Genomic DNA, 109,673 nt, shown 5'->3' on the forward strand with positions numbered 1-109,673 from the left:
CAGTTGCTTTGCTACTTCCCTCAGCTTGTTCCAATCCCAGGTTTCGTCTGGATACGGTACTTTTGCATCGTCAAACAGCTTCTTGTTATACCAGAGGCCAATGGTGTCGAAATCTTTCGGTAGCGCGTAGTTTTGTCCATCGTAGGTGTAGAGATCAACGAGAGCTTTCGGATAATTATTCAGATCGATGCCATCTGCCTTAATTTGATCTGTAATCGGCAAGAGCATGTCGTTATCTGCGTATTTAATGATACGCGGACCATTAATCCAAAAAATGTCCGGCAGGGTGCCACCCGTTGCGGCTGCCTCCATCTTTGTCCAGTATTGCTTGTTAGGTGTTAGCTCGATCTTGATGTCCACGTTCGGGTTCTTTTCGTTAAACTTTTTTGCCATTTCCTCCATCGCAGGCATTTGGTTTTTGTCCCACAGTGCATAGGTGAGCGTTACCTTTTCGCCTGAAGCAGCACTGTCAGTTGTTCCAGCTGGTGCGGAGCTCTGCCCGCCGCCCGAACATCCTGCTACTGCTACCAAGAGAGCAGCCATTGCAATCGAAACCAACTTCTTCATCAGAAACCCCTCCTCGATTTACGTTCTCCTCTTTTACCCCCAAAATATGGTCAAACTCAACGCGCTTTCCTTTTCGACTCGCCCCCTTTCAACGAATTAGATGGGGTAAACTTTCTTTTTCCAATGACCAAATAAAGTGTATAAAAAGATGTTACAAGCTGAAGTGAAAAACATCTTGTAACAAAACAGCAGCAGCAGCCTTGACTTCGAAATCAGCCCCCAGTACAGTTGGACGGAATTCCAGCCCTTCGACCATCGTCCCCATCGCTTGCGCCATCACTTGTTTTTGGATGCGCTCAAACAGCACTTGGTTGTCCCGGATCATTTCTCCACCCAGAATGATCAGGCTCGGGTTGAACAAATTCACCAGATTCACGATGCCGATTGACATGTATGAAGCGATTTCGTCGACGATGTCTTGGCATACCTGATCCCCTTGATGCAGTGCTTGGCGAAAGACATCGAATGTGATTCTTGTCATATCTCCGTCAGCCAAATCCATGACGAGCGTTTCTTTTCCGCGTGTAACGGCGGACAGTATGCCTGAGTAAATGGCCGGCCACGCCACGTAGTTTTCCAAACAGCCGACATTACCGCAGTCACAGCGCATCCCACTTCGATCAACAGTCGTATGCCCGAATTCACCCGCTCCACCTCGACTTCCGCGGAAGATGGAACCGTTTACAACGAGGCCCGAACCAACCCCTTCTCCTACAGTAACAAACAGGAGATTGTCAGCATTCAGTCCACCACCGAAGTTTTTTTCCGCCAGAGCGATTGCATTGGCATCGTTGTCGAGCCATGTGTTTAGACCAAAACGCTCTTCTGCCATGTCCTTTAATGGAACATCATGCAAACGTAGCTTGGAGTTGAAGCGAATGACCCCGCTCGCTGCATCGACAATCCCTGGTGCGATGATGGAAATGCCCAGACAACGGCTGACATCATCCACCGATTGGAGAAAGTCCTCGATCGAATCCAGCACATACTGGATGATCTGGTCACTCACTAGACCAGCTTTGACCGGATAGATTTTCTTTTGCTTTGTAGCCGCTTCCAAATTCATTTCGGCTATCGTAATCGCTGTATTCGTAATCGAGACGCCAATCAAAAACTTCCCGTCTGGACAAAAGCGAACCATAATCGGCTTACGACCACCCTTTGACTCACCAGTTCCATCTTCTGCAACCATGCCGTCACGGATCAGCTCGTTGACTGCCGAGGTGACTGTAGTGGGGCTGATGCCCTGCTTTTTGGCGATATCACTTCGCGAGATGGGCCCAAACTGGCGAATGGTGTCGAGTATAATAAAGCGATTGAGCTCTTGAATTAGTTTTAGATCTCCAGTTCTGCGCATCGTATTCGTTCATCCTTTATTTTTCCAATGACTTTATAAAGTGATCATACTGAAGTTTGTATTTTGTGTCAATTTCGTTTTTTCTTAGATTTCGATCAACTTTTTCTGATTGAATATTCCATATACCTTCGCCAACAATCAAACTGATATACTTACTTTTCCAAGACTTGTAGCCTTCTTCGGATCAGCCATCACGCCATCGACCTTTTCATTGAGATCGATCCCCATGACTTTCCCGTTGCTGCCGTTGATCGAGATATGCGTCAGCCCATCCTCAACAGGAATCTCTTGCTCTTGCCTCACAAAAAAGAAGTCGTATTGATTTGTACTTTCATCATATTCTCCGGGCTGAAGTAGCAGCAGCTCGCCTTTACCAGCTGGAGTGATCTCTGCTAATTCATTTATGGCCAATTGCAAAGCCTGCTCTTGCGTCAATTTTTTGGTAGCGGTCTTTGACACACTTGTATCGAAGACATGATAGCTCACAATTGACCCTGTCTTCGGTTCGATTAGCATGCTCCCAATCCATCCGTCGTCTGTTCTCCACGAATAATTCGTACGTCCCTCCCATTTCCTTGTTTTCCAGAAATATTGGATAATCACGGGTTTTTCACCAGTTAAATCTTCAAAAAAGACATTCCCTTTTGCAAAATCATAACCCGTACGCTGAGTCAAATACGCTTGTGCTTCTTCATGGGATTGTGCTACGGGCTGGCTGGCACCCTTTGGTTTCACATTCACTTTGCTATGATAAGGCATATTCACGTTGTCTTTGCCGGACACGGCATCCAACTTACCGGAAAAAGCTGGAACATAGAGGAGCTTGTATGTTTTTCCGTCTTGATCGAGGGAATACCGTAATTTCATATAGGTGGACAGCTGTTTCTCAGCTTTTTCTTTGGATAGGATCTGATCCAATTTCGCGAAGGAGATTTTTTCGATTGGTTTGCCAAGGGATTTTCCTGTGATTTGCCCTTCGTGATCAACTTGTATCTGAACGATGTCGTCTGTGAAAGGAACTCCGTTGACCATACGTACAAACTGAATGGTATTTGTTTGACCATCGAAAACTTTCGCAACCCCATCCCCATCAAACTGGTATCCTGCCATGTCTTCACCGTACAACTTTTTCATAAACGACATGGCTATTTCTTTCGATTTGTCGATCGGGTAAAGCGTTTGGCTCTTTTGGTTATATAGCTCTTGTTTGCCAAACTCAAGCAGGTCACCAGTATTTTTGTCGAACACCAAGGTAACGAATTCTGCATTGTTTTCTTTTGACTTGTAGTTGTTCACGAGCAGATAAGGAGTGTCTTTCACTACTACTTCTCTAACAGGATAATCTTTCAAATAAGGGATGAGACTAGCTGCTTTCTTTACCCCTTTTTCTACCAGCCTGTTTATTTCAGGAGTCATTTGCTCTACTTTTATTTTTTCCAGCGTATTCTCCCTAGCCAGTGCACCACTAGAAGATGACATCGCAATACTTGCAGCCATCAGGAGGAACACAGCGTGCGTAACTTTTTTCATCATTTCTCTTCCTCTCGTCTGTTCATATTTGTTTTCTCACATTCATTATTCGAACCTGAATCTGTTTTGTTTCATTTTCCTAAAAAAAAGTAACATATACATACATGCCTAAGATGAATCGAAGAAACGATAGGCGTCTATGCCCGCTCTGCCTTCCTTGGTAAGAAGGCGGAATGCTCCCCCTTTGCTTTTCATAAGTCTCTAACAGCCTTATGGCTTGGATTTTTTCTTGTGTATGTTAAAATTTACAAAAAAGGAATGGGGCGTTAGTATGAGTGAGCAGCCCTTTTGGTTTAAAGCGACCGTGACCGTTGTTGTTGTCATTGGAATTCTAGCACTACTAACAGGTGCCGCTTTCATTCAGCTATTAGCAATGGTAGGCTTAGTCGTTATGTGTGCCTCAAAAGGCGTATTGGAATGGAAAAAGAACAGAGATTGGGCTGTCATTATTTTTGGAGTGACTGCCGTACAAATCGTTATTTTTATCAAGTCATTGTATGGCTTTTTCACATAAGTCACTTTTTTTCAGTATAGGTGGAAAATATTTCTTGATTCTTATTATCAACATTCATATAATAATAGTGAATTTGGAATTTTAAGGAGGGGCTTCTATGAATACGGCAATTGCGATTCTTACTTTTATTGGAGATCTTATTCCATTAGTCCTCCAACTGTTAAAAGCCTTTGCTTAATTTCCAAACGAACAAATAGGGGCTGTTCCTCCGTCATTATCATGACTGGAGGGACAGCCCCTTCCCTACTTATTGAGTATCTGCATTTCCTTCTGTTTCCTCCAAGATCTCCTCATCTACATAACCATCGACTTCTTCCACTGCCCCTTGCTGTTGAACCTGCCAGAGAGCTGCTACATTTGCTGGCTCCCACCCTACGAGAGAAGTGTGAGGTTGCAGACATTTGTATACCTTGCCTTGATAGCTGACCAAATCACCAGCTGCATAATTTACATTTGGCGCCCATGCAGGAGTTCCTGGATTTGCAGCATCTGTTACGCCTACGACCTCGATGCTCTTTTGTGAAGCATTACCTGCTGCATCCTTCGCTACCACAGAGAAGGTATAAGCAGTGTTAGGTGTGAGTCCTGTTACAGTTGCAGTCGTAGTCGTTACATCCGCTGCTAATGCTGTCCCGTTGTAAACCTCGTAATTTGTCACCGCAATATTGTCTGTAGAAGCAGCCCAGCTCAGACTGATACTCGTGCCAGTTTTCCCTGTTATGACTAGATTGGTAGGTGTGCTAGGAGGTTGGTTGTCTGGCTGAATCGTATCCGTCGTAACCGTTACCTCATTGCTTGCTACTGAGGAATTCCCTGCTGCATCTTTCGCCTTCACAGTGAATTGGTACGTAGTGCTAGCTGTCAGCCCGCTAATCGTTGTATTTGTACCCGTTACCGTTTTCGCAAGCTGGGTGCCATTGTATACCTCATAGCCAGTAACCCCTACATTGTCGGTAGCAGCCCCCCAACTCAGGCTAACACTTGTCGCTGTTTTGGCAGTCGCTTGGAGATTAGCTGGTGCTGTCGGCGGAACGTTGTCGACTGGTGCTGTCCCGCCTAGAAGATCGCCATTCACTTTGTCTAGCAGAACCTTGTTACGGTCCCCGCTAAATTCCCAGAACATTGCGCCTGCCAAGCCTTTGGATGTAAGATAAGAAGTTTTGTGACCGATTGAAGTCACATCGTCATAGCTAATATATGTTTTCGAAGCCGGGTTGAAGAGATAGGGCACTTTTGCAGCGTCATTCCAGTGGCGTGTGAAGCCATTTTTGTTCACATAATTATTTTGGATATCCGTGAAGTCAAGCATGCCAGGTTCCCACGTTCCTGTTGAAGGCCCTGTGCAGTTTTGATATTCCCCATTGTTCGCTGTTCCGCAACCCGACCAGCCCCTGCCGTAAAACGGAAGTCCGAGAACGAGCTTGCTGGCAGGAACCCCGTCACGAAGATGACCCTCTACTGCTGTTTGGACGTTATAGGTCTGAGCATTTGGCAAACCTGCTGCTCCTGCTGCCGGATCATAGGCCAACGGTGCGTTATGTCCAGTCTGCTTTTGGAAGGCTCCATAGAAGTCGTAGGTCATAATATTGATCCAATCCACAACCCGGGCAATATTTCCAAGCTCTGTATTTGCTGCATAGCTAGGGCTGGCACCAGAGGCAATCGTCAAATAGTACTGTTTGCCATCCGTTACCTCAGCCGCATCGAGTTTGTCTCTGACAGCCTGTAGCAACAACGTATAATTTTGCTTATCTGCTGGACGTGTGCTGTTTCCAGGCAAACCTCCACCAACCGGGTACTCCCAATCGAGATCGACCCCATCCATCTGATATTTCCGGATGAAATCGACTGAAGATTGTGCAAATACTTGGCGTGCAGCCGGATCTGCTGCTACATCCGAGAAGCGATTGGACCACGTCCAGCCCCCGATCGATATCAATGTCTTTAATTGAGGGTTTTTTTGTTTTAATTTTGCCAATTGGTTCAAATTTCCGCGGATCGGCTGATCCCATGTATCCCCGGGATAGGATTTTTGCACATCAATCCATGGATCTCCGAGAACAACCGTACCATTTGGGGCATTAATATTGCCTACTTCATCCTGGCAAGCCCACGTTTGTGGATTGGGCCCCGTTGGATCTGGGTTGCCGTGTCTGCCATTCCAGCAAATATCCGCAAATGCATAGTTAATATGCGTTACTTTATTAGGATCGATATCCGTTACATTGTAGTTTCGTCCATAAGCCCCCCATGAGGGATAGTAGCCAATAATTTTGTAATTGGATACCGCAGTCGCCTCCGCTTGATTTTCCTCTGCTTGCGCCACCTGTGCCGCCATCGGCAAAACGGAGGTGACAAGCAGGGCCCCTACCATTAGCACATTCCTCACACATTTCTTGAATTTCATAGTATCCCTCTCGATCTTCGTGGATTTTATTACAAATCCATCTTATTACGCCTTACATTACAATATGCTAATGTGCTTACATAAATGGTAATAAAAGGTTAATCCAAAACGAATGTACATTAAAAAACCCTCCCTTCCGACCAAGGGAAGAAAGGGGGCTCTGAGTAGGTTACCTTGGCCACTTTCACATCCAACAATTCCTTAACAGTTACATTTTTCCATTTTCCTCGTATTTATTAATGAAACCAATTTATATGAAAGCAGGAAGAAATATGAAGATGAGGAATGTTGTTACTCTGAATCTTTTAACTTTAGCCGTTACTTTAACACCAACGGCTTTCGCAGCGGAGGCAAGTAATTTGAGTCAGCCTGGTAAAATGAACGAAGCACCCTTTTTGTTAGAAACCCCTATTCATGATCCCTATGTCATTTCCTCTGATTTCGGCTTGCAAATCAATCCCGAAACCAAGAAATCAAAAGGACATAACGGATTGGACTATGCAACCACCAAAGGTACAGCTATCTTTGCAGCAAATGATGGTGTTGTTCTTTTCGCTGAAAGCACAGAAGGATTTGGAGAAACAATCATAATCAAGCACAATTCCGAATTCAGTACTCTCTATGGTCACATTCTCCTTGGTTCATTTCTTGTGAAGCCCGGAGATACTGTAAAGAAAGGTCAAAAAATAGCAGAAGTAGGATCATCCGAAACAGGAGATATGTTGCATTTTTCTGTTATGAAACAAGGAACTATGGTAAATCCTACCGATTTTTTACCTAAAAGTACCCAATGAGGATCTAGTCACCTTCCGTAAGGAATGGTGGCTTTTTTCATTCACATACCAAGTTGATTATTTGGTATCATTATCCATATATTGGAGGTGTATTACATTGTTGCTGCTATCTAAAATTTTCTTAGCGTTGCTCCTTTTTTTGTGGGTCGGTGCGGAAGTTATCTTTTCTCCAAGTCCCAAAAAGGTTAGAGCAAGAATATTGTTTTTCATCGCATTAGTGGTAATCAGCGGAGCAATTTACTGGATAGGGTATTGGTTATAAGGTCCATCAATTTGCGGTACACATTTTCAAATCGTCCCTTGTGCCGCACTGCATTTCGACAGCATGCTTAAGACAAAGATGGAATACCATATCGCCCCCATTTTCAATACATATTCAGTCGCTTTTTCAGAGCAACCTTCAGCTACAAACTTAGGCCCTGTTCCCCTCCCTCGTTTTTGGTTTTTCTTGAATGGGATTCCGAAAAAACTCAACGAAATCTCCGTATTCACATTTTTGTAACAAATCCCCCAATACATCTAAAGGAAAACCATTAATAGACAAGAATTTCATATTGAATTGGAAATAAATTACAAATAAGGGGTGTTTTTCATGAAACGAACCTTGTCTTTCCTTTCTGCTACATTACTTTTAGCAAGTATGTTAGCTACACCATCGTATGCCGAAGCAAATAAGACGACTGCCACCTCTAAATCTTCAAAGTCAAATCGATCAATCCAAGCAATAGCAACAGATCCATCTCTATTGAATGGTTTTCGAGTGAAGGAAACGAACAGCGCAACTGTATATTTAGTCATGGATGGTAAAAAGAGAGGCATTGTTAGTGCCGATGTTTACTTTAAATTGTTTAATAGTTGGGATGGTATTAGGGAATATCCGTCTCTCAGCAGTATTCCTGATGGGCAAGTCATTGGTGAAAATGCTCAACTGATAAGGTTTCAAAGCAGTGCAACTGTCTATCTTTTAGATGAAGAAAATGGAAGAGTAGTTAAACGTGGCATCACAAGCGCATCTGTTTTTAACAAATACAATTTTGATTGGAATAAAATTATGGTACTTGCTGACTCTCTAAAGAATGCATTTCCTGATGGTTCCTTACTAGACAAATAACAAAGTTTGCGAATAGACACACCTCTTACATTGGGTAAGAGGTGTGTTGCCGTTTGCGTAATCATTTGGAGGGTCCGAAATGAAGGTCAAACGAATTGTCGCCAATATAGACACCCAGGATATCGCCGCAGCTAAATGCTTTTATCAGGACGTACTCGGCCTACATTTATTGATGGATCATGGTTGGATCGCAACTTACGGGACTGACGAAGAAATGAGCGTTCAAATTAGTTTTGCTTCACAGGGAGGTTCCCACACGCTTACTCCTGATCTATCCATTGAAGTCGATGATGTCGATACCGCGCTTGAACGGATGAAGAATGCAGGGTTTCCAATTGAAGCCTATTCATAATTCAGTTCTGTTCGTCCACTTCTGCCTGCCGTCCATTTTATGCGGCTAGCCACTCTAACCATGCAGTTGCGATCCATCGGGTTCACTCCCTACACATTGTGTCAACCACCATAAAAACAACTTTTTTTCCACCCATTATTTTTTTCATGTACAAACGCCCTTACATAATTCGTTATATCACATACCTTAATTTGGGGGGTATCCTCAATCACAATTAAGGAGTGACATTCATGAGCGCTGGCTTTTTTGATGACTTTTCTTTAATTTTGGTTCTCTTCGTCCTGTTGGTAATTGTTGCTTGCAGTTGCGAGTAATTTTCAATGTTTATGGGTAGCTTTATAAGCTGCCCTTTTTACATAATTGCCCGTTAAACTTTGTCGTTCATTTGGGTATGCCTTTCATAAATAAATTTGCGCATTCATTAGCACATTTACGTTTGCCCTAGGCTCGTATCAGTTGCCAAGCATCCCCTATTTGCATTCCCTATACCATGTGAGAGAAGCGAGTTGAGTAATCTGACGTACGGAGCCGAAGTATACGCATCTCTCTCACAAAAACATCAAATAGAGTATGCAAGATCGTTTAAAAGGAGGTGCGAGAATTGGCGGCACAAAAAGGTGTTACAACTTCGTCAAGAAGAGTGTCCTTAGAAATACAAAGAAAGAATCGGAGAAAAGCAGTGCGATTAATCAACAGAATTGTTGTAATAAGAACCATATTCGATACATTTACTGGATGTCTTCTCAGTGTCGGACCAAATGGTTTTCGTGTTCGGGTCTACACTGGTAGCAATGAGACGTTCACCATCATCACCATTCCATTAAATTTCGTTATAAACCTCTTTCCTTTCCCTTGCAATTGCTAGGTTCAAGGCCCCGACCCAACGGGGCTTATACATATTCCCTCTCTTTTTTCAAACCTCTATTTGAGCATTGTGATAAGTCTTGTATCCAACGGCAATAATGTTCATGAAAAAGAATTTGAGGAGAAAACAAAGCAATGCTTATAAACATTTTGCTTGGCTTCGTATTTCCATGGATTTTTGGAATCTGGTTGTATTTGCAATCACCTAAAATAGTTCTCACGATTGGTCCATTTGCATCGGTCCTGTCGTACATCGTTAATGTCTGGGGGATTTATAACCATTACTGGATATTGACACCTGTTTTAGAGGTCAAAACCGCTTCCGTACTTCCAATGAACCTCGGACTATTCCCTATTATTGCCTGCTGTACTTACTTTCTCATTTTCCGAACGAGAACCCAGCCAGTCCTCTGGATACTATTTTTTTCTGTTGCCCAAACGCTTCTGGAATCTATCGCCTATTATTTTGGCAAAGTACAATATTTTAATGGTTGGAATATTGGAGGAACCTTCTTATCCTACTTGATCCCGGCCCTAATTACATACATATACTTCGCTCTTTTGATATCCAAAGGGGTATTGGAAAAGAATGATCCCGATTTAACCTAACGCCTGCATCCTGACATATCCTTCACTCATAAGAACTGAAAGAGAATCTTTCATTTTGTTTCACCTTCTAGGGCAAAACTAATTGCAACAGATTAAGAGCAGCTTTATGATGATAAAAAACAGAGGTGTCCATTTTATGTATTTCATACCATTTACGGATGAGTTAATCTCAGAAGCTGGGCAACTATTGTCCAAACGTCATAAACTAGATCGGGAAATCCTTTCGGTACTACCAATTGAATGTGAAGATGAAAATTATGCAACGACTGCTGTTAAAACGATATGGTCAAGACCAAACAGTAGCGGAGTCGCAGCAATTGAAGATGGTAAATTAATCGGATACCTCATTGGACAAAAGATGGAAAACCCTCTTCGAGGTCGCCATGTCTGGATGAACTTGGAGGATCATGCAATTTCTCGCAATACCTCCGTTGAATTATATAGAGATCTTTATTTAGAGGCTTCTCAACTATGGGTAGATGAGGGATATTTCAGTCATTTTGTGCTAATTCCAGCCAGTCAACCGGAAATCCTTCATTCTTGGTTCCGTTTAGGATTTGGCTTTGAACAAACACATGCATTACTCTCATTATTTGATCGGGAATTTCCCCTCCCCTTGAGCATTCCAAATGTGGAATTTCGCCTGGCATCCCCAGAAGATCGTAGTTTGGTAGAGGAGATTGCAAACATTATTAGAACTCATCAAAATAAGGCACCCGTTTTTGCTTATTCTTTACATGATGACCCTGAGAAATTACGTAAAGGTTATGCAGGTCTCCTTGATGATCATGATGTCGATTTTTGGATCGCCTTAAAAGATGGAAAAATTGTTTCTTTTCAAGGATATTTCCCCTTCGATAGAAGTAATGTAAATTTGAATGTACCGGATCGTTGTGTTGAATTAGGGGTGGCTGGTACTCTAAATCAATATCGCGGGCAAGGTATCAATTATGCACTTACACTACATGGACTTGCCCATGCGAAGAAAAAAGGATATATATCCTGCATGACAGATTGGAGAGAAACGAATTTACAATCTTCACGTTATTGGCCTCGTCAAGGCTTCCTTCCTGTTTCTTACAGAGTTTCTCGCCTTATTGATAGCAGAATAACCTTGGTGAAAGAGTAGTAATTTCCTAACAAGCTGATCTACAATGGATCAGCTTGTTTTAATTTTAGAATGCCACTTAATAGGAAGCATTGTTTCTTCAAGGGGCATAGCACAATTGAGATGCTAATTACAGTGAATGGAAGTGGAGAATCGGAGGCTTCCATTCAGCCAAATCTCACAACCGCCACCATTTATTCATTCAAAATATTGTCAATTTTAACCACCATTCGACAATTTCTCTTAAAGTTAGAGGATCGACTTTGTGATAGGATGGTATATATTGGTATTTTAAGGAGGAGATGATAGGCACCCACCTCTTTTTTGCAAGAAATGCTATAACAATTGACCTCTACTCGATGATAGTTTCCAAACAACTTTTATCATGAAAGGTTGATGTTCATGTTTAAAAAAGCACTTATTATCCTGTCATTAAGTTCAGTCGTCGTAGTACCCTCTCTAGCCACACAAGTCCAAGCGGCAACGCTCCCTACACAGGAAAAGGCAACCACCTACGTTTCCAATAAAAACATCAGAAGCGCCACGTATGGAGAAGAAATCTGGGTGTCGCTTACCTCACCTATTCCAGCCGGATGGGTTATCGTTAGAACGTTAGGAACGCAGAATCTGATCAGGAATATGAACGGTGCTTCTTATGGCACAGAGGTAGAGGTGCTACTAGCTTCTCCTATCCCTAGCGGATGGGTCATGGTTCGAGCCTTTAGAGGGTCGAATGTCATCAAGAATATGAACGGTGCTTCTTATGGTACGGAGATAGAGGTAATGCTCGCCTCGCCTATTCCAGTCGGATGGGTCATGGTTCGAGCCTTTGGAGGATCAAATGTCATCAGAAATGTTCATGATGCTTCGTACGGCACCGAGGTAGAAGTGATGCTCGCTTCGCCTATCCCAAAAGGATGGGTCATGGTTCGAACCTATGGAGGATCGAATGTGATCAGAAATGTCAATGGTGCTCCTAACGGAACGCAGATTGAGGTACTGCAAGCCTCGCCTGTTCCTGAAGGATGGATCATTCTCAGTTCAGGTGGAAATTCGAAAGTAATCAGGAAAATTGGCTAAAACAAAGAGTACATGGCAATGTATCTAGTCCGCGAGCTGACGTCGAGAAGCGATCGGCATCAGCTTGTGGGCTTGTAACAACATGTTCAGAATGAATATGAAGCCACCGCTAAAGTGATCAGAAAATACGAGACTTGGTTTAATCAAGAATTTAGATTTACATGTTTTGTAAAATTATGCTTGTTAGCGCGATTCCTTCGATACATCTCCCGCATGCCTCCAGATAACGCTGCATCGAGCAGCAATATCCATTATCATGGTAAACCACCTGCAAACCTTATCCTGTCTGGGCTTCGGATACTTGGGGAAAAAAAGATTTATTAAGAACCGTGTAAGCTGCGGCTCTTTTTTACTTTAATGAGACGATGTTATCCTTGTTAGTGACATTCCAAAGTACCCGCCATGAACACATAAGATACACTTAATCCTTCCAGCATAACAACCATCGAGCCACATATTTCTCATTCTTTTTCCGAGGTAACAGTCCATATTCTTCCGTTGCTATGCTCAGCCTCACCACAAGTGTGGATCACGACCAAATGGCCTTTTTTTAGCATCTTCTTTCCTCCTTATAGCGTTTGAAACATAAATCTGGGACTTGAAAGGTAGTTTATATGACTGTCTCAATACAATTGGTACTATTAGGTTTCATCACGGGTCTATTAATCTGTATTGCTTTTCCAGTCCTTCAAAAGGAAGCGAGCCTGATGGGATTATGGATGATTCTGTGGAGTCGTATTAGTTTACGAAAAGGCTCTGTTTATGGAATCTGGAAGCTTTTAACTTACATAACATTAGTGATCGGCTGGATACTCTTGCTTTTCGGGATACTTTTGACAGCCTTAGCGTACATTTTCTAAATTACCGTTGTGTTCAGCTGTTTCCCCATTCCTACTGTAATCACAGTAGGTGGTGCCTAAAAAGGATATGGATATCATTTTCGAGTTATTGGAATGCCTTCGAAGCGATAAAGAAGAGCAGCGAATTGATTTTCCAATCTAGTCAAAATACCAAATTTGAAAAATTGTAGGATAGCCCTTGTCCCCTTCGTGACCTCCTGAATATTTTGGTACAAGGAGGTGATCTCTCATGGCAACAGCACCGATTACTATCGGAGCAAATAGCATTGCAAAGATCGGAAACCAATTTTTCTTAATTGTTGAAGTGGAAGCAAAGGCGCCAGGTGTTGAAATTGACCCTGTTTTTGCGGTTCGTACAACGCCCCAACAAGCGAAGGCGCTCATTAAAGCAGGTGTAATGCGCACTATTATTCAGAACACACGGCCGCGAGCTTGTCCTGGATTGAAAGTTGAATTTAAAGGTGTACTTTTCGCTAATGGTCGGTTTTTCTCAGTCTTTGACGTTGAAAACTCAACAGATATTTCAGTACTTGTTAGAATCAGCCGTGAACGAGCGCAAAGGCTTATCCGCAATGGAGCACGGAGAATTAAAGTTATTAGAAGACCTTTCTAACGATTTCACTTAAAATCTGTTAACCTGCACAAGATTAAACCTATCTTGCTGCAGGTTTTTTTATGGAGTTGATTTGAATGAAACAAAACCGTTTGCTACCCATTTTGGGATACTTGGATGACATTCTTCACCATCCTGTTAACAATTCCACTTGTGACCTTTCGGATGATAATCCAGTCTAATATGTTAAACAAAAGTAACCTCTAGTGCAGAAAGTGGTGATACAAATGAGTTTAATCATTACTGTAATTACCTTCGTTATTGTAGCTGCAATATTTTGGTGGATCTTTACATCAATTAATAAAAATCAATTACCAAAAAGAACAGATTTTACCCCTTACGACGATATGATGTCTGGACGTGTTAAGAGAGATCCGCTTTACTCGTTTATGAATCAGGAAGAGGAAGAGAAAGAAAAATAGTTTGTTTCCAATGTAAATCACCACTCTTTCAACAGTATCGATCACTCCTTGTTGAACAAAACAGCACCGCTACGGAAAAAGGGTTCTAGATAAGTTGTATGACCCGACATATGACTGATAATCCAGGTCAGCCATGCTCCACTTGCCCGGGGTAGTGCAAAGTTCGAGTTATTTTACTCACCTGTCGCGCCTCCTTCCGCTTCGTTTATCTCTGTGAGCAAGAGATACTATTACTATTCTGATGCTTTCTATTTCTTACACGCGCTCAGTTAAAGTGAAAATTCAGAAAAGACTGTATACAAAAAATCACCTCCATGTGTTACTATTTAATAGAAAGTTAAATTCATCCATAATTAGGAGGTGATTAGGAATGTTCAAGAAACTTCTTCAAAAGTTAGGTAGTCAACCCCAAGCTAGATGTACTCCTCCTTGCCTTTGGTTTCCACCCTACACGAAATGCATGTGTCCAGACTAAGTGAGATATTACAAAAGAGGCTATCCCATAGACCATGAAAATGGTAGAGGGGTGGTCTTTTTTTCATCCATCTTTCCTTGCTCCTTTCTTTGAGGGGTATCCGGGCAAAACAACATAAAAAAACCCTCCCTTCCGACCAAGGGAAGAAAAGGGAGGCTGGGTGGACTGGGTTCAAATCTCTAGTTCACCAAGTCGAACGAGTTCGACTACTGCCTGAGATCGACCTTTGACACCTAATTTTTGCATGACATTACTAATGTGATTGCGCACAGTCTTTTCGCTGATGAAGAGTTGTCCGGCAATCTCTTTGGTTGTCTTATCTTGGACCAAGAGTTCAAACACTTCTCTTTCGCGATTCGTTAACAACGGCTTGGTTTGGTCGCTACCCTTCAATCGTGCCACCCCTCCTTGTGGGCTCTACAGGAACAAGGTTGAGGGATTACAGAGTCACCTTATCCTATGATGGGGGGTGGGTGATGGTGCCGGAATTTCAAGGATTTTAGGCTTTTGCCTTACATCCTATTCAGAAAATGGGCAATGGGTTCCGAACACCGATGAGAAACCTCTTCGACATCCGCCGTGAATTTTTCCGTTCGAGACGACGATGACCGCCAGTTGTTCCCCGTTCAGATCGCGACGAGTTCTCCTCGCCTGATGAGATTGCCATCGGAACCCAAGGCCAACACCGCCCCCGACACTCCAGTCTATTCATCCGAGACATATACTGCTCCCTACAATTCGACTTCCATTCCACTTTTTTTAACCCGATCAACCAAAAGTGCCCTTGATTCGTAAAAATCAAGAGCACCACAACTTAAATAAATGGGGTACGACTATACGTCTGTTCGAACTTATCACGCAAGCCTTTGGCCAGTAGACTAAAGGAACCGATTGCAAGCATATAAGCAGCAAGTGGGATCAGGAAAATCCACGTGTAATTCGTGTAGACAAAGCTTCTGTATGTCCCAAGCAGTCCTGCCCATTCATGCGTGATCGAGTGAAACTCAACCGGGTCATAGTACATAGTCGTGCCGCCTACATAAAGACCAAATATCCCGAGAAGCCCCATCAACGTCATGGTGGCGATCATCTCTGTCACCAGGACAATGACCAGATGCTCCTTCAAATGCGGCAGGATGTGGCGAAAGATGATCTGATCCCGCCCGGCCCCCAGAGAGGTCGCAGCTAAAACATACTGGGATTCCTTGATTTGCTCCGTTTTTTGACGGATGGACGCAGCTACCGAAGGCGTCCCTAGCACAGCCACGACCACTATGAAAAACAATACGAGCGTAAACGTTGGCAATTCGGGATTGATATTGATTCCTTTCAATAAAAAATAGACAGGAATAAATATAGGCATGTATCCCCAGGCGTTCTCAATCGCAATCCACCAACGCTGCTGCTTGTCCAATATGCCAATATACAGTCCGATCCATGCTCCCATAAATAATCGCAATAACGCAATCATGAGCGTAATAAAAATGGTATACGGTGCCCCGTGGAGCAGTTTTGTAAGCAAATCATAGCCCCATTTATCCGTACCCAACAGATGCTCGCTTGACGGTGCCAAAGGAGGCGAAATGATCACTTGCTTCCCGTTCACCATCTCATTACGCACTTTCGCCTGGTAATCGATGTCATAGGGGGCTAAATAGGGTCCGGCTACACCGATAATGATTAAAAATAATACCAAGATACTGCCTAGCCATAAAGACCAATTGAACCGTTTCCTCATACCATACCCTCACTCATTCCAAAAGAAGTCTGGGTTATTTATATACAACCGCGCGTTCAATCACATACAAAATGAGACGAATCAATCCATAGACCAAAATGGATAGCATAATAATACCTAACAGTCCCATGACAGCAGCATTGAATTCGTAACTGCCATCTTTGCTAAAAATAAAGCGGGTCAATCCTACGACGTTTAATAAGTACTCAACAATAAACAAGTTGGCTACCGAAATCGCAATCGTCTTCTTTAAATCAGCAATGAGAAACGGCTTTATATTTTTATAGACGTGGTGAATGAGAACATGCCAGATCCCCATCCCCTTGGCAAGAGCTGTTTTAATGTAGTCTTCGCCGCCGATTTGTGCATACTTCAGACTGACTACCTTCATGAGAAAAATCGTTGGCCCAATGGACAGTAGCGTGATCGGAAACCAAGTACTCTCAGAGTCACTTACAGGTGACAGCGTGATAATTCGAATGTTCGTCATCTTGTAAAACCCGACCGCACCCACAATCGAAACAACGATCAGGATAAAATCAGGAATGGTGGCAAGTAAATTCAAAACCTTTTGAAATTGACGTACAATCCGAAAGCGCTGCAATAGCAATCCAAAAATAATACTAGCAAGAACCGCGACAATCACACTTGAGAATAGTAGTTCAAAGGAGCTAATTGCAAATGGGAGGATATCCTCTGCGATGCTCCTTTCCGTTTGCCCGGAATAATAGGTTCCGAGGGAGCCCTCAGCAAACTGCTGAATCAGATATACCGCATGGACTACGATATTTCCCGGTTCGAACACGATTTCTTCCTTTTGCGTATATAGCATGAAAGGCCCGCCGCAAACGGCGATAACCAGGAAAAACATCCCAATTAATTGTTTTACATAGGTCAAGCTCTCATACCCCCTTACTAGTTCCAACAATACACTATCTATTAAAAATCATCTAGACAATAGAAAATATTTTATTTTTTAATTCTATTCAAACAGAAATAAAAAAGTGGCTGAGCAGGATAGCCTGTCAACCACTTCTCCATTCATGGGAACAGTTGATTCGAAAAAGATGATAGCTGATCGATTACTTCGTAGAAGAAGTAGCTACACGCAGCTGCTCATTTTTCATGAGAAGATTTTGAATCGAAGCAGTGAATGGTTTTCTTACTCCGTCTTTCAAACGTGGTACCATTGGAATCATCTGATAGACCTCCCTTCTGACAATATCTTCTTAAGAATAGCATTTTTCCTTATTTAACGTCAATTGCGTCCATTCCCAGATAGGAAGCGAGCTGATTGATTTCGGATAGGTAGATGTTTTCTTGTCCATAATACCCCTGCTGCTCCCCTGCAAGCTGTGCAAATTTCGAATAGAGCCGGTTCAGATAAACATGATTAGCATCTGCATGAAAGGTTACTTGTTTCACGTGTTCATTCTCTTCCTGGACCTGTCTGATAAGATGGCGAAAGCCTTTTAGAAATACCCTGCTCTTTCGATATTTTTCTTCAACGATGACGGAATGGATATAGCAAATTTCTCCCTCAGGGTCTGGTTGCCTGTCTGCTGTCAAGTATTGATAATGGCCCCATCCGATCAATTTACCTCGCTCGTCTTCTATGAGGATCAAATGAGAATCCGGGAGAAACGTCAAAATATGAACGAGCGTGTCACTAAGCGAAAACATACGGCTAAATTCCAATCGATTGCGCATAAAGAATAGCGTGAATTGGGCAAAATCATTGTCACTGGTACATTTTCTAAATTGAACATGCATCCTTTACACACCGCCTCTCTTTTTCTGTTGGTTAACGTATCACTTCTACCTTTCCGCGTGCGAGGAGATAAAACTTCTCTGCTGCTTCTCCCATAGTCTTGTGTAATAGCCTCGCTTTTGCAACAGTTGAGAGTGTGTCCCTTGCTCCATTAGTTCCCCCTGCTCCAACACAAATATTTGATCCATGTCCGTTATGGTCGACAAACGATGTGTCACCATAATGACAGTCCGATCGCTGGAAAGCTTCGCAAAGGTCTTGTTTATAGAAGCCTCAGAAATGGGATCGAGAGCAGAAGTTGCTTCATCCAGAATGAATAGAGAAGGATTGCGCAGAATCGCTCGAGCAATGGCAAGTCGCTGCCTTTGTCCCCCCGAGAGATTGCTACCCCCATCCAAAACTAGCGTCTCGTACTTGTCTGGTAGACTCATGATAAAGTCATGGATCTCTGCTTGCTGTGCAGCCATCCTCAGCTCGTCGTTGGTCGCGTCAAGTTTGCCGAGCCGGATGTTTTCTGCTATTGTTCCGTGAAAAAGAAAGTGATCCTGAAAGACAACCCCTACATGGTTGCGGAAGGCTCCCCGATTCCTTTCATCTAGTTTTGTCCCGTTTATCTCGATATGACCAGAACTAGGTTGATAAAAGCCTAATAACAGCTGAATGATCGTGCTTTTTCCAGACCCGCTGGAGCCAACAATCGCAATTTTTGACCGAGCTGGAATCTGCATGTTGATTTGCTTAATGGATAACTGATTTTCTTGATAGCCAAATGTAACGTTTTTTATGGACACTTCAGTCGTACGCAAATCAATCTGTTCGGATGAAGAATGGTCGACTTTTTCACTAGGTTCATTCAGCACCTTCTGGATTCGCTCCATACTGACTTGTGCATCTGTCATCAGTGGAAGCGTAAAGGTCAGATTAAACACAGCATTCCCCATCGACGTATACATGGTGAAAAAGGCGACAAGCGAACCGACAGTGATTCGCCCGGTGAGTGCCAAATAGGAACCGAAGCCAATGATCGTAAAGTTGATGAGTAGTAAGCATAGCGCAGGAATTCGTTCCAGCTTCGCTGCCATCAAATTTTTGCGATAGTTGCTGACCAACAGCAATTCGAGTCTTTCCATGAATTTATCGATCATGAAAGCTTGCAGGTTGAACCCCTTGATAACTATTTGCGCTTTCGTATTTTCCTGGACATCATTCGTCATAGCAGCGAGCTGTTCTTTATAGGCAGCATTGATTGCGTGGGCACGTCGTCCAAGCATATAAGGGCCTGTAAAGATCAAGATTGCCCCAACCAAAATACACAGCGCCATCACCCATTCCAAATAAAACAACACCATTGTACTAATCGTCACGACCACCAATGACTGAATACCTGTCGTGAAGAGAATCGCTAACGATCTGTCAATGACAGGCAAATCCACTGAAAAGTGAGAGATCAGTTCGCCCGAACGCGTTTTATGGAAATAGCTGACCGGCAAATGCTGCATATGCGCAAACAGTTTTTGCCGCAAATCATTTTGCACACGTGCATTTAGTTTTGCCAGCACATAATCACTGATCATTCCAGCACTGATACAGATAAACCCGCTAATCGCCAAGACTATCATGATAACTGAGAAAACGTGCATATCTTTGGGAACAATCGCTCTATCAATGATCATCTGGAAACTGAGAGGTGCCAAGGATAAAAAAAGTAGATCAAGTGCAAGCGTGAGGAAAAAAAGGGAACTCAGGAGCTTATAGGGGCGTAGGTAGCCAAACAGGTTTTTGATGACGAACAGCATCGTAACGTCTCCTTCTTGGATTAGAAAAATGGTTCATGTTGAAACCTGGCCGCATAGGATTGCCAAGCCCGAAATGAGGCGCGATATTCATCCAATGGACCGTTTTCCGTTTCCACAGAAGCTACTCGATCTGCAATCTTGGTAAATAATTTGCGTAAAGAGTCGTCTGAGGAAGTCCAGAATCGAAACTCCTTCACGTCCTCCTCCATATAGGCGATATACTCGGTTACATACTGAAGGGCATGCAAAAAAAGGCGACTGCTGCGATACTGTTCCAAAAAATAGATTACCTGAATTTGAACGATATGCTTGTCTTCGTACTGATTCTCACCTGTCCCGTAAATGTATGAAAAGGCACCGATCACTTCATCGTCATCGTTGAAGCAAAGAAATGCTTTCCCCTCCATTAAAACGGGACTCGCCAGAAAACTGAGCGCCACAGGAAAGGAATATGGCATGCGAAGCTGGTCGTAGTTTTCCAATAAAAAGGCCATGTATTTCTCGTAATACATCTCAGCTGAGCAGATCGAGAAGTAATGATCCATCTCTTTCCTTCCCTCCTTTGAATGATAAAGCGTAGGTACGTATCCTTCACAAAAAAGACGGCCATTAGCCGCCTCTATCTTATCACAATTATTTGAATATCCAGTCTGCCCATGTCATGAAGATCGAGCGGTGCAGTCAATGCTGTCCCTGCCATTTCTTTCAAGTCATGCTGGTGTAAAAATAAGGGCGGGGTTATGTCTACGATAACTCCTCGATTGGACAAAAGCGTACTCGCATTCCCGGAAATCATGTTCCCTAACTCGGAAATGGCACTTTTTCCAAGCTCATCCATCTCTTGCACGGGATAGCCACCCATCATGGCCGAGACAATGCGCAAAGCCAATTCCTCTTGCAGACCGAAAAAGACCTCACCTTGTAATTGACCTGTCATTCCGATTCGAATCCATGTATGGCCTTCTACATGGCTCCATTCTCTTTCAGCTAACTCTCCACGCGAAATGTCGACATTGCATACTTGTTGAATCACGGACGAAGCTGATTCAAGAAATGGATCAAGGTACTGGACTATCATCTGCATTCTCTTCCTTTCCCGGGCAATTCACTCTCAGACGTTGAACTCGTATAGGACTATCATAATGTCGATTTTTGGCAGATGCAATAGGATTACGAAAACTTCCTGGGTATAAGGTCACGAAAACAAGCTTTACCAGGAAAATAATCCTCTACTTTTGTCTCATGACCAATGGTATAGATGGCCGTACACGTTCGCAAGTCTACTATTTCTACACCAATCTCATGCTTACTCAATTGCCACATCGGAAGCTGGACTCGATCAAAGGCAAAAACAGTATCTCCAAATGCCAAACATTCCTGTATACAGCGGACTTCATCGTAATCCTCGTCGGCCTCAAGCAAATGAACGGGTTCCAAACCGAATTGTTCGATCAGATGAATGCGATCCAACAATTGCTCCGCCCCACGTTTCCTTTTGGCTGTCCTTCTTGGTGAGAGCACTGGGTACTCTCTCATAACATATTCCCACATGATCCCATGGTAAAACATCGAATAGAATCCTCCCACAAAAAAATTTGGCCCGCAATAGCCATTTATCTGCTACTGACGGGCCCGCTACCCTATTTCTTCTTTCCGACGATGTTCATCTCCGCTCGGGCTTCCCTCCCCAGCGCATCGGTGGCAACAACCGTCACTTTTTGCTTGCCTTCCTCTACCTCATGAAGCACCAAGCGAAATAACCCTTGATCATTCGCGTTGGTCTGAAAGCTTTTTGATCCATAGTTGATTTGGAGGTTAACAGCACCAGCACCTGTCACTTTCCCTTCGATGGGCAGCGCTTCACCTTCCTGCCCTTCTAGCTGTTTGTTCGGTAGCTGGATCGTCGGTGCTGGCACTGTTCGCGCCTTGTAGGATATACGCTGCTCCCCATTGCTTATGACGACCGCCCCTGAATTGGCATCGACATAGGCATACACCAGCAACATGCTTTGATTGCCTGCCCCATCTTTCCCTTCAAGCAAAATGCGATTTTCTCCCTGCTTCATGTTCAAAATTTGCGTTACGTATTTTTGTGCAGGGATTTCCAATTGCTCTTCTTCAAAGTAGGACACGATTTGCCCATTGATACTAACCTGACCTTTGTATGTTTGATCTTTGTATAAGAAACGGACCGGAACGAGCATGTTCTTGGTTGCTGGATCGAACTGTACGTCTTCGCTACCATCGTTTAGCAATTGCAATATCGGAGGGCTCGTATCAACGATGACCCGCTGCGTGAATTGGCGCTTGTTTCCATACATATCCATTGCACTGTACATCACATAGTTGAGACCTTCCGTTAATCGCAGGATGGTTTCAAAGGAGCCATCCGTCGCCAGCTTTACAGGCGTTTTGTTAATCGACAAACGCACCCTGTCCATCATATCCTCGCCTGTTACTTTGCCCCTGAAGGCCACGTCTGGCTGCTTGGATATTTTCAAATAAGGAAACAAATCATCCGGGAACTCCACAAATGGCGGTGTGCTGTCGCTTTTCCCGTTTATATGTGCCACACTGATATTCCCCGCGTAATCATGCGCTACCACACTCATTTTTTTATCCGGCTGATTAATGAGGGTGCTGGACACTTTTGGAGAATAGGGGCCTCCTACCCTTTTTCCGTTTACATAAAGGAAATAGGCCTGGATATCTTTATCACGGCTACTCCATTGAACCCGGTTACCTGACACAGAAGCTGTAATCACAGGAGCTTTTGTATCCACGCGGATGGGAAGTGTCATCGATTGCCAATTTGCATTGCGGTCGTCTATTTTGGCCTTAATGGAGAAGTGGTACTGTCCATCAGGTGCCTGTATGTAGGCGCCTTTTTGCGGTGAAAAGATCTTTCCGTCCCAGCTCCACGCTTCCCTTTCCGTATAATAGTATGGCGTCCCCAGCTTGGATTGGTCGTACTTGCTCACCTTTTCATCGCGCACAAGAGTGCGAATCGGCTTGCCTGACTGATCGGTTACTTCGACAATAATATGACGGGCATTGCGCAAAAATGTAATCGAAGGAGCAGCGACATCGTAATGCCCATCCCCGTTTGGCGAAAAGGCGATATGATTGGGATCGACTTTCGCACCGCCATCGCCTTTGACACCTGTCACTCCTAGATAATCCCGATAGCGCCATTTGTCATTGCGTTTATCGTGATACCAGCTCGTCTTGACACCTGTTCGTTTTTCCTGACTTTCTGCCTCCCATACGGGCTGATCCATAATCCTTGGCTCATCCCAATCGCCGTAAAAGCCATAAAACGGCGTGCGCAACGTAGGCAGCTCCTTATCATCTGGTTGAAAGGAAATAAATCCTTCTGCAAATTGATTGCGTGCGGAGCCTGGCGGAATCGTAAGCGTTACCTTCACTTCCTCTAACTTCCCTGGCGCAACGGTAATCTTCGGGGCGGAAAATTGCAGTTCTGCCCCCTCGAAAAGACTATCCGTTAGCATGTTGAGCCCATTCTTGCGCAAGTCAGTCAAGACACCAAACTCATTTTGCAGCTGATACGTAATCGGCTTTTTGCCAAACTTGTTATTAATAAACAGAGAAAAGGTCGTTGAATTCCCAATCTCGCCTAACGAGACACCTGCTTTTCCTTTTGCAGTCACAACGATGGCTGGAGTCTTGATCGCTTTTGCGGTCTGCATCAGCCCTGCCCCTTGAACCCGTGGACTGTAAGGTACTTTTTTTGCTTTCTCTTTATCCGCTGCTGGTACGCTGATTTGCGGATCGATAATCGGTTCTGCTGTATTCATGGCCGCAGCCTTTAACGTATCGACAAGCGATCTGCCTTGCAGGTTCCGCCCTTGCTTGAGATAGCCTTGCTTCAGCAATGCCATCCCGCCTGCCACATGTGGCGTTGCCATTGAGGTGCCACTTTTCACGGCATATTCAGACTCTCGCGTGAGTGACAAGATACCCCCGCCTGGAGCTGCAATCTCCGGCTTGAACTGCAAATCGGGCGTTGGTCCCCATGATGAAAAAGCCGAGATTGTTCCTCCGTCGGGATAAGGCATTGGATTTTGTCCATATTCACCGTTAAAGGAGACCGTCACTTTCTTGCCTTTTTTAATCGCTTGTGCCATTTGCTCGCCCATGTGCTTCAAGATAGAAACAGCCGGGATTTGTTTGGCGTGCTCCGCACTGATAATCAGTGGTCCCATTTCATTGTTGTAGATAACGGCACCAACAGCTCCTGCTTCTTTGGCGAGACGTAGCTTTTCGTCGAATGAGATGTCACCTCGCTCGAGCAATACCACTTTATCTTTTACGGAAACATTGTAGTCTTCCTTCTTCCCTTTCCCCATATAGACGAGCGGATACGGCTTCATCAGCGTCATGACTGGGTTTATTGCACCCCCGCCTTCCACATAGCCCGATAAATACACGACTTTCTCCATACCGGGTACCCCTTGCACCGTGAAGCTATAACCAGCCAGTGCTGTTGCGTTAATAGAAGCAACTGAAAACGCATCAGGACTCAAGCCTGGAGAACCGATCATGGCGATATCCGGATTCTGTGCTCGTACCTTATCACTGCCGAAATACGCATCATTGCCGGCGGCTGCCACTACTACGATCCCATTATCGACTGCTCGCTTCACTGCCATTTGCTCCACATTTGTTTCATCTACATAACCCGCAGAGGAACCGAGACTCAAGTTGATCACATCTGCTTTTTTCGTAATGGAATCATTGATCGCAAATAAAATCGATTCACCTAGCCCAGGAACCTCGCTTTGATAGTTGGAAAATACCTTTTGGCTGATGAGCTGGGCTTCAGGTGCAACCCCTTTTACTTTTCCGTTCGCACCAATAATTCCCGCAACATGGATACCATGCTGAGATTCCGATACGTCTTCCGTTGTTTGCGTACGGTCAGCCCAGTTAAAGCCAGGAATCACCTTCTGGGAAGAGCCTGACTTTTGCATGGCTGAACGCTTATCATGTGGGGCAGGTAAATCGGGGTGACGCGGATTGATTCCCGTATCGATCACCGAAACGAGCATCCCTTCCCCTTTTACCCCCGCTTCCTCCCAAGCCTTCGTCGCCTCAATCATTTCCAGCGAATCGACAGGCGCAGATTTTAATTGCTCACCTCGCAGTAGCAGTTCTTGTCGTTGCCATTCATCTGCCGTCGTTTTATATTCCTTGTCCGCCTTGCCTGTATGTAATGGCTCGTGCATTTCCGCGAGATCCTGCAAAATCTGCGTACGAATGGTCGCCGTTCCTTCAAACGCTGTTGTGCTGACAGTCGTTGCGGGAAGCAAAGCCAATATCAATCCAATGCTGCATACCTTTTTCTTCATCGTTTGCCCCCTTGCTGGAAGTCATTCCATTATGTTTTCAGTTTTCACTAGGAATGGCTTGGGTATTCCCTTCTTTTCACGAAGGTTGACAAACGAAGTAATTTCAGCCAATATTTAATTGCGTTAAATATTGCATATCAAATATTCCCTTTTACAAAGAAATAGATCAAATTAAGGAGATGATACGAGCATGCCCTCCCCCTCTACAGATACGCTTGAGCGCTTGCAGGAGGCGTTTCGTACCATTATGCGCACGATGGGAACGCAATTAGCCGAACCTGTCTCTGGTTTAACTGGCCCCCAGTTCTACATTCTTCATCAGTTGGAACAGAAGGAAAAATGCACGGTTGGAGAGTTGGCAGAATCAATGGGGGTCAAACCAAGCGCAATCACAGCAATGGTCGACCGTTTGGATAAACACGGCTTCGTCGCCCGTGATCGTGATGAGGAAGATCGCCGAGTTGTTTACATCAGCTTGCGTGATTCTGGGAAAAAAATTCTGCAAGTAGCCAAGCAGAATCGGAGAGAACAACTAAATAAAATGTTTTCTCACCTCAGCGAGGATGAACTCCAGCAGTTCGTCAGCATCTTTGAAAAGCTGGCGATGGCGGCGGTCATCGAGGCGAGTGAATAAACTCCTTGTACGTTGCTGTTGTGGTGGGGAGAAAACAGGAGAAAACGCTCAGCTTCTAGGGCCACCCCCTAGGGGATTGACTGCACGACTCCATGAAAAAAGCGAAACCGCGGCCAAAGTGGTATCCTCAGGATGCTTTTCAGAGGTGGCCGCTTAAGGGCGTGTTTCGCTTTTTGCATGAAGTCTCGGTCGGTGTCCCTAAGATCTTCGCTGTTTTCTCCTGTTTTCTCCTGTTTTCTCTATGAGCTTTCCATGTAATCCGATTTTTTAATGCTTTGAAGGCTGGAAAAATATGAGCAGTTACGACAGAGAAGAATATTTCCAGGCGTAGCGACTTGTGGAGTCCTACCGAGCGGAGAAGGGATTCGCGGGCAACAGAAACGCAACCGTGCCCATACGACGAAGCGGCTACCACTTTTGCGTTTCCCCGCGAATCTCTTCGGAGCGGACAGTCTCAGCCCCCAGAGGGACGGAGCCTGGAGCCTAGCCTGGAAATATTCTTCTCTCCACTACAGAGCAACATCTACCTTTCCTAAACTGAAAAAAGGCGTGCATTCCGGATCACCGGTGCACGCCTTTTCTATTGCAAACAATTAGGAGAAGAAGAACTTCTTCACTGCATGTTTGGTTGTTTCTTTGTTCATGTGAGCGATCGAGGTTGTCAGCGGAATGCCTTTTGGACATGCTTGTACGCAGTTTTGCGAGTTACCGCAATCACCGATACCGCCATCTTCCATCAGAGCTTCCAGACGCTCATGCTTGTTCATCATACCCGTTGGGTGCTGGTTGAACAGACGAACCTGCGAAATTGCAAACGGACCGATGAAGTCAGACTTCGCGTTCACGTTCGGGCAAGCTTCCAAGCAAACACCGCACGTCATGCACTTCGAAAGCTCGTACGCCCATTGACGCTCCACTTCCGGCATGCGAGGACCAGGTCCCAGATCATGCGTACCATCGATTGGAACCCACGCTTTTACGCGCTTCAGTGCATCGAACATGCGGCTGCGGTCAATCGACAAGTCACGCTGTACAGGGAAGGTGCTCATTGGCTCAAGACGGATCGGCTGTTCCAGTTTATCTACCAGTGCCGAGCACGCTTGACGCGGTCTTCCGTTAATAACCATCGAGCACGCACCGCATACTTCTTCCAAGCAGTTCGATTCCCAGTTTACTGGAGACGTTTTTTGACCTTGTGCGTTGAGTGGATTACGTTGGATCTCCATCAAAGCACTGATCACGTTCATACCAGGACGGTAAGGGATTTTGAACTCTTCCTTGTACGGAGTGCTGTCAGGGCTATCTTGACGAGTGATAATCAAATGAATCAATTTTTCTGCCATGATCAGTTTCCTCCTCTCTTAATGCTTCTTGTCAGACGTATAGTCACGTTTACGTGGTGCGATCAGGGATACGTCGATGTCTTCATAGTAGATTTCAGGCGCAGTCGTTTCAGCATTGAACTTCGCCATTGTCGTCTTCATGAAGTTTTCGTCATCACGCTCAGGGAAGTCAGGCTTGTAGTGAGCACCGCGGCTCTCGTCGCGCTTGAGCGCACCGATTGTGATCGCGCGGGACAGTGCGAGCATGTTCCACAGATGACGGGTAAACGCCGCACCAGAGTTGCTCCATTTATTTGTATCGTTGATGTTGATTTTCTTGTAGCGTTCCATCAGTTCAACGATCTTATCATCCGTTTTTTGCAGACGGTCGTTGTAACGTACTACCGTTACGTTGTCAGTCATCCACTCACCCAGTTCCTTGTGGATCAGGTAAGCATTTTCTGTTCCGTCCATTTTCAGGATGCTGTCATATTTCGCTTGCTCTTTGCTTGTGAAGCCGTCGAAGAGCGTGGAAGACAGGTCATCAGAGGATTGGTTCAAGCCATTGATGTATTCGATCGCTTTTGGACCTGCTACCATACCACCATAGATCGCGGACAAGAGGGAGTTCGCACCCAAACGGTTTGCACCGTGCTGAGAGTAATCGCACTCACCTGCTGCAAACAAACCAGGGATATTGGTCATTTGGTTGTAGTCTACCCACATACCACCCATGGAGTAGTGAACCGCAGGGAAAATCTTCATTGGAACTTTACGTGGGTCATCCCCAACGAATTTTTCGTAAATCTCGATAATACCGCCCAATTTTACATCCAGTTCTTTTGGATCTTTGTGGGACAGGTCGAGGTATACCATGTTTTCGCCGTTGATACCCAGCTTCATATCTACGCAAACAGAGAAGATTTCGCGAGTCGCGATGTCACGCGGAACCAGGTTTCCGTAAGCAGGGTATTTATCTTCCAGGAAGTACCAAGGCTTACCGTCTCTGTACGTCCATACACGACCACCCTCACCGCGAGCAGACTCGGACATCAGACGCAGCTTGTCGTCGCCCGGGATTGCAGTTGGGTGAATTTGGATCATCTCACCATTGGAGTAGATAACCCCTTGTTGATACGCCGCAGATGCTGCTGTACCAGTATTGATAATCGAGTTCGTCGATTTACCGAAGATGATACCAGGTCCGCCTGTTGCCAAAATAACGGCATCCGCACGGAAGGATTGAATTTCACCGGAACGCATGTTCTGTGCAGTGATCCCGCGACAGGTTCCTGTATCGTCCAAAACGGCTCCGAGGAAATCCCAATATTCGTACTTGGTTACCAGACCTTCAGCTTCATAACGGCGTACTTGTTCGTCCAATGCGTACAAAAGCTGTTGTCCAGTTGTCGCACCCGCAAAAGCGGTACGGTGATGCTTGGTTCCCCCGAAACGACGGAAGTCCAACAGACCTTCTGGCGTACGGTTAAACATAACGCCCATACGGTCCAACATATAGATGATGCCAGGTGCTGCATCGCACATTGCTTTAACTGGCGGTTGGTTTGCCAAGAAGTCGCCGCCATATACTGTATCGTCGAAGTGCTCCCATGTGGAGTCGCCTTCCCCTTTGGTATTTACCGCTCCGTTAATACCGCCCTGCGCACAGACAGAGTGGGAACGTTTTACCGGAACCAGGGAGAACAGCTGAACAGGAACGCCTTTTTCTGCTGCTTTGATGGTAGCCATCAAGCCGGCCAAACCTCCACCGACAATGATCAGTTTACCTTTTGCCATGTGTTTTGTCCCCCTATCCCTACAAAATGAAAGCCGACATCGCACGCAAGCCGATGAAGGTTACAATTACGAATACGCCCAAAGTCAGGAATGTTGCAATGCGCTGGGAACGCGGCCCAACTGTAATTCCCCAGTGAACCAGGAATGACCACAGTCCGTTGGAGAAGTGGAAAGTCGTGCTAATAATCCCGATAGTGTAGAATACGATCATTGCAGGACTGCTCAAAATGTTTGCCATCATGTCAAAATCCACGTGTGCACCCATTGCTTTTTGGATACGGGTTTCCCAAACGTGCCAAACGATAAAAATGAGGGTAATGACTCCTGTAACACGTTGCCACAAGAACATTTGGTTTCGGAAGTAGCCGAAGTTCCCTACGTTTTGCTTTGCTTGGAACGCAATGTAGATACCGTAAATAGCGTGAAACAGGATCGGGAGGTAGATGAAAACAAATTCAAGCACCAATACGAATGGAACATTTTCAATCAAACCAACTGTTTGATTAAAAGCTTCGGCTCCACGGGTCGCTTGGTAGTTAGCTGTCAAGTGAAACAGCAGGAAGAGCCCGATCGGAAACAAACCAAGAAGTGAGTGGAGCTTGTGACTGAGAAAGCTATGGCCTTTCGCCATACAATGGTCCCCCTTTCAATGTATGTAACTCTCAATTTTGTGAAAAACGTCAAGCATCACCGCAAGCGGTCCAAAACGGCTTCGACCGTTTTGATAGACCTTTCCCCAATATCCTAACCCATTGCCTCACCCATTAGACATAGCAAAACCACCACGATCATTTTATGAACGGGATCTTGACGCTGTTCACAAAATGACTGCGTTCACTAGATCAAATGAATTTGTCGGAATGTGTCAAAATACGAGAAAAAGTTGGGCAAAACTATGACCAAATCCAATTGTACTCTTGTCGACACAGAGCGTCAAGACAATCAATGTACTAAATACATTGATAGAATAACTTTGTTTAGTCCAGCTATTTTTTCTATTCCGATGTCATGAATGCGTGTCCCTCCTCATAATCTAGTAAAGACAGGAGGGAAGCACATATGAAAGAGAAGGATCAGCTTGCAGCACTGTTGCCGCCAGAGACCATTCCCTATGCAGAGAGAATAAATATGCCCTATCTTGGCTATCATCTTCTACGCGAAACGCTTACTAGCACCCTGCTAGGCGATAGTGAAAACCATATTCTCTATTGGATAGGAAAAAATATGGGCCGCCAAATCCCCATTCAATCTGCAACAGGCCCGATTATGCCTTTTATTCGACTTGGATTAGGTCAGCTAGACGTCCTCGAGGAGAACGAGCAAACGATCGTCTATTCACTCAATCATTCCATTTTTAGCTATCAGTCTATAGAAAGACTAGGATGCAGTCTTTCCTTTGAAGCCGGGATCATCGCAGGTATGATTGAGCAGTGGAAAGAAAAAGAAGCGTTCAGCAAAATCGAATTAGAAAGCCCTTCAGACATACGCATCTCTGTACAAGTGGCGTCATGAACAAAAAGCCCCCTCTACCTATAAGAAGGGAGAGGGAGCATCTATCTTTTTATACTCCGTGCACAACCGCGGTTTCCTCAACATCCAGACCATAGGCCGAATGAAGACTGCGAACAGCCAGCTCTGTCAAAGCTGCTGGAATGACGCAAGAAACCTTGATATCAGAAGTTGATACCATTTTAATAGAAATTTCTTTTTCTGCCAGAACGCGGAACATTTCGGCAGCTACCCCTGGATTGTTGATCATTCCAGACCCGACAATGGATACTTTGGTCAAGCTTTCCTCGAAATCGACTTTTTCAAAGCCAAGCTCGTCTTTGTTTCTGTCCAGTGTATCCAGTGCTTTTTTCAGATCATCCGCTGCAACTGTGAAAGAAATATTTGTAACAGTAGCATCATAAGAGCTTTGGATAATAATATCGACGTTCACCTGATTGTCCGCCAGCGTATTGAACAGACGGGAGAGCGTCCCGACCTTGGCAGGCATGCCGACAACCGTGATTTTGGCTACATCTTCATCGTGTGCAACTCCACTTACTACTCTTCCTGTTTCCATGTTGGCAACCTCCTCAACGTACGTACCATCTTCGGCAGTAAAGCTAGAGCGGACGACCAGCCTTACCTTGTATTTTTTCGCAGCCTCAACTGACCTAGGATGAAGAACCCCTGCACCGAGGTTCGCCAGCTCCAGCATCTCATCATACGAGATCGTATCCAGCTTGCTCGCAGCTGGAACCATTCGCGGATCAGCTGTATACACCCCAGACACGTCGGTAAAGATTTCGCATTTCTCAGCGTTCAAGCTGGCTGCGAGTGTAACCGCAGATGTATCCGATCCACCGCGGCCGAGCGTCGTAATTTCCCCTTCGTCACTGATCCCTTGGAATCCTGCCACGATCACCACACGACCACGACCGAGTTCGGATTGAATCCGCTCTGGATCAATCTGCTTGATCCGTGCTCTTCCGTGAATCGCCTCTGTGGTGATTCCAGCTTGCCAGCCCGTAAGAGAAATGGCATCGTAGCCTTTTGTATGCAAGGCCATCGACAAAAGCGCGATCGATACCTGCTCCCCCGTGGTCAGCAGCATATCCATTTCACGCTCAGATGGGTATGCGCTAATCTGCTTGGCCATGTCTACCAACACGTCAGTAGATTTGCCCATTGCAGAAACAACAACTACCACATCATGCCCTTCCTCTTTATAGCTGATAATTCGATCCGCAACTCGTAAAATTCGCTCAATGGTACCTACAGAGGTGCCTCCGTATTTCTGCACGATCAACCCCATGCGGCTTCTCTCCCTTTTTCTCATATCCAATATTGGTATTTATCTCTTATCGTATGGTTTTTCACTATTCTCTCTATAAGGAAAAGTCTTGCATTTTTATTTTACAAAAAAGGCACCGACAAGGAATAAGACCTGCCGCTGCCTACTGTTTCGACATACCGGTTCCTCCCTCCCAATACACGCGGACAACGAAGATTGACAGTTATCACCATCAAAACTCACATTGACACACCGTGAGATAGCTCTCCATCTGACAATTGGTCATTGTGCAGATGACAGTCCTGCATTTGTTCAACGCAGACCCAGCATGGAGAAAAGCGGGTTTCCCCCCACACTTCGGCGAATTCCCCTTTCCCGTCCCCTTCACAGATACCCGATCTCAGGGTGGTACTCTTGGTTTTCGCGCCTCTACCTCACTCCATAATGGAAGTGAGGCTAACTATTCTGTTTGAATCGGATTATATCATGAGTCTAAAAATGGATCAATTCCTTTTTAAAGGTAGTTCCAAAAGTCACACTGGCTATGTGTCCAGCTTACGCAGATGCCCGATAATTTCTTTTGCCAGCTTGTCGCCGATTCCCAATTGGCGGAAGTCTTCAACGGTCGCCTCGCGCATTTTTTTCAACGAGCCAAAATGAGAGAACAACAGCTTGCGCCGCTTTTCACCAATACCCGGGATCTCATCCAACTGCGAGGAAAGCATCGTTTTCGTCCGGGATTGTCTATGGAACGTAATAACAAAACGGTGGACTTCATCCTGGATGCGCTGCAACAAATAAAACTCATAGCTGTCACGTCTAAGATTCACAGGCTCTGGCGGATCTCCATACATGAGTTGAGCAGTGCGGTGCTTCTCATCCTTCGCCAGACCACAGACGGGAATATAGAGACCCAGCTCGTTTTCCAAGACGTCCATAGCCGCACTGATTTGGCCTTTACCACCATCGATTACAATCAGGTCGGGCATTGGCTGGTTTTCTTTCAGCAGACGAGAGTAACGACGGCGAACGACTTCGCGCATGGAGCCGTAATCATCTGGTCCCTCTACGGTTTTGATCTTGAATTTGCGGTATTCCTTTTTGTCAGGGCGACCGTCTGTAAACACAATCATCGCAGACACTGGCTCTGTTCCCTGAATGTTGGAGTTGTCAAACGCTTCAATTCGATGAGGAACCGGAATCCCTAAAATGTGACCGAGATTGTGTACTGCTTGGACCGTACGAGCATCGTCCTTGGACATCAGCGCGAACTTCTCCTGCAAAGCAATACGGGCGTTCTCGGTAGCCATCTTCACGAGTTCATGCTTTTTGCCTCTTTTCGGAGCATGGACTTTGATGCCCAACCACTCAGCCAAAAGCTCCGGTTCACTCTCTTGCGGGAGCAGTATTTCTTTTGGCAGCGCATTTTGCTTGTCGTAGTAGAACTGGCTCACATAAGACATGAAGTCCTCGATTTCGCTTCCATAGTATGGAAAGGAAGTCGTCTGACGCTCGATCATCTTCCCTTTTCGCATATAAAACACCTGGATGCACATCCAGCCTTTTTCCACAGCAAACCCGATAATGTCACGGTCTATCGTATCGGTAAACGTGATCTTCTGCTTCTCCATTACGGCTTCGATGCTCTTGATCTGATCGCGATATTCCTTGGCTCGTTCAAACTCCATGTTTTCTGCGGCTTGCAGCATTTTTTCGGTGAGGGTTTGCTTCATTTCCTCATGGCCACCATCGAGGAACTGGCTGATTTCATCCACCAAACGCTGGTTTTCCTCTGCCGATACCTCGTACACACAGGGCGCAAGACATTGTCCCAAATGGTAGTAAAGACAAACCTGCTTGGGCATATTGCGACATTTTCGCAACGGATAGAGGCGATCCAGCAGCTTCTTCACCTCGGAGGCATCTCCGGCATTCGGATAGGGCCCGAAATACTTAGCTTTATCTTTTAATACCTTACGGGTAATCTCCAGGCGTGGCTGCGCCTCATTCGTAATTTTGATGTATGGATACGTCTTGTCATCGCGGAGCATGACATTGTAGCGCGGGTCGTGCTCCTTGATCAGGTTGCACTCGAGGATAAGAGCCTCAATCGCTGAGGATACCACAATGTACTCAAAGTCCACGATCTCACTGACCAACAGCTGCGTCTTCCCGTTATGACTGCCTGTAAAATACGAGCGGACGCGGTTTTTCAGCACCTTGGCTTTTCCGACGTAAATGATTTCCCCGCTCGCATTTTTCATCAGGTAGCAGCCTGGTTTATCTGGCAGGACGGCCAGTTTATCTTTTAAGGAGCTGTTCATGGCTGCTCCCTCCTCTTTGCTCTATATCTGAATGGCATCTATTTGTTCTTTTGGATTGGCTTTTCCAATACATACAGTTCATCTTCTAAGGAACTCATCCGTTCCATCAGCAGCTTGCGACTGTCTTGGACCCCTTGATTGTAATAGAAGGGGCCGAGCTCTTTTGAAAAAAAGGCAATCAACTCTTCCGTCTCCAAATTGCCGAGTGTATCCGACCGTTCTTCTTTAAAATAGCGTTGTACTTGATGAACAAGATATTCCATTTGCTCTCTCGTCAATTTGGTTGGCATCGTATCCGGCTTCCTTCCCATTTCGCATCATAAGAGAATATACGTTCTATCCTTCATAGTACCATGGAATCCATACGAAAAAAACTGCCGCCTCATTCCATGGCGACAGTTTTTATAGGCAGACCTAGTGCTTGCGACCGCCCAAATATGCTTCTTTTACACGCTCGTCGTTTAACAACGCCACTCCTGTGCCGTCCAATACGATTTGCCCAGCTTCCAGCACATACCCGTAATCAGCGATTTTGAGGGCCTGCTTGACATTTTGTTCCACGATCAGGACGGTCGTACCTTCTGCATTGATTTCTTTGATCACCTTGAAAATGTCTGCCACCACAATGGGAGCCAAGCCCATCGACGGCTCGTCCAAAAGTAGCAGCTTCGGTCGAGACATCAATGCGCGGGCAATGGCTAGCATTTGCTGCTGACCGCCAGACATCGTCCCTCCCAATTGAGAAAGACGCTCTTTGAGGATGGGGAACCAGGTCATCATCTTCTCCATGTCGTCCTTGATGCCTTGTGCATCGTTGCGCTGGAATGCGCCCATCTCCAGGTTTTCCAGTACGGTCATCTTCCCGAGAATTGCACGCCCTTCTGGAACTAGAGCTAGCCCGGCTTTCACGATCTGATGGGGTCTCGAACCCTCTATGCGTTGACCACAAAACGTAATCGTCCCTGCTTCAGGCTTCAGTTGACCTGCGATCGTACGCATCGTTGTGGTTTTGCCCGCTCCATTCGCCCCGATTAGCGAGACGATTTTGCCCTCCGGCACTTCCAGCGTTATCCCGCGAATCGCCTTGATTTGACCGTAGGAGGTCGTCAAGTTTTGTATGTTCAGCATCTTATTCGTCCTCCTTGCCGAGGTAGGCTTCAATCACATCTGGATTGTTTTGTACCTCTGCTGGTGTGCCGTCAGCAATTTTGACCCCAAAGTTGATGCATACGACCTTTTCACACAGATTCATGACCAATCCCATATCGTGCTCGACCAACAGGACAGTCGTTCCGTCATCGCGAATTTTTTTGACCAGCTCCATGAGTGCTTTCGTCTCGGTCTCGATCATTCCGGCAGCAGGCTCGTCCAATAGCAAGAGTTTTGGTTCAGTAGCCAGTGCCCGTGCAATCTCCAAACGCCGTTGTTGACCGTACGCCAATGTATCCGAGCGGACGTTAGCAATGTCAGACAAACCTACGAATTCGAGGAGCTCCTCTGCTTTTTTGGTCACCGCCTTTTCTTCCGCACGTTGTCCCGATGTTTTCAAAAGGGAAGCCCAGAAGCCGGCCTTCATGCGCGAATGACATCCTACCTTCACGTTGTCCAACGCACTCATGTGACCGAATAAGCGAATATTTTGGAACGTCCTTGCAATCCCCATTTCGGTAATTTTGTTAGGCGCCATTCCATTTAGCTTCTGTCCGGCAAAAGTAAAGGTTCCCGTCGTTGGTTCGAATATGCCTGTTGCCATATTGAAAATGGTCGTTTTCCCCGCACCATTCGGACCAATCAAGCCGACAATCTCACCCTCTCCAACAGTAAAAGAAACGTCACGAAGAGCGGTGATGCCGCCAAAGCTTTTTCCTACGTTCGCAAGTTCCAGCAACATCTTATACTCCCCCCTTCGCTTCCTTGTCGGATGACTTGCCCCGACGACGCTTGAACAGCTTTTGGAACGTGTCGGCACCAATCAAGCCATGCGGGCGGAACGCCATTACACCGACCATGATCAAACCGTACATGAGCATTTTGTACTCGGCCAAACCACGCAGCACCTCCGGCAGTGCTGTCAAAACAAAGGCACCGAACAGCGGCCCCCAAACCACTTCACTGCCGCCAATAACGGCATAGGACAAGATTTCGACTACTTTATGATAGTTAAAATCATCAGGCGTAATCGTCGTCGTAATGTGGGCGAACAATCCTCCACATACACCAGCCAAAATGGAACCGATCACAAATGCAAGCATTTTATAATAGTTGACTTGCAATCCCATTGCTCGTGCTGCCGTTTCATCCGCTTTGATCGCTTCAAAAGCTCGCCCCAGACGCGAACGGTTCAGACGCAGCGTCAGAAAAAGAACGAAGGCAAACAGGAGCAGCATAAACACAAAGGTCGATAATGACTTCATTTGCATGACCGAAATGCCAAAGGTTTGTGCTTTTACCCCCATTGCTTTTTCAAAATCGTACAAGTAATTGCCAATGGATTGAAGTCCGGTCAATCCGAGAGCGCCATTTGTCATCTCCATATTGAGAAAAATAACGCGAATCACTTCACCAAAGCCAAGCGTGGCAATTGCCAGATACAGGCCGTGGAGCTTCAATGTCGGAGCACCGATCAACAGTGCAATCAGCCCTGCCACCAGTCCTCCGATGATGATGGCAATAAACAGCGGCATGTCCGCTTGCTTCGTCAAAATACTCGCCGTAAAAGCACCAATGCTCATAAAGCCCGCATGTCCCAAGGAAAGCTGGCCCGTCGAGAGCGTAATGTAAATACTGATCGCCAAAATACTGTTTAACAAGATAAAAGTCAGTACCTGTAAGTTATATGGATTGAGAATGTCCAATGTCTGCACCTCCCTTACGCTTTGCGTCCAAATAGTCCTTCCGGCTTCAAGAGCAAAATGAGAATGATCAAGCCAAAAGCAACCGCATCCCGATACGACGAGTCTCCGTATGCGACGGTAAACACCTCGATAATCCCGAGCAACACGCCGCACACCATAGCCCCGGGAATGCTGCCTACACCGCCTAAAATCAAGACCGCCAAACCTTTGAAGCCAAGCGTCATTCCCATCGTCGGAATGAGAGCAGAGTACGCCATCCCGATCAATATGCCGGCGACGCCTCCCAGCGCCGAAGCAAGCATGACGGTCACGACAATGACCATATTTGTGTTAATCCCCAAAATATTTGCTGTATCCGCATTTTCAGCCGTCGCGCGAATGGCTTTTCCCATTTTCGTTTTTTGAATCCAGAAATGCAGAACGAACATCAACAACACAGAAATCCCCAAAATAACGAGATCGACGCTGCGAATTTGAATGAGCCCCAAGTCATAGGTGGTGTCCCCAAAGGATTGCGGGAACGCACGGGAGTCAGCACCGAAAAACTTGTGCATAGCCTCCTCCATTAAAATGGCAAATCCGATCGTACTGATCAAGGATGCCAGATGGGGTACATTTTTCTTACGAAGAGGGCGAAGCGCTATATACTCCAGCACGAGACCCAAAATGGCAGATATGACGATTGCTACGATCAGCGCTACCCCTAAAGGCATATTCAGGCTGGTCATCAGTACCAAGCCAACTAGTGATCCAAAAATAAAAATTTGGCCGTGAGCCATATTTATGATTCCCAAGACACCAAAAATGAGCGTATAACCCAATGCAATCAATGAATAAGTGCTACCAACTGTCAAACCGTTGACTAATTGCTGCCAAAACAAATGCCTCACCTCACTGTCAAGTGGTTACCATCCAACGATGATTGAGTTATTCTCGCTGGATCAGCAAGCGAAAATATCATCTGATACTTTCTGATCCAGCGAGATAACCGATAGAAAAAGAAGCCCGGAGCGACCCCGGGCACGATCCTATTCAAACGGGACAAATTTGCCTTCTTTTGCGACAACGACCACCGCATCACCAATCGGATTGCGTTTCTCGTCAAAAGACAGTTTACCGGATACACCTGTGAAGTCTTTCAGCTGAGCCAATTGTCCGCGCAACACTTCGCGATCTGCTTTTCCTGCGGCAAGCAGTGACTGCGACATGATGTACAGTGAGTCGTATGCTTGGGCAGCGAACTGGTCAGGCTTTTTGTTGTATTTGGCTTCGAATGCTTTTACAAAGGCTTGTACTTTATCATCCTTCTTTTCAGGGCTGAATGGAGTGGCAACGATCAAGCCCTCTGCTGCTGGTCCTGCAATTTCAAAAACTTTCGGATTATTGAAACCATTACCACCAAGAATAGTCCCCGTAAAGCCCAACTCACGTGCTTTTTTCACAACCATGGAGCCTTCTTTGTACAAAGCGGACACAAGCAAAGCATCCGGGTTTGTTTGCTTCAGCTTGGTCAACTGCGCCGAGAAGTCCACATCGCCATTTGCAAAAGTCGCTTCAGCAGTAATTTCCAAGCCCAGCTTTTCTGCGGTTGCTTTCATGACCTTGTAACCATTCACGGAGAAGTCATCGTTGGATGCATGGATGAGTGCTACTTTTTTCAAGCCATTTTTCTCCACGGCTGCTTTCATAGCTGTCGGGATTGCAATGGACTCAGGCAAAGAATTTCGGAACACATACTCCCCGATATCATTGATTCCTTCTGACGTGTTGGAGATACCAAAAATCGGAGTTTCCGCCTCGTTTGCAACTGGTCCTGCTGCAAACATTTCACCTGAAAGTGTCGGTCCGATGATCGCCACGACATTATCCTGATTAATCAGTTTATTTACTGCATTAATCGCGCCTTCTTTTTCTCCTGCGGAGTCTTCAAACTTCAGTTCGATCTTGAGCTTTCCTTTGTTGGCTTCATTCAGCTCGCCCAACGCCAGCTCCAATCCTGCTTTTTGCGCTTCTCCATATGCTGCACCAGATCCTGAAAGGAAACCAACGACACCGATTTTTGCTTGTATCTCTTGTCCGTCGGCGCTAGCTGCTTGTCCAGAGCCACCTTCTCCTGCTGCAGGAGCACTTGTATTTCCTCCGCTCGAACATCCGACCATCAATACCGCCCCTAGCGAGATTACCGCCAGCGAGCGCATCAAATGAAATCCTTTCATTAGAAAAGCCCCCTCTATTTTCGAAATAAATTGAATATATGAAGTTTAATCAAAGTACTCTAAAAACGCAATTATTTTCGCTCAAGTAAACTTAATTTTTTGACAAACGATCGCTCAGAATTCCAGTATTCAAACATAATAAAAAAGCGGCACATATCTATGCCGCTTCAGTCGTTGAATTGCTCTTACAGATGTTTGCCTACAGTTGCCATGAGCGCTTCTTTTGGTTGGAAGCCAATCACTTTGTCAACTGGTTGACCGTCTTTGAATACGATCAGGGTTGGGATGGACATCACGCCAAAACGACCAGCAGAATCTGGGTTGTCATCCACGTTTACTTTAACGATTTTGAGCTGGGAGCCCACTTCACCGTCGATTTGCTCCAGTACAGGAGCGATCATTTTGCAAGGGCCGCACCATGGAGCCCAGAAGTCAACCAGGACTGTACCGCCTTGCTCTACTTCCTGGGAAAAGTTTTGGTCGGTAGCATTTACAATTGCCATAGAAGTTACCTCCTTGAATTTCAATTACTAAATAAAGGTTCCTAACGGTTATCAGTATATCATTCAAACAACAAATTGACTACGCCGCTCCACACTTTGCCCTGCACTTCTCTCTTTAGTCTGTCCAGTCTGTCCGCACCTTATTGCCCAACTTGTTTGAGCCGGTTGATCTCCCGTTCGTGGTCACTAACTTTCCCATGCAGCAGGTCAAGGTCTGCATCGATATGTTTATTTTGGCGTTCCAATCTTCCTAAGCGCGTAGCATCGTCCCGAGAACCGAACATCTCAATGCGAAATGCGTACATCTCTTCTTTAAATTCTCGAAGTTCTTGCTTAATTTCTTTTGTGATTTGATTATTCTCAGCAACCATGTGTATCAGTTGTTGCAAAATCTCTTCATTCAACCCGATCACCTCTCCTTATCGGCTATTATACAAAAAAATGCGCCCCCAAAAGGAGCGCTTTGTTACCGTCTTTCTGTTACACCAATACTTTTTTGAACTCAGCCGTCAGCAATGGCAGCACTTCGAACAAGTCACCTACGATACCGTAATCAGCCACTTGGAAGATTGGCGCTTCTGGATCTTTGTTGATGGCAACAATGACTTTCGAGCTGGACATACCAGCCAAGTGCTGAATCGCTCCGGAAATTCCGCATGCGATATACAAATCAGGTGTAACAACCTTACCTGTCTGTCCGATCTGCATGGAGTAGTCGCAATAGTCTGCGTCGCAAGCTCCACGAGATGCACCAACAGCTGCACCGAGCACTTCCGCCAGATCGTATAACGGCTGGAAGCCATCTGCACTCTTCACGCCACGTCCTCCGGAAATCACGACTTTCGCTTCGGAAAGGTCTACTTTGCCGCTTGTTTTTCGTACAACTTCTTTTACGATGGTGCGCAAATCCTTGATTTCCAATTCAACTGGAACCACCACTGCCGTTTTCGAAGGGTCAGCTGCGCCGATGGCAATGTTGTTTGGACGAATCGTAATAAATGTTGTTCCATCAACGAATTTGCGTGTTTGCGTCGCCTTTCCGGCATAGATCGGGCGAATAAATACTGGGCCTGCTTCAACACCGGTTACGTCCGAAACCAGACCAAAACCAAGTCTCGCTGCTACGCGAGGTGCGATGTCACGACCGATCGCGGTGTGACCCAAAACAACCGCATCTGGAGAAGCCAGCTCAATCAACTGCGTAAGTGCCTGCACATACGCATCTGGCGTGTATTGTGCCAACGCTGTATGATCAGCCGTATACACCGTGCTCGCACCATGCTGACCCAATGTCACTGCATGCGTTGCTGCATCTGCTCCGAATACACCTGCTACAATTTCGCCGCCCTCAGCCAATGCTTGTGCTGCAGTCAATGCTTCCAGCGACACGTTGCGAAGTTGTCCGTCACGTACTTCTGCCAATACAAGTACTTTTTTCATGGATATCCTCTCCCTCTCGCTTAGATCACTTTCGCTTCATTGCGCAACAGTTGCACCAATTCCGACGTTTGAGCTGCCAATTCGCCAGAGAGAATGCGGCCCGCCTGCTTTTTCGGAGGCAATGTCTGATCGACGATTTCTGTCTTTGCTTTTACCTCATCCGCAGTAATTCCCAAATCGTCTGCGCCGAGTCTATCCAAAGGTTTTTTCTTTGCTTTCATGATACCTGGGAGAGAAGGATAGCGCGGCTCGTTGAGTCCTTGCTGAGCCGTAATCAAAACAGGAAGGCTCGTCTCCACGACTTCCAGGTCCCCTTCTACATCGCGCTCTACGCGTACGTTCGTCCCGTCCACCTCTAGCTTCACAGCAGTCGATACATGGTTAATTCCCAGCTCTTCTGCAAGACGAGGACCGCCTTGGCCAGCCCCGGAGTCTACAGCCATTTGTCCACCAATGATGATATCGAAGCCAACCTTTTTCGCTACTGCAGCCAATACTTTGGCGATTGTGAATTCGTCTCCGAACAGAGACTCGTCATCCACCAGAACAGCCTTGTCTGCGCCCATAGCCAAAGCAGTGCGCAGGGCAGTTTCCGCACGATCTGGGCCGACGCTGATCACGGTTACTTCGCCGCCGTGCTCTTCCTTGAGCTTGATTGCCTCTTCCACAGCGTACTCATCGTAGGGATTAATGATGAATTCAACGCCATCTTCGGAAATTTGTCCATTTTGGATGACGATTTTTTCTTCTGTGTCAAACGTCTGTTTCAACACAACCACGATATTCATCAGGATGCCTCCTCCTTAGTGGTACCTCATACTTGTGAAGCTATATGCTTAACTACCGATCTGCGAATTGCGGCTTGCGCTTTTCGAGAAATGCAGTCACGCCTTCTTTTACGTCCTCCGTCGCGAAAGCATCGCCAAAGAGCTTTGCTTCCCGCTCCAAGCCTTGTGATAACGAAAGCTCCGTTGTGTTATGGATGGACGCTAGGGCAAGCTTCAGGGTTATCGCGCTCTTACTCGCGAAAACAGCCGCCAGCTTTTGTGCTTCTGCAAGCAATTGCTCTACGGGATAAACCGCTTCCACAAGACCGATACGCAATGCTTCCTCGCCACCGATCATCTCAGAAGTGAGAATCATCTGTGTCGCTTTGCCACGGCCAACCAAACGTGGTAGACGTTGCGTACCACCGTAGCCAGGAATGAGTCCGAGATTCAGCTCTGGTAACCCAAGCTTGGCTTCAGGTGCTGCCAAGCGGATATGGCATGCCAATGCAAGCTCCAATCCTCCGCCAAGGCAAGCGCCGTTAATTGCTGCAATGATTGGCTTCGGGAACGTTTCCAAGCGATTGAACAACGCTTGACCCTTCTTCGCCATTTCTTCTGCATTTTCCCGATTCAGTTGGGTAAATTCTTTGATGTCCGCTCCTGCAATGAAAAACCGACCTTCGCCAGTCAAAACGATCGCTTTGATTTCATCGTTATTTTCCCACTGGTCCAAAAGTTCACTCAATTGACCGAGCACTGCTTGACTGAGTGCGTTAGCAGGCGGGTTGCTAATCGTAACCGTAGCAACGCGATCAACGATTTCTACATTCCAATGCGACGCCATTCCTCTCCCCCCAAACTCTCCCCATATATAAAAAACAGCTACTTTTCATTCCGAGCGATCGCTCAGTCTTACTGTTTCCATTGTAACAAACGTTTTCATGCAAAAAAAGCTTTTCTTTTCATTCTTTTCCCTTCATACCATGCAGGAAGAGGTTATGAATGGAATCAACATAAGAGACAAGGTCGTACTTGCACTCTTTCATCACCCAAGATGTCGTCACTTCGTCCAGCGTTCCAAAAATCATTTTGCGCGTAATCCGCACCTCAAGATCAGATCGGAATACGCCCTGCTCCATACCCTCTACGATCACTTCGTCAATAAGGTTGAAATACTGCTTCATCACGTTGCCGATTCCTTCACTAATGAACGGACTGGATTGACGGAGCTCGATTTGCGTCACTTTTGCCAGATCGTGGTCCTTGGATAGCTGGCTCAAGTGTGCATGGATGAGTACATACAGCTTTTGCTCAATGGTCGTCGCTTCCGAAATGCGTTTGCGATTTATCTCCACAAACTGGCCCATCTTTTCGTTAAACAGTGATATCAAAATATCATCCTTGTTTTCAAAATAGAGGTATATGGTGCCGTCCGCTACCTTCGCCTCTTTCGCAATTTTCGATACCTGGGCACTGTAATAGCCCTGTTTGGCGATTACTCGAACAGCAGCATCAATAATGGCTTGATACTTTTCCCCCGTTTTCTTTGCCATAACTACCTCCATGTTTACTAACATTGATGATGAAATGAATGATCACTCATTCATAATTAGTGTAATACAGGGCCATTCCTCTGTCAATCGCAAGAGATCAGCAAAAAAGGCCGCTTTCCGCCTGGGATCGCAAGCCTCAAAACATCAGCTACTAGCTCGTTTTGATTTCTTCCTGGGCTTCCCTTTTCTTCTTGTCTTCTTCTTGTAATTGGCGACGCAATACTTTTCCGACCATGGTTTTGGGCAAATCTGTACGAATCTCGTATTGTCTCGGAATCTTATAGGCGGCGAGTCTCTGTCTGCAATGCGATTCCAGATCCTCTTCACTTACGAGCTGTCCATCCTTGAAAACGACGTATGCTTTGACTGTTTCGCCCCGGTACGGGTCTGGGACACCGATGACTGCTGCCTCCTGGATGGCGGGATGCTCAAACAGCACTTCTTCTACTTCGCGCGGATAAATATTGAAGCCACCAGCTATAATCATGTCTTTTTTGCGATCTACGATATAGAAATAGCCGTTTTCGTCCATATAGCCCATATCTCCCGTCAAAAACCAGCCATCCCTTAATACGGCAGCGGTATCCTCTGGGCGATTCCAATAGCCGAGCATAACTTGGGGTCCTTTTACGGCCAACTCCCCGACCTCGCCTTGGGGCATCTCTTCTCCTGTGGCCGAGTCAACAATACGGCAATCCGTATCTGGCCACGGCATCCCGATGCTTCCCGTAATGCCTTTTTCCCAAATGGGATTGGAATGTGTTACGGGGGAAGCCTCTGTCATCCCATAGCCCTCGACCAGCTTGCCTCCCGTCAACTCCTCAAATTTGAGCTTCACTTCGATTGGCAACGGAGCTGATCCACTGACACATGCGTCGATCGATGAAAGATCATGCTTTTTCAAGTCCGGGTGGTTGATGAGACCGATATACATGGTGGGTGCCCCTGGGAAAAGAGTAGGCTTGCGCTTATCGATCATTTCAAATATTTGCTTCACGTCGAATTTGGGAACGAGAATAATTTCTGCTGCGATACAAATCCCTTTGTTCATCACGGTAGTCATCCCATACACGTGGAACAGCGGGAGCACACACAAAATCCGTTCTTTTCCCTTTTTCAGTTTGTAGAGGACCGCTTGGCACTGAACTGCATTTGCAATGAGATTGGCGTGCGTCAGCATGACGCCTTTGGCAACGCCTGTTGTCCCCCCTGTATACTGGAGGAGCGCGATGTCCTGGGTCGGATCGACTGGTACTTCAGCAGGCTTGGTAGCGCTTTCTTTTAATACGGAAAGAAAAGGCTCAATTTCTGCGCTGTATGTAACCTGCGGATTTTGTCCTTGTTTCTTCTGCACGAACGGATAGAGCCATTTTTTCAGTAAGGGAAGGAAATCGCCAACGCTTGTGATGATGATTCGTTGAAGTGAGGTAGATGCACGGACTTGGGTAACACGTTTGTACAACAAATCCAGTGTGATGATGGTCTCGGCGCCTGAATCGTTCATTTGGTGAATCAATTCTCGCTCGGTATATAACGGGTTGGTCATGACCACGATTGCGCCTGCAAAAAGCGCCCCGTAGTAGCTGATGACGGCTTGTGGAGTATTTGGCAGCATAATCGCCACGCGGTCACCTTTCTTTACACCGCGCTTGATCAATGCATTGGCAAATTGGTATGACAACTGCAAAAGCTCTCGATACGTAATGCTTTTTCCCATGAAATAGATCGCGTTACTGTCTGGATACATAGCTGCAGACTGCTCCAGAAAATGCGTCAAAGGAACACGGGGGTAATCCAATGACGGCGCAGTTTCGGGCGGGTAATTGGCAATCCAAGGCTTGGCATTTGACATGGTCATTCCCTCCATCCCTTAAATGGCCTTGCCTCTCCCTATGATCTACATTCATAATCTCTTCCTAATGACTATTGTATTCGAAACATATCCAATTTTCCAATTAAAATCATGTACGTTCCATCGGGACAAGAGCATTCGACAAAAAAGGACACGACCTTTGATAAAGCCGTGTCCTTTACCCTTATGCTCTTTGTGTCTTACGATGTTATTTCCTTGATCATTTGCTGACGTGCTCTTTCCCGTTCAGTTGTGGGGACGAGATGATACCAGCCGACGATTCCATTATGCCAAATGCGCTCATCCTGCCCGACCAGTGTATCGGCTTGAATGGCGTTCGGAGTGCCATCGCCATAGGACAATAACAGAGAGGCGATTTCCTGCTCGGTGAGGTCCGTTTTCACATGCTGACCCAGTATTTCCATGAGTGAAAATGCCTTGGTATACCCTTGGAGCGAGGTGCCTTTAGAAGCCAACGCTTTGAGAATCTCCTGCTGCCGGTCAATCCGCATGTAATCACTGTCTTCCTTGCCAAGATCACTTTTGCGATAACGGGCATAATCCAATGCCTGCTCACCTGATAAAGTCTGCAGCCCTGGCTGAATATCGATGTATGTGTCGTCGCTCGGATCGCTGTACTTCATACGTTTCTTCACATCGACAGTGACACCGCCCAGCTCATCCACAATTTGACGGAAGCCATCGAAATCTACGGAGATATACCGATCAATTTTTATTTGTAAAAATTTTTCCAGTGACTCTTTCACCATCTTCGGACCACCAAAAGCCATCGCATGGTTCACTTTGTCGTATCCTTTTCCCGGGAGCTCCATGTAGCTGTCACGCGGAATCGCCAGAAGGTAGACGGATTGCTTCCCGGGATGAATCGCCGCAAGCATCATCGTATCTGAACGAGCACTTTCCCCGTCTCGACTATCCACGCCAAGAAGCAGGGCGACGAAAGGCTTCAATGGTTCTGTTCCTGTCAAAAGATCTCGAGGAGGAAGGGATGCAGTCGCCTGTTTTGCGCTCCCTTTGGCTCCATCAATCGGAGCATACCACTGATTGGTCATTTGCTTGTATTGATAGGCACTGTAGGCAACCAGCAGCAACGCCCCGATCGCCAAACAGGATAAGGTGTGAAACGCAATCTGTTTTCCATATCGCTTGAAAAATGACCCTATAAACATGACAAAAGCCTCCCCCTTTGCTTCCATTTTTAACAGGGGAGACTTCGTTTAAACCTATGTGCGTTCGACAACCATCGCCATACCCATCCCGCCGCCAACACAAAGGGCAGCCAAGCCTCGTTTCAGGTCTCGACGCTTCATTTCGTGCAGCAAGGTTATGACAATTCGGCAGCCAGTAGAACCGACAGGGTGACCCAGCGCGATTCCGCTTCCGTTCACATTCGTTATTTCCCGCGGCAGCTCCAGCAGTTTTTCCACGGCGAGATATTGTGCGGCGAAGGCTTCGTTTACTTCGATCAGTTCGATATCCGCGAGCGTCAAACCGGCTTTTGCCAATGCTCGCTTCACCGCTGGAACGGGTCCATATCCCATCAAATCAGGCTCTACTCCCGCTACTGCCCACGAGACAATTTTGCCGAGCGGTTCGATCCCGAGCTCTCTCGCTTTTCCTTCTTTCATCAAAACGGCTGCGGACGCTCCATCGTTGAGCCCGGAAGCATTGCCTGGCGTCACTGTACCATTGTCACGAAAACTGGGTCTAAGCTTCGCAAGACTCTCCAGAGTCACTCCCCTGCGAGGGAATTCGTCTTCCGTAACCATGATTTCTTCGGTGCGTTTTTTAATAGGGACCCCGATGATTTCCTCGGCAAACAAACCGCTGTCTATGGCGCGGATCGCATTCTGCTGACTGCGCAAGGCAATTTCATCCGACTCCTCACGTGTGATCCCATAGCGATCGACCAGGCGTTCTGCCGTTTCGCCCATCAGAATTTGATGGTGGGGATCTGTTAACAACTCCCACATCGCATCGGTCATTTCTCCATGTGTCAAACGTTTGCCCCAGCGCGCATTTTTCAGGACATACGGGGCGTTGCTCATGCTCTCTACGCCGCCTGCCAAAACAATTTCACTGTCACCTAAAAGGATCTGGGAAGCGCCGCTCACAATCGCTTGCATGCCGGACGCACATTGACGTTGTATCGTGAAGCCCGTCACTTCTTTTCCCAATCCTGCGTCCAATGCTGCCACTCGCGCTATGTTTGGTTCATCTGTCCGCTGAATGCAATTCCCTAAAATGACTTCATTGATCTGAGAAGCTTCCAGGCCAGATCGATCCATGACACCACGAATGACGGTTTCTGCCAACTTGCGAGCGCTTACATCTTTCAAGACGCCACCAAACGTACCGATTGGCGTACGTCCAGCAGCAGCAATGACAACCTGCTCCATTTGTTTTCCCCTCCATTGAGTACTTTATTTTCTTTATTGTCTCACACGGAAGTTACAGGGCGGTTCTAAGCAATGTTTTTCAATACAACGGTGACCCATTCGTCATGTTGACTTTCTTTTTCTACTTGGAAGCCTGCTTGTTCAAATATAGCGATGACAGCATCCCGATTCCATTTGACAATTCCCGAGAGAATCAAAGTTCCTTTCGGTGCCATTCTCTCCGTAATCATCGGAAGCATCGCGACATTTTCATCGCCCCCGATGTTGACCAGAATGACATCAGCTTGGTCAGGCAATTGGGACTTCACTGCGTCCTCGCTCGCATCCCCAATGACGACTTGTACAGCGTGGTCAGGAAGGTGGTTATTGGTCGCATTGACGAGAACCTGATACTCGCTTTGTGGATTAATGTCCACTGCCCATACAGGATGCTTCGCTCCATTCAAAGCACAGTACAAAGAGAGAATTCCTGAGCCAGCTCCTACATCAATGACTTGTTTACCCTCCAGATCCATTCCTTGCAAAAACAAAAGTACGTCCTGCGTCGTCCCATGATAGCCGGTTCCGAAGGCTGCACCTGGATCAATCCATAGGATATGCCGAGCCGACTCCAAGGCTGCGGGGTCCGTCCACGTTGGTGCCACCCACCAATCGCCTATCTTGACTTCACGGAACTCCTCTTTCCACGAATCATTTTCCTCAGCGACGAGGTCTACTTCTTTTATCGTGACTTGTCCATTCCACCGCTGAATGTAGGTCTTCAGGCGAGCTACATGCTCCTCTTCACGATCGTGCTGGGGTTCAAACAAATAACCAGCAAGTGGACCTTCCGTATTTTCTGCGTAATCATATCCGTTTTCCGTTGTCAGTACTTCGATTTGCGGTTCGATCCAGCCAAGCGTGTAGGAGCTGGTCAAAACCTCTGCCACAAACAAATCCTCAATTTCTGGTTCCACTAGTAATGTGTATTTGAGCCACATGTTTTCCATGATGAAAAATGCTCCTTCCCTTTTGCTGTTAGTCGCCCCTATTCTTGCGGACATCTATTCACTCATATGTAGATGGCAAGGATGATAGAGAACATGGTATGATAGTAGAATGGACTATCACAACCGCAGGGAGGCTTACCATGTTTGACGAATTTTTTTACCGTCGCCGTAAAAACAAGGGACTTTTTATCGTCATGATTGCCCTCATCGTTCTTGGCATCGGCATGTTCGGTATGGGTTTCCTCTATATGTTCTCGTAAGTCGGAACAACATCATTATACCCTACGAACCGTGCTGCACCCACTGTATCTGTCCAAACAATTGGAGCGGGAAGTTTTCTACTGTGGTTGCTTTACTTCCCCTTGTTTACTCGATTATACTTGAGAATGTATTTTTCCTGTACGTTTGATATAGAAAGAAGGTTCACTCCATGTCGCGAATTCTCATCTCCGGGTACTACGGCTTTAATAATGCCGGAGACGATGTGGTCCTGTACGGCATCATCAGCTCTCTTAAGCGGGAACAACCAAATATCTCTCTCGCCGTCTTGTCCAATCAGCCTGATCGGACTGCGGAGCTGTTCGGGATTGAAGCCTATAACCGCTGGAGCTTTGGAACCATCGTCCGCGAGCTTTCGCGAAGTGACATGCTGGTGATGGGCGGCGGTACACTGATGCAGGATGTAACCAGTCCGCGCAGTGTCCTCTACTATTTGGGCATCGTCACCATTGCCAAGCTTTTAGGTAAACCCGTGGTCTTTTACGCGCAAGGGTTTGGACCCATCCTTAAATCGCTCAGTCGCACGATGATTAAACGCGTGGTGAATCACGTCAACATCATCACGGTTCGCGACTACGAATCAGGGGAGGACTTCAAAGCCTGCGGCGTAAAAAAAGCCCCTATCTATATAACAGCTGACCCTGCTCTGACGATATCCCCTGACGATATTGCAGATCAACGGGGAAAAGAGCTGCTCCATGGTATGTTTGATGATCCTTCCAAGCCTTTGGTCGCCATCTCTGTCCGGGACTGGAAGCATGAACAGCAATTCAAACAGAAGATAGCCAGGGCAGCAGATTGGTTTATCATGCGCGGATGGAATGTTCTCTTCCTGCCGATGCATGTCCCTAGTGATTTGGCACCGTCTCAGGAAATCATGGACCAGATGAGCCAACCAGGAGCACGTCTTCTCGATGCACCCGTGACTTTTCATGACATTATGTCGGTACTGAAGCAATGCAACTACGTCGTTGGAATGCGGCTTCATTCACTTATTCTTGCGTGCATGCTGCGAATCCCTTTTATCGGTATCTCCTACGATCCGAAAATCGATCGATTCGTTGAACGCGCTGGAATGCCCAATGCTGGTCATATTACTGAACTCGATGAAACTACACTTTTGACCTTGCTCGCTGAAAAACTGGACAACCTCGATCACGAAATTGATGTGGTAACGAAGCATTCCCATCTGTTAGCGATCGAAGCTTCCAAAAGCAGTGAACTTGTTTTGCAGGCGCTGCGCAAATAAGGCTGACCTGGAAAGGAGGACATCATGTCCTTTTCTTCACAAGTGTTACTTCGTTTAAATCGATTATTTCCTCTCCCCGTTCACCCATTTAATCTGGCAAACAACGGGGAAATGAGCTATACAGAATGGCAATTTCAAAAAGGGGATCAAACGATTCAGTTTTTCCTCCCCTTCCATTCACAGGAGCAAATGTTCCGTGACAAAACGGTTTTGGACATCGGCTGTGGCGGCGGTGGAAAAACCTGTTATTACACCACCTATGGACCGAAAAAAATGATCGGCATTGACATCGTCCCCCACTACTCGGACGAAGGAAATGAATTCGCGAAGAAAAAAGGACTGGATCATCTTGTCTCTTTCATGACTGGTGATGCCGCGAGAATGGACTTCCCGGATAACACGTTCGATACGATCATCATGAATGACGCGATGGAGCACGTAGGCGAACCGGAAAAAACGCTGGAGGAATGCTTTCGGGTCTTAAAGCCTGGCGGGCATCTCTACATCAATTTTCCGCCGTATTATCATCCATACGGTGCTCATTTGTCAGATGCGATCGGCATTCCTTGGGTGCATGCTCTCTTCTCGGAGCAAGCCTTGATTGACGCCTATAAACAGCTAGTCCGCGACTTGCCAGACGGTTCTGACCGGATTGCTTTTCGCTTCGACAAGCTTCCTGATGGTAGAGATACGATCTCGTACATCAATCGCATGACGATCAAGCGATTTCGAAAAATTCAACAAGGTGTGGTTCAGCCTGCGGTTTACCAGCGAGAGATTCCGTTGCGCAATCAGTTGCAGACCTTGGCAAAATTGCCCGCTACCCGTGAATTTTTCGTAAAAATGGTCGTCTGTGTTTATCAAAAAGCGAAATAAGAAGGACCATATAAAACCCCTTCCTCCGTTTGTGGAGAAAGGGGTTTTGTGATTGGTTTAATCGTTATTCGTATTGGACTTTAATGAAGAAGCCTGTTTCCTCCGAATGAATTGGATAAAAGTGCGCAGCTTGTTTCCGCCAGGCAGCCAATCCAACTCCTTGTCCTCAATGAGTGGAATAAGGATGAGCAGTCCCAAGTACACGATGAGTCCTACACCGACTCCAGCGACAGTCTCTATCGCTCCCAACATGCGTACTGGTTCTCTTCCCCTGAACAGGAAATCAACTGCCTCTGTCGCTCCCCAAGCCAGAATCAGCATGAGGTTAGCCACCAGTAACGGATAAATGGTATCGAAGCGCCAGTTAATCGGAATCGATACGTAACAGTTGATGACTCGCATATTCAGTACGCAGACAAATGCAGTCGCAACCAGCCAAGACAAGGACAAGCCGTCCATACCGAACATCGAGGTAAACACGAGTGTCGCCAGTACCTTCACAATAACCCCATACAGCAGATGACGTGCAGGGATTTTTTCTTTGCCGATCCCTTGCAAAATACCGTTTGTAGCCAGCAACAAGGAAAGCGGGATCGCGGTGATGCCTAAAATCGCCATTGCACGCGTGCCCTCCATATCGCCATACAACGCCAGATTCGCCCCTTCAGCTACAGCTGTCAGTCCCAGACCGGCTGGTAGACCGATTAGCCAAGCAAAACGCAGGGAGAGCTTGGTCAAGGTCGTAATCCGCTCCTGATCCTTTTGTCTGATCGCTTCGGCAATGGCAGGGACGATCGAGAGGGCAATCGATGATCCGAACAAGCTCGCCATTTGCAGAAGTGGTCCTCCCCTGCTGTAAATGCCAAACCACGTATCCGCCGTCAAGCCGTCCACATTCCATATATAGCGGAAGATGTTAATCGCCAGAAAGGAATCCGTCAAGCTGAAAATCGGGATAACTAAGGCGCTGATACAAATCGGCCAGGCAATTCGCCACATCGAGGCGAAGAAAGCACGATCATACCACCAAGTAAGGCTCCGCCACTCAGCCCCGCCAAATACTGAATTTTTCCGATTGTGGAGCCACATGAGTAACGCTAGAAACCCGAGACTCAAAAACGTACTGATCATCGTACCGAAGTTGACTCCGGTAATCACGGTATCCGTATCTTCACCGAGTGACACGAGATACAGGGAAGCTACCAAAATAAATACGACACGCAAGGTCTGCTCTACGATTTGCGAGAGCCCGACAAACAACATTTTTTGATGGCCGTAGAAAAAGCCGCGAATAACCGCAATCAAGGGAACGAACAGCAGCGACATGGAAATCGCTCGGATCGGCTCAATCAAATGCGGATTCCCCATAAGCTTTGCGATGAGTGGAGAGCTGGCGTACAGGAGCCCAAACAAGACAAGTCCGATGGCGCCCATCATGACCATGCTACGGGCCAAAATCTGTCCAATAGAGCCTTGTTTTCCTTCAGCTAATGCCTCTGCAATCACTCTCGACAACGCTACTGGCACACCTGCAGTCGCCAATATAAGAAAGGTCAGGTAGAGAGGATATACTTCCTGATAGAGTCCGAGACCTCTGTCGCCTACTATCTCCTGAAGCGGAATTCGATAGAACATCCCGATAACTTTTGACAAAATCCCCGCTATGGCTAAGATCAACGCTCCCGCGAGAAAATGACTTTTTTTCAACATGGGTAACTCCTTTATTTGTCTCTTTGACTGGATACCCGTGGGGCAGCACCAATCGACATGAACCCACTCTCTATCCTACTATCATTTCCCTCTTCCAGCAAACAGGTATATCGATGGAATTTCGCAGGAATACTGGTGAAAAACAGATTCCATTGATTTTTTTTAATCATCTGCCTGTGTGATCTATGAGTAGGAGAGGATATTATGCCCATAACCGGATTTTTGATCAGCCATGTACAGTGGCCGTTAATGGAGGCTTTGAAAGGAAATCGCATCCGTCCTTACATGAAAGAATTGCAAGCAACACAACGTCTATCTGCCGAAGCGCTTACCGTGCAGCAGCGAGAAAAGCTGGTGAAACTACTCGATCATGCGCTACAAAATGTACCAGCCTACACCGCCTTCGCCCCAGATTGGAGTAAAATGCGCGACATGCCTGAACGTTTTTTGCAGCGGATTCCTGTTCTGACCAAAACACACTTTCGGCAAAACGCTGATCAATATTTGAGCCAGGGCCTACAAACAAGCAGGCTCATTGGAAATCGAACGGGAGGCTCCACGGGTGAACCTACCCATTTTTACCTCGATCGTCCAACTGTCGAGCGATATGAAGCTGCACGGTGGCTGGGGCTATCCTGGTACGGTATTCGCATTGGTGACCCATGTGTGATGATTTGGGGCTCTCCACTCGAATTAAACGCCCAGCAAGCTCGCCGCTACCGCTGGAAGGAACGCTGGTTAAAAAACCGCATGATGATTTCTGCCTATGAATTGGACGAAAGACATTTGGAAGCAAACCTGCGCCTCATCCGGGAATTCCGACCAGCCTATTTATACGGGTACGCCTCCGCGCTGCATACCCTCGCCATGATGATGCTACGACGCGGCATGACACTGGGAATCCCGCTCAAAGCCGTGGTCTCTACAGCAGAAAGCCTGCACGAACACCAACGCCAAACGATTGTCCAGGCTTTTGATGCGCCTGTTGTGAATGAATACGGCGCTCGTGACGGTGGAATTATCGCCTATCAATGCAAAGCAGGGAGCATGCATGCCTTTTCCGGGAACTGTTATTTGGAGGTAGTCGATCCAATTACGCATATTCCCCTCAACAATGGACACCCAGGAGCACTACTTGTCACAGACCTGCACAATACTGTCATGCCTCGCCTGCGCTACCAAATAGGAGATGTCGCCGCGCTTTCTGATTCAGCCTGCTCATGCAATCTCCCATTTCCACTTCTTGCTTCGATCGACGGCAGAGAAGACGACATGTTCCTATCACGAAACGGACAGTACGTGCACGGACATTATTTTAATCACATCGTTCGCAATATGGACAGCTTTCGTACCTTCCAGATCGTCCAGCACGAGCCGGAGCGTCTGAGCCTGCGACTGGTGAAGGAGCCCGAACGTTTTTTGCCTGCCGATGAAGCCAAGCTTTTGGCAGGAATTCGCGCGGCGTTAGGTCAAGTGAGTATCCACGTTTCTTATGTGGAGACCATTCCCCCCGTTAGCTCAGGTAAGACTCGTTATGCCATCCGGGAATTCCCGCTTACGAGCGCCCCCCCGCTGGAGTAGACCGCTTGCGTATTTTTTGCAGCAGCTCTGACACAAGTGGCTCGCGAACCAAAATGAGCACAACAAGATATAAAAGAGCTGCACCCATAATTCCTAGCGGCAAGTACAACCAGACAGGCAATACAGATAACCATGGATCGACGAACAAAATAGCACCAGCCATGACTGCGCAGCCCAGAATGGTTTTCCCCGTAGTCATGAGGAAATTCGCTCGTACAGGGCTGCCTACTGCCCTCCACAGCAAAATAAACAGCAGAAGCGCTTGACTAATGGCTGAAACCGCATTGGCGAGAGCAATTCCGCCATGACCAAGCAGCGGAATGAGCAACCAGTTGGCAAGGGCATACACACCGATCCCAATCGCCCCGATTATAACGGGTGTCTTCGTGTTTTCCAGTGCATAAAAGGCGCGAGTCAGCAAGTCTCTCGACGCTAAAAAGAAAAGTCCCACGCCGTAAAACGGTAGTGCCCACGCTGTTAAAGCGACAGAATGCTCATCGAACGCACCGCGCTCAAAAGCTAGTCGGATGATCGGCTCTGCGTATAACGCAAGTCCAACTGTCACAGGCAGAAGCAAAATGAGGAGATAGGCAAGTCCCTTTTGCAGGATTTGCTTCATCTCCGTCATTTCCCCCCGCTTGACATGACTAGCCAACAGTGGGAATAACGGCAGCGTAAACGCCCCGACAAAAATAGCCAGAGGCAATTGCATGATCTGATTCGCATTGGCGAGAGCGGAAACGACACCCGTTCCAAGCCCTTCCGCGAAGCCTCGCTCCAAAAAGGTAGTCGCCTGAGCAACAACTGCACCAATTAAAATCGGAATGACTCGCTCGCCCATGCCTTTGAGAGCAGCGTCCTCACTCCAAGCGAAGGAGAAGCGCTGCTGATAACCGAATCCGCGCAAAGTCGGGAGAATCGGCAACAATGCAGCCAGGTAACCGATTGTCGTAGCCATCGCCAAACCAATGGGTCCATACATCGGAACGAGCACATACATGCTGACAATTACCAAAGCACCATTGGCTACCGTACCGAGCGTCGGTGTAAAGAAATGTTGGTGAGCATTACAAATACTCGACCACAGCCCTGTTAAGCCGATGAAAATAGCTGATGGCCACATCCATTGCAGCATGCTAGCCGTGAGTTCAAGCTTCTCACCTGTCAGTCCAAACATTGCAGCAAGCTGATAAGAAAAGACAACTCCTAAGACAGACAGAGCAACGAATATACTCAAAATGATCGTGAGCATCTTCTGATAGAGGTCAGTCGTCCGCTCTCCTTTTTCCATCATGCCGCGCATGGTCGGAATCAGTACAGCATTGACCGCTCCCGGTATGACCAAGAACAGCGTCAGCGGGATCGTTGCCGCGATATTAAACGCATCTGCCTCCATGCCAGTACCGTACAAGTTGGATACATACACACTGCGAAAAAAGCCCAGAAGCCTTCCAACGAGAGTCAGCACGACAATCATGGAAGCAATTTTTAACAAACTCATGTCCACTTTTCTCCTATCCCTATTTGAAACCCTACGTTCCAGGCTTGGTTCTAACCCCTCAAACTACCTAGTTATCATATCTTATTTCTACCGTTCCTACCAACCTCTTTCCCCCGGCTTGCTACCGGGTTGCCAGATTCATTATAATAGGTAGGTTAATCCCTACCTGTAGGAGGACTACAATAAAAATGAGAGAAACCGTGTTGAAGTGGGGAAGCCAATCAACTACATGGTTGTATTTGCTGTTGGCCTATCCAGTAATTGATTACGTCTTGCGACAGATTCTACCGATTCCAGTCATATCTTCTTTGTGGGATGAAGCACTGCTCATCGTTCTGATGCTGTTTACGTTTGGAGCCTTTTTGCAATCAAACAGAACGATGCCTGGAATCAAACATTGGCTGGGAGCCTTTTTCGTCCTGGGTGTTGCCATCATGGTGACAGACATGGCGAACTGGGAAGCGACTGTGGAAGGATTCCGCTCTGTCTACCAGTACATCCTCGCCTTTTTCATGGGCTTCTATTTACTGAAGTCGATGGAAGACCTGAACAAGTTCATGAAGGTACTTGTGCTGGTTGGTTTCGTAGCGGCACTGTATGGTGTCTTGCAAGTCATCGTGGGCGTCAAAACACCTGAATCATGGGTGCAGGAAGGGGAGGCAGTTACAACGCGTGCATTCTCCTTCGTAACGAGCCCGAACGTATTGGGCAGCTATATGGCGTTGGTTACACCGATCGCCGCTGGTCTGTTCATGACAGCTACTACTCTCAAGCAAAAATTGATTTGGGCCATTGTTGCACTGACCACCGTGCTTGCTTTGCTCTTAACCGGGTCCCGCGGTGCCTGGTTCGCGCTTGCCTTTGCCGTGTTCGTTTGCTTCTACATCTGGAACAAACGAGTAGCAGGATATTTGGTGATCGCAGGGATTATCGGGGTTGTAGCCCTGTTCTTCGTTCCTGATTCAGTTCCGCTTGTCGGAAAAGTAAAAGATCGCATTTTCACGCTCTTTACACCTGAATATTTCGCATCTAGCAGTGAAGGTGGTCGCATCGGGCGCTGGGGAAAAGCATACGACAATATGCGTATCGAGCCATTGTTCGGTGTCGGACTTGGTCATCACGGCGGAGCAGTTGCAGCTCGCCATTTCGGTACCATTTATTCAGACAGCTACTTCTTTAAAAGTTTGGCGGAATACGGTCTGATCGGGATCATCCTGTTGATCGGAACCGTGATCAGTATGTTCAAATACGGAGCTGGGCTCATCCGCAACATCCAGGGTTCGCCACACTTTTTTGCGATTCTCGGACTGCTCGGTGGATTAATCGCGGTAGCTACCCATAACCTCGTGGAAAACATTTTCGAGGTGCCGTTCGTGGCCCTCTATTTCTGGCTGTTTGGCGGCTTCCTCTGCGCATTATTCGTCGACCAGACACAAAATAAAAGGTGGTGAGGGCATGCGCCGGAATCCTATTCTCGATACGATAAGCTGGGCGCTGTACGCCATTGCCCTGTTTCTGATTTATCATTTGCTCGTGAAACCCGCGTTCCTTGATTTAACGTGGATTGCTGTACTCATTTTCCTGCCACTGCTAGCATTTTGCTACTTTGTGGTACATCCGTCGGAACGTCGACAAGTGCTTGTGTTTACCATCGGCTTCTTGCTCTTGGATCGGGCACTAACACGTGTCGATGTGAAAACGACCGCTGCTCTGTTGATCGGTGGTGCAATCGCAGTCATCGTGATTGCGCTTCTCGTGAAATGGTATGGGCGCCTCAACTGGCGTGCAGTCGGCTCGTTAGTTCTGATCGCACTTTTGGCGAACGTGACGTTCAACAGAGATACTCTGACTGCACTGAGCCACTTTACCGTGACATACGAATCTGATCGTTTGTACAACGGCGATTGGGTAGATTATTTCCCGATCACGCTGCAAGACGTCAATGGCGATGGCAAGATGGAGATCATTACGTACGGCAATGCCGAGGAGCTTCCACTGCCGGAAAAAATTGAAAAGCCAGAGACGGAAGAAGAGAAAAAAGCAATGGCGGAGAAGCTGCGTCATTTGCAGGCGGAACCTGTTTCTCTTTACGTGCTGACCTGGAAAGATGGTCAAATGGTGCGGATGCCGAATGATCAGATTCCGGCAGAAACCATGGAGATCATCAAGGAAAAACTGCCGACCGATTACCCAGGCTTCCCGTATTACACGATGAAAGATGGTCAATTGGTACCGAATGTCCAACGCCAACCATATGCGGAAGGCATGATGCAAATCGGAACGGCACCCTATCGTGCGTTTATGCTTGATATGGAGAACATCGCAAATCAACTGGCAGATAATGCAGGCAGTATAGACGTACGACAAACACTGGGTTCCAAGTACACGGATCTACACATCAAGGATGGTATGCTGACAGGTAACTACGACGGCAAGCCTTTTGGCGGCACGACAAAAGCAACCAAGCTGATGACCACCATGATGCTGCCAGATGGCCGCGAGGGAATCGTTGTTATGGGCGAGCACCTGAGTGTACTGTCTGTAGAGCCGGATGGGACACTGACAGAATCGTACACACTGACACGCAAACAGGCTGAATTGGCAACTGGCGAGTTCATTCCTGCCGATATCGACAACGACAAGGTTGATGAGCTACTCGTGGCTGGCAAACCTTCGTACATCTTGAAACCAAAAGCGGACGGTACGTGGGAAATTTTGTGGGCAAGCGGTGACCACGATAAGAGCTTCCGCTTCTCCAACTTTGCTACGATTGGTAACAACGCCAAGCCTGAGATCGTAGCCAAAGCGAAAAGCTGGGTAAGTACCACAGATACTCGCTATTTGTCTGGCTATGACTACACGCCAGAGGGCTTGAAACAAAACTGGCGCATTTACATGCCGCTGATCAATGTGCAAATCGGCGACATCGATGGCGACAAGGAAAACGAAATCGTGGCTAATATGTACAATACGCATCGTATTCTCGTGTTTAAGCAGCACAACATTCCGGTACTCGGACTCACAATCGCGCTATTCGTGGGACTCTTGGGATACGGAGTCGTAAGGAGGTTTCGCCATGCGTAAAGCGACAAAAGCATGGGCATTGCTCGCTGCCATCTGCACAGCCTCCCTGCTCGGTGGCTGCACGTATGAATCAGGGACGAAGGCTTTTGCCACTACCAATTTTGACCAGAAGCCGGATCAAACGACGACGGTCCAAACCGAGTCAGGGGCCGAGTGGTTGAAAACAGCCCTGGAAAAGGGCAAAACGGATGAAGAGGCACAGACCTACTGGTATAAAGGGTATGTGAAAAACACGATTCTCTCTCGTACCACGACGAGTATGTTCAATGGAGCTGTCATCAACGGGAAAGGCTACAATGTGGATGCTCGCATCGCAGCCCAGCCTTATTCGTACTATCGAATTAACGACAAACGCTACATCAAGGCAAATGAGCAGTTTGTAACCGCTCCGGATGAGCCGCTAGCGTTTGATGTATTGAAAGGCTTCGAGGACTGGCTGCCTTTCATGGACAAGGCCGTTCAATTGCCTGAGGAAAAGGTTATCGGTGTAGTCAGCGTTCCGTTCCAGTTAAAAATGACTGGAGCAGAATGGCTGAAAAATAGCCAAAGCCCACTGTTTGAACCATTGAAAAAGCAATTGGGAGAACGCCCTGATCTGGATTACATCTTGAAGGAATCCACGATCAAGACAACGATTTGGTTCGGTAAAGAAGACCGTCGGATCCACCAATACGAGACTTGGATCATTCTCCCACTTCCTGAAGCTGGAACGATGGACCAGCAAGTGATATTCAACCTGTTTAAATACGGCGATACCGGTGGCATTCACATCAAGGAACCGGAAGAAGTAGAGAAATATTTGCTGTACTAAAAAAAGCCTGCTACCTTAGCTTGGTAGCAGACAAATCGGTACGAATCAGGACCTGGCGAACATCGTCAGGTCCTTTTATTTTGAAGAAAACCCCGCAGCCTTCATTGGCTCCGGGGCAATGCTGTACTATTTTTTCACCAGTTCATCCATCAATTGCGCCAATTGCTTCGCCTGTTCACGGCGCTCATACGGTTTCACACGCTCTGCAAAATCCGCTCCGCGTTCCTCGCTACCCGTTTGTTCTTGCGCTTTCCACTCCTGATACAGCTTCAGGTATGCTTGCTTGATCTCGTCTTTTTGCTCAGGATCGGCTACTTGCCCAAGACGGAAATCTTCAATAATCTCTGTCGCTTCGCCTCTTTTGTTCAGAGCAAGGATCGGGTTGCCAATCCCCATGTATTCGTAGAGCTTGCCCGGAATATACGCTCCGGCGTCAGCGGACACATCCCCGATCAGCAAGAGAGCATTCGCGCCTTTCATCAATCCGAGCGCTTCTTTATGCGGCAGGTTCCCCAACACGCGAACGATGTCACTCAGCCCCAATGCTTCCACACAGTCGCGATTTTCGGAATACCCCGGATAATCGAACACCCCGGCAAAGCTGAGCAAGAGATCATTTCGGTCTACTACTTTTTCATCGATGAGTTCCCGGATGGCTTGCAGGAGAAGGCGTGGGTTGCGCTTTTGATACAAAATACCTGCGTACACCGCATGAAACTTGTCCGGAGCAGCATGGCTGGGAGCCAACCCTTGAAAATCAGCCTGATCAAACCCATTGTAGATCAGCTCCATCCGCTTGATGCGGTTCTGGTGCTTCTCTCGAAAATTATAGGCGAAGGTCGCAGTAACGGTTGTGATCGCATCCGCTTGGGACATCACCGCCTCCTCCATTCGCTCTTCCATGCGCTCTCGCCATTCGATGCCAGAGGTGTGCATATTTTGCGTCCATGGATCACGGAAATCCGCTACCCATTTGCAGCCAAACTCACGGGAAAGCTTTTTCGCAATCAAATGGTTCGTTACTGGTCCCGATGTAGAAAAAATCACGTCGATCTTTTCACGTCGCATGATTTCTCGCCCTAGCTTGAGTGCATTCGGCATCCACAGGATTTGGTCGTCTGGAATCAACAGGTATGGCTTAACTTTTTTCAGCACATTGACGATCTGTTTTTTTACCTTCGCCTTAAATGATGGCTGTGATGGTGTAGACGTTGTATTGGCACTTGCTGATGGGGCTTGTCCCCCTCGATTCGGCAGCAGCTGCCACTCCTTCGCACGGTGAATGGTGACATCACTCGGCAGTTGTACCAAAAGGGATGGATCGAGCGTCGCATGATAAGCAGGATCTACTGTCAGTACATGGACATTCCAGCCAAACTCCCCCAAATATTTGGCCATTTTCAACGGTCTTGGCACGCCTCCTCCCCCAATAGGAGGAAATATGTAGCATATGATCAACACGTTGTGCGTATTCATTTACGTAACCGTCCTTCTCCATTTCAATTTTCCATCATCAACGATACCATAAGTGCTGTCTTATTGCGAATCTAGCAGGCATCTGCTATAGTGAAAATGGCTTTGTTTACAAATGATCGTTTATTTTTTCGGTACACCGCCTCTATTCGGTCGTGCCTCCATGTACATAACCTCAGTAGGGGTTTTTAATTACGATTCGGGTGAATTCAGATGAGCAAATTACGAGTCCTCCACGTGATTGGCGGGGGGGAATTTGGCGGTGCTGAACAACATATTCTCAATTTGGTCACTACTTTTCCAGTCGACGAAGTAGAAGTCGCAGTCGTATGCTTCTATGATTCTCTTTTTGCGAGTAAATTGCGGGAATCAGGCATCCAAGTCATTACACTGAATCAGTTCGGACGTTTTGACTTACGATTGCTACAGGCTCTGCGGAATGCCTTTACCACATTCCAACCAGCGATCATTCATACGCATGGGATTAAAGCCAACTTCTTTTCCCGACTGGCCGCTCGCGGTATGAAGGTGCCTTTGCTGACCACTGTTCACAGCTCACTCCGTTATGATTATACAAGCTCCTTGGCCTATGCCATTGTCAGCATGATGGAAATGAGCACGAGACATTGGAACCGTCATTACATCGCGATCAGTGGTGCGATTGCCGATATTTTGCGGGGGCAGGGTGTTCGCTCGTCTGACATTAGCGTGATTTATAACGGAATGGACATGAAGCCTTATCGGCAAAACCATTTACGGGAGAATGACCGCAATCGACTGCGTGCGGAATGGAACATACCAGAGGACGCCTTTTTGTTCGGGACAGCAGCTCGCTTTGTTCCCGTAAAAGGGCTCCCGATTCTGCTCGATGCTTTTCATACGCTTGTGGCGAACACGAAAGGGGGGGCTCCTTACCTCGTATTGATCGGAGACGGCTCTGAACGTGCCATGCTTGAAGCGAAGGTAAAAGAATTGGGGCTGGAATCGCGTGTTCGCTTTGCTGGATTTCGACAAGACATTCCTGCGTGCTTGCATGCCTTAGATGGCTTTGTCCACTCTTCCTTGTACGAAGGGCTTGGCTATACCATCATCGAGGCAATGGCTTCGGAGGTTCCTGTCGTAGCAAGCAATGTCGGTGGTGTGAAAGAGTTTGTTTTCGATGGCGAAACGGGGCTGATCGTCGAACCGGGAAATCCTGCTTTGTTGGCGCAAGCAATGGAACGACTTTGGACTTCACCACAATTGCGTGAGATCTTGGTGCAAAACGCGTTGAACAAAGTAGAATCGACTTTTACCATTCAACTCATGACCGAACAAATTGTTGCTCTTTATCGTACGTTACTGAAATGACGAAAGGCACGGTGAAACGCGAAAAGCGGGCACCGTGCTTTTTTTATATGATTTATTTGAAGAATCTGTTTTTATGGTTGCCTACTCATGATCAATCTGGTTACATATGAATTGGAACTATTTTGTATAGCAAGCTGCACCAGACAGAAAGGGTGAAAATGAGATGAAACTATTTCTATCGGTAGACATGGAAGGTATTTCAGGCATTGTAGATACGAGCTATATTAACCCAGCTTCGGGGGTTAACTATCAGCGTGGACGCCAATTTATGACAGATGATGCCAATGCGGTTATTGAAGCTGCACTTGAGTCTGGCGTAACGGAAATTGTCGTAGCAGACAGCCACAACACGATGAACAACATTCTCTGGGAAAAGCTCCATCCGAAAGCGAGACTGTTGGCAGGTTCTCCACGCGATTCATCCATGATGCAGGGAATCGATGAGAGCTTTGATGCAGCGATGTTTATCGGCTATCATACTCGCCAAGGGATTCCTGGTGTGCTCAGCCATACAATGTCCGGTGTGGTTCACAATATGTATATCAACGGACAAGTCGTGGGTGAGTTCGGCTTTAACGCCGCGATCGCGGGTATGCATAACGTTCCTGTTGTCATGGTGTCTGGTGATAATCTCATCGCCGTCGAAGCACAGGAACTGATTCCAGGCATCCAAACAGCGATCGTGAAGGAAGCGGTATCCCGCACAGCTGCTATCTGTCTCTCGCGCGAAGAAGCGACCGCTGAACTGAAACGCAAGACAGCCAATGCCTTGCGCAACCGGAACAACATCCAGCCATTCCGTACAGCTGTACCTGTAGAGCTGGCGATGGAATTCTCGCACGCAGGACAAGCCGAGATGGCCGCTATTGTCCCGGGCACGCGTTATGAAACAGCAACAAACACAGTTTATTACAATGCAGCCAATCCACAGGATATGTACAAAACAATGCGCGCTATGCTGAACCTGGCATCCGGTGCTGAATTTTTTTAAAAAGAAGAAGGAAGGAACGGAAGGGCTGAAATCAGTTCTTCCGTTCTCCATTTTGGCGGTAGATTATTCAAGCTCGCCCATTCTTCCGTTTCCGGGCTACTTGTGGCCGAAAGCCTCTTTTTCCCTTTCTTGCTTTTGCTTTTCCCTTCGCTTTCTCCTTCTGTCTGTTGTTCATTCCTCGATTGGATGCGCGAGAGCCTGGCCCGCCTCCAACAGCGTGCTGTTGCTTCGTGTTGGAGCTTTCAATCGCAGCATTCGTACCACCTGTACTGTACGTGCCACCCCCACCTGCAACTTGTGTGGCGGAAGCATTTGCAAGGCGTCTTGCCAGCTTGACTACTTGGTCGTTTATCACCACAATGGCTTCTTTTCCATTTTTCTTTTTGCCCTTATGATGACCATGATACTCCGATTGCTTGCCGGCCATTCCCCGATTTCGCGCAATTCCACCAGCTCCCACGCTCTGTTGTTGCAGTGTGTTCGATGAATCGATGGCGGCATCATTACCGGAAGCACTGCTTCGTCCTGCCCCGCTGGCAATTTGGGTGGTGTTTGGGGCATTTGTAAACTGCGTATTTAGTACGACAACCACTCTACTGGTTTCACGCAAAAATGTCTTCACGACCATTCGCTTTTTACCCTTTTGGTAAATGACTGTTAGTTTATCCTTCCGACGGGACATGTGCAGTTCATTCCTTTACATGAGACTACTACATGTAAATGCGAAAGACGGACAAAGCGTGTTGGACAAATGATGTGGATTTGCAAAAATATACTTTTGTTCGCATTCCGAAGCGTAGACTGGAAATTCACTTCTTTCCCCCTCTGTAGCTACTCCTACTCCTCTTAACCAAATATAAAAGCAGACTCACCATGTGAGTCTGCTTGTCGTTTCAGCTTTTATAATTTCCGAACGTTCGTCGCTTGAGGACCGCGTTGACCATTTTCTACGTCAAACTCCACCTCTTGCCCTTCGTCCAAGGATTTGTACCCTTCGCCCTGAATAGCGGAGAAGTGAACAAATACGTCATCTCCACCATCACGCTCGATAAAACCGAAACCTTTTTCACTGTTGAACCACTTTACTCTTCCACGTTCCATTTTTGCCTCCTAGCATGTAACCCTTACATGACATTTGAAATATTGTCTTACCTCGGTTACTATTGCCATTTACGAGGCTTATTATACGTGACCGAATTTTTTCCTCCTACTTCGCAGCCTCTGTAGCTTCTTTGGCTTTGCTCTGGTCCACAATAAATTGTCCCTTCCAGTTGCCCTTTGTTTTGCCGATCCGGTTCACATCGATATTTAAGGTGAGTGGCTGTGGTAGCTTGAATCCATGCGCGACGAAGGCAAGGACGCCCTCTGGCTTGTCATGATCGGCTATTCCCACCTCTACTTCCTTACCGGTCTCGTCTGTTAAGTAGAAAGGCATATTATCCTCTTTGGTCCCGATAAAGTTTAAAACACTTGTACCTTCCACGCCTTTTTCCTGGTACACAGGATTGCCATTTGCTTCGCCTACCACATTTAAACCTGTCGTATCGAATTCGAAAGGCACCAGTTCTCCATTTTGTTGTTCAATGCGATAGTGGAGCAGAACTTTGCCATCTTCCGCATACACTTCCGTAAAATGAATCGTAATCCTCTGATCGGTAATTTTTTGATCGATCGGTATGGACAACCCTTTTTCCGCTGCTCGCTTAACCTCTTCACCCACCAAACTGTTCAAGTTTTTTGGATTGTCCGCAAAATAAGAGGTTCCATTTAAAGCCGCATATACTCCAGTCGGCAGAATAATAGCAGCAACTAATCCCATCATAAGTAATTTTTTCTTCATCGGTACAGTCTCCTTTTTTTTGTGATAGCGATGAAAGGACTGCCTGACACGCTGGTCGAGTTCATCAGGTATCGTGGTCTCGTCTATTTTTTTGGTGAGAGACTGTTTTATGATTTTTTCGATAGACATGTTTGGAGTTCCTCCTCATTCCATTCGACGTCAATCCACTCGCGGATTCGCTTTAATGCCAGATGATTTCTCGATTTTGCCGTGCCCGCAGGTATTTGCAGCAGTTCGGCTATCTGGTCGTACGTATAATCGTAGTAATACCGATAAATCACGACGATGCGCAGCTTGAACGGCAGCTTTTGGATTGCTTGCTGCATCTCTGTGGCAGACTCCATCGCAAGCATTGGCTCATCCGGTGTTTCGACATGTTGCTCTTCTTCCAAGCTCTGTTTTCGTTCTAACAGACGGAATCTTCTCCAAATCTGTCTACGCCAGTTTTTCACCTGTCTAATGACAATCCCATTCACCCAGAAAAGAAACGGACGCTTGCGATCATAGGCAGGCAGTGATCTCCATAGCTGATAGTAAATTTCGCTTACAATATCATGAACATCTTCTTTATTCGTGACCATGGCTGCTACGGTACCGTAAATTTTTGTCCGCGTCATGCTGTAGATCACCTCAAAAGCTTCTTGATCTCCATCAAGCAAACGGTCCAGCCACAGTTCTAACATTTGATCATTCATCGGAGGGCCCCCTGAAATTGTATACACCTTGTATTGGCTCTCTCGTTCAATATGGTTCACTACTTTATGAAAAAAACCTCTCCAAACGCTTTTACGTGCGTTTAGAGAGGTTTTGGCATTCAAATCAGTGGAACTTGTTCAAGAATTAAATGCGCACCACAGTCGCCTTGCTGACAAGGTCACGCGGGATGCGGTTCTTTGTATCGAAGAGGATCGGCGCGTCAGCCATCTTTTCAGCAACCTGTGCCCAATCTGCCTCAGCAAATTCCTTTTGCACAGCAGTCAGGATCAACGCATCTGCTCCATTCACTGCTTTGTCCAGGCTGTCAACCTTGTGATCATACACAGTCGGAACAGCCGGATCGTAGGAACGAACGTCTACTCCTTTTGCCATGAGCACCTTGATCAGGTCGTGGACAGGGCTTACACGGTCGTCATTGGAAAAGTCTTTCATCGCCATTCCCAACACAGCTACACGGCTTCCTGCCAATGTCTTGCCATTCTTCTTCAAAGCTTGCTCGAGCATGCCGATCAACACTTCAGGTACCGCATCATTCGTGTTGCGAGCCAATTGCAGAATCGGCAGGTTTACTTCCAATTCACGTGCTTTAGGCTGCAAGTAGTACAACGCATTCGGCAAGCAGAAGCCGCCTACACCCGGTCCTGGCGATAACAGGTTTACACGTGTGTGCGTATTAGCAACCTTGATCAGCTCGAACGTATCGATGCCAAATGCCTCAGAGAAACGAGCGAATTCCTGCACCATCGCAATGTTTACATCACGCTGGATGTTCTCGATGACTTTTGCTGTCTCGACTACGCGGATATCCGTGATTGTGATGTCCGTCTCGCTGATGAAGGACAACAACTCTTTACCTTTTTCAGCGCTTTGTTCATTGATGCCACCCAAAACGAGCGGCATATGGATGAACTCTTCAAAAGCACGCCCTTCTGCAATTCGCTCCGAGCAGTATGTCAGGTAGAAATCGACACCCGCAACAAGACCGCTTGTTTCCTCCAAAATCGGCAGAATCACATCTTCTGTCGTTCCTGGTACGACGGTACTGCGGATCATGATCGTATCGCCTTTTTTCAGTACACGACCGAGCGACTGTGCACAGCTTTTCAGCGGTCCGAGATCAGGATCGCCGTTATGAACAGGCAACCCAACTGTTACAATATAGTTATGGACTTCCGCAGCAGCTTCCTCGTAGGAGGACGTTGCACGGAAACGTTTTGCTTCAATCTGCTCTTTGAGGATCTCTGGCAACGTTTTTCCCTGATAGGACTCCAGGTGATGGGAATGTGCCGCATTGATCTCATCGACGACATGCGGTAAGACGTCAATACCGATGACGTTTGCTCCTTTCATGGCATAGGTAAGCGCCAACGGCAAGCCTACAAACCCCAATCCCACAACAGCTACGCGTACAGGTTGAGTCATTGCGTATCTCCTCTTTCACATTCTCCAAGTAAGGTCCGTATGACTGTAGAAGTCACGCGGCCAACTTGCGTATATTTTTAGGACAGGTAGTAAACACCTGCAGCGATAAAAAGCACACACAATCCGATGAGGACCTTGTACAACGTTTCCAAGGCTGTTCCTCCCCCATACAATCTTGGCTTGTCCTCTTTTTCGTAAAAAGGACGTTGATTGGGCAGAATAGTTTGGTACTCTTTCGCCAAATCAAATTATACTCTCGTTTGAAATATCGTTCAACCCGTCTAACGAGGCAAGGATGCCCCTATGATATACGAAAAACCGATGGACAGGACCATCGCAATAAAGCCAATGGCCCTGTTATCCTTCGCAATTTCCTGATCAACATTAAACGTTGGGGTCATGAATTCAAAAATGAAGTACGCAGACAGCAACAGGAAAAATCCGAATGTCGCCCAAATCAACGCTTCGCCCAAAGACAAATGCGCCTGAATGGAATAACGGAAAATGTTCGCGATCCCAAAAATTTTCCCGCCTGTTGCCATTGCTACTGCCATGTTCCCACGCTTCAATTCTTCCCAAACACGATATCGCGTCACCAGTTCAAAAATGGCTAAGAATAAAACCATCGCCAGTCCAGACACTGTAAAATAAGCTGCAGTTGCAAAATATGGATTGTGTAGAAGGCTTTCCATATGTCCCTCCCGACCTCTTATTTCAATTCGGCAATGGTAGCACCTACGCCGCCTTCTCCTTGACCGCCTAAGCGGAAGGATTTTACATTACGATGACTCCGCAAATACTCGTGCACGCCTTTTCGCAGTACCCCTGTCCCGTGTCCGTGAATAATGGACACCGAGTGCAAGCCTGCCAGCAGTGCATCATCTAAAAACTGATCGATTTCCCGAATGCTGTCCTCGACGTTGTAGCCGCGCAAGTCGAGATCCATCTTGATATTGTCACTGCGACGCTTCACAGAGGTGTACGGAGCCGCTTGCGGTTTTTGCTGGATGGAGTTTTGTACATGCATATCATCGCGTTTTACTTTCATTTTCATGATCCCGATTTGCACGAGGAACTCTTCATTGTTTACCTTTTCCAGCACGGTTCCTTTTTGTCCGAAGCTCGTCACCATTACCTCGTCGCCCACCTTGATCTGCGTGGCGCGAACTGCTTTTGCCGGCTTCTTCACCTTTTCCTTCTCCAGCTCAAGCACGGCATTGCCCAAGCGCTTCTTCGCATCGATGAGACGATGCTCCTTGATTTCCATGCCTTCTGCCATCATTTCGCGCAGCTCGCGAATGATCGTTTCTGCTTCTTCTTTTGCGAGTTGGACGGCAATTCGCGCTTCGTCTTCTGCTCGCTCCATTCGTTTGTTTTTCTCTTCAGCAAATTGGGCGCGCTCTTCCTCGAGCTGTCTACGCAGTTCTTCCGCTTCCTGGCGGGCTGCCTTTGCCGCCAACCTGTCTGCTTCCGCCGACTTGCGATTACGCTCCAACGAAGCAATCATGCTCTCGACCTGATTGTCTTCCTCACTGATCGAGCCACGCGCTACATCAATGATGTGTTCCGGCAATCCCAAGCGTCTTGCGATGGCAAACGCGTTGGATCTGCCAGGCACCCCGATGAGCAAGCGATAAGTAGGACGCAACGTCTGTACGTCAAATTCTACGCTGGCGTTGATGACTTCAGGTCTATCGTAGGCATACGCCTTCAGTTCACTGTAGTGAGTCGTTGCAACCAATCTCGCACCGGAATCAATCACATGGTCGATGATGGACATGGCCAAAGCAGCACCCTCTGTTGGGTCTGTTCCTGCGCCTAGCTCGTCAAACAACACCAAGCTCTTGTTATCCATTTTCGCTAAGATTTGAATAATATTGGTCATATGGCTCGAGAATGTAGACAGGCTCTGCTCGATGGATTGCTCATCCCCGATATCGGCAAAAATGGAGGAGAATACAGTCATCTCACTCTCTTCTTCTGCCGGAATATGCAAGCCCGCCATCGTCATCAAGGACAGCAGTCCGATTGTTTTGAGGGAAACGGTTTTCCCCCCTGTATTCGGACCCGTCACAACTATCGCCTGATACTCTCCACCTAGCTCCACATCTACTGGAACGACAACTTCTCGTGGAATGAGTGGATGACGCGCTTTTCGCATGTTTACGTATCCGCGATCATTGATGCGTGGACAAATCGCCTTCATGCTCCAGGCAAGCTGCGCCTTGGCAAACATAAAATCGAGCTCTGTTAGTGCTTCTGTATTCTCGACCAAAGCCTCTACCGCAAAGGATACTTGCTCCGTCAACACATACAGAATGCGCTCCACTTCACGCTCCTCGCGCAGACGAAGCTCGCGAAGCTTGTTGTTCATCTCGACGATCACTTCCGGTTCGATAAAGAGCGTCGCCCCGGATGCCGACTGATCGTGAACAATTCCACCAAATACCGAACGATACTCCTGCTTCACCGGAATGACGAAACGATCTCCACGAATCGTAACGATGTTTTCCATCAGCATTTTTTGGTACGTAGACGAGCGTGTCATTTGATCGAGCTTTTCGCGAATGCGCGACTCGAGCTGTCTAATCTCCTGACGTACCTGTCGCAATTCAAGACTCGCGCTGTCCAAAATATCGCCGTTTTCATCAACACAGCGGCGAATTTCGGTTTCCAACTCGCGCAGGCCCTCAATACGCTCTGCCTGCTGTTGCAATAATGGCAGCTCGTGATCGTCACACATATCGAGCAAAAACGTTTTGAGCCTGCGTCCGGCCATAACGGTGCTGGCGATATCCAGCAATTCCATCGGGGCGAGCATGGCGTTTAATCTGGCGCGCTGTACGGGGCCGCGGATATCGCGAATGCCTCCGAGCGGTACGCTGCCTTTTAAGCGTAACACGGTTGCTGCTTGTTCAGTCCCTTGCTGAGCGGTAATGACTTCATCCAAGCGTAAAAAAGGAATCAGCTCTGATGCTTTTTCTTTTCCATATGTGCAAGATGCCTTGTCAATCAACAGGGCGACTATTTTATCGTATTCTAACGTCTTTAAAACCCGTTGTTCCACTGTGCTCCTCCTTCTTTATCCAGCGGCGACCGTTGTACCGTGCGGGCGGGAGCGACGGTCTATACCGGCAATCATTACGATATCTCCCCATTATAGCATGGCAGCGGAGCTTAGAAAACTTGGGCAACGGGTAGCACCGGACAGGCACCACCTGCGAAGGATAATTTTACACGTTTTCGTTTGGCATAGTTCAGCTCCTTGCGTGAGAGAATGAAAGGTGAAACAACCCTAAAGGAGGAGTACACTTGACGATCATGCGCCATATCGTCCGCTTTATCGTCGCTGCCGTAGTCCTGATGTTTGTCGGCTTTTTGGTCCCCGGCTTTTCAGTTAGCAGTTTTTGGACAGCTCTGCTCGCGGCCGTTGTCATCGCACTGATTGGCTGGGCCGTAGAAGCCATTTTCGGAGAACGAATTTCGCCGTACAATCGGGGTATTATCGGCTTCTTGGTCAGTGCCGTCGTGATTTATCTCACACAGTTCATCGTCTCTGGCTTCCGCGTAACGATTCTTGGAGCGCTCCTGGCTTCCTTGGTGATTGGGATCATCGACTTGTTTATCCCGATCAAAACCCATATGGATTTGCGCAATGGAGATGCCGGGAACAAGCAGGAGACATAGGAAAAATGCAACAAAGAGCCATCCCATCAAAGACGGGGTGGCTCTTCTCATTTTACCCACAACGTGAAAAGAGAGGCATTTCGCCCCTCTTTTCCTTAATCTATCGGTTTAGCCTTTGCCTCTTCCTGAATGATTTTCAGCAGTTCTTCGTACTCCTGACGTAAGCGGAAGTATTCATCCGCGATATTGACTGCAGAAAGTACGGCAATTTTGGCAGTATCCAGTCGATGGTTGCCGTTTGCGATTTCGTTCATCTTGTCATCAACGAAACCGGCCACCATGCGTATGTGATTGACACTTGCCTTGCCGCTGAGCCGGTATTGTTGGCCAAAGATGTCCACCGTCAAACGATTTTTCCCATCACCTTGCACGAGAGGTACCTCCCTACTGCGACCTTTGCTCTACATTATCCTTTTTTAGGTTACTGAAAATGTCAGATTTCGTCAAGCTGTGTTACACGCGCAATTCAGCACCTGTGTTGTTTTTCAAGGCTTCGATGACAGCAGTAGTCACTTGTTGAATCTCTTCGTCCTGCAAGGTACGCTCTGCGTGACGGAATACGAGGGCAAATGCCATGCTCTTCTTATCTTGGGCAATACGCTCACCCATGTATACATCGAACAGGGTTACGGACTCAAGCAGCTCTCCTGCCGCTTCACGAATCGTTGCTTCCAATGCACCAGCAGCTACATTACGATCGACAACGAGAGCCAAGTCACGCGTTACCGCCGGGGACTTCGGCAGCTGATTATAATGTCCGACCTCGGCAGCTACATCAATCAAAACAGCTACATCAAACTGGAATACGTACGTTTCGGACAGATCATACGCTTTTTCTGTGCCCGGATGAACTTGCCCCAGATAGCCCAGTCGTTTTTCTCCTACCCATACCTCTGCGGTACGTCCTGGGTGCATACCTGCGATGTCCTGGACTGCTTTGTACTCGGTAGCTTGGATGCCCAAACGAGCGAAGAGTGATTCCACAATCCCTTTGGTTTGGAAGAAATCAACAGGCTGCTTGGCGCCCATCCAGTTTTGTGTGAGCAGTTGTCCAGTCAATGCACCCGCTACATACAGACGCTCTTCCGGAAGCTGGGTGAGTGTTTCTTCTTTTGTCAAGAACACACGGCCCAATTCGAAAATCGCAACATCGTGGTTTTGGCGGTTTTTATTGTAAGCCACTGTTTCCAAGAGGCTAGGTATCAAGCTTGTGCGCAGAACGCTATGGTCTTCACTCATTGGCATCATGAGTGCAACAGGGTTTACTTTTTCCTGATGCAGACCCGCTACTGCCTCAACATGATCTGGATGAACCAGTGCATAGGAAATCGCTTCATTCATACCAGTACCGATCAGGTGATGACGGATCGTACGGCGCAATTGCTGTTCTTTTGTCAACTGTCCCTGTGTGGTCGAACCAGAAGGCAAGCTGGTCGGAATGTTGTCGTAGCCGTACAGACGTGCAACCTCTTCCACCAAATCCTCTGGCAGCGTAATGTCGCCACGTCTCGTTGGAACGGTTACCGTCCATTTGTCGCCCGCTACTTCATACGGGAATTGCAGACGCTCGAAAATCGGCGATACATCAGAAGCAGACATGTCGGTTCCGAGATGCTGATTGATTTTTGTAAGCGTAACGGAAACAACAGCAGGCGCAGCTTCGCTCACAACAGCAGAGCTGATTCCTTTGGATACTGTTGCCCCAGACAGTTGCTGAATCAACGCAGCGGCGCGCTCACCAGCTTCTTGTACACGTGCTTGGTCAACGCCTTTTTCCCAACGTACGCAGCCTTCTGTACGCATGCCGAGCATACGAGCTGTGCGACGCACTGTTTTTGGCGTGAACCAAGCTGCTTCGAGAATGATTTCACTCGTCTCACCAGTAATTTCGGAGTTCGCTCCGCCCATTACACCAGCGATCGCCAAGCCTTTGGTCTGGTCGGCAATCAGCAAGGTTTGTGCATCCAGCGCGCGCTCTTGATCGTCCAATGTCACGAGCTTTTCGCCCTCGTTTGCCAGTCGAACGATAATAGAGCGGTCAGCTACCTGTGTCGCATCGAAAGCATGCAGCGGCTGACCGTACTCGAGCAGGACATAGTTCGTTACGTCTACCACATTATTGATTGGACGAATTCCTGCTGCCATCAGGCGATTTTTCATCCATTGCGGAGATGTCGCGATTTTGGCGTTGGTGAAGTGACGGCCGTGGTATTGATAACATTCGTTTGTCGCATCGATCTTAACTTGGATCGGGTTGTCGCCACCGTTTTCGGTCAGCTCGATTTGCGGGAATACCACTTCTTTGCCCAAGATAGCAGCAACCTCGTAAGCAACCCCCAACATGCTCAAGCAATCCGAACGGTTCGGGGTCAATCCCAATTCCAGCACGTAGTCATCCAAGCCGAGGTACGAAACAGCATCCATTCCGATCTCCGCATCCGCTGGCAGAACCATAATGCCTTCTTGCTGATCTTTTGCCAAAAGCTTGTCGTTTAAGCCCAATTCTTTTGCAGAGCAGATCATTCCTTGGGATTCTACACCGCGTAGCTTGGAACGCTTGATGTTCAGGCCACCTGGGAGCTTCGCACCGATCAGGGCAACGAGAACTTTTTGTCCCTTGTCTACGTTCGCTGCTCCACAAACGATTTGCAGGTCTTCTCCTTGTCCTGCATCAACCACACATACGTTGAGACGGTCTGCATCCGGGTGCTTGCTGCGTTCTTTTACATAACCGATCACAACACCGGATACACCTTCGTTGCGGGATTCAACTGCGTCTACTTCAATCCCGCTGCGAGTCAGCTTTTCAGCCAGCTCCTGGGGCGTCGTTCCACTCAGATCGACGTATTCAGATAACCATTGGTACGATACCTTCATCTTTACCTCTCCTCTCTAGCCTCGATTGAACTGACGCAGGAAACGAACGTCGTTGGTATAAAAATGGCGGATGTCCTCTACCGCGTATTTGAGCATCGCAATTCGTTCCACACCCATACCGAATGCAAAGCCGCTGACTTCCTCAGGGTTGTAGCCGGCCATTTCCAGTACGCGCGGGTGTACCATACCAGCACCCAAAATCTCGATCCAGCCTGTTTGCTTACAAACACGGCAACCGTGACCGCCGCAGTTGAAGCATTGCAGGTCTACTTCTACGGAAGGCTCCGTGAACGGGAAGAAGCTTGGGCGCAGACGAATTTGCTGGTTTTCCCCGAACATTTGGCGGGCAAACGTCAAGAGGGTACCTTTTAAGTCACTCATCCCGATTTTTTTATCAATCACAAGACCCTCGATCTGCGTGAATTGGTGGGAATGTGTCGCATCGTCATCATCACGGCGATACACTTTACCCGGACAGATCATTTTGAGCGGGGTCTTGCCTTCTTTTTTCAACATTGTTCGTGCTTGCACAGGGGATGTCTGCGTACGGAGCAGCAGCTCTTCTGTGACGTAAAACGTATCTTGCATATCGCGTGCCGGGTGATCCTTCGGCAGGTTCAGCATCTCGAAGTTGAAGTGGTCCATTTCAACCTCAGGACCTTCTGCCACCTCGAAGCCTAGACCAATGAAGATGTCCTCGATCTCTTCAATGATCCGAGAAAGCGGATGCATGGTGCCTGCTGGTACTGGACGTCCTGGCAGTGTCACATCGATCGTTTGAGAAGAAAGCTTGGCAAAGAGAGCCGCTTCTTCAAATGCTTTTTGTTTACCGGAGAACGCTGCCTCCAGCGCTTCCCTTACTTCATTCACCAGCTGACCGACAACTGGACGCTCTTCTGGGGACAGGCTGCCCATGCCGCGCAGCAGTTCTGTCAACTCGCCCTTTTTCCCCAGGTATTTGACGCGCAAATCCTGAAGTTGTGCGGCTTCTGTCACTTGGCTGATTTGGCCCAGTGCGGACTCTTTCATTTCTTGCAACCGAGTTTGCACTTCGAATCGCTCCTTTATTTCTGTTTTGGAAAAAGAAAAACCCGCCCCTCAAAAAGGGACGAGTTACTTTTTTCTCGCGGTACCACCCTTGTTAGACAATTCGCTTCCACCCTGTGACAAATGCATGACAATATCACTAGTGGAAAGAGACATTTGTCTCACTTCAGATCATTGGTAACGGGTATGACCCGGCTGCTCCTACTGCGCGAAAAGCGGTTCAGAGTGCGGCTTTGGAGTGAATTCGGCAGCTATCATGTTAAAGATGCTCGCAGTCTGTGGCATCTTCTCCCTGGAAAAACAGATAGGTCCTGCGTACTAGTCTCCGTCATCGCTTTACGTTATAATTGTGACGTAAGGAAAATTATAGCGTAACAAGAGAGAACTTTCAATTCTACAAATGTTACATATCCAGATTGTGTTTTCATGTGTATGTTACCCATTCGAAAGGGGATTTTGACATGATAGACAATGTTTCCGCCCTTTACGATAAGACAAGCAGCTGCAGCCATTGCCAAGCGACCTTTTCGACCAAAAGAATCAGAAGCGGCACGTTGACGATGGTCAACCGCGACAGCGATTTTTATACCACTTTTAAAGAACAATCTTTAAATCCCATTTTATATACCGTCAATGTCTGCCCTGAATGCGGCTTTGCTTTTACGGATCAATTCCGGGACAAGCTCGCCCCCTGGCAAAAGCAGATTGTGGATGAACAAATCTCCTCGAAATGGAAGCCAAAAGATTTTGGCAAGGTTCGACACGTACCAGAAGCCATTGTCAGCTACAAGCTGGCTATTTATGCAGCTGAAATCACGGATCAGCCCCATTCCGTAAAAGCGGGTCTGTATTTGCGCCTTGCATGGCTTTATCGATACCAAAAAAATGTCACGGAAGAAATGCGCTTTATCGATATGGCCGTGGAAGAATATGAACAATCGTATATTCATTCCGATTATACACGCGGTGACAAAGAAATGACCGAAGTCCGCTTGCTGTACTTGATTGGTGAACTCTATCGCAGACTCGAAAAGTTTGACTTAGCCATTAAATATTTCGGCAAGGCACTCGCCTTTCGCAACCACACCATTGAGAGCGGCATTATCCGGATGGCGCAGGATCAATGGCAACTCGCTCGTGAAGAGTATAAAGAGAAAAAGAACGAGCAAAAGATCGGCTAGACATGTCGATCTTTTTTTATATGCAACATTTGCAAGAATATGGTAAAAATAGTATATTTTAGCTATCTAATGCAAAGGAGTGATTCTTGTGAAAAAGTGGAATCTTATCACGTCAAGTCTGCTGGGAATCCCGTTGCTTTTGACTGGGCAAGCTGGTGCAAGTGCTGCCGAGGTTTCGAACAAGCCATCGCAGGCAGTGGTTGCCATGTCAAGCATTACAGAAGTCAACGTTAATCTGGACATTTATCAAAACCCTATTTATGACAGACTCCCGACCGGCAACCATACGAATCTCATCTCCTACGAGTCGACACCAGGTGGGATCAGCATCGATTCCCAAGGCCGAGTGATTGCATCGTCTCCAGGCTACTATAGGGTTGATGTCTATTACGGTGGCACGCAAGTGTATATCTTCCATTTTAATGTAGGTCCCATGTAATCATTTCAGTGGATCACACAAACAAAGCCGATCATCCTTATTCTTCTCGAGGATGTCGGCTTTACTTATTATCTTCTTTTGCGCTGTGCCTCATAGACAAATATTCCTGCCGCAACCGCTGCATTCAGTGACTCCGCTCCGCCGTAAAGCGGAATGTGGACGAATTGATCAGCTTTGGCAAACATCTCTTTGGAGACGCCTCTTCCTTCATTGCCGATAACCAGTGCCGTCAGACCCGCATAATCAGCCTCGTCATAGGAAACACTGTTTTGCTCCAACGAAGAAATGAGAACTCTCCCTCCCTTTGCCTTCCATTCATCAGCCGTGTCAACTAACGATTGCGTAAATACCGGGATGCGGAACAGTGCTCCCATTGTTGCCCGTACCACTTTTCCATTGTAAATGTCGACACTGCCACTCCCCAGTACGACACCATCGATTGCAGCCGCTTCCGCTGTGCGCAAAATCGTGCCGAGGTTGCCCGGGTCTTGTATTTCGTCCAAAAAGAGGAGCAGTAAGCTTCCTTGTTCCTCTCTCTTCTGATCCACCCATTTTGCCCAATCTGCTGCTGTTTTTTTCACTTCGGCCACAATTCCTTGCGGTGACTTCGTTTCGGACAGCTTCGCCAGCACTGTCTCTGACGCAGCAATGACCTGAACAGCTTCCGGATGATTAGCCAAAGCACGCTGACAAGCAGGGTCCATGTCACGCTGCTGATCGTAAATCACCGTGACTACCTCCGCCCCACTTTTTAGCGCCTCTTCTACCAGATGCGCCCCTTCCACGAGAAAACGCTGCTGCTCTTCCCGTCCTTTCCGTGATAACAACTGGTGCAATCGCTTTACCAGAGGGTTTTGTACTGAAGTAATGATTTCATTTGTCATAAACCTATGCCCGCTCCTCAAATTCGCGTAAGTCTTTGTTGTTCCCGATCACCACAAGCACGTCGCCGTATTGGATTACTTCATCCGGGCTAGGAGCGATATTGAATTTATCTCCGCTTTTGATGGCAATCACGTTGACCTCGTATTTTTTCCGAATATCCAGTTGGCGCAAGTTTTGACCGACCAGCTTGGACGACACGACTACCTCCGCTACGCTGTAGTCCTCTGCCAGCTCAATAAAGTCAAGTACGTTAGAAGAGATTAGATTGTGGGCGACCCGAACTCCCATGTCACGCTCAGGGAATACGACACGGTCAGCTCCCACCTTGTACAATACTTGTCCATGACGCTCATTCTGAGCTTTTGCCACGATCTTTTTGACACCCAGGTCTTTCAGCGTCAACACCGTTAGGATACTCGCCTGAATATCGACCCCAATGGCCACGACAACTACGTCAAAATTACGGATGCCGATTTCCTTCAAGGCGCGTTCATCCGTTGAATCAGCTGCTACCGCGTGCGTTACGTACTGAATATTTTCGTTAATACGCTCCTCGTTCTCATCTATACCCATCACTTCATAATCCATCTCGTACAGCGTTCTCGCCACGCTAGAACCAAAGCGTCCCATCCCAATAATGGCAAATTGCTTGGACATGTTAATCTTCCCCTTTACGGAACTTACCAATAACAAGCATTATAGCACAACCAAAACATCCCCCACAAAACGGGCATGAACGTTTTGTACGAAAAGCATGGTATGACAAATCAGCGTTTACAAATACTATTTCTTGAATTCATTCTCACAAGAGAGGTGCAAGCGCGGTCATGAATATTGCCTCACTCAATTTACGTCAAGCGATCATGTACAAAATGCAAGGCTCAGATCCAAACGAAGTGGAAGAGACCATCAGTGATGCTATCTCAAGCGGTCAGGAGAAGACACTGCCGGGGTTAGGGGTTTTGTTTGAAGTTCTGTGGCAAAACAGCGATGCTTCCTCACGTCAATCCATGATTACGACTATCGCGGAACACTTGCCTGAGCAAGCCGAAAAGCCAATCTAACCATTTCTTCTTCGAACAGACATGCTACAAAGGGAGGGGCTCCTATGTCCCTCCCTTTTCATTGTTCACTTCTCGACCTTTGTTGAACTGATTGCGTATGAATTGAGTGATTGCCAGCAAGATAGGGATAATGATGGTGATCAAATATCCTACATTGGTCAAATGCTGTGTATAAGAAAACAGCTCCACTATATTTTGCGGCACTAACGTTAGGAAAAAAAGAGGCACCATAATCACAATCGCGGTGATTTGCTGAAAACGAATGCCTTTGTGAAACAAGCGCCGCAATGAAAAAATCGTCGCGTAAAGCATATTCCCGATCGTTGTAAATACGGAAGCAACCCAAATCGCAAGAAAGGCGGACTCAAAACGCTCCAAAAACCAGCCGGTTTTCTGCGTTACCTTGACCAGTTCAAGTGTAGGCCACACCATCCTCTGCAATTCTTCATAGCCAAATACAGTAATGCCTGCGACAACTGTAATCAGATAAACGACAAGAGCAAAGCTCATACCTGTCATGCTAGCCACCCCAAGCCTTGCCCCTGGAATAGCGAAGGCAAAGTAAACCATTAACAACTCATACCCAGTGTAGAGCGTATACGTATTCAGCCCCGTTTTCGCGACGTTTGTCCATGACTCGAATCGGAATGGCAATAAATTGTACCAATCTGCGTTCATGAAGGAGACGAGCGGAATCAAGAGAGACGGCAAAAGGAGGAAAGGAATTAACAGCTCATTTACCCTTGCCACAACTTCAATCTCATGACAACAAAGAAACACGACCAACAATAGCAGCGTGATAATAATTACTTCCAGTGGGGTTTGCGGCAATACGGAGGTCACGACGACTTCCCCGAACAATCTGGCTGTGATGCCCGCATTAAGGAACTGATAGAGTATGAAAAGAAATATACACAGGGTACCGATGGCAACACCAAATATCTTCGGCATAAATTCAACAAAGGTAAGACCTGGAAACTGGTTGCCTAAATAAACGATAGCCGCCACAGCCACGGATGCTATCAAAGCACCTACAACGGGGCCCAACCACCCCATTTGATGAAGAAGTTCGGTTGCTGTTCTAGGGATGATGAGGATACCCACCCCGATCATCGAACTGACCATAATGCTTGTCAGTTGCCAGGTACCAAAATTCCGTTTCTGATTCTCCACAGTGATCGCTCTCCTATTGCATTTCCATACCAAGACGGCGCAGCTTGATTGTGTATGTAACACGAATCGGAAAATCCTTGAAATCTTGCTTCCAATTGTGAGTTTTCCAGTAGTCTTGGTAATGCTTCGCACGCAGTGTAAGGCCCAGTTTCAAAATGTCACTATTGTACTGCTTTTGTAATTGCTGCAAGAGCTTCTTTGCGCGGTTCTCCATTTCTTTTTTAATAAGCGCTTGCATTTGTAGGATGAATTGCTCTGGAGGCATTTTCAGGTTTTCTGTAAGTTCGACAATGTCTCCTTGGAGCTCGCATTGATAGGTAGCGGAAGTGGATTTGTGAATGATCACCTTTTTTTTTGCAAAATGCGGACGAAAGCTCACATATCCGTTCTTGGTTTTCGGCAAGGGAATCACAATGTCTCCACCTGGTTTTTCATTTCGCAGCTGAAGTAATACCCATGACTGCACGTGATCCAATATCCCCACCATTTTGTGTCCGCGAAAAACAGCAACCCCTTTCCAGCTCACCTCATTATTTCTTGCCTCTACATAATTCAAAAACGGCTCCATGGTTAGATTAGAGGTCTGATTGAAATAGTCGCCCAACGTTTGGTCTGGAATTCTTCCTAATTTCATGCCATTTTCGATCAGCCCCATCATATAGACGACTGGAATCGGCTCGATTCTCGGTTTGATTTCCAGCAAGGTAGCCGCCTTGCCCTTCACGACGATGGGCCACAGAAGTCGCCGTATTTGCGGTTCTCGACGAAAACTGTCCATGATGTCTTGGATTCCCTTTCTAGCGATCTCCTCACTTACGGCAAGGATACGCGTATGTCCAAGAAACAATCGTTGGTTTAGCCGCATTTGCAAGTTGTTGGAAGCATCTGTCACCGTTCTTCCTGTCACGCTCATGATCTTCACGGCATCCGCATTATTTCCTCCGCCCTTCCCGCTACTCCCCGCGATTTTGATGGGAATAGGAATTTGAACGGTCATTTTATACAGATTTTCGTTTTCTTCATCCTGATCTATCGCAATGGCCAACACCGATGCGCGCTCTTCCAATTCACGTCTGTCCCAGCACCCTGCCAGCAGGATTGTAGAGATGATCAACACAGCGAAGTATCTAAGAGACTTACCCATCGATATTCCGCCCCTCTCGTCGGGTCACCATGTCGCGGATGAGGATTGCTACCCAGTAAACGACAGGGATCAACAAATTAATGACCAGGCTAGACAACCCCAGGAACGACGCCATACTGAATACTTCCGTGATATTTTGTGGAATGAGGGCAAAGAAGAATAAAGGGATGAGAAGGACAGAAGCCGCGATTCTTTGAAACCTGATTCCTTTACGAAACAACTGTCTCAATGAATAAACCACTACGTAATACGCATTGGCTACCGTAGTAAAAACAGCCGAAACCCACACTGCCAAAAAAGCGGACTCCAATCGTTCCAAGATCAATCCAGGCACCTGAGTCGTCTTGACCAACTCTAGTGTCGGCCACGTCACCCTTTGCAGCTCTTCGTAACCAAACACCGAAATACCCGCAACCACAATCAACATGTAGAGTGATGCGGCAATCAATAAACTGTACAATCCCGCTAATTCCCTGTTCGTGTTTTGTTGCGCATAGGCGAAAAAGATGAACATAATTTCAAAACCGGAATAGGAATAAATTCCTTCGTACACTCCTTCTACCATTGATCGGATCGACACATGATTAATCGGCAGGAGATTCCCAATTTCCGACTTTTGAAATGACGCAATCGCGATAAAAAGAAGGGGAAAGATAATAAAAGGAAACAGCAGCTCGTTCACTCGCGCTACTACTTCCACCTCATGCATACACAAGAATAGTATCAACAAAAACATCGTCATGAGCATAACTTCCAACGGAGTCTGCAACAGAACGGATGTGACAACTACTTCCCCAAATACACGCGAGACGACGGCCGTGGAGAAATACAGGTATACCAGATAGATACAAATCCAAGGAAGGCTGAAAACTTTTCCCACCCACGGCCGTTTGGCAGATCCCCACACCTTGTGACTGTATTCAATAAAGGTTTCCCCTGGATAACGCTTGCTCAATTTGACAATTAGCCATAAGGAGACATACGCACCTGCTGAACCAATCAAAGGGGCGATCCAGCCTGCCTCATATAATTTCGAACTGGTTGTGCGAGGAAGGGTCAAAACTCCGACACCGATTAAGGTACTTGTCATGAGACAAATTTGCTGCCACATCGATAGAGTCTGGTGCCAGCCGTGCCCTTCCCTCCTGTTCATTTCTGGTTATCCTCCTCTCTGATCCGGATTTTATCTTGAACATGAAACATCATTGGTCTTGTTTTCAACATGTGATGGGGTGCCCGTATGAACAAGTCCTTCATTCCATTCAGGTTGAGCGGACTAAGCGGGCTCATATAGGGCACTCCAAACGATTTCAGGGAAGACAAATGAATGAGGATGACAATCAAAAACAGCATAATACCGTATAGACCAAACATTCCTGCCAGAATCATTACCGGAAAGCGGAGCATGCGTATAGCAATCGCTGCACTGTAACTTGGGGATGCAAACGAGCCAATTGTCGTTACAGCCACGATGATCACCATGACAGGACTGACGAGCCCAGCCGTTACCGCTGCTTCCCCAACCACGAGTGCCCCAACAATCCCAATCGTAGGACCGATTGGCCCCGGCAGCCTCACACTCGCTTCCCTCAATATTTCAATGGCCAACTCCATAGACAGAGCTTCGATTAAAGAAGGGAAGGGAACGGTAGATCGTCCTGCTGCCATCGCTATAACCAGTCGAGAAGGGATCATCTCAGGATGAAACGAACTAAAAGCGATATAAAGAGACGGCAACAACAAGGCAATGCTGATACTGATAATCCGAATGAAACGAATCAAGGTCGCGATATAAAACCGCTCGTAATAATCCTCAGGACTCTGATAAAACTGCGAAAAAACAGCCGGAGCAATCAATCCGAACGGAGTCCCATCTACCAGAATGCCTACCTTCCCTTCTAAAAGATTGGCCACTACTTTGTCCGGGCGCTCCGTATTTTGAATCTGCGGAAATGGAGACCATCTCCGATCCTGGATCATTTGTTCGATGTACCCGCTCTCCAGCACAGAATCCACCCGAACATTACTCTCGATTCGCGCAATCACTTCCTCTACCATCGGGGGATACGCAATACCCTCGACGTACATGATGTAAATGTCAGTCTGCGTTCGTTCTCCGACAACCATATGTCTCACTCTGAGATTTGGGTCCTTCAAGCGGAAGCGGATCAGTGCTGAATTCACGCACAACGTCTCACAAAAACCATCGCGTGGCCCTCGTACGACGGATTCCGTCTGAGGCTCCTCCACTGAACGCCTGTCCCAACCTCTCGTGTTATTCAAATAAGCATTTTGACATCCATCGAGGATCAGTACCGCACATCCAGACAAAATATTTCGGACGATCTGCCTCAGTTTGTCTGTCAAATCCAGCTCATTTGTCGCCGGATCATTATAGGTGATATCGGGAGTCGTCATATAGCGAATAATAAAATCACTGATGACATTTCGATCCACCATGCCATCTATAAAAACGATAGCGGCTTGCGTCTTTGTCTTCGTTTGAAAACGACGAACAACGAGATCGTCACACTTTCCAAGCTGCGCTTGAATCAATTGGATGTTTTCCTCCACATTTGTCGTAAGCGCAACATCCGATACGCTTTCCATGCTCTTGTCGGAGTGCTGCTCCAACGTTTTTGACTGGAGGGCTTCTTTTCTTTTTTTCCATGCTTGAAAAAACTGGCTCAAGCTGCTCACCCTTATCCATGGAATGTAGAATGTAGACTGTCTACAGGTACGGATAGTGTGCCCAATAATGGAAAGGAAATCCGTAATGGCGTATTACAAAAGAAAAACAGGTCCAACCTAAGTCGGACCTGTTAAGCGACTACCTCGCGCTTGTTTTCAAATTTCTCGTAGCTCTTCTCCAGCATGATCGCCTTTAAGATCTGGACACTTTCCCAAACCTCTGTATAAGTCGTATAGAAAGCAACGGGGGCTAACCGGATGATGTTTGGGGCACGGAAGTCAGGAATAATGCCCGCTTCCTTCAAGGCCTTGCATATACGTATGGCCTCTTCGTGCTCAAGGCTAACATGCCCACCTCGCCGATCGTCCTGCTGTGGGTTCGCAATCGTAAATTCCATGTCTGCCAGCTCCACCTCGATCAAATCCATCATGAACCGCGTTAAGCCGAGCGACTTGGTACGAAGCTTTTCCATGGACACCTCCTGGAACATTTCCAACGAACCAAGCAGTGGGGCGAGACTCAGCATATGTGGGGTACCGATCTGGTAAGCGCCCGCACTTTCGCATGCCTCCAGCGTATGATCCATGTCAAATTGCTTATCCTTTTTCGAGCTGAACCATCCCGCCAATCCAGGAGTCCTGCCAAAATGCTTTCGATTGACATATAGGCTGCCCACGCTTCCAGGTCCCGCATTTAGGTATTTGTAGTTGCACCAGTAGGCAAAGTCCACTCCCAATTTACTGAAGGAGTGCGGGATCGCTCCTACAGAGTGACATCCGTCAAAACCAATCAGAATGCCTCTCTCATGTGCGGCTGCTGTCAACCGTTCGATATCGAGCAGCTGGCCACTGCGATACAGGACGGTAGGAAGGACAACGAGTGCTACTTCATCCGTCATCGCATCGATAATATCCTCTTCTTCGATCAGGCGACCATCTCTTGACGCTACCCGAACCAAATGCTCTTCCGGGTCCAGCCCGTGGAGCTTCATTTGACTCTGGAGTGCGTATATATCCGTAGGGAAATCCAGTTCGGTGGCAACGACCTTCGACCTCTTCCCAACAGGACGATAGAAGGTAGCTGCCAGCTGATGCAGGTTGATCGTCGTAGATCCCGTGACGATCACTTCCTCCGGGCTTGCCCCTACAAGCGCCGCGCTCATCTCTGCCAATTTCTCCGAAAAGAAAAACCACGGATGACGACCCGTTGTCCAGCCTTCCACACCAAGCTCCTTCCAAGACTGCATCATATCCATGACGCTCTTTTCCGCTCTTTTTGACATGAGTCCAAGCGAGTTTCCATCCAAATACAGGCTCGGAAGCAAATAAAACTCTTCGCGATAGCTCGCGAGTTCATCCTGTGCATCCAATTGCTGTGCGTACGCTTTCGTTAAGCCGCTCGATTGAGACATAACTACCTCCTCAGCTTGTTCCATCGTTACTTCCATTATAGGCTGAATTTTCAAACAAGAGAATCCTTTTTACAAAAAGAAAATCCCGTGCCACCTACGACACGAGATTCTTATCCAAATATAGTTGTATTCCCCAAATGACTAGCAAGATTTGCGCGATGCAAAAGAGCGGGAGCAGAATGCGAAAAGAGGTATGCTTGGTCTTATGCCGTTGAATGAGCATACCCTCAAACGCCCCAATCCCTCCTCCTAAAAATGCGACCAAAAAAAGGCTCATTTCTGGAACCCGAAAACCTTTTTCTTTAGCCAGACGCTTGTCTGCCTGCATCAGGTAATAAGCATAGCCATTCACCAGTAAAGCTCCTGCCGCCAGCACCCAAACATTCGAATTGAAGTATCCGACCAAGAGGAGGGCCCAACTAATAACGAGCACCAACATGAAATTGCGGCGGTGGGCAGCTAATTGTTGATGGTACATTTCTTATTCTCCTTTTGCCCGATATGCCCGATTTGCCATAAATTGCTTGCGTACGAAAAATACTACAGCCAATACAATCACGATCACCAGCAAAGCGTAGAAACCGTATTTACGGATGACCTCGATAATGGCTTCCACATTATTACCGAATACATGGCCGAGAAAGTAAAAGGCGATGGTCCAAATCAACCCGATCGGATATGACAGCACCGCATAACGCCGGAACGTCATACCACCAAGCCCGACCAAATAAGGTACGACATGACGGACAACCGGAAATAAGTAGCTGATACAAAGAGCAGTAGTTCCATACTTCTCCAGCAAGCTCGTTGATCGATTCACGGCGTTCCTCATTTTCTCGGTTTTGCACAGCCACTGCAATATCGGTTTCCCAAAGTACTTTCCAAGTAAAAAGCCAATCGTCAATCCGGAGGCAACCCCTAAATATCCCGACAAAAAAGAATACCAAGGGTTTAACATGCCAATGGAGGCAAGAAATCCTCCTGTAGCGACAACCAGCTCATCGGGAATCGGCAAGCCTACAATCCCCAGCCAAAGCATGAAAAAAATCGCTACGTAGCCGTATTGCTCTATGATGGACATTAGCAGGTCGACTTCCATGAGGCAAAATCCCCTATCCTTGCCACAGTGCGGTCATTTCTTGACATACTAGCAGCTATGGCATCGCACGATATCTGACTCTATGTATTACGTTATGAACCTCAAAAAAGGTACTTGTTTATTGTGCAATAGATTTGCGTATTTTATCAAGCACAGATACAACAGACAACCCTATCCTGATAGATGCTTGAGCGCTTCACGCCTGGACAAACTCGCAAGTGGAGTCGCTTCTACAAATTCACGTACGGCTTTGGAATTTGTTTTCGCATACTCTCTCAACGCCCAGCCGATTGCCTTCTGAATAAAAAACTCTTTGGAATCTGCGCATCTTTCCACCAAAGAAAAGAGCCGCCGCTGATCGGTCTTGTCCTTGTACGACAATTGAAATAAAATTGCCGTTCGTTGCAGCCACATGTTGGTCCCATCCATCCAGGCTGTCGCATTCGGTTCGATCAGTTCGGGATGTACGGCGAACAATTTGCCCGTTGTATGGGAAGCCAGATAATCGACGGTATCCCACCACGATTTTGTCGTGATCAGTTCGACAACGAACGGGAGATGGTCAGGGGTGAGACGCTTTTTGGACTTCTCGAGTACGTCAAGCGCTACATACTGGTACTCTCGCGCTGGAAAAGCCCACAGGGAACGAACGACCTGCTCCCAATCTTCGGGTACACCATAATCACGAAAGATTTGTTTGGTCAGTTCTTTGCGCTGTGGTGATTTTATCCCCAGAAAAGGAAAATGATTTTTCATGTACTGCGCCATGGGGCCAGCCACAATCGAATCACTATGTGCACGCAACCGTTCCTCGACAGCCTCCGTATACTCACTTGCGTTCATCCGCGTCTCCTCCCACCCCATCTGATCATCCGGTGGTTTAGCCTACTGCTTGGACGTCCTGCTTGACGACGGCAAAAGCATTTTGCTCTTCGTCTTTGTACGGATAATACACGACGAGTGTAAAATCTCCCTCGACAAGCTCACCGGTCTCCATCCATTTTTCAATATCAAAGGTCACCTTGGCAGTCAGCGTGTGTTTGAAATAATCTTTTTCCAACGCAGCATGTGCCGCAAAATCTTCGCGGAGTCGCTCACGCTGCTCAGTTAGGACAGCAAACGTCTGCTGCATCTCTTCCTTGTCCATGACATCCTCCCACCACAGCTTGCGCGGGCGATGCTTCTGGTTGCGCAGGAAATCGAATTTCATCATGCTAAGCACATGACCCATGCCATCCACTTCCTGGAATTGCAAAAACTTCTGCAAACGTACGAACAAATCCTCTAATTGATGACCGATTCGGCCCCAACCTTGGTTTTCCCAATAATCACCAAATGCCTGGAAGAAGTCAAAAGCCGTTTCGAACTGATTCGCCAAGAGCCACTCCACTGTATAGTCCATCCGGTGCGCGTTCCAGTACTTTTCCAAAATGTCTTCTACACGCTTGATTTTTTGCATGTCATCAAAGGAAAGGACGTTGTTCCCTAAAATTTCGTAAGGAGCCTCATCCATAAAAACATAGCCGTGATTAGCCGCTCGCGCACGAACACCTGTCCCGCGCAGCATTTTCAAAAAGCCGAGCTGAAGTTCTTCCGGGCGCAAACCAAACACGTCATTGAAGGTTTTACGGAAGGACGCATAATCTTCCTCAGGCAAACCAGCGATCAAGTCCAAATGCTGATCGATTTTTTTCGAATCCTTGATCTGTGTCACTGTACGCGCAAGGCGATCGAAGCGCTGAATCCGCTGAACAAGGCGGTTGGTCTCATCATTCGTGGACTGAACCCCAATCTCGAAGCGGAAAATGCCTGGAGGTGCGTTCTCGGTCAAGAAGTCGAGTACGTCCGCGCGCAAAATGTCTGCCGTGATCTCAAATTGAAAGACCGTGCCATTGTGGTTGTCGATCAAAAACTGAAAGATTTCCAACGCATATTTCTTATTGATGTTAAACGTTCGATCCACGAACTTGATCGTTTTGACGCCGTGATTGATCAAACGCATGAGGTCTTCTTTCACTCGTTCCAGACTGAAATAGCGTACGCCGTCTTCAATCGAGGACAGACAGTATTGGCATTTGAACGGACAGCCACGGGATGCCTCGAAATAGACAACGCGGTTGTTCAGCTCGTCCAGATGATCCGCGTATGGGGAAGGAATGCTGTCCATCTCTTCAACCTGCGCACGCGGCATAGAAAAACGCACGTACTCCTCTTCGCGATAAGCGATTCCGGCTACATCACGCAAGCGCGGAGGCTGCTTGGTTTGCAATGATTCCTGGTACACCTGCAAAAGCTCCAAGAAGGTTTGCTCCCCTTCACCAATGCAGATGACATCGATTTCAGGATGCTTCTTCATCCATTCGTCCGCATCATAGGTCACTTCTGGTCCGCCGAGGATAATCGGAACATCCGGGCAAATCTTTTTCAGCGTGCGCATGACACTGAGGGTCTCACGAATGTTCCAGATATAACAGGAAAATGCAACGACATCGGGCTTGCGCTTGTGTATATCTGCTACTATATTTAACGTCACATCGTTGATGGTATACTCCACCAGCTCAATCGAAGGAAATGCTTCCTGAGCATAGCTTCGCAAATAACGCAAAGCGAGTGAGGAGTGAATAAACTTGGCGTTTAAAGTCGATAGTAAAATCTTCATAGATGGGTCTACTCTCCTTGCAAAATTCGGCACCAAAAAACCATCTGCAATCGATGGTTCAGGTCTGACCGATCTTTTTCCTTTCGTAACAGTACCATACGAGGCTAGTAACGGCAAATCGTTAACGGTTTAATTCACGCACCACATGCCCCAGCTCCGGCACGATCAACCGATTCATCGCCAGTCGCACCGCACCTGTCGAACCTGGCGTGGAAAAAATCATTTTCCCTTTCCGCGTCCCTGCAATCGCACGACTGAGCATCGCTGCCGAACCGATGTCTTCTGTAAAGCTCAACATCCGAAACAGCTCCCCAAATCCTGGCATTTCCTTATCGAGCAAGCCAGAAACAGCCTCAAAGGTATTGTCTCGGGGCGAAATGCCCGTACCGCCATTGAGAAGAATGACTTGAACGTCTTCATGTGCGATTCCTGCTTCAATCGCAGCTATGACCTGTACAGGCTCGTCCTTTACTATTTGATAAAGCGCAACGCTGTGACCTGCTTCAGTCAATAGTTGCTTCATTAATTGCCCGCTTTTATCTGTATCCACTGTCCGGGTATCGGAAACGGTGATGACCATGCATGTGACTTGCTTGGGCGATAGCGCCTTGTGTTCCTGCGTACTCATCCGTATTTTCCTCATTTCTTCAATATATATCTCTTCTCATGATATCATGTTCCGGTTTCCAATACCCTCGTCGTTCCGGCAACAATTTCTTTACTCCCTATACCCGAGATGCTTCCCTTTCCTATATAATGCTGATGACTGCTATTTTTTTGACTGACAAGGAGGCGTGCGCGAATGCCAGAGCGACCATATTTTTCTTTTCATTTCCACAAACAATCGCACACACCGATCTATGTACAACTCGCTGAACAATTGAAAACAGCGATTCTGCGTGGTGCCTTTCTTGTAGATGGACAACAATTGATATCGCTGCGAGATATGAAAACAATTAGCGGCTGCTCGTTGGAGACAGTCAAAAAAGCATACGATCATCTTGCGTTGGAAGGCTGGCTGGAAGCTGTGCACGGCAAAGGTTATTACTTGACGCAGCTTGCCAAAGAAGCTCGTTTGGAAAATCGCCTCCCGCTCACAGATATTCCGATCGCTTCCCTAGCTGATTCCTCCCCTCGTCCTAGCGAAGAGCTGGTGAAACGATTGCGTGGTGCCTTTTATGAGAGCCTCACCGTATTGGATGAACCGTCCGCGCAAAAGAAAATCAGGCGTACACAAGCTGCCAAGGTTTTTGCCGATCACCTCGGCCGTCGGGGGCTTCCTCACTCACCTGAGCGCCTCCTGCTTTTTAATAGAAGCACAAGCGGCTTCGCCTTTCTTGCCCAGCGTGTCATGAATTCACGTGATGTCGTCTATGTGGAGGAGTACAGCTATCCCGTTTTTCTTCGCCTGTTGAGTCAGTGCGGAATTACCGTTCGCCCGATTCGCATGGATGAAGAAGGCGTTTGTATTCAAGCTCTCACAGAAGAGCAGGAGCATTACCCGGCGAATTGGCTTTTGATTAACCCGCATTATCAATTTCCTACCGGTATCAGCTATTCGTTGAAAAGAAAGGAAGATCTGCTCGAATGGGCGCAAAGCTATAACGTACGTCTTGTGGAAAATGACCATTATGGCGACCTCTGGTTTGAAGAACCAAGTGTTCCGCTGTACCAGATGGCTGCACAGGCAAAAAGCCCTGTGGAGGTCTACTATCTGCATTCGTTGTCCAAAACGCTGGCTCGCGATCTGCAATTGGGCGTATTGATGCTTCCTTCTGATTTATCGGATGATGAGTTGGAGCGCTACAGTCAGCTTGTTTCCATGACAGGAGCTGAGCCATCCTTGCTCGTCGTGGAGTCCGCCGTTCGCCTCCTCGATGATCCATGGTTTTATGAAGAGTTTCTGACGGATCGTCGCGCCCTGTTCCAGACCCGCTTCCTGCGATTGTGGCAGGAAAAACGTCAGGCACTCCCTGATCATGTGCGGATGTACCCCATTTCAGGGGGATTAAATACGTGGATCAAATGGGGTACGCCAACCGCAAGAGCAACCGAACAAGAAGAGAGAGTCGTCGCTATTCTGCGTGAGGAAGGACTCGAGCTGACAGGCGGTCATGCTTTTCGCGTAGCAGATGAGCCCACCGACATTCTGCGCTGCCCGGCTGTCCGTTTTCCACTCGCTCCACTGGAAGAACGAGAGTTGAAGCATTGGCTTCACCGATTGGGGGCTGCTCTACTTCGGTAAGTTTTCCAAGGGAAATGCCATACTAAGAAATGGATTTCCCTCTTTTCCTTTTCACTAGACTCAAAAAAAAGCCGAGGTATAACCTGCTATGATTAAAAAAATCGTAGAAAAGCTTCACCTTGATCCACCAAAAACGCTTGTTCTTGGGTTTTCCTTGATTATCTTCTTGGGAGCGCTGCTTTTGACACTCCCGGTCGCTACAGCTGATGGACTTGGTCTGCATTGGCTTGATGCGCTGTTTACAGCCACCTCTGCTACATGTGTAACAGGCTTGGTTGTCGTCGATACCGGAACGACTTTCACTACCTTTGGTCAACTCGTCATTTTATCGCTCATCCAAATTGGCGGACTCGGCTTTATGACGTTCGCTACCTTTTTCGCACTAATCATGCGCAAAAAGATCTCTTTGCGCGAGCGACTCATTCTGCAAGAATCTCTGAATCAGATGTCGATGGAAGGTATCGTTCGTTTGGCCAAAATGATCCTGATCTTTACTGCCCTCACTGAGCTGATCGGCGGTGTGCTTCTCTCTATACGCTTTGCCTTTGATTTCCCATTGCCTAAAGCGATCTACTTCGGCTTTTTTCATGCAATTTCTAACTTTAATAATGCTGGCTTTGACTTGATGGGGGAATTCGCCAGCTTGACAGCCTACGTAGATGACCCGGTCGTCACGCTCGTTGTCTGTCTGCTGATCATCCTCGGCGGGATCGGCTTCATGGTTGTGAGTGAGCTGTACGATTACCGTCAAACGCGCCGTCTTTCTCTACATACGAAGGTCGTTTTGTCTACGACCGGGATATTAGTTGTCGCAGGAACTGCTCTGATCTTTATTTTGGAGTATGCGAATCCGAAGACCTTGCAGCCTTTGTCTATGATGGGCAAAGTGCTTGGCTCTCTTTATCAATCAGTGACAGCACGTACGGCAGGTTCGAACACCTTGAATATCGGTGACATGTATCAGTCATCCCTATTCCTCATGATTCTCTTAATGTTCATCGGTGCTTCCCCAGGATCAACGGGTGGCGGTATCAAGACGACGACATTCGCCACACTGATTGGTGCTGTTGTCGCCCAAATGAAAGGAAAAGAAGACGTGATCTTCTTCCGGCAACGCATCCTGCCTCACATGGTCTACAAATCGCTGACATTGACGATAATCTCCTTGTTTATTGTCCTTGTCATGACGATGGTGCTTTCCATTACAGAGACAAGTGCCCGATTCGAGATGATCCTGTTCGAGGTCACTTCTGCGTTTGCTACGACTGGATTGTCCATGGGGCTAACTCCTCATCTGACTCCAATCGGGAAAACCTTGATCGTATTGACGATGTTTGCCGGTCGGGTAGGGCCTCTCACCATTGCCTTTGCCCTCGCACAACGCAAGCAAAAGGAGTACTTCCGCTATCCAAAAGGGAAGATCACGATCGGATAAGTCGTATCATCATGGAGAAAACCCTGCCAGAGCACCCGAAGGACTTTGGCAGGGTTTCGTTTTGTGTATGATTTATTGTGTTTGCCACTGTTTGGACAGCTCGTCGCGAACCAGTTGGCCCATCTCGATTGTACCAATCGCTTTGCTTCTGTCTGCTGCGATATCGCCCGTGCGATGTCCTGCTTCCAGTACGGACCAAACTGCGTTTTCCACCGCTGCTGCCGCTTCATCCATTCCGAGAGAGAGACGAAGCATCATCGCTACGGACAGAATGGTTGCCAGCGGATTGGCAATGCCTTTTCCAGCAATGTCAGGGGCAGAGCCATGAACCGGTTCATACAGGCCAAAGCTGCCAGCTGCCAGACTCGCCGAGGACAGCATTCCAATCGAACCAGTCAGCATCGCTGCCTGATCACTCAAGATGTCGCCAAACATGTTTTCTGTCACGATGACGTCAAACTGTTTTGGTTCACGCACGAGTTGCATCGCGCAAGAGTCTACCAACTGGTGAGACAGCTCTACATCTGGATAGTCAGCCGCTACTCGCTCGGCTACCTTCCGCCAGAGGCGGGAGCTTTCGAGGACGTTTGCCTTATCTACAGACACGAGACGCTTTTGGCGTTTGCGGGCAACGTCGAAGCCAACTCGAATGATTCGCTCGACTTCCGCTTCATGATAGATGCACTGATCTTCTGCGACTTCACCGTTTGGACCGTCATAGCGTTTTTTCTCACCGAAGTAAATCCCCCCGGTCAGTTCACGTACAACGATCAAGTCAACGCCAGAAACGACTTCTGGCTTGAGGGTGGACGCATCCACCAGAGAGCTGTGCATGGTAGCTGGGCGAATGTTCGCAAACAATCCGAGTGCTTTGCGAATACCGAGTAGCCCTGTTTCTGGACGAAGATGCCCAGGATTCTGATCCCACTTCGGTCCGCCAACGGCTCCCAAGAGCACAGCATCCGCTTGCTTTGCCAACGCTACCGTTTCTTCTGGCAACGGTGTTCCATCCGTATCGATTGCGATCCCACCGATCCGGCCTTCTTCACATGTAAAAGTGACACCTTCAAGTTCCCCTACGAGTGTAAGGACTTTGACCGCTTCCTGCATGATTTCTGGTCCAATACCGTCTCCAGGAAGAACGGCGATGCGATAGTTTTTCTTCATCGTTTATCCCGCTTTTCTATACGTAATGGTTTCCGAACGCTGCTGGTTCCTATGATCCTATCCACTTTAAACCCTATCTTTATATCGTTGCACTGACAGGAGTAGGCTCGCCTCGCCGCTCCATAATCTTGTTGACTGCCCGTACATAGGCAATGGCACTTGCTTCCAGCACATCCGTACTCACACCGCGTCCTGTTACGATCAGATCGTCCTGTTGAAGGCGTACGAACACTTCACCCAACGCATCTTGTCCATGGGTAACAGAAAGAATTTTGTAGTCGACAAGAGAGACTTCTTCTCCGGTAGCACGGTCAATGGCTTTGTAGATAGAATCAACCGATCCATTTCCACATGCGGCTTCTTCGCATACCGATCCGTCGGCACGAACCAGTCGCACACTCGCTGTCGGAACGGAAATGTTGCCGTAAGCGAGCTGCAAGGATTCCAGCTGGAACGCTTCAGGTCCGCGAACCATCTTGGAATCGACTAATGCGAGGATGTCATCATCCGTAATTTCTTTCTTCTTGTCGCACAATACTTTAAATGCTGCAAACGCTGCGTTTACCTCTTCTTGCTCCAAGTGATAACCCAGATCAACCAACTTTTCTTTGAAAGCATGACGGCCAGAGTGCTTGCCGAGAACCAGTTTGTTTGACTTGAATCCAACCGATTCCGGACGGATAATTTCGTACGTAGTGACCTCTTTTAACACACCATCCTGGTGAATACCGGATTCGTGCGCAAACGCATTTGCACCCACGACTGCTTTATTTCCTGGCACGATCATCCCTGTCAAACGGCTTACCAGCTGACTGGTCCGTGCGATTTCTTTCAAATTCAGCTTGGTCGTCGCCTGGTAGTAATCCTTGCGTGTCTCCAAGGCAAGCGCCACTTCTTCCAGAGCAGCATTTCCTGCGCGCTCTCCGATTCCATTAATGGTACCCTCTACTTGCGTAGCTCCACCCTCGACAGCAGCAAGACTGTTGGCGACTGCCATCCCGAGGTCATCATGGCAATGGCAGCTCAGGCGAATCAGATCAGTAGAAGGCACGCGTTTTTTCAGCTCTCGGAAAATGTTTCCGTATTGATACGGCGTCATGTAACCTACCGTATCTGGAATATTTACTGTGGTAGCCCCTGCCTTGATGACCGCCTCTACAACCTCTGCCAAAAAGTCGATCTCGGTACGCGCCGCATCCTCTGCGGAAAACTGAACTTCCGTAAAATACTTTTTCGCATAGGTGACCGCTTCCACCGCCCGAGCAAGGACTTCTTCCTTGCTCATGTTCAGCTTGAACTGACGGTGAATCGGAGATGTTGCGAGAAAGACGTGGAGGGAAGCGTTTTGTGCGTTGCGAAGCGCTTCGTATGCCTTATCCATGTCGTCTTTTACGGCACGAGCCAGACTGACGACGGTTGCATTCTTCACCCGTTTTGCAACTTCGGCCACAGACTTTTGGTCACCAGGGGAGGCAGCAGCGAAGCCCGCCTCCATTCTGTTTACGCCCAGCTTCTCGAGTTGAAGGGCGATCTCCACCTTTTCGTTCGTGCTAATATTGACGCCCGGAGACTGCTCCCCATCGCGCAGAGTCGTATCAAAAATCTCAATGGTCCGCATGAACTTTTCACCTCCACATTTTTCCCTACATTATATATACATTTTTTACACACCTATTTATTGACCGATTTTCACTTCTTCTTTTTTCGTATCTTTGTTGATCCAAGACATCATGCCACGCAGCTGCTCCCCTACTACCTCGATACCATGCTCGGATTCCAGACGGCGACGGGAAGTGAAGCCAGGACGGTTTGCTTGGTTTTCCAAGATCCAATTGCGAGCAAATGTACCATCTTGGATTTCTGCCAGTACTTTTTTCATTTCTTTGCGAGTCTCATCTGTGATGATGCGACGACCTGTGCTGTAGTCACCGTACTCAGCCGTGTCACTGATGGAGTAGCGCATACGAGCCAAGCCACCCTCGTACATCAGGTCAACGATCAGCTTCAGCTCATGCAAGCACTCGAAGTAGGCGATCTCAGGAGCATAACCTGCTTCCACCAATGTATCGAAGCCCGCTTTTACCAGCTCGCTTGCGCCACCGCACAATACTGCTTGCTCACCGAACAGGTCTGTTTCTGTCTCTTCACGGAAAGAAGTTTCGATTACGCCTGCTTTTGTGCAACCGATACCGCTGGAGTATGCGAGTGCCAGATCTTTCGCGTTGCCAGTTGCATCTTGGTAAATTGCGATCAAACCAGGTACACCGAAGCCTTCTTGGTATACGCGACGAACAAGGTGACCCGGGCTTTTTGGAGCTGCCATGATTACGTCTACATCAGCTGGTGGCACGATTTGCGCGTAGTGGATGTTGAATCCGTGTGAGAAGCAAAGTGCAGCGCCGGATTTCAGGTTTGGAGCGATCTCGTCGCGGTATACTTGTGCTTGACGCTCATCCGGCATCAGGATTTGTACTACGTCAGCGCGTTTGGTTGCTTCTGCTACAGTCAAAACTTCAAAACCGTCTTTCGCTGCAACATCCCAAGATTTACCTGGACGAAGACCCACCACTACTTTATAACCGCTATCGCGCAGGTTTTGTGCTTGTGCATGACCTTGGCTACCGTAACCGATGATTGCGATTGTTTTTCCACGCAGTACCTCTTGTTTTACGTCCGCTTCATAATACATTTTTACCATTTGTATAGCCTCCCTAAAAATGTTTAGTTTGAATTTCTATTCTGAAATTTTTCAATTTAAACCGTTGCTGCGGCTGTTGCTGGAACAATACTGCGCGCCATCGCTACTGAACCTGTTCTTGTCAATTCAATAACGCCGTAGCTTTGTAATAGTACAAGCAGCGCATCAATCTTTTCGGTGTCACCCGTTACTTGCACGATCAGTGAGCTAGGACCCACATCGACGATCGCGGCACGGAACGGCTCGACAATTCCGTTTAACTCTGCCAGCTGGCTGGGCGATGCCGTCACTTTTATCAGTGCCAGTTCCCTTGAAACAAAAGGGTTCTCGCTGAGATTCGTGACTGAGATGACATCGATCAGCTTGTGCAATTGCTTCATGAGCTGATTGATTTGGCGGTCATCTCCCCCGGTTGAAATGATCATCCGGGACAGCCCCTGTTCTTCCGTGCCTCCCACCGTAATGCTGTCGATGTTGAAGCCGCGTTGGCCGAACAGTGTCGCCACTCTAGTCAAAACGCCTGGTTGGTCGTTGACGAGTACGGAAATGGTATGTTGCTGCATCCTAATCGTCCCCCAATTCCATCTGATCTAGTGTGTTGCCTGATGCAACCATCGGATATACGTTTTCTTCCTGTGCAACTCGGAAGTCCACCACGACTGGTCCATCATGCGCAAGTGCCTCTGCCCAAACTGCTTCGGCTTCCTCTGGCGTGTGTGCTCGCAAGCCTTTTACGCCATATGCTTCGGCCAGTTTGACAAAATCCGGGCTGCATGTCAGATCGATTTGGCTATAGCGGTTATCGTAGAAGAGCTCCTGCCATTGACGAACCATTCCCAAGCACTGGTTGTTCACAATCGCTACTTTGACCGGAATGTTGTATTGGGAGACGATTGCCAGCTCCTGGTTGGTCATCTGGAATCCGCCATCCCCTACGACGGAGATTACCGTGCGATCTGGGTGAGCGATCTGTGCGCCAATTGCTGCCGGGAAGCCGAAGCCCATCGTGCCGAGACCACCGGAAGAGATAAAGGAGCGCGGGTGCTTGAACTTATAGTATTGAGCTGTCCACATCTGGTGTTGTCCAACGTCTGTTGTGACGATCGCTTCCCCATCTGTGGAGTTGTACAAGAGTTCAATCACTGCTTGTGGCTTCAATACGTCGCCATCTTTTTTGTACTTGTACGGATATTGTTCTTTCCACTCTTTCAACTGGCTGATCCACGCTTCTGAATCACAAGCTTTTGCGAGCGGAGTTGCTTTTGCCAGCGTGCTCTTCACGTCGCCCGCTACTGTTACCGCTGTGTCTACGTTTTTCCCCAGCTCTGCTGGATCGATGTCGACGTGTACGATGCGGGCTTTTGGTGCGAACTCCTTCGTGCGTCCCATCGTGATCCGGTCATCAAAGCGTGCTCCCAGACCAATCACACAATCCGCATTCAAGAGCGCTTGGTTCGCTGTGTAATTTCCGTGCATCCCCGGCATTGCCAACGATAACTCGTGTGTTCCAGGGAAACCGCCCAATCCCATGAAGGTGTTGATCACCGGGATGCGTGTTTTTTCAGCAAAGTCGCGCAATTCTTTCTCTGCTTGAGCTGCAATGATTCCCCCGCCCGCCAAAATGACTGGACGCTTCGCTTCGCTAACGGCTTTGACAAACTCTTGTACTTCTTCGTCGCTTGGTACGAGTGAAGCGCGGTAGCCGCGAATTTCCACTTTATCCGGGTAGGTAAATGGTGCCTTCTCATTGGCGACGTCTTTTGGAATGTCGATCAATACTGGGCCAGGGCGTCCAGTTGTCGCAATGTGGAACGCTTCCTTTACAATCCGCGGAAGATCGCGAATATCGCGGACAAAGTAGCTGTGCTTTGTAATCGGGATGGTAATTCCCGTAATGTTCGCCTCTTGGAACGCATCGGTACCAATCAGTGACTGTGCCACGTTACCCGTGATGCAGACTAGCGGAACCGAGTCCATCTGAGCAGTTGCAATCCCTGTTACAAGGTTCGTTGCTCCCGGACCAGAAGTGGCGATACATACACCCGGTTTGCCAGTCGCTCGGGCATATCCGTCAGCAGCGTGGATAGCGCCTTGCTCGTGGCGAGTCAAAATGTGCTTGAAGTAGCTCCCGTACAGGGAGTCATAAATCGGGAGAACCGCCCCGCCTGGATAGCCGAAAATGTATTCGACCTCCTCCAGGATCAAACAGCGAAGCAGTGTTTCTGCTCCTGACACCTCTTCCCCGAACTGAATCGGTGGAATGCCGTTCTTTTTCTGCAATTCGGCCATTTCAACACTCATTGCTCTCTCCTCCTCCCAATTCCAACAGGTATTGAAAATAACTATAGACACATAGAAAAACCCTTTCGCCCCGACACGGTTCGATTTCCATGTCTTTTGGGGCGAAAGGGTTCGCGGTACCACCCAACTTTATCGGCGCCTCGCGGTCAGCCGATCTCAGCCAGTCACAACAAATGTGGACTGTAACACGTTAACGGGTGTTAAGCGGTTTGGCCTACTACCTGCAAAAGCAAGTTTCAGCAAAACGGCTCGGAGGTGAGCAATGCGACGTACCCTATACCCGTTTCTCAGCATCAGGGCTCTCTGTAAAAGGGGAAACGCGCACCGTCCTCGTCATAGCCTGCTATTTAAAAAATATTTTCAATATTGTTGTTGTCAGAATAAAGTGTTACGTCTGATTATAGCTAGGCACCTAGGGGGTGTCAACGAAAACAAAAAGATTTTACTAGACTTTCGTCCGAACGAATGCTCAGTTAGAGATGGCTTTACAGCGCGGTTTTTGCGTGAAAGCGGATACAACAAACGGTCAAAACCGTTTTGTTGACCGCAAGCGGTCGCGTATACTTTTATGAAAAACGCCGAGACGTTTTTCACCAAACTTGTCCAGTTTTTGCAACGGAAAAAGAACGGCTTTGCCGTCCCTCTCCTGCTCTTCCGGTTCCGTTTTATTGCGGAGATTTCAATCCCTCAATCAAAATCGTCGCGACTTCCGGACGTGTAAATTCCTGAGGTGGCGTCATCCCGTTTCTCAACATTTCCCTCACTTTTGTTCCCGATAAGGTCATATGACAATCTCTGTCATGCGGGCACGTCTTGGTCGTCGCCATCCCTTGGCAGGCGTTGCAGTAAAAGCTGTGCTCAAAAAAGAGCAGCTGGATACCGAGCTCGCCAGGAGCAAACTCGGAAAAGATGTGCTGCGCATCATACGTGCCGTAGTAATCGCCTACCCCTGCGTGATCACGGCCAACGATAAAGTGCGTACAACCGTAATTTTTTCGTACCAATGCGTGGAACACCGCCTCACGCGGACCTGCATATCGCATAGCAGCCGGAAAAGCACCGAGCAGTACACGGTTGTGTGGATAGTAATTTTCCAGAAGGGCGAGATAGCTTTTCATTCGTACTTGTGCAGGAACATCGTCTGATTTCGTTTCCCCCATCAATGGGTTGAGAAAAAGGCCATCGACAATCTCCAATGCGGCTTTTTGAATATACTCATGCGCCCGGTGAACAGGATTGCGCGTTTGGAAACCAACCACCGTTTTCCAGCCATTTTCTAGAAATCTTTTTCTGGTTTCTGCCGGCGTCAAATAAAAATCAGAGAAGCGCTCAGGCTGTGGCTTTTGCAGGATTTCTACAGGCCCACCCACGTATAGGTTTGGCTTTTCAAACAGCTTTTTCACACCGGGGTGAGCAAGATCCACCGTGCGAAAAACGAGCTCTGCCTCACGCATTTTATCTGGCACAAAGCAGCTTTTCACCTGCAAAATCGCATAGTCCACTCCATCTTCCCCACGTAACAGAATGCTGTCGCCAGGCACAAGATCGTCATGCTCATCTGCATCGACAGCCAATGTCACCGGCAACGGCCAAATCGCTCCATTGGCCAGACGCATTGTTTCCACGACAGTTTGGTAGTCCGCCTCTTCCATGAAACCAGTCAACGGCGAAAATGCTCCGATGGCAAGACATTCGATGTCCGACAGGGTCCATTTGTCCACCATAATGGCTTTTTTGATCCCGTGCGGCAAAATCGCTTGCTTCACATCTTTCCCTCCTGCGCTGTTCATTTGTGCAGACCGCATTCGGTCTTTTCGAAGCCAGCCCACCGTCCCGACCGGGAATCTTGGCCAGGCAGGACAGCGCGCGTGCATACTCGGCAGCCAATGCTTGGATAGTTCCGGTCGTGCAATGGATTGTAAGGGACATCATGTGCATGGATATATTCCCACACCTGGGCCTCCGTCCAATCTGCTAGCGGATTGAATTTGACCAGGTTGAATTTTTCGTCCCACTCCACTTTTTTGGTATTCGCTCGAGTAGGTGATTGCTCGCGGCGAATGCCTGTAATCCACGCCTGATAGTTGGACAGGACGCGCTTTAATGGCTCTACCTTCCGAATCTCGCAGCAAAGATTCGGTTCTCGCTCCCACAGTTTGTCACCGTGTGTTTCTGCCTGCTCGGCTAACGTCACCTGTGGCTGCACTTGAATAAATGTCGTGCCGTACCTGACTTGCAGCTTGTCACGCGTATCGTACGTTTCAGCAAAATGAATGTTGGTATCAAGGTAAAATACAGGAATCGTGGGAGCCAATTTGTGCAGCATGTCGATTAAAACGACATCTTCAGCGCCAAAGCTGGCAGCTAGGATCAGACTCGCTGCATAGTTTTCCACGGCGTTCACAAGCACGTCTTGGGGCGCTTGAGTCTCCAGTCTGCTTGCCCATTCCTGTAATTCCTCATCCGCCATTTTCTGGCGATTGCTCATCAGCGAAACTCCTCTCTTGCTAGGATTCACCCACCATCATATGCCTAGTGACTGGAAGTGGCGCATCGTCCACCTACATCCAACTCGCCCAAACCAAACGGTCATGATCGTTTGATCGAATGCAAGCGGTCGCATCCCCTTTTATGAAAAACGTCGAGATGTTTCGATCCCCCGATGAGAGAGGACGCTTTTCACAGAAAAAAAGCCGCCAGACAGGGTCTGACAGCTTTCTTCTGCTTTATTTCTCCTCTTTTTCGTTTACGGTGGGGGCGAAAATAAAAGAGGCTCCGGTTTGTTGCGTGTTTTTGACCTCGGTTTTTTGAACCGTTGGTACGGCGTAAGAACCAGGGGTTACCAAGGAAGGTAGCACCTTGTAAGAATCATCCTTGTCTTTTGCAAACGCTCCTGGCACGAGCAATGCTGAACAGACTACTGCTGTTACACCCATCATCATCCATTTTGGTTTTCTCATCTATGTCTCTCTCCCTATCCAATGTTTTCCTGTAACGCTTTTTATTGTATGGCAGTAGGGAGTCTGCTCGACACGGACGAAAGATTGTTTTTTTCTCAGACTTGAGATGGATTCGTTTTTTCCAAAAGAAAAAGCATCCTGTTCGGATGCTTTAACCCATTAGTTTTTTTCTTTTTCGTTTACATTTGGGGCGAAAATAAATGCACTTCCTGTTGTTTGCGTACCTGCTGTTTGCGTACCTGTTACGGTATCTGTTTTCTGGACTACTGGTGCCGTCGTGTTCGGAGCAGGAGCGAAGAAAGCATTCGTCACGGAATATGCGTCTTCTTTCTCTTTGGCAAACGCCCCTGGCACGACCATCGCCGAACAAACAACTGCTGTAATTCCCAACATCATCCACTTTTGTTTTCTCATTTTGATCTCTCTCCCTATCCAATGTTTTCCTCTTATGGCTTTATTGTAAGGGATCAGCCAGGCTGTCTAACACGGACGGGAGGTTGTTTTTTACTCAGACCTTGGGCGGATTTTGCTTTAGGACCATAGCCTAGTTCTGTAAACAAAGAGGCGAATATGTTCGATCGCATTTTTGCTTACACATCAATCGTTGTCCTTGTATGCTTATACAGCTCTTCAATCGTCTGTCCTTTTGCTCGGGCAAGTACCTCCATGCGCACACTCAGTTGCTTTTTCGCAAACTGCTTCAAATCAGTGATCTTCACTCCGAATGCACTCACCCCTTGTGGGTCATCCATCCAGTCGTACAGATGAGTTGCCATCGGAGCTAACTCATCCATCTTTTTGGCAATGACATCGTAAATATGCGGATGCTCACAGATCAATCGCTGTAGCAGGAATGTTCCGTAGCTGATGTGCCGCGATTCGTCTGTCTTCAAATACCCAATTCCTTGCATGAGACCAGGCATGAGCCCCGTTTTGCTGAGTGCTTCGTAAAACGCATAGTAACCTGTCTCAGCGAGCACGCCTTCCACAAACATGTTGTAGACAGTAGAAGCTTCTGCGATGGCTTCGGGGGATTTATCCGTCAATAGACGATGGAGTGCATTCGGTAGGATCTCATGGAAAATTCGCTTGTACACATCATCGTGAAAATGATGCAAGTCTCCTGACTCGCCGATGTTGTCGAGAACCAACCGGAAAAACTCCGTATGCTTGGCCTCTTCAAAGAGGAAGGTCGTCAAAAACATTTCTTCCTCCAGTCGCCCTTCCTCTGCAATGACCATGATCAAAGGCAAAAGATCGAGGGTGACAGCCTCTTCCCCACCAAGAAAACCAGCAATCCGTCCCAAGGTTTCTTCCTTCTGCTCTGGATTCATATTCGCGTAATCTTCGCGGTCTTGTGTAAAATCAATGTCTTGCGGGTTCCAAATGCCGTATCTCTTCGCTTTTTGATACAACTGGTATGGCAGTAGCTCCTGATCGAATCCTTTTTGGCTGATCGAAACAAAACCATTCCTCATCCCCATCCAACCTTTCTTTTTTCTGATACGCCTTCTATTTCGAATGAATGAAAGAAGTTGTGGAGTTGTTAATTTATACCAATTCTATTCTTTACGCTCCGATCTGCGGTTTGATAAAATGAAGGCGCTGTAGGTTGATTATAGGTCAGGCTGAACGGTCGTTCATATCCCCAAAAATCAGGGGGTGTTTATCACTCAAATGGAGGTGGCAATCACTCCATGGTCAGTCCAGAGCTGAACATGTACATCGATCGAATCGAAGAAACCGCATATTACGAGGAGAAACTAGTGCTTGCTGTACGTGGTTTCGTGGATCTCTTTCCTTTTACGGGAGCCATTCTGTGCAATTACTCCACGCTCAGTCAAACAGGTGAAGGACTATGGTCGATCCTTGACCAAGAGTTATGCTCCATCCGAAATATCCGGGTGGACTTGCGCAATATGCCCCTTATCCAGCAGGCGATCCGTGAACAGAGAGCCGTACTACTAGATTCTGAGGCGATTCGTCAGTTGCCGCCCCATTTAGTGTACGGCGCCCCTTATGCGCTCATTCTCCCTATCAGCTATGGGCCTAATGTACTCGGCTACGCCGGTATTTCCTGGCATCAGGATGGCTGTTCTGGCATCAACCATCCATTGGTACAATCTTTGAGCGCATACTGTTCGATGCTGGGCAAAGTATTGGCAACCGACTCTCATCGCCCTAAAACCGCCAAGCTCTCTCGCCGAGAAGTCGAAGTCATGCAGCGAATGTCATGGGGCGAAAGCGTTAAAGAGATGGCGACCTGGATGGGAATTAGTGAGTTTACCGTACAGGATTACATCAAGTCCGCCTTAAAAAAGCTCGGTGTACAAAATCGTGCACAGGGTGTGGCAGACGCTATTCGCCAGCGAATCATTTGTTGAATAGAAACAGAAAAAACAACCGAATGTGAGCTCGGTTGTTTTTTCTTTGATTCAAACTTCCCTTTCTACGTTCTGATTTCAACCACGTTTCTCGGTGCTGTTCTCGTCCGTTGAATCTCCCTGATTTGAGAAGTAGTCAGATTGCGTCCCACAAAAATGAACGACGAGGTACGATTGTTGAAGCCAAAATTACCGAGGTTGGCAATATCTCGATTGCCCCGAAAGACACGAAAATCGCCTTGATAAGCGGTTCCTGAAAACAGAACGAGTGTCACTCGGCCATTATTCCCTGCTCGTAATCGAAAACTCGACAGTACGTCATTGAATTCAAGAGCCTGACACTGTCTAACTGCTACCCCACGTCTACGAAAACGAATACGACGAGCTTCAAAGTTTCGACCTGCCCATAGGCTTACTCGTAATTCTGCCATGCCACTCAACTCCTCCTATCTTTGCTATAAGATATGACAAGGAGATTGATAGCGTGTGGACAGGTGTAGGATGCTATTCGCTTGATTTTGCGCTCTAGACCACAACAAAAAAGCCAACCTTGCCCTCAATCGGGAAGATCGGCTCTTCTATTCAAAAATTAAGCGTTCAGTTTGCTTTTTGCAACTGTTGCCAGTTCGTTGAACGCAGCTTTGTCGTTAACAGCCAAGTCAGCCAGCATTTTGCGGTTAACTTCGATGCCAGCAACTTTCAGGCCGTGCATCAAACGGCTGTAGGACAGACCGTTCATGCGAGCTTGTGCGTTAATACGAGTGATCCACAGTTTGCGGAAATCACGTTTCTTTTGACGACGGTCACGGTATGCGTACAGCAGGGATTTCATTACCTGCGCATTAGCGGATTTAAACAGGCGATGTTTGGAACCGAAGTATCCTTTCGCCAGCTTCAGGATTTTCTTATGACGACGGCGTGTAACAATGCCACCTTTTACTCTTGGCATACTAAACTCCTCCTGGTCTTTCCAGCATGGCGGCCTACTGCTAGGCGCTTAGGGAGCTCATGCTGCGTAATGGTGTGTAATAAAGAAAAACTTACAGGTAAGTGAGCATTTGCTCAATACGTTTTTGATCGCCTTTGGAAACGAGTGCAGCTTTGCGCAGGTGGCGCTTAGCTTTCGTCGATTTGTTAGCGAACAAGTGGCTACCAAACGCACGGTCGCGCTTCAATTGGCCGCTTCCAGTCTTTTTGAAACGTTTCGCAGCGGCCTTGTTGGTTTTCATTTTAGGCATCTGAAAAATCCTCCTGTCTAAACTACTATCTTACTGCTTTTCCGCTTTCGGAGCCAGAATCATGATCATGCTGCGGCCCTCGATCTTCGGCTTGCGCTCAGGCGAAGCGAGATCTTCACACTGGGCAGCTACACGTTCCATAACGCCTAGTCCAATTTCGGAGTGGGTGATTTCCCGTCCACGGAAACGGATCGTACACTTCACCTTGTGTTGATCCTCCAAGAACTTGCGGACGTTGCGAAGCTTTGTTTGAAAATCGTGTTCCTCGATGTTAGAAGAAAAACGCACTTCTTTCAGCTCGATGATCTTCTGGTTTTTACGCGCTTCTTTTTCCTTTTTCGCCTGCTCGTATTTGAACTTTCCATAGTCCATGATACGGCATACAGGCGGCTTGGCTGTAGGAGCAACGTTTACCAGATCCAATTCAGCTTCCTGGGCAATGCGCAATGCTTCCCTAAAAGGTACGACTCCCAATTGGCTCCCGTCAGCACCGATTAAACGGACTTCACGGGCACGGATCGCTTCGTTAATTAACATTTGATCCTTGCTAATACTTGCCACCCCCGTCAATTTCGAGAAGGAACAAAAATGTGCGAACGCATTCTGCGCCCGCACATATCTCACCTAAGCAATTTCATCGGATCCGAGGATCCTTGCGTAAGAGTTACCTGTCAACAGTCGTATACGACGTCGACCCAGGTGAGAAGCTGGGCGCCTCTGCTTGTTCTCGAAGTATGAAGTGTTGTTTATACACGCAATTTATATTACTAGGTAGCTTGGGTTTTGTCAAGGCTAATACCTAATTATCCCCCGATATGGGACATTTCGACCTTTTCACGCTTGTCGAGACCAGGCGTTTCACTTAGTCGTTCCTCCGAGTAGCGCACGTCACGCCGCTCCCAGATCGCACGTATCAGCTCGCGAATCTCTTCATCCGAGCGTCCATCGCGGACTGGTTCGCGCAAATCATCTCCGGATGAAGCGAAGAGACAATTATACAATTTCCCTTCTGCCGACAGACGCGCCCGCGTACAAGTGGAGCAGAAAGCTTGGGTCACCGATGAGATCAACCCGATCTCCTGGTCCGATCCCTCATAGCGATAGCGAGAAGCCACTTCTCCATAGTAGTTCGCTTCGGTCGCTACCAACGGCATCTCTTCATGGATCATACGCACGATTTCACGGGAAGGTACGACTTGATCCAGCCGCCAGCCGTTACTGTTTCCCACATCCATGAATTCAATGAATCGAAGGGTGTGCCCTTGCTCACGGAAGTACCGTGCCATCGGCAAAATATCTTGATCATTGACTCCGCGCTGTACCACCATGTTGATCTTGATCGAAAGCCCAGCATCTGCTGCAACACGAATCCCATCCAGCACAGCATCGACCTGATAGCCTCTTCCATTCAACATCCCAAAGCGCTCATTATCCAAGCTATCCAGGCTGACCGTGACCCGATCCAGTCCTGCTTCTTTTAGCGCTTGCGAATGGCGCGACAAGAGAGAACCGTTGGTCGTCATCGCAATATCTTGAACGCCTTCTACTTCACGTATCATTCGAATCAATTCAGGCAAATTTCGGCGCATTAATGGCTCTCCGCCGGTAATGCGGATTTTCCCGACTCCAAGCGAAGTAAAGATCTGGGTCAAACGGGTAATTTCCTCAAAGGTCAGCAACTTGCTTTGCGGCAAAAACTCAAAATCCGGTCCAAAAATATCGGCAGGCATGCAATAACGGCAACGAAAATTACATTTATCGGTGACAGATATTCGTAAATCTCGGAGAGGACGGTTCCGTAAATCAAGCACTTTATCTGGCATAGCTGTTCACTCTCCTTTTATCTATAGGACGACTTTTCCTCTTCATCTTCATCATACCGTATTTCAACTTCGTTCCAGTCTATTATCTTAAATCGAAATCGCCAAATTTTCAAACGCAAACAGCACATTGTGGCATAAATGGGTTCGCTTTGCAAAAAAAGAGTACGAATTCCTCCTGACATTCGTACTCTTCCCGCTATGCATTCTTATATCCTAAATTTGCGAATCATTCTTTCCAATTCGCGAGCCATCTGGTTCAAGGATTCAAATGAAACGGCAAACTCTTCCATTGTGGCCAACTGACCTTTGGAGGAAGCCGCCAGATTTTCAGCATTGTGCGCTGAAACCCTTGCAATTTGGGCAGTCTCGTCCACAGATGCTGCTACTTGTTCCGATCCGGCAGACATCTGTTCAGAGACAGCAGATACCTCTTGAATTTGATCGGTTATCTGTTGAATTTCTTGCAAGATGCGTTGGAAAGCTTCTCCTGACTCCAGTACAGTAGACAATCCAACCTGAACATCTTGATTGACGGAATCCATCGAGTTGACCGCCATGTTCGTATCTGTTTGGATCTCCTGAATCAGGTTGGCGATTTGTCGAGCAGACTCATCAGATTGTTCTGCGAGCTTTCTCACTTCATCTGCTACGACAGCAAAACCTCGTCCATGCTCTCCCGCACGAGCAGCTTCAATGGCTGCGTTGAGAGCAAGCAGATTCGTTTGAGAGGCAATTCCTGTTATCACGTCAATGATTTGCACAATTTCTTTGGAACGCTCACCCAATTGCTTGACGACGGATACGGAATGTTCCACAGAGCCACGGATGGAGTCCATTTGCTGGATAGCCTTTTGGATGGACTGGTTTCCTAGCTGCGCTTCATCCGCCGTACTTGTAGATGATTCCGAGATAATGGAGGTTGTCTCCGCCACACGTTGGATGCCGATCGACATTTCTTCCATCGCTCTTGCGGATTCTTCCGTACCTCGGAGCTGATTTTGCGCCCCGCTCGCTACTTCCTGTATCGTGGTAGATATTTTGTTCGCAGTATCTACATTGTCCGCCATGCGAACCGATATGTTGTCTGACGAAGTAGAGAGGGTGTTCACCGCTTTTTGGACTTCCCGAATGAGTCTTTGGATGGATACTTGCATCACCTGAATGCTATGACCAAGCATGCCGATTTCGTCTTTTCGATCCAATAGGTTTTTGGGCAATTCCGCGGTAAAGTCACCTCGACCGATCTGTGCAATCTGGTCAACGATGGCAAGCAATGGCTTGGTAAATTTATGCGAGAAAAGAACAGAAGCAACAGCCGCTAGTAAGGCAAACAAAATACTTAATGCCCCAATGGTGAAACCGATTTGATTGGCTTCAGCAGAGAGCTCAGCTTTTTCGATAAACGAAATATATTTCCAACCGGTTTTATTGGAAGTAAAGACGTTCGCCAAATACTCGGTATCGTTCATCGTGACCGCAAAGCTACTGGGGGTATTCTCTGCAATAGCGGCCAATTCAGGAATTTGGGTATCTTTCAGGTTTTTCGAATTGAGCTCGGGGTTCTTGGGATTAGCTAAAATCGTTCCGTCTTTGCCCACCAGCATGAGATAACCCGTTTTCCCAATCTTAATTTCTTTCAAAATATCGGTTAGCCCTTTTAAATTCACATCCAGTCCAACAACGCCCAATGGTTCACCCTTGTCATCCTTTAACGTCGTCACGTTACTGATCACGATACTGTTATCGCCCAAATAGAGATAAGGATCTGTTGTGATCACTTTTCCGGGATTCTCCATTGGTTTTTTGTACCAATCCCTTGTACGCGGATCGTAATTCGCGATGACATCATCTGTCGGCCACTGTATGTATCCTCCGTATTTTGTCGCTAAATAAATAAAGGCAGTATTCGGATGAGAATCGACAAATCGCAGGAAATCTTGAAAAATAGCGGCCTCTACCCCGCCATTTTGCAGTGGGGTATGCTTGGTTTTGGTTGGTTTGTCCATATACGTCGTGATGGTGTTATCTGCACGCTTTAGTAAGGGACTGCCTGCTATCAGGTTGACGTTTTCACGAATCGAGTCGAAATACAAGTTAATCGCGTTGTCTACCTGAGCCACTTCTTTTGTCGAGGATTCAATAAAATAAGACTGGATTCGCTCCTCCATACTGACATATACAAATGAGCTAATCACCCCAATCGGGATTAAAATAATGGCAAGAAATGCTGCTATCAGTCTTTGCTTGATGCTTACCCGCATGCGAATCCCCCGCTGTTCTTCTTGATGTCGTATAAGAATACTAACTCTACATCCTTTTCCCGTTCTTTTTTCCAAGTAAACGTATCAAGTAAACGTTTACTGAAAAAAAGCCGCCCGAAACT

At 47.4% G+C, this 109,673-nt stretch carries 100 protein-coding genes, 1 pseudogene and 1 riboswitch (1 of these 102 running past the window's edge); of the genes and pseudogenes, 26 read left to right on the forward strand and 75 right to left on the reverse strand.

Translation table 11 applies throughout. The features are described 5' to 3' along the window. From ODZ53_RS15945 to ODZ53_RS15955, 3 genes are all read right to left on the reverse strand, one after another. Positions 1–567, reverse strand: partial view of an ABC transporter substrate-binding protein gene (locus ODZ53_RS15945; protein ID WP_372678238.1) — the start only. Its footprint begins 714 nt before the window's first position; 567 of the gene's 1,281 nt are visible here — the first part of the coding sequence; its start codon is at positions 565–567; its stop codon lies off the left edge, out of view. 151 nt (positions 568–718) lie between these two features. After that, positions 719–1,924 carry an ROK family transcriptional regulator gene (locus ODZ53_RS15950; protein WP_372678240.1) on the reverse strand — a complete coding sequence of 402 codons (1,206 nt, stop codon included), beginning with the start codon at positions 1,922–1,924 and terminating at the stop codon, positions 719–721. A 138-nt stretch (positions 1,925–2,062) separates the two neighbouring features. Further along, positions 2,063–3,457 (reverse strand): YcdB/YcdC domain-containing protein, encoded by a 1,395-nt coding sequence (locus ODZ53_RS15955; RefSeq protein ID WP_372678242.1) that lies wholly within the window; start codon positions 3,455–3,457, stop codon positions 2,063–2,065. Positions 3,458–3,725: 268 nt separating this feature from the next. On the opposite strand from ODZ53_RS15955, the gene ODZ53_RS15960 reads away from it, so the two are divergent. After that, positions 3,726–3,968, forward strand: a complete 243-nt coding sequence (locus ODZ53_RS15960) for a hypothetical protein (protein ID WP_372678244.1) — start codon at positions 3,726–3,728, stop codon at positions 3,966–3,968. Between the two features lie 247 nt (positions 3,969–4,215). Here ODZ53_RS15960 and ODZ53_RS15965 read toward each other — a convergent pair whose 3' ends face one another. Next, a complete protein-coding gene (locus ODZ53_RS15965; RefSeq protein ID WP_372678246.1) occupies positions 4,216–6,375 on the reverse strand; it encodes a glycosyl hydrolase family 18 protein in 2,160 nt (719 codons plus the stop codon). 272 nt (positions 6,376–6,647) lie between these two features. On the opposite strand from ODZ53_RS15965, the gene ODZ53_RS15970 reads away from it, so the two are divergent. The 8 genes and pseudogenes from ODZ53_RS15970 to ODZ53_RS16005 all read left to right on the forward strand — a co-directional run bounded on the left by ODZ53_RS15970 (position 6,648) and on the right by ODZ53_RS16005 (position 14,188). Further along, a complete protein-coding gene (locus tag ODZ53_RS15970) occupies positions 6,648–7,169 on the forward strand; it encodes a M23 family metallopeptidase (RefSeq protein ID WP_372678248.1) in 522 nt (173 codons plus the stop codon). 592 nt (positions 7,170–7,761) lie between these two features. Continuing rightward, positions 7,762–8,280, forward strand: coding sequence for a hypothetical protein (locus ODZ53_RS15975; protein ID WP_372678250.1), 519 nt, complete (start codon positions 7,762–7,764; stop codon positions 8,278–8,280). Between the two features lie 79 nt (positions 8,281–8,359). Beyond that, a pseudogene (locus ODZ53_RS15980) lies at positions 8,360–8,620 on the forward strand (VOC family protein); the annotation flags it as partial. A 242-nt stretch (positions 8,621–8,862) separates the two neighbouring features. After that, on the forward strand, positions 8,863–8,946 hold the full coding sequence (locus ODZ53_RS15985; RefSeq protein WP_012685423.1) for a YjcZ family sporulation protein: 84 nt from the start codon (positions 8,863–8,865) through the stop codon (positions 8,944–8,946). A gap of 1,265 nt (positions 8,947–10,211) precedes the next feature. Next, a complete protein-coding gene (locus ODZ53_RS15990) occupies positions 10,212–11,234 on the forward strand; it encodes a GNAT family N-acetyltransferase (RefSeq protein ID WP_372678252.1) in 1,023 nt (340 codons plus the stop codon). Between the two features lie 381 nt (positions 11,235–11,615). Further along, on the forward strand, positions 11,616–12,293 hold the full coding sequence (locus tag ODZ53_RS15995; protein ID WP_372678254.1) for a hypothetical protein: 678 nt from the start codon (positions 11,616–11,618) through the stop codon (positions 12,291–12,293). Between the two features lie 1,089 nt (positions 12,294–13,382). Further along, complete coding sequence (locus ODZ53_RS16000) at positions 13,383–13,766, forward strand: hypothetical protein (protein ID WP_199929115.1); 384 nt, start codon at positions 13,383–13,385, stop codon at positions 13,764–13,766. Between the two features lie 227 nt (positions 13,767–13,993). Continuing rightward, positions 13,994–14,188, forward strand: coding sequence for a hypothetical protein (locus ODZ53_RS16005; RefSeq protein WP_041749326.1), 195 nt, complete (start codon positions 13,994–13,996; stop codon positions 14,186–14,188). Between the two features lie 646 nt (positions 14,189–14,834). Here ODZ53_RS16005 and ODZ53_RS16010 read toward each other — a convergent pair. The 9 genes from ODZ53_RS16010 to ODZ53_RS16050 all read right to left on the reverse strand — a co-directional run bounded on the left by ODZ53_RS16010 (position 14,835) and on the right by ODZ53_RS16050 (position 25,340). Next, a complete protein-coding gene (locus ODZ53_RS16010) occupies positions 14,835–15,056 on the reverse strand; it encodes a helix-turn-helix domain-containing protein (RefSeq protein ID WP_003387736.1) in 222 nt (73 codons plus the stop codon). A 421-nt stretch (positions 15,057–15,477) separates the two neighbouring features. Continuing rightward, positions 15,478–16,401 carry an ABC transporter permease gene (locus ODZ53_RS16015; RefSeq protein ID WP_372678256.1) on the reverse strand — a complete coding sequence of 308 codons (924 nt, stop codon included), beginning with the start codon at positions 16,399–16,401 and terminating at the stop codon, positions 15,478–15,480. 34 nt (positions 16,402–16,435) lie between these two features. Continuing rightward, the gene (locus tag ODZ53_RS16020) at positions 16,436–17,299 is read right to left on the reverse strand and encodes an ABC transporter permease subunit (RefSeq protein WP_372678258.1); all 864 of its coding nucleotides are present in this window, start codon (positions 17,297–17,299) and stop codon (positions 16,436–16,438) included. A 350-nt stretch (positions 17,300–17,649) separates the two neighbouring features. Further along, a complete protein-coding gene (locus ODZ53_RS16025) occupies positions 17,650–18,174 on the reverse strand; it encodes a GNAT family N-acetyltransferase (protein ID WP_372678260.1) in 525 nt (174 codons plus the stop codon). A 45-nt stretch (positions 18,175–18,219) separates the two neighbouring features. Next, positions 18,220–19,968 (reverse strand): ABC transporter ATP-binding protein, encoded by a 1,749-nt coding sequence (locus tag ODZ53_RS16030; RefSeq protein ID WP_372678262.1) that lies wholly within the window; start codon positions 19,966–19,968, stop codon positions 18,220–18,222. A 20-nt stretch (positions 19,969–19,988) separates the two neighbouring features. Next, positions 19,989–20,513 (reverse strand): hypothetical protein, encoded by a 525-nt coding sequence (locus ODZ53_RS16035; RefSeq protein ID WP_372678264.1) that lies wholly within the window; start codon positions 20,511–20,513, stop codon positions 19,989–19,991. Positions 20,514–20,587: 74 nt separating this feature from the next. Beyond that, positions 20,588–21,046, reverse strand: coding sequence for a chemotaxis protein CheX (locus ODZ53_RS16040; protein WP_372678266.1), 459 nt, complete (start codon positions 21,044–21,046; stop codon positions 20,588–20,590). A 92-nt stretch (positions 21,047–21,138) separates the two neighbouring features. Then, positions 21,139–21,537 carry a hypothetical protein gene (locus ODZ53_RS16045; protein WP_372678268.1) on the reverse strand — a complete coding sequence of 133 codons (399 nt, stop codon included), beginning with the start codon at positions 21,535–21,537 and terminating at the stop codon, positions 21,139–21,141. A gap of 71 nt (positions 21,538–21,608) precedes the next feature. After that, positions 21,609–25,340 carry a S8 family serine peptidase gene (locus ODZ53_RS16050; protein WP_372678270.1) on the reverse strand — a complete coding sequence of 1,244 codons (3,732 nt, stop codon included), beginning with the start codon at positions 25,338–25,340 and terminating at the stop codon, positions 21,609–21,611. Positions 25,341–25,530: 190 nt separating this feature from the next. Here ODZ53_RS16050 and ODZ53_RS16055 point away from each other — a divergent pair, with 190 nt between their 5' ends. After that, entirely contained in the window at positions 25,531–25,974 is a 444-nt protein-coding gene (locus ODZ53_RS16055; RefSeq protein ID WP_087345436.1) for a MarR family winged helix-turn-helix transcriptional regulator, read from the forward strand. A 593-nt stretch (positions 25,975–26,567) separates the two neighbouring features. Here the strand turns inward: ODZ53_RS16055 and sdhB are convergent. From sdhB to ODZ53_RS16070, 3 genes are read right to left on the reverse strand one after another with little or no spacing between them, the layout of a single operon-like run. Beyond that, entirely contained in the window at positions 26,568–27,317 is a 750-nt protein-coding gene (gene sdhB / locus ODZ53_RS16060; protein WP_012685406.1) for a succinate dehydrogenase iron-sulfur subunit, read from the reverse strand. Positions 27,318–27,335: 18 nt separating this feature from the next. After that, positions 27,336–29,093 (reverse strand): succinate dehydrogenase flavoprotein subunit, encoded by a 1,758-nt coding sequence (gene sdhA, locus ODZ53_RS16065; protein WP_012685405.1) that lies wholly within the window; start codon positions 29,091–29,093, stop codon positions 27,336–27,338. Between the two features lie 19 nt (positions 29,094–29,112). Next, the gene (locus ODZ53_RS16070; RefSeq protein ID WP_012685404.1) at positions 29,113–29,724 is read right to left on the reverse strand and encodes a succinate dehydrogenase cytochrome b558 subunit; all 612 of its coding nucleotides are present in this window, start codon (positions 29,722–29,724) and stop codon (positions 29,113–29,115) included. Positions 29,725–30,152: 428 nt separating this feature from the next. Here ODZ53_RS16070 and ODZ53_RS16075 point away from each other — a divergent pair, with 428 nt between their 5' ends. Then, positions 30,153–30,605, forward strand: coding sequence for a YslB family protein (locus ODZ53_RS16075; protein ID WP_372678273.1), 453 nt, complete (start codon positions 30,153–30,155; stop codon positions 30,603–30,605). A 49-nt stretch (positions 30,606–30,654) separates the two neighbouring features. Here the strand turns inward: ODZ53_RS16075 and ODZ53_RS16080 are convergent, their stop codons facing one another. The 18 genes from ODZ53_RS16080 to ODZ53_RS16165 form a co-directional block, all read right to left on the reverse strand. Then, entirely contained in the window at positions 30,655–31,896 is a 1,242-nt protein-coding gene (locus tag ODZ53_RS16080) for an aspartate kinase (RefSeq protein WP_142495572.1), read from the reverse strand. A 231-nt stretch (positions 31,897–32,127) separates the two neighbouring features. Further along, a riboswitch (Lysine riboswitch) is annotated at positions 32,128–32,315 on the reverse strand. Between the two features lie 102 nt (positions 32,316–32,417). Beyond that, positions 32,418–34,199 (reverse strand): excinuclease ABC subunit UvrC, encoded by a 1,782-nt coding sequence (gene uvrC, locus ODZ53_RS16085; protein ID WP_372678275.1) that lies wholly within the window; start codon positions 34,197–34,199, stop codon positions 32,418–32,420. Between the two features lie 38 nt (positions 34,200–34,237). Then, entirely contained in the window at positions 34,238–34,489 is a 252-nt protein-coding gene (locus tag ODZ53_RS16090) for a DUF2164 domain-containing protein (protein ID WP_372678277.1), read from the reverse strand. Positions 34,490–34,613: 124 nt separating this feature from the next. Further along, positions 34,614–35,327, reverse strand: coding sequence for an ABC transporter ATP-binding protein (locus ODZ53_RS16095; protein WP_142495571.1), 714 nt, complete (start codon positions 35,325–35,327; stop codon positions 34,614–34,616). Between the two features lies 1 nt (position 35,328). Then, the gene (locus ODZ53_RS16100; RefSeq protein ID WP_372678280.1) at positions 35,329–36,090 is read right to left on the reverse strand and encodes an ABC transporter ATP-binding protein; all 762 of its coding nucleotides are present in this window, start codon (positions 36,088–36,090) and stop codon (positions 35,329–35,331) included. A gap of 1 nt (position 36,091) precedes the next feature. Next, a complete protein-coding gene (locus tag ODZ53_RS16105; protein WP_064200947.1) occupies positions 36,092–37,063 on the reverse strand; it encodes a branched-chain amino acid ABC transporter permease in 972 nt (323 codons plus the stop codon). Positions 37,064–37,068: 5 nt separating this feature from the next. Then, on the reverse strand, positions 37,069–37,935 hold the full coding sequence (locus tag ODZ53_RS16110) for a branched-chain amino acid ABC transporter permease (protein WP_199929127.1): 867 nt from the start codon (positions 37,933–37,935) through the stop codon (positions 37,069–37,071). 147 nt (positions 37,936–38,082) lie between these two features. Then, on the reverse strand, positions 38,083–39,270 hold the full coding sequence (locus ODZ53_RS16115; RefSeq protein WP_372678282.1) for an ABC transporter substrate-binding protein: 1,188 nt from the start codon (positions 39,268–39,270) through the stop codon (positions 38,083–38,085). A gap of 185 nt (positions 39,271–39,455) precedes the next feature. Further along, entirely contained in the window at positions 39,456–39,773 is a 318-nt protein-coding gene (trxA, locus tag ODZ53_RS16120; RefSeq protein WP_007722428.1) for a thioredoxin, read from the reverse strand. Between the two features lie 140 nt (positions 39,774–39,913). Next, a complete protein-coding gene (locus ODZ53_RS16125) occupies positions 39,914–40,177 on the reverse strand; it encodes a hypothetical protein (RefSeq protein WP_372678285.1) in 264 nt (87 codons plus the stop codon). Between the two features lie 76 nt (positions 40,178–40,253). Then, positions 40,254–41,213 (reverse strand): electron transfer flavoprotein subunit alpha/FixB family protein, encoded by a 960-nt coding sequence (locus ODZ53_RS16130; RefSeq protein ID WP_012685393.1) that lies wholly within the window; start codon positions 41,211–41,213, stop codon positions 40,254–40,256. A 20-nt stretch (positions 41,214–41,233) separates the two neighbouring features. Then, the gene (locus tag ODZ53_RS16135; RefSeq protein WP_372678287.1) at positions 41,234–42,001 is read right to left on the reverse strand and encodes an electron transfer flavoprotein subunit beta/FixA family protein; all 768 of its coding nucleotides are present in this window, start codon (positions 41,999–42,001) and stop codon (positions 41,234–41,236) included. Between the two features lie 52 nt (positions 42,002–42,053). After that, the gene (locus ODZ53_RS16140; protein WP_372678289.1) at positions 42,054–42,827 is read right to left on the reverse strand and encodes an enoyl-CoA hydratase; all 774 of its coding nucleotides are present in this window, start codon (positions 42,825–42,827) and stop codon (positions 42,054–42,056) included. A 118-nt stretch (positions 42,828–42,945) separates the two neighbouring features. Then, entirely contained in the window at positions 42,946–43,536 is a 591-nt protein-coding gene (locus ODZ53_RS16145) for a fatty acid metabolism transcriptional regulator FadR (protein ID WP_372678291.1), read from the reverse strand. A 151-nt stretch (positions 43,537–43,687) separates the two neighbouring features. Beyond that, complete coding sequence (locus ODZ53_RS16150) at positions 43,688–45,388, reverse strand: AMP-binding protein (RefSeq protein WP_372678293.1); 1,701 nt, start codon at positions 45,386–45,388, stop codon at positions 43,688–43,690. 200 nt (positions 45,389–45,588) lie between these two features. Further along, positions 45,589–46,578: an LCP family protein gene (locus ODZ53_RS16155; RefSeq protein WP_372678295.1), complete on the reverse strand. Its 990-nt coding sequence runs from the start codon at positions 46,576–46,578 to the stop codon at positions 45,589–45,591. A 54-nt stretch (positions 46,579–46,632) separates the two neighbouring features. Continuing rightward, the gene (locus tag ODZ53_RS16160) at positions 46,633–47,808 is read right to left on the reverse strand and encodes an acetyl-CoA C-acetyltransferase (protein ID WP_372678297.1); all 1,176 of its coding nucleotides are present in this window, start codon (positions 47,806–47,808) and stop codon (positions 46,633–46,635) included. A gap of 65 nt (positions 47,809–47,873) precedes the next feature. After that, entirely contained in the window at positions 47,874–48,797 is a 924-nt protein-coding gene (locus ODZ53_RS16165; RefSeq protein WP_372678299.1) for a 50S ribosomal protein L11 methyltransferase, read from the reverse strand. Positions 48,798–49,227: 430 nt separating this feature from the next. Here ODZ53_RS16165 and csaB point away from each other — a divergent pair, with 430 nt between their 5' ends. Further along, positions 49,228–50,325: a polysaccharide pyruvyl transferase CsaB gene (gene csaB / locus ODZ53_RS16170; protein ID WP_372678301.1), complete on the forward strand. Its 1,098-nt coding sequence runs from the start codon at positions 49,228–49,230 to the stop codon at positions 50,323–50,325. Positions 50,326–50,349: 24 nt separating this feature from the next. Beyond that, the gene (locus tag ODZ53_RS16175; RefSeq protein ID WP_372678303.1) at positions 50,350–51,201 is read left to right on the forward strand and encodes a class I SAM-dependent methyltransferase; all 852 of its coding nucleotides are present in this window, start codon (positions 50,350–50,352) and stop codon (positions 51,199–51,201) included. Positions 51,202–51,258: 57 nt separating this feature from the next. Here the strand turns inward: ODZ53_RS16175 and ODZ53_RS16180 are convergent, their stop codons facing one another. Beyond that, entirely contained in the window at positions 51,259–52,911 is a 1,653-nt protein-coding gene (locus ODZ53_RS16180) for a putative polysaccharide biosynthesis protein (RefSeq protein WP_372678305.1), read from the reverse strand. A 204-nt stretch (positions 52,912–53,115) separates the two neighbouring features. Here ODZ53_RS16180 and ODZ53_RS16185 point away from each other — a divergent pair, with 204 nt between their 5' ends. Further along, entirely contained in the window at positions 53,116–54,492 is a 1,377-nt protein-coding gene (locus ODZ53_RS16185; protein WP_372678307.1) for a phenylacetate--CoA ligase family protein, read from the forward strand. Here the strand turns inward: ODZ53_RS16185 and murJ are convergent. After that, positions 54,467–55,993 carry a murein biosynthesis integral membrane protein MurJ gene (gene murJ / locus ODZ53_RS16190; protein WP_372678309.1) on the reverse strand — a complete coding sequence of 509 codons (1,527 nt, stop codon included), beginning with the start codon at positions 55,991–55,993 and terminating at the stop codon, positions 54,467–54,469. The genes ODZ53_RS16185 and murJ overlap by 26 nt on opposite strands. 188 nt (positions 55,994–56,181) lie before the next feature. Between murJ and ODZ53_RS16195 the strand changes: the two genes are divergently transcribed. Genes ODZ53_RS16195 through ODZ53_RS16205 form a run of 3 tightly spaced genes read left to right on the forward strand, consistent with a single transcriptional unit; the run spans position 56,182 to position 59,888 of the window. After that, positions 56,182–57,444: an O-antigen ligase family protein gene (locus tag ODZ53_RS16195; RefSeq protein ID WP_372678311.1), complete on the forward strand. Its 1,263-nt coding sequence runs from the start codon at positions 56,182–56,184 to the stop codon at positions 57,442–57,444. A 4-nt stretch (positions 57,445–57,448) separates the two neighbouring features. Further along, complete coding sequence (locus ODZ53_RS16200) at positions 57,449–59,077, forward strand: hypothetical protein (RefSeq protein ID WP_173625350.1); 1,629 nt, start codon at positions 57,449–57,451, stop codon at positions 59,075–59,077. Then, positions 59,070–59,888, forward strand: a complete 819-nt coding sequence (locus ODZ53_RS16205) for a hypothetical protein (RefSeq protein ID WP_372678313.1) — start codon at positions 59,070–59,072, stop codon at positions 59,886–59,888. Before ODZ53_RS16200 ends, ODZ53_RS16205 begins: the two co-directional genes overlap by 8 nt. A 126-nt stretch (positions 59,889–60,014) precedes the next feature. Here ODZ53_RS16205 and ODZ53_RS16210 read toward each other — a convergent pair whose 3' ends face one another. Continuing rightward, positions 60,015–61,364, reverse strand: coding sequence for a glycosyltransferase family 4 protein (locus ODZ53_RS16210; RefSeq protein WP_372678315.1), 1,350 nt, complete (start codon positions 61,362–61,364; stop codon positions 60,015–60,017). Between the two features lie 210 nt (positions 61,365–61,574). Between ODZ53_RS16210 and ODZ53_RS16215 the strand changes: the two genes are divergently transcribed. Both ODZ53_RS16215 and ODZ53_RS16220 read left to right on the forward strand, forming a co-directional pair. Continuing rightward, positions 61,575–62,711, forward strand: coding sequence for a glycosyltransferase (locus tag ODZ53_RS16215; protein ID WP_372678317.1), 1,137 nt, complete (start codon positions 61,575–61,577; stop codon positions 62,709–62,711). 163 nt (positions 62,712–62,874) lie between these two features. Next, positions 62,875–63,702 (forward strand): M55 family metallopeptidase, encoded by an 828-nt coding sequence (locus ODZ53_RS16220; protein ID WP_016739026.1) that lies wholly within the window; start codon positions 62,875–62,877, stop codon positions 63,700–63,702. Positions 63,703–63,769: 67 nt separating this feature from the next. Here the strand turns inward: ODZ53_RS16220 and ODZ53_RS16225 are convergent, their stop codons facing one another. From ODZ53_RS16225 to ODZ53_RS16255, 7 genes are all read right to left on the reverse strand, one after another. Beyond that, positions 63,770–64,384: a hypothetical protein gene (locus ODZ53_RS16225; RefSeq protein ID WP_372678319.1), complete on the reverse strand. Its 615-nt coding sequence runs from the start codon at positions 64,382–64,384 to the stop codon at positions 63,770–63,772. 218 nt (positions 64,385–64,602) lie between these two features. Continuing rightward, on the reverse strand, positions 64,603–64,803 hold the full coding sequence (locus ODZ53_RS16230) for a cold-shock protein (protein ID WP_012685372.1): 201 nt from the start codon (positions 64,801–64,803) through the stop codon (positions 64,603–64,605). Positions 64,804–64,909: 106 nt separating this feature from the next. Continuing rightward, entirely contained in the window at positions 64,910–65,671 is a 762-nt protein-coding gene (locus ODZ53_RS16235; protein WP_372678321.1) for a DUF4179 domain-containing protein, read from the reverse strand. Then, positions 65,650–66,237, reverse strand: a complete 588-nt coding sequence (locus ODZ53_RS16240) for a sigma-70 family RNA polymerase sigma factor (protein ID WP_372678323.1) — start codon at positions 66,235–66,237, stop codon at positions 65,650–65,652. Before ODZ53_RS16240 ends, ODZ53_RS16235 begins: the two co-directional genes overlap by 22 nt. Before the next feature lie 145 nt (positions 66,238–66,382). Next, positions 66,383–67,681, reverse strand: coding sequence for a nucleotide sugar dehydrogenase (locus ODZ53_RS16245; protein WP_234127436.1), 1,299 nt, complete (start codon positions 67,679–67,681; stop codon positions 66,383–66,385). Between the two features lie 281 nt (positions 67,682–67,962). Continuing rightward, positions 67,963–68,373, reverse strand: a complete 411-nt coding sequence (locus tag ODZ53_RS16250) for a DUF350 domain-containing protein (protein ID WP_007728502.1) — start codon at positions 68,371–68,373, stop codon at positions 67,963–67,965. 17 nt (positions 68,374–68,390) lie between these two features. Further along, on the reverse strand, positions 68,391–70,748 hold the full coding sequence (locus ODZ53_RS16255; protein ID WP_372678326.1) for an endonuclease MutS2: 2,358 nt from the start codon (positions 70,746–70,748) through the stop codon (positions 68,391–68,393). A gap of 245 nt (positions 70,749–70,993) precedes the next feature. Between ODZ53_RS16255 and ODZ53_RS16260 the strand changes: the two genes are divergently transcribed. Beyond that, positions 70,994–71,368, forward strand: coding sequence for a phage holin family protein (locus tag ODZ53_RS16260; protein WP_041749319.1), 375 nt, complete (start codon positions 70,994–70,996; stop codon positions 71,366–71,368). Between the two features lie 95 nt (positions 71,369–71,463). On the opposite strand, the gene zapA is transcribed toward ODZ53_RS16260, so the two are convergent. From zapA to pheS, 3 genes are all read right to left on the reverse strand, one after another. Further along, positions 71,464–71,739 (reverse strand): cell division protein ZapA, encoded by a 276-nt coding sequence (gene zapA, locus ODZ53_RS16265; protein ID WP_007728510.1) that lies wholly within the window; start codon positions 71,737–71,739, stop codon positions 71,464–71,466. A gap of 82 nt (positions 71,740–71,821) precedes the next feature. Beyond that, entirely contained in the window at positions 71,822–74,245 is a 2,424-nt protein-coding gene (gene pheT / locus ODZ53_RS16270) for a phenylalanine--tRNA ligase subunit beta (protein ID WP_372678328.1), read from the reverse strand. A gap of 15 nt (positions 74,246–74,260) precedes the next feature. Continuing rightward, a complete protein-coding gene (pheS, locus tag ODZ53_RS16275) occupies positions 74,261–75,295 on the reverse strand; it encodes a phenylalanine--tRNA ligase subunit alpha (RefSeq protein ID WP_087345341.1) in 1,035 nt (344 codons plus the stop codon). A gap of 458 nt (positions 75,296–75,753) precedes the next feature. Here pheS and ODZ53_RS16280 point away from each other — a divergent pair, with 458 nt between their 5' ends. Together ODZ53_RS16280 and ODZ53_RS16285 are read left to right on the forward strand one after the other, a co-directional pair. Then, a complete protein-coding gene (locus tag ODZ53_RS16280) occupies positions 75,754–76,473 on the forward strand; it encodes a DUF2225 domain-containing protein (RefSeq protein ID WP_372678331.1) in 720 nt (239 codons plus the stop codon). Between the two features lie 88 nt (positions 76,474–76,561). Continuing rightward, positions 76,562–76,912 (forward strand): hypothetical protein, encoded by a 351-nt coding sequence (locus ODZ53_RS16285; RefSeq protein ID WP_372678333.1) that lies wholly within the window; start codon positions 76,562–76,564, stop codon positions 76,910–76,912. Between the two features lie 68 nt (positions 76,913–76,980). On the opposite strand, the gene ODZ53_RS16290 is transcribed toward ODZ53_RS16285, so the two are convergent. Beyond that, positions 76,981–77,796, reverse strand: a complete 816-nt coding sequence (locus ODZ53_RS16290; RefSeq protein ID WP_016739036.1) for a TrmH family RNA methyltransferase — start codon at positions 77,794–77,796, stop codon at positions 76,981–76,983. Positions 77,797–77,800: 4 nt separating this feature from the next. Next, the gene (locus ODZ53_RS16295) at positions 77,801–78,454 is read right to left on the reverse strand and encodes a potassium channel family protein (protein ID WP_007728524.1); all 654 of its coding nucleotides are present in this window, start codon (positions 78,452–78,454) and stop codon (positions 77,801–77,803) included. A gap of 170 nt (positions 78,455–78,624) precedes the next feature. Between ODZ53_RS16295 and sspI the strand changes: the two genes are divergently transcribed. Continuing rightward, positions 78,625–78,861 carry a small acid-soluble spore protein SspI gene (sspI, locus tag ODZ53_RS16300; protein ID WP_012685360.1) on the forward strand — a complete coding sequence of 79 codons (237 nt, stop codon included), beginning with the start codon at positions 78,625–78,627 and terminating at the stop codon, positions 78,859–78,861. A gap of 42 nt (positions 78,862–78,903) precedes the next feature. Here sspI and ODZ53_RS16305 read toward each other — a convergent pair whose 3' ends face one another. From ODZ53_RS16305 to ODZ53_RS16350, 10 genes are all read right to left on the reverse strand, one after another. Beyond that, a complete protein-coding gene (locus ODZ53_RS16305) occupies positions 78,904–80,034 on the reverse strand; it encodes a GerAB/ArcD/ProY family transporter (protein ID WP_372678336.1) in 1,131 nt (376 codons plus the stop codon). 13 nt (positions 80,035–80,047) lie between these two features. Further along, positions 80,048–81,178, reverse strand: a complete 1,131-nt coding sequence (locus tag ODZ53_RS16310) for a Ger(x)C family spore germination protein (protein ID WP_372678338.1) — start codon at positions 81,176–81,178, stop codon at positions 80,048–80,050. Further along, positions 81,171–82,331 (reverse strand): GerAB/ArcD/ProY family transporter, encoded by a 1,161-nt coding sequence (locus ODZ53_RS16315; protein WP_372678340.1) that lies wholly within the window; start codon positions 82,329–82,331, stop codon positions 81,171–81,173. The genes ODZ53_RS16310 and ODZ53_RS16315 overlap by 8 nt, the downstream gene beginning before the upstream one ends. Further along, positions 82,328–83,869 carry a spore germination protein gene (locus ODZ53_RS16320; RefSeq protein ID WP_064200977.1) on the reverse strand — a complete coding sequence of 514 codons (1,542 nt, stop codon included), beginning with the start codon at positions 83,867–83,869 and terminating at the stop codon, positions 82,328–82,330. The genes ODZ53_RS16315 and ODZ53_RS16320 overlap by 4 nt, the downstream gene beginning before the upstream one ends. A 131-nt stretch (positions 83,870–84,000) precedes the next feature. Beyond that, positions 84,001–85,281, reverse strand: a complete 1,281-nt coding sequence (gene kynU, locus ODZ53_RS16325) for a kynureninase (protein ID WP_372678342.1) — start codon at positions 85,279–85,281, stop codon at positions 84,001–84,003. Between the two features lie 94 nt (positions 85,282–85,375). Next, complete coding sequence (locus ODZ53_RS16330) at positions 85,376–85,759, reverse strand: DUF1294 domain-containing protein (protein WP_188067580.1); 384 nt, start codon at positions 85,757–85,759, stop codon at positions 85,376–85,378. 3 nt (positions 85,760–85,762) lie between these two features. Then, positions 85,763–86,380, reverse strand: a complete 618-nt coding sequence (locus tag ODZ53_RS16335; protein ID WP_199929155.1) for a DedA family protein — start codon at positions 86,378–86,380, stop codon at positions 85,763–85,765. Between the two features lie 171 nt (positions 86,381–86,551). Next, positions 86,552–87,223, reverse strand: a complete 672-nt coding sequence (locus ODZ53_RS16340) for a DNA alkylation repair protein (RefSeq protein ID WP_372678345.1) — start codon at positions 87,221–87,223, stop codon at positions 86,552–86,554. Between the two features lie 37 nt (positions 87,224–87,260). Further along, the gene (locus ODZ53_RS16345) at positions 87,261–89,039 is read right to left on the reverse strand and encodes a B12-binding domain-containing radical SAM protein (protein WP_372678347.1); all 1,779 of its coding nucleotides are present in this window, start codon (positions 89,037–89,039) and stop codon (positions 87,261–87,263) included. Between the two features lie 121 nt (positions 89,040–89,160). Then, on the reverse strand, positions 89,161–89,667 hold the full coding sequence (locus ODZ53_RS16350) for a MogA/MoaB family molybdenum cofactor biosynthesis protein (RefSeq protein ID WP_372678349.1): 507 nt from the start codon (positions 89,665–89,667) through the stop codon (positions 89,161–89,163). Positions 89,668–89,841: 174 nt separating this feature from the next. Here ODZ53_RS16350 and ODZ53_RS16355 point away from each other — a divergent pair, with 174 nt between their 5' ends. After that, on the forward strand, positions 89,842–91,284 hold the full coding sequence (locus ODZ53_RS16355) for an aminotransferase-like domain-containing protein (protein ID WP_372678351.1): 1,443 nt from the start codon (positions 89,842–89,844) through the stop codon (positions 91,282–91,284). Positions 91,285–91,372: 88 nt separating this feature from the next. Next, positions 91,373–92,719 carry a TrkH family potassium uptake protein gene (locus tag ODZ53_RS16360; RefSeq protein ID WP_372678353.1) on the forward strand — a complete coding sequence of 449 codons (1,347 nt, stop codon included), beginning with the start codon at positions 91,373–91,375 and terminating at the stop codon, positions 92,717–92,719. Between the two features lie 72 nt (positions 92,720–92,791). Here ODZ53_RS16360 and leuB read toward each other — a convergent pair whose 3' ends face one another. The 10 genes from leuB to ODZ53_RS16410 all read right to left on the reverse strand — a co-directional run bounded on the left by leuB (position 92,792) and on the right by ODZ53_RS16410 (position 103,329). Next, on the reverse strand, positions 92,792–93,886 hold the full coding sequence (leuB, locus tag ODZ53_RS16365) for a 3-isopropylmalate dehydrogenase (protein ID WP_372678354.1): 1,095 nt from the start codon (positions 93,884–93,886) through the stop codon (positions 92,792–92,794). Between the two features lie 79 nt (positions 93,887–93,965). Beyond that, positions 93,966–95,504 carry a 2-isopropylmalate synthase gene (locus ODZ53_RS16370; RefSeq protein WP_372678356.1) on the reverse strand — a complete coding sequence of 513 codons (1,539 nt, stop codon included), beginning with the start codon at positions 95,502–95,504 and terminating at the stop codon, positions 93,966–93,968. Between the two features lie 57 nt (positions 95,505–95,561). Next, positions 95,562–96,584, reverse strand: coding sequence for a ketol-acid reductoisomerase (gene ilvC, locus ODZ53_RS16375; RefSeq protein ID WP_012685345.1), 1,023 nt, complete (start codon positions 96,582–96,584; stop codon positions 95,562–95,564). A gap of 56 nt (positions 96,585–96,640) precedes the next feature. Then, on the reverse strand, positions 96,641–97,147 hold the full coding sequence (gene ilvN / locus ODZ53_RS16380; protein WP_016739051.1) for an acetolactate synthase small subunit: 507 nt from the start codon (positions 97,145–97,147) through the stop codon (positions 96,641–96,643). Position 97,148: 1 nt separating this feature from the next. Then, positions 97,149–98,885 (reverse strand): biosynthetic-type acetolactate synthase large subunit, encoded by a 1,737-nt coding sequence (gene ilvB, locus ODZ53_RS16385; RefSeq protein ID WP_172140790.1) that lies wholly within the window; start codon positions 98,883–98,885, stop codon positions 97,149–97,151. A 665-nt stretch (positions 98,886–99,550) separates the two neighbouring features. Next, on the reverse strand, positions 99,551–100,690 hold the full coding sequence (gene sat, locus ODZ53_RS16390) for a sulfate adenylyltransferase (protein WP_372678359.1): 1,140 nt from the start codon (positions 100,688–100,690) through the stop codon (positions 99,551–99,553). After that, on the reverse strand, positions 100,672–101,373 hold the full coding sequence (locus tag ODZ53_RS16395) for a phosphoadenylyl-sulfate reductase (protein ID WP_064200986.1): 702 nt from the start codon (positions 101,371–101,373) through the stop codon (positions 100,672–100,674). The genes sat and ODZ53_RS16395 overlap by 19 nt, the downstream gene beginning before the upstream one ends. A gap of 238 nt (positions 101,374–101,611) precedes the next feature. Further along, positions 101,612–101,845: a hypothetical protein gene (locus ODZ53_RS16400; protein WP_372678361.1), complete on the reverse strand. Its 234-nt coding sequence runs from the start codon at positions 101,843–101,845 to the stop codon at positions 101,612–101,614. A 159-nt stretch (positions 101,846–102,004) separates the two neighbouring features. Further along, complete coding sequence (locus tag ODZ53_RS16405; protein WP_372678363.1) at positions 102,005–102,259, reverse strand: hypothetical protein; 255 nt, start codon at positions 102,257–102,259, stop codon at positions 102,005–102,007. 176 nt (positions 102,260–102,435) lie between these two features. Continuing rightward, positions 102,436–103,329, reverse strand: coding sequence for a R2-like ligand-binding oxidase (locus tag ODZ53_RS16410; RefSeq protein WP_256435376.1), 894 nt, complete (start codon positions 103,327–103,329; stop codon positions 102,436–102,438). Positions 103,330–103,542: 213 nt separating this feature from the next. On the opposite strand from ODZ53_RS16410, the gene ODZ53_RS16415 reads away from it, so the two are divergent. Beyond that, complete coding sequence (locus tag ODZ53_RS16415; protein ID WP_372678365.1) at positions 103,543–104,229, forward strand: helix-turn-helix transcriptional regulator; 687 nt, start codon at positions 103,543–103,545, stop codon at positions 104,227–104,229. 65 nt (positions 104,230–104,294) lie between these two features. On the opposite strand, the gene ODZ53_RS16420 is transcribed toward ODZ53_RS16415, so the two are convergent. The 6 genes from ODZ53_RS16420 to ODZ53_RS16445 form a co-directional block, all read right to left on the reverse strand. Next, entirely contained in the window at positions 104,295–104,660 is a 366-nt protein-coding gene (locus tag ODZ53_RS16420; RefSeq protein ID WP_041749316.1) for a hypothetical protein, read from the reverse strand. 158 nt (positions 104,661–104,818) lie between these two features. Continuing rightward, positions 104,819–105,178, reverse strand: coding sequence for a 50S ribosomal protein L20 (rplT, locus tag ODZ53_RS16425; RefSeq protein WP_007728568.1), 360 nt, complete (start codon positions 105,176–105,178; stop codon positions 104,819–104,821). A gap of 91 nt (positions 105,179–105,269) precedes the next feature. Then, positions 105,270–105,467, reverse strand: coding sequence for a 50S ribosomal protein L35 (gene rpmI, locus ODZ53_RS16430; protein ID WP_012685334.1), 198 nt, complete (start codon positions 105,465–105,467; stop codon positions 105,270–105,272). A 30-nt stretch (positions 105,468–105,497) separates the two neighbouring features. Then, a complete protein-coding gene (infC, locus tag ODZ53_RS16435; protein WP_056497366.1) occupies positions 105,498–106,004 on the reverse strand; it encodes a translation initiation factor IF-3 in 507 nt (168 codons plus the stop codon). Positions 106,005–106,270: 266 nt separating this feature from the next. After that, positions 106,271–107,290 (reverse strand): GTP 3',8-cyclase MoaA, encoded by a 1,020-nt coding sequence (gene moaA, locus ODZ53_RS16440; protein ID WP_372678368.1) that lies wholly within the window; start codon positions 107,288–107,290, stop codon positions 106,271–106,273. 206 nt (positions 107,291–107,496) lie between these two features. Next, on the reverse strand, positions 107,497–109,551 hold the full coding sequence (locus ODZ53_RS16445; RefSeq protein WP_372678370.1) for a methyl-accepting chemotaxis protein: 2,055 nt from the start codon (positions 109,549–109,551) through the stop codon (positions 107,497–107,499). Positions 109,552–109,673: the final 122 nt, after the last annotated feature.

Source organism: Brevibacillus sp. BD137 (assembly GCF_041644655.1).
Lineage (GTDB): Bacteria > Bacillota > Bacilli > Brevibacillales > Brevibacillaceae > Brevibacillus > Brevibacillus brevis_D.

Bases quoted from the DNA above. Each gene is read 5' to 3' on its own strand.
- ODZ53_RS15950 (WP_372678240.1), bottom strand. From the start codon at position 1,924: ATGCGCAGAACTGGAGATCTAAAACTAATTCAAGAGCTCAATCGCTTT.
- ODZ53_RS16420 (WP_041749316.1), bottom strand. From the start codon at position 104,660: ATGGCAGAATTACGAGTAAGCCTATGGGCAGGTCGAAACTTTGAAGCT.
- ODZ53_RS16235 (WP_372678321.1), bottom strand. From the start codon at position 65,671: ATGTCTATCGAAAAAATCATAAAACAGTCTCTCACCAAAAAAATAGAC.
- ODZ53_RS16310 (WP_372678338.1), bottom strand. From the start codon at position 81,178: ATGGGTAAGTCTCTTAGATACTTCGCTGTGTTGATCATCTCTACAATC.
- ODZ53_RS16230 (WP_012685372.1), bottom strand. From the start codon at position 64,803: ATGGAACGTGGAAGAGTAAAGTGGTTCAACAGTGAAAAAGGTTTCGGT.
- pheT (WP_372678328.1), bottom strand. From the start codon at position 74,245: ATGAAGGTATCGTACCAATGGTTATCTGAATACGTCGATCTGAGTGGA.
- ODZ53_RS16080 (WP_142495572.1), bottom strand. From the start codon at position 31,896: ATGGGGTTGATCGTGCAGAAATACGGAGGCACCTCTGTAGGTACCATT.
- ODZ53_RS16210 (WP_372678315.1), bottom strand. From the start codon at position 61,364: ATGAATACGCACAACGTGTTGATCATATGCTACATATTTCCTCCTATT.
- ODZ53_RS16090 (WP_372678277.1), bottom strand. From the start codon at position 34,489: ATGCCAACCAAATTGACGAGAGAGCAAATGGAATATCTTGTTCATCAA.
- infC (WP_056497366.1), bottom strand. From the start codon at position 106,004: ATGTTAATTAACGAAGCGATCCGTGCCCGTGAAGTCCGTTTAATCGGT.
- sat (WP_372678359.1), bottom strand. From the start codon at position 100,690: ATGCGGTCTGCACAAATGAACAGCGCAGGAGGGAAAGATGTGAAGCAA.
- ODZ53_RS15960 (WP_372678244.1), top strand. From the start codon at position 3,726: ATGAGTGAGCAGCCCTTTTGGTTTAAAGCGACCGTGACCGTTGTTGTT.
- ODZ53_RS16175 (WP_372678303.1), top strand. From the start codon at position 50,350: ATGTCCTTTTCTTCACAAGTGTTACTTCGTTTAAATCGATTATTTCCT.
- ODZ53_RS16045 (WP_372678268.1), bottom strand. From the start codon at position 21,537: ATGTTTTACCATGGGATCATGTGGGAATATGTTATGAGAGAGTACCCA.
- rplT (WP_007728568.1), bottom strand. From the start codon at position 105,178: ATGCCAAGAGTAAAAGGTGGCATTGTTACACGCCGTCGTCATAAGAAA.
- ODZ53_RS16040 (WP_372678266.1), bottom strand. From the start codon at position 21,046: ATGATAGTCCAGTACCTTGATCCATTTCTTGAATCAGCTTCGTCCGTG.
- ODZ53_RS16165 (WP_372678299.1), bottom strand. From the start codon at position 48,797: ATGGAAAACATGTGGCTCAAATACACATTACTAGTGGAACCAGAAATT.
- ODZ53_RS16200 (WP_173625350.1), top strand. From the start codon at position 57,449: ATGCGCCGGAATCCTATTCTCGATACGATAAGCTGGGCGCTGTACGCC.
- ODZ53_RS16290 (WP_016739036.1), bottom strand. From the start codon at position 77,796: ATGACAAATGAAATCATTACTTCAGTACAAAACCCTCTGGTAAAGCGA.
- ODZ53_RS16030 (WP_372678262.1), bottom strand. From the start codon at position 19,968: ATGCTGTTCGTCATCAAAAACCTGTTTGGCTACCTACGCCCCTATAAG.
- ODZ53_RS16410 (WP_256435376.1), bottom strand. From the start codon at position 103,329: ATGGGGATGAGGAATGGTTTTGTTTCGATCAGCCAAAAAGGATTCGAT.
- ODZ53_RS16335 (WP_199929155.1), bottom strand. From the start codon at position 86,380: ATGGAAGTCGACCTGCTAATGTCCATCATAGAGCAATACGGCTACGTA.
- ODZ53_RS16445 (WP_372678370.1), bottom strand. From the start codon at position 109,551: ATGCGGGTAAGCATCAAGCAAAGACTGATAGCAGCATTTCTTGCCATT.
- ODZ53_RS16160 (WP_372678297.1), bottom strand. From the start codon at position 47,808: ATGGAGCAGGTTGTCATTGCTGCTGCTGGACGTACGCCAATCGGTACG.
- sdhB (WP_012685406.1), bottom strand. From the start codon at position 27,317: ATGGCAGAAAAATTGATTCATTTGATTATCACTCGTCAAGATAGCCCT.
- ODZ53_RS15990 (WP_372678252.1), top strand. From the start codon at position 10,212: ATGATGATAAAAAACAGAGGTGTCCATTTTATGTATTTCATACCATTT.
- ODZ53_RS16220 (WP_016739026.1), top strand. From the start codon at position 62,875: ATGAAACTATTTCTATCGGTAGACATGGAAGGTATTTCAGGCATTGTA.
- ODZ53_RS16215 (WP_372678317.1), top strand. From the start codon at position 61,575: ATGAGCAAATTACGAGTCCTCCACGTGATTGGCGGGGGGGAATTTGGC.
- kynU (WP_372678342.1), bottom strand. From the start codon at position 85,281: ATGTCTCAATCGAGCGGCTTAACGAAAGCGTACGCACAGCAATTGGAT.
- ODZ53_RS16405 (WP_372678363.1), bottom strand. From the start codon at position 102,259: ATGAGAAAACAAAAGTGGATGATGTTGGGAATTACAGCAGTTGTTTGT.
- ODZ53_RS16070 (WP_012685404.1), bottom strand. From the start codon at position 29,724: ATGGCGAAAGGCCATAGCTTTCTCAGTCACAAGCTCCACTCACTTCTT.
- ODZ53_RS16145 (WP_372678291.1), bottom strand. From the start codon at position 43,536: ATGGCAAAGAAAACGGGGGAAAAGTATCAAGCCATTATTGATGCTGCT.
- rpmI (WP_012685334.1), bottom strand. From the start codon at position 105,467: ATGCCTAAAATGAAAACCAACAAGGCCGCTGCGAAACGTTTCAAAAAG.
- ODZ53_RS16205 (WP_372678313.1), top strand. From the start codon at position 59,070: ATGCGTAAAGCGACAAAAGCATGGGCATTGCTCGCTGCCATCTGCACA.
- ODZ53_RS16225 (WP_372678319.1), bottom strand. From the start codon at position 64,384: ATGTCCCGTCGGAAGGATAAACTAACAGTCATTTACCAAAAGGGTAAA.
- ODZ53_RS16000 (WP_199929115.1), top strand. From the start codon at position 13,383: ATGGCAACAGCACCGATTACTATCGGAGCAAATAGCATTGCAAAGATC.
- ODZ53_RS16055 (WP_087345436.1), top strand. From the start codon at position 25,531: ATGCCCTCCCCCTCTACAGATACGCTTGAGCGCTTGCAGGAGGCGTTT.
- ODZ53_RS16280 (WP_372678331.1), top strand. From the start codon at position 75,754: ATGATAGACAATGTTTCCGCCCTTTACGATAAGACAAGCAGCTGCAGC.
- ODZ53_RS15970 (WP_372678248.1), top strand. From the start codon at position 6,648: ATGAAGATGAGGAATGTTGTTACTCTGAATCTTTTAACTTTAGCCGTT.
- ODZ53_RS16115 (WP_372678282.1), bottom strand. From the start codon at position 39,270: ATGAAAGGATTTCATTTGATGCGCTCGCTGGCGGTAATCTCGCTAGGG.
- ODZ53_RS16330 (WP_188067580.1), bottom strand. From the start codon at position 85,759: ATGTACCATCAACAATTAGCTGCCCACCGCCGCAATTTCATGTTGGTG.
- ODZ53_RS16400 (WP_372678361.1), bottom strand. From the start codon at position 101,845: ATGAGAAAACCAAAATGGATGATGATGGGTGTAACAGCAGTAGTCTGT.
- trxA (WP_007722428.1), bottom strand. From the start codon at position 39,773: ATGGCAATTGTAAATGCTACCGACCAAAACTTTTCCCAGGAAGTAGAG.
- csaB (WP_372678301.1), top strand. From the start codon at position 49,228: ATGTCGCGAATTCTCATCTCCGGGTACTACGGCTTTAATAATGCCGGA.
- ODZ53_RS15985 (WP_012685423.1), top strand. From the start codon at position 8,863: ATGAGCGCTGGCTTTTTTGATGACTTTTCTTTAATTTTGGTTCTCTTC.
- ODZ53_RS16340 (WP_372678345.1), bottom strand. From the start codon at position 87,223: ATGAACGCAAGTGAGTATACGGAGGCTGTCGAGGAACGGTTGCGTGCA.
- ilvC (WP_012685345.1), bottom strand. From the start codon at position 96,584: ATGGTAAAAATGTATTATGAAGCGGACGTAAAACAAGAGGTACTGCGT.
- ODZ53_RS15955 (WP_372678242.1), bottom strand. From the start codon at position 3,457: ATGATGAAAAAAGTTACGCACGCTGTGTTCCTCCTGATGGCTGCAAGT.
- ODZ53_RS16245 (WP_234127436.1), bottom strand. From the start codon at position 67,681: ATGACTCAACCTGTACGCGTAGCTGTTGTGGGATTGGGGTTTGTAGGC.
- ODZ53_RS16370 (WP_372678356.1), bottom strand. From the start codon at position 95,504: ATGCGGACCATTGAGATTTTTGATACGACTCTGCGCGATGGGGAGCAG.
- ODZ53_RS16025 (WP_372678260.1), bottom strand. From the start codon at position 18,174: ATGCATGTTCAATTTAGAAAATGTACCAGTGACAATGATTTTGCCCAA.
- ODZ53_RS15995 (WP_372678254.1), top strand. From the start codon at position 11,616: ATGTTTAAAAAAGCACTTATTATCCTGTCATTAAGTTCAGTCGTCGTA.
- ODZ53_RS16050 (WP_372678270.1), bottom strand. From the start codon at position 25,340: ATGAAGAAAAAGGTATGCAGCATTGGATTGATATTGGCTTTGCTTCCC.
- ODZ53_RS16415 (WP_372678365.1), top strand. From the start codon at position 103,543: ATGGTCAGTCCAGAGCTGAACATGTACATCGATCGAATCGAAGAAACC.
- ODZ53_RS16395 (WP_064200986.1), bottom strand. From the start codon at position 101,373: ATGAGCAATCGCCAGAAAATGGCGGATGAGGAATTACAGGAATGGGCA.
- ODZ53_RS16360 (WP_372678353.1), top strand. From the start codon at position 91,373: ATGATTAAAAAAATCGTAGAAAAGCTTCACCTTGATCCACCAAAAACG.
- sspI (WP_012685360.1), top strand. From the start codon at position 78,625: ATGAATATTGCCTCACTCAATTTACGTCAAGCGATCATGTACAAAATG.
- ilvB (WP_172140790.1), bottom strand. From the start codon at position 98,885: ATGAGTGTTGAAATGGCCGAATTGCAGAAAAAGAACGGCATTCCACCG.
- ODZ53_RS16250 (WP_007728502.1), bottom strand. From the start codon at position 68,373: ATGGAAAGCCTTCTACACAATCCATATTTTGCAACTGCAGCTTATTTT.
- ODZ53_RS16100 (WP_372678280.1), bottom strand. From the start codon at position 36,090: ATGTTGCTGGAACTTGCGAACGTAGGAAAAAGCTTTGGCGGCATCACC.
- ODZ53_RS16095 (WP_142495571.1), bottom strand. From the start codon at position 35,327: ATGCTGAACATACAAAACTTGACGACCTCCTACGGTCAAATCAAGGCG.
- ODZ53_RS16240 (WP_372678323.1), bottom strand. From the start codon at position 66,237: ATGAATGATCAAATGTTAGAACTGTGGCTGGACCGTTTGCTTGATGGA.
- ODZ53_RS16005 (WP_041749326.1), top strand. From the start codon at position 13,994: ATGAGTTTAATCATTACTGTAATTACCTTCGTTATTGTAGCTGCAATA.
- moaA (WP_372678368.1), bottom strand. From the start codon at position 107,290: ATGCCAGATAAAGTGCTTGATTTACGGAACCGTCCTCTCCGAGATTTA.
- uvrC (WP_372678275.1), bottom strand. From the start codon at position 34,199: ATGAACAGCTCCTTAAAAGATAAACTGGCCGTCCTGCCAGATAAACCA.
- ODZ53_RS16180 (WP_372678305.1), bottom strand. From the start codon at position 52,911: ATGTTGAAAAAAAGTCATTTTCTCGCGGGAGCGTTGATCTTAGCCATA.
- ilvN (WP_016739051.1), bottom strand. From the start codon at position 97,147: ATGCAGCAACATACCATTTCCGTACTCGTCAACGACCAACCAGGCGTT.
- ODZ53_RS16155 (WP_372678295.1), bottom strand. From the start codon at position 46,578: ATGTTTATAGGGTCATTTTTCAAGCGATATGGAAAACAGATTGCGTTT.
- ODZ53_RS16295 (WP_007728524.1), bottom strand. From the start codon at position 78,454: ATGTCCAAGCAATTTGCCATTATTGGGATGGGACGCTTTGGTTCTAGC.
- ODZ53_RS15965 (WP_372678246.1), bottom strand. From the start codon at position 6,375: ATGAAATTCAAGAAATGTGTGAGGAATGTGCTAATGGTAGGGGCCCTG.
- ODZ53_RS16195 (WP_372678311.1), top strand. From the start codon at position 56,182: ATGAGAGAAACCGTGTTGAAGTGGGGAAGCCAATCAACTACATGGTTG.
- ODZ53_RS16140 (WP_372678289.1), bottom strand. From the start codon at position 42,827: ATGGCGTCGCATTGGAATGTAGAAATCGTTGATCGCGTTGCTACGGTT.
- ODZ53_RS16035 (WP_372678264.1), bottom strand. From the start codon at position 20,513: ATGGATCATTACTTCTCGATCTGCTCAGCTGAGATGTATTACGAGAAA.
- ODZ53_RS16130 (WP_012685393.1), bottom strand. From the start codon at position 41,213: ATGAAAAAAGTACTTGTATTGGCAGAAGTACGTGACGGACAACTTCGC.
- leuB (WP_372678354.1), bottom strand. From the start codon at position 93,886: ATGAAGAAAAACTATCGCATCGCCGTTCTTCCTGGAGACGGTATTGGA.
- ODZ53_RS16315 (WP_372678340.1), bottom strand. From the start codon at position 82,331: ATGAACAGGAGGGAAGGGCACGGCTGGCACCAGACTCTATCGATGTGG.
- ODZ53_RS16135 (WP_372678287.1), bottom strand. From the start codon at position 42,001: ATGAATATCGTGGTTGTGTTGAAACAGACGTTTGACACAGAAGAAAAA.
- ODZ53_RS16015 (WP_372678256.1), bottom strand. From the start codon at position 16,401: ATGAGGAAACGGTTCAATTGGTCTTTATGGCTAGGCAGTATCTTGGTA.
- ODZ53_RS16345 (WP_372678347.1), bottom strand. From the start codon at position 89,039: ATGAAGATTTTACTATCGACTTTAAACGCCAAGTTTATTCACTCCTCA.
- ODZ53_RS16075 (WP_372678273.1), top strand. From the start codon at position 30,153: ATGAAAGAGAAGGATCAGCTTGCAGCACTGTTGCCGCCAGAGACCATT.
- ODZ53_RS16350 (WP_372678349.1), bottom strand. From the start codon at position 89,667: ATGAGTACGCAGGAACACAAGGCGCTATCGCCCAAGCAAGTCACATGC.
- murJ (WP_372678309.1), bottom strand. From the start codon at position 55,993: ATGAGTTTGTTAAAAATTGCTTCCATGATTGTCGTGCTGACTCTCGTT.
- ODZ53_RS16150 (WP_372678293.1), bottom strand. From the start codon at position 45,388: ATGTCAAATGCCAAGCCTTGGATTGCCAATTACCCGCCCGAAACTGCG.
- ODZ53_RS15975 (WP_372678250.1), top strand. From the start codon at position 7,762: ATGAAACGAACCTTGTCTTTCCTTTCTGCTACATTACTTTTAGCAAGT.
- sdhA (WP_012685405.1), bottom strand. From the start codon at position 29,093: ATGGCAAAAGGTAAACTGATCATTGTCGGTGGAGGTTTGGCCGGCTTG.
- ODZ53_RS16355 (WP_372678351.1), top strand. From the start codon at position 89,842: ATGCCAGAGCGACCATATTTTTCTTTTCATTTCCACAAACAATCGCAC.
- ODZ53_RS16185 (WP_372678307.1), top strand. From the start codon at position 53,116: ATGCCCATAACCGGATTTTTGATCAGCCATGTACAGTGGCCGTTAATG.